Raw genomic sequence first — 114,650 nt, 5'->3', positions numbered from 1 at the left:
AGAAGCAGCGCTGGCTCGAACCACTGTTGCGCGGCGAGATCCGCTCGGCGTTCGCCATGACCGAACCTGACGTGGCCTCGTCCGACGCCACCAACATGGCCGCCCGTGCGGTGCGTGACGGCGATGAGTGGGTGATCAATGGCAAGAAATGGTGGACTTCAGGGGCCTGCGATCCGCGCTGCAAGATCCTGATCTTCATGGGCCTGAGCAATCCGGATGCCCCGCGCCATGCGCAGCACTCAATGATTCTGGTGCCGGTGGATACGCCCGGCGTGAAGATTGTGCGTCCGCTACCAGTGTTCGGTTATGACGACGCGCCTCACGGACACGCCGAAGTGCTGTTCGAAAATGTCCGGGTGCCGTACGAAAACGTCCTGTTGGGCGAAGGACGCGGCTTCGAAATCGCCCAAGGTCGCCTCGGCCCGGGCCGAATTCACCACTGCATGCGTTCGATCGGCATGGCTGAACGCGCGCTGGAGCTGATGTGCAAACGGGCGGTCAACCGCACCGCGTTCGGTAAACCTCTGGCGCGTTTGGGCGGCAACATCGACAAAATCGCCGATTCGCGGATGGAGATCGACATGGCGCGACTGCTGACGTTGAAAGCGGCGTACATGATGGACACCGTCGGCAACAAAGTGGCGAAGAGCGAGATCGCACAGATCAAAGTGGTTGCACCGAACGTGGCATTGCGGGTGATCGACCGGGCGATCCAGATCCATGGCGGGGCAGGGGTGTCCAACGATTTCCCGCTGGCCTACATGTATGCCATGCAACGCACCCTGCGCCTGGCCGACGGCCCGGACGAAGTGCACCGCGCGGCGATTGGCAAGTTCGAGATTGGCAAGTACGTACCTAAGGAAATGATGCGCAGCGGGCACTGAGTCCTGTGGCGAGGGGGCTTGCCCCCGTTCGGCTGCGCAGCAGTCGTAAATTGTACACCGCGTCTTTCCAGGAAAAATGCGGTGGCCGGTTTGAGGCCCGCTTCGCGGTCCAACGGGGGCAAGCCCCCTCGCCACAGTAAGCCCCCCAAGCCACAATGTTTGGTGCTTACTTCAATGCACCCAAACCTCAACCCGCCGATTCTTGATCCGCCCTTCATCCCCGCTGTTGGCCGCCACCGGCATCTCGGCGCCAAAACCGCGAATCTCGCGAAACACCACACCGCTTTTCACCAGTTCTCGCCGCACCGCCATGGCCCGCAGTTTCGACAGCAGGTCGGCCCGTGCGGGGTCGCTCTTGGCATCGCCAAACCCTACCAACGTCACCTGCCGATTGGTTTTGTCGTGCTGCTTTATATAGTCGAGCACCCGCGACAGGTCCTGGCGGGCTTTGTTGTCCAGCGTCGCGCTGCCTTCTTCGAAACGAAAATTCACCGTCAGCCGCTGGGCATGCCGACTGAGTGCCTGATAACCCTCGGGCATCAGCGCATTCGGTGTGACGGCCATGGCCTGAACGGTTTGCGCGATAAAACCATTGGCCGCAACAATCGCCTGGCCATTGCTGCTCTGGGCGAACTTCACCAGCGCCTTGGCCCAGGGATTTTTCCCGTTCGGCGGCAGGTAAAAGAACAGCCGACGGGACAGCGGGTAATCTTCCGTCGCGATCAGGCTATTGAGCGGCAGCATGGCCTGGGAGTCGCCATCGACAATGGCCACGGCCTTGGCCTGGCGCACATAAGGCAAACCGATGAAGCCGATGGCTTGCGGGTCCAGACTCACCGCGTCGGACAATTGCTCACTGGATTCGAAGCGTTTCGCGTTGCCGCTCAGCATTTTCCCATGCAGGCTGAGGACCAACTCCTTGAACGTGTCGTAGGTGCCTGATTGGTCATCCCGCGCGTAAAGATGAATTGTCCCACCGCTGCCGCCGAGTTCTTCCCAGGTTTTCGTTTCGCCGCTGAAAATTCGTGCCAGTTGCTCGGTGTTGAGCTGCTTCAGCGGATTGTGCGGATGAAGGATGATGGCCAGCCCGTCGATGGCGATGACTTGTTCGGCAACCGGGCTTTTCAGGTCGCCCAGCGGTTCGAGATCCAGTCGTTCGCTGTCCTTGATCGGCCGTGACGAGGCCGCAAGATCGGCGGAGGCGATTTTCAGGGCTTTGAATCCGGTGCTGGAACCGTGGGCCGCGACTTCCACCTCGACTCGACGGCCCTGAGCGGTTTCGCCGACGATGCGTTGTTCGTTGGCTTTGTCCGGGGCTTCGCGGTGCACCTTGAACAGACCCTGCTCATGCATCAGCCCCTCGACCAGCGCCGGCCCCAACGCCGCGCCAATGGTGTTGGAACCCTGGATGCGCAGCACCGGGCCGTGTTCGGGTGTCGGCAAATCGCCGGCCGACACCGTCAACGGCAGCACGGCGCCGAGCAGCAGGAACAACACGCGCAGGGTCATGCCGGCACCTTAATAAGCCAAAGAAAGTGCCGGGAGAATAAGTCAGTAAGGTTTCTGAACGATGACAGATCAAAAGATCGCAGCCTGCGGCAGCTCCTACAGGATGTATGCCGAGCCCATGTAGGAGCTGCCGCAGGCTGCGATCTTTTGCTCTTAGCTCAACTCAAGCCAGATCGGCGCGTGATCGGAAGGCTTTTCCATTGCGCGCAGTTCGTAATCCACGCCCGCGTCCTTGACCCGAGGCAACAACCCGTTGGATGCCATGATCAGGTCAATCCGCAGCCCGCGCTTGGGCTCATCTTCAAAACCGCGGCTGCGGTAGTCGAACCAGCTGAAACGGTCGGCAACGTCCGGGTTCAGGTGACGGAAACTGTCCACCAGACCCCAGTTCTTCAGGCGGGCCATCCATTCGCGTTCTTCGGGCAGGAAGCTGCATTTGCCGGTTTTCAGCCAGCGTTTCATGTTGTCCGGGCCAATGCCGATGTCGCAGTCTTCCGGGGAAATGTTCACATCGCCCATCACCACGATCGGCTGGTCGTTGCTGAACTGGCTTTCCAGCAATTGTTGCAAATCGCTGTAGAAACGTTCCTTGGCCGGGAACTTGGTGGGGTGATCGCGGCTTTCGCCCTGTGGGAAATAGCCGTTCATGATGGTCACTGGCACACCATTGGCGTCGGCGAACGTGCCCCAGATGAAGCGCCGCTGGGCGTCTTCTTCGTCGGTGGCGAAACCTTTGTGCAGCGCAATCGGCTCCTGACGCGACAGCAGGGCGACGCCGTAGTGGCCTTTTTGCCCATGGAAATGCACGTGATAACCCAGCGCCTGAACCTCGGCCAGGGGGAACTGGTCGTCATGGACCTTGGTTTCCTGCAATCCGATCACGTCTGGTTGATGTTTCTCAATCAGCGCCGCCAGCTGATGCGGGCGAGCGCGCAGCCCGTTGATGTTGAAGGAGACGATCTTCATGGTCGGCAGTCCTGGCAAAAGTGCGATGCTAGCTGACATGTAGGAATGGGGCCAGCTTTGGGGTGAGGGGATTCGTTGTGTCCTGTCAGAGATGTGTTGGCGCGGGCAAACCCAGTCGATGAAGCTCCTCGCTTGGTCTATACCTGTCTGGGGAACTGTGAAGCCACCCCAAGGCTCGTACCAAGAAGAGCGCAGCCATCTGAGCTGTGCCCCAGGGAGATCCGCCGTTATGCCCGAAACCTCGACCGCCATCGCCGATATTCACATGCTCGACAGCGGCTATTCCCGCGAAGCGCGTTCCCTGTTGTACCAGGCGTACCGGCACGAGCCGACGTTCGGCTATCTGTTCGAAGCCGAACGCCCCGGTTATGAGCAGCGGGTCCGGGCGACGGTGCGCGAACTGATCAAACAGCACTTTCTGCAGGATTTACCGGCCATCGGCCTGCTGGTGAATGACCGCTTGATCGGCATCGCCCTGATCGCGCCGCCGCAACGCCGCCTGGGCATCACCGAAAGCTGGGCCTGGCGCCTGCGGATGGTGCTCAGCACCGGGTTTCGCTGTACCCGACGCTACCTCGATTACCACGCCGCCGTGATGGCGTGCGTGCCGTCCGACTCGGTGCACGTCCTGCCATTGCTGGGGGTTCACCCGCAATTCCAGGGCAAGCACTTTGGCGAACAGTTGCTGCAAGCGGTGCACAACTGGTGCGCGGTCGATGAGCACTCCCAAGGCGTGATCCTCGACACCGGGAATCCTCGCTATCTGGAGTTCTATAAGCGTCAGGGCTATGAGGAAATCGGCGAAGTGGCCGTAGGACCGATTCGTGAGCACGTGTTTTTCCACGCCAACCCGCAGGTGTTACAAACAGCAACAGCGTAATCGCCGAACTTTTGGGACAAGTCCGGCTCTATCAGGCTCCCAAGCTCGTGATAGCATCCGCGCCTATGAATGTTCCAGGAAGAATGACCAGCGGCCTGTTGATGCTGTTATCCAGCTGCGCGGCGCTGGCGCAAAGTGAATTGGATGTGCGGATCAAACCGTCCAACGATGAACTGAAGGCCAATATAGAGGGCTATATCGGTAGCCTCGGCGATCGCGATGAAGAAGCCTTGCTGCGCTTCAGTCGCGGCGCCGAAGAACAGGCGCGCAAGGCCGCCCAGGCCTTGGGGTATTACCAGCCGCAAATCGACAGCGACGTGAAGGGCGGCAAGACGCCGCGCCTGGTGCTGAACATCGATCCCGGCGAGCCAATCCATTTGCGTAACGTCACGATACGTGTCGACGGTCCTGCCGCCTCGCTTAAATCCTTTCGTGTGCCTAAGAGCGACCTGCTGAAACCCGGCGCAGCGCTGAATCATGGTCATTATGAAGACGCCAAGCGGATGATCCAGAACCAGGCCTCGCGCTTCGGCTTCTTCAGTGGGCGCTTCACCCGCCAGAAGCTGTTGGTGGACCCGCGCGCGGGCGTCGCCGACATCGAATTGATCTACGACAGCGGGCCGCGTTATGCGCTGGGCAAAGTCAGTTTTGAAGGCGACACGCCGTTCGACGAAGACCTGCTGCAACGCATGGTGCCGTTCAAGGCCGGTACGCCCTATGACTCCGAACTGATCGCCGAGCTCAATCAGGCGCTGCAATCGAGCGGTTATTTCGAAGGCGTGCGCGTCGACGCAGCGCCCACCGCGTCCAAGGACGACGTGATCCCGGTGGCGGTCAAGCTCGACACTCGCAAGCCTCGGACCATGGGCTTGGGCCTGGGGTTTTCCACCGACGTCGGCCCGCGAATCAAGGCCAACTGGACCCGGCACTGGGTCAACCCGCAAGGCGACAGCTATGGCTGGGAAGCCGAACTATCAGCACCGCGGCAGAACGTCGGGGTGTTTTACGACATTCCCCTGGACCCACCGCTGACCGACAAACTGCGCTGGGCCGCTGGCTATCAATATGAAGATATCGCTGGCACCGACTCCCGCAGCAAATTGCTGACCCTCGGCCCCGAATGGCACAGCAAGTTGCCCAGCGGCTGGCAGCGGGTGGTGTCGCTTAAATGGCAACGCGAGGAATACACACTCGGTGACGACTCGGGGCTCAGCACCTTGCTGATGCCCGGCGTGAGCTATTCGTACCTGAAAAGCGACAACCGCATCGACCCGCACAACGGCTATCGCCTGCAATTCGAAACCAAGGTGGCCAAGGAAGGATTGGGTTCGGACACCAACCTTATCTACGGCACGGCACTGGTCAAAGGCCTGACCACGGTCTTCGATAAACACCGCTTCCTCGGTCGGGTGCAGGTCGGCGGCAGCGCCACCAACGGTTACAAGTCGGTGCCGCCGTCTCTGCGCTTCTTCGCCGGTGGCGATCAGAGCGTACGCGGTTACGACTACCAGAGCCTGTCCCCGGAGAACTCCGAGGGCGACCGTATCGGTGGCCGCTACATGGTGGCCGGCAGCGTCGAATATCAATACTCCATCGCCGAAAAGTGGCGGGTCGCAACCTTCATCGACCAGGGCAACTCCTTCAACACCCTTGAATTGCCGAACCTGAAGACCGGCGTCGGTATTGGCTTACGCTGGGTTTCGCCGGTGGGGCCGATTCGCCTCGATCTGGCCCACGCGATGGACGACGACGGCGGCATTCGACTGCACTTTTCCATGGGGCCTGAGCTGTGAAGCGTGGTTTGAAAATAGCGCTGCTGGCGATCCCGGCGCTGCTGATGCTGGTCGTGCTGGCCTTGATCATCGTGCTGGGTACGGCGACGGGCAGTCGCTGGGCGCTCGGGTTGGTGCCGGGTTTGACCGTGGAGAATTTCCAGGGCCGTTTGGGTGGACAGTGGAGCGCCGACCATCTGCTGTGGCAGCAGGACAACAGCCGGGTTGAGCTGAACCAGGCGATTTTCGCCTGGTCGCCGCTGTGCCTGACGCGCATGACGCTGTGCATCGAGCAGTTGCAGGCCGAGCAGGTCAGCCTGCAATTCCCGCCCGGCGCAGAAGAGCAAAGCAGCGGGCCGATCAGCCTTCCGGATTTGAAATTGCCGCTGGCCATCAAGTTGGGTGACGTCAAGGTCGGCCGTCTGCTGTTCAATGGCAGCGAAGAGCTCAAAGGCCTGCAACTGGCGGCGCACTGGACCGAAAAGGGTTTGCAGATCGACTCGGTGCACTTGCAGCGGGATGAACTGAGCCTGAACCTGTCCGGCCTGTTGCAACCGAGCGGCAACTGGCCGCTGACCGCCGAAGGCAAACTGACCTTGCCGGCACCCGGCACCGAGCCCTGGGCCCTGGCTTTGAAGGTCGACGGTGACCTGCTGAAAACCCTGAACCTGAAAGCCGACAGCAGCGGTTACCTGAACGGGCAGTTGACTGGCGAATTGCAGCCGCTGGTGGAAAACCTGCCGGCAAAAGTGCGCATCACCGCTGACGGCTTCAAGGCCAGCGCCGATCTACCGGACACCCTGCAACTCAATCAACTGGAACTCACCGGCGACGGCGACCTGAAAAACGGCTACCAGTTGCTGGGCAAAGCCACGTTGCCCGCCGAACAAGGCCCGGTCGCGTTGTTGCTGCAAGGCAAGGTCGACGCCAAGGGCGCGCAGATCGCCGCTCTCGACCTGACGGCCAGCGACAAACAAAGCCTCAAGCTCACCGGGCAATTGGACTGGAGCAAAGGCTTCAGTGCCGAAGCGAAAATCGACTGGCTGGATTTCCCTTGGCACCGCCTCTATCCGCTGATCGACGAGCCGCAAGTGGCACTGCGCAGCTTCAACGGTGAAGTCTCCTACACCGACGGCAATTACATAGGTAACTTCAAGGCCGCACTGGATGGTCCGGCCGGGGCGTTCAGCCTGAACAGCCCGTTCAGCGGCGACCTGAGCCAAATTCATCTACCGCAATTCAAGCTCGAAGCCGGGCAGGGCAAGGCCGAAGGGCACCTGAGCCTGCAATTTGCCGACGGCATCGCCTGGGATACCGCGCTGGATCTCTCGGCGATCAACCCGGCGTACTGGCTCGCGGAATTGCCGGGCACCTTGGCCGGCCCGTTGCGCAGCAAAGGCGAGATGAAAAACGACAGGCTCAGCCTGACCGCCGACCTGGACCTGAAAGGCAAACTGCGCGGGCAGCCGGCGGTGTTGCAAGCCAAGGCCGATGGCGGCGGCGAGCAATGGAACCTCAGCGCATTGCAGGTTCGCCTGGGTGACAACAGCATCAATGGCCAAGGCAGCCTGCAACAGAAACTCGCCGGCCAGATCGACATCAAAATGCCGCGTCTGGCCCAACTCTGGCCGCAACTGCGCGGCCAGCTCAATGGTCGGGTCAATGTCGCCGGCACGCTCAAGGCACCGCAAGGCAAACTCGACCTGCAAGGCACGCAACTGGTCTTCGAAGACAACCGCCTGCAAAGCCTCAATCTCGACGCCACCCTCGACAGCGCCCAACGGGCGAAGATCGACCTCAAGGGCAGCGGCATCCAGACTGGCGACACGTCACTGGGCACCTTGACCGCCAGCGGCCAGGGCGACATCAAAAACCAGAAACTGACCCTCGACCTGCAAGGGCCGAAGCTGAAACTGGCGCTCGGTCTCGACGGCGCGTTGGATAAAGGTAACTGGCGCGGGCGTCTGGCCAGTGGCGATATCCAGGCCGGTGGTCAGGACTGGAAGCTGCAGACCCCGGCAAAGCTTGAACGACTGGCGGACGGTAAAATCAACTTCGGCGCCCATTGCTGGATGTCCGGCCCGGCCAGCCTGTGTGGCGAAGACCAGCGCTTGATGCCCGAGCCAAAGCTGCGTTACCACCTCAAGCAGTTCCCGATCGACAGCCTGGCGCAATGGCTGCCGAAGGATTTTGCCTGGCAGGGCCGGCTCAACGCCGACCTGCAACTGGACTTGCCGGCCAGCGGCCCGAACGGCCAGATCAGCGTCGATGCCAGCGGCGGCACGTTGCGCATGAAGGAAAAGGATCAGTGGCTGGATTTCCCCTACCAGACCCTGAAACTCACCAGCAAACTCACGCCAAAACGCATCGACACCGACCTCAGCTTTGTCGGTGGCAAGCTTGGTGAGCTGATGCTCCAGGCGCAGATCAACCCGTTGCCGAAGAACAAACCGCTGACCGGCTCATTCCGCCTCAATGGCCTGGATTTGTCGGTGGCGCGGCCGTTTGTGCCGATGGTCGAGAAACTCACCGGGCATTTGAACGGCAGCGGCACGTTGTCTGGCGGGTTGCTGGCGCCGCTGGTCAACGGCAACCTTGAGCTGCGCGACGGTGAAATATCCGGCTCTGAATTACCGATGGATTTGGAAGCCTTGCAACTTCAAGCCGTGATTGTCGGCGAAACCGTTCAGTTGAGCGGCGGCTGGAAAAGCGGCAAGACCGGGCAGGGCAGCCTTAACGGCAACATTGCCTGGGGCCAGGCGCTGGTGGTGGATCTGGCGCTCAAAGGTTCGCAATTGCCGGTCACGGTCGAGCCTTATGCCAAGCTGGAAGTCGCGCCGGACCTGAAGATCTCCATGAAGGACGACAAACTGGCGATCGTCGGCAAGGTGCTGGTGCCCAAGGGCGAAATCACCGTGCGCGAACTGCCGCCGTCGACGGTCAAGGTCTCCGACGACACGGTGATCGTCGGTCAGCAGACCGAAGAGGGCAAGCCGCCGATGGCCATGGCGATGGACATCGACGTGGTGGTCGGTGAGGAAAAACTGAGTTTTGCCGGGTTTGGCCTGACCGCCAACCTGCAAGGTCATGTGCACATTGGCGACAACATGGACGCACGCGGCGAACTCTGGCTCAACGACGGGCGTTATCGCGCCTACGGCCAGCGCCTGACGGTGCGCCGGGCCCGCTTGCTGTTTGCCGGTCCCATCGATCAGCCGTACCTGGACATCGAGGCGATTCGCCAGACCGACGACGTGATTGCCGGCATTCGCTTGAGCGGCAGTGCCGAACAGCCGACCACGCAGATCTTTTCCGAGCCGGCGATGAGTCAGGAGCAGGCATTGTCCTACCTGGTGCTGGGGCGTCCGCTGAGTACCACCGGTGAAGACAACAACATGCTCGCCCAGGCCGCCCTCGGTTTGGGTTTGATGGGCAGCTCCGGGGTCACCAGCGGTTTGGCCAAGGATCTGGGCATTCAGGACTTCCAGCTCGATACCCAAGGCAGCGGCAACACCACCAGTGTGGTCGCCAGCGGCAACATCTCCGAGAAGCTCAGCCTGCGTTATGGCGTAGGCGTGTTCGAACCGGCCAACACCATCGCCTTGCGTTACAAGCTGAGCAAAAAGGTCTACCTCGAAGCCGCCAGCGGCGTGGCCAGTTCGCTGGACATCTTCTACAAGCGGGATTTCTAACTCCCCCAAGATCAAAAGATCGCAGCCTTCGGCAGCTCCTACAGAAGCGTTCTCACCATATTCAAGGGTGTACGCGATCCCGTAGGAGCTGCCGAAGGCTGCGATCTTTTTGCTTTCAGTCCCACCATTTATCAGTCAAATACAAAGCATCCTAACTATTGCGTTGACATTGGCTGCCTAAGCAGTAATATCTCGACATACATTCACTGCCTAGGCAGCTAATTGGTGGTCAGATGAAACATTTCTCCTCATACGATTTCCATAATTGCCATCTTGGCCTCTTGCTCGGCCGCGCCGCGCTGCTCAAGGACCGGATCATCGACACGCACATGGAACCCCACGGCATCACCGCCGCGCAGTTCAAAGTGCTGATCATCATGGCCCAGTTCGGTGTCGATACCCCGGCCGAGCTGTGCCGCCACCTGTCGCTGGACAGTGGTTCGATGACCCGCATGCTAGATCGTCTGGAACAGAAAGGTTTCCTCGCCCGCCAACGCTCCGAGGCAGACCGCCGTCAGGTGCAACTGGTGCTGACCGAACAAGGTCAACAGTTGACTGACCGTCTGCCGGAAATCGGCGCCGATGCCATGAATGAACTGGCCGGTGCCATCACCCCGGAAGAATTGAAAGCCCTGGAACACATCCTGAAGAAAATCCTGGTAGCGGCGGGTGACTCGATCACCTTGCTGCGGGTAGGTGGCAATGAACAGTAAACGCCTGCGTACCGGACTGAGCCTGGTGTTGTTGGCCATGAGCGTCGCCGGTTGCGCCAGTTACAGTGGCCTGAGCACCGAAGGCGTCAGCCTCGATGCGAAGAACCTCAAGGCCGGGCAGTCGCTCAATGGCGTGACCCTGACACCCGCCGCATGGCCGAAAAGCGACTGGTGGAAAAGCCTCGGCGACCCGCAGCTCGACGGCCTGATCCGCGAAGCCCTGCACGACAGCCCCGACATGCAAATCGCCGACGCCCGCGCTCACCAGGCCAGTGCTGCCGCCTATGCCGCCGATGCTGCGCGGATGCCCACCCTCGATGCCAACGCCGGTGTCAGCCGTTCGCGTCTGGCCCGCGACAAAGACCCGAGCGGGCAGGGTGGCACTTACTCCACCGTGCGTAATCTCGGCGCCAGCTTCAATTACACCTTCGATCTCTGGGGCGGCCAGCGCGATGCCTGGGAAGCCGCGTTGGGCCAGGCTCGCGCCGCCGAGGTCGATCAGCAGGCCGCGCAACTGACCTTGTCCGCCGACGTCGCCCGTGCCTACAGCGATCTGGGGCAGGCGCACATCATCCATGACCTGGCCAGCGAAGACCTCAAGCGCACCAAACAAATGCTCGACCTCAGCCAGCGTCGCCTGAGCTCGGGGATCGACAGTCAGTACCAGTTCCAGCAAACCGAAAGCCTTGAAGCCAGCGCCGAAGCCAGCCTGATCGACGCCGAGAAACGCCTGCAAAGCGCGAAAATCGCCTTGGCGGTGCTGTTGGGCAAAGGTCCGGATCGCGGTAACGCAATCGCCCGGCCGAAAGTCCTTCAGGCCAGCGCCGTCGCGTTGCCATCGGTGTTGCCAGCGGAATTGCTCGGTCGTCGCCCGGACCTGGTGGCGGCACGCTGGCGGGTTGAAGCCGCGAGCAAAAACATCGCGGCGAGCAAGACCCGGTTCTACCCCAACCTCAACCTGAGCGCGGCGGCCGGTGTCGAGTCGTTGCTGGGGGATGCGATGTTCGGTTCCGCCAGTCGCTTCTTCAACATCGCGCCGACGATCTCGGTGCCGATTTTCGACGGCGGCCGCCTGCGTGCCGACCTCGATTCCCGCGACGCCGATTACGACCTCGCGGTGGCGCAGTACAACAAAAGCCTGGTGAAAGCTTTAGGCGATGTCAGCGACACCATCAACCAGTTGCACGATATCGGCCGGCAAATCGGTGCCCAGCAACACGCCACCGACATCGCCCGGGATTCTTACAACACCGTGGTTCAGCGCTACGGTTCCGGCATCGGCAACTACCTCGATGTGCTCAGCATCGAGCAGCAATTGCTCCAGGCCCAGCGTCAGCTGGCCAACCTGAATGCCGAGCAGATCGACCTGTCGATCCAACTGATGCAAGCGCTGGGTGGCGGATTTCAGGGCGAAACCCTGACCGCCGCCAACGCATCCCCAGCCACGCAGCACAACTAATTCAAGGTACTTGTCATGGCCACTGCAGATACAACCCCTGACGACACTCAAGGCACGAACAACCCGCGCAAGCGCAAAGTGATGCTGTTTGTCCTGACGATCCTGGTGATCCTCGCCGGAGCCAGCGTCTGGGGTTATCACCAATTCTTCGGTCGCTGGAGCGAAAGCACCGACGACGCCTACGTGAACGGCAACGTGGTGGAAATCACTCCGCTGGTTACCGGCACCGTGGTCAGCATCGGCGCCGACGACGGCGATCTGGTCCACGAAGGCCAGGTGCTGATCAACTTCGACCCGAACGACGCCGAAGTCGGTCTGCAAAGCGCTCAGGCCAACCTGGCCCGCACTGTGCGCCAGGTGCGCGGTTTGTACAGTAACGTCGACGGCATGAAAGCCCAGGTCAATGCGCAGCAGGCCGAAGTGCAAAAGGCTCAGGAGAACTTCAATCGGCGGAAAAACCTCGCCGCCGGCGGGGCGATTTCCCAGGAAGAACTGTCCCACGCCCGTGATGACTTGACCTCGGCGCAGAACGCCCTGGCCAACGCCCAACAACAGCTCAAGACCACCAGCGCGCTGGTCGATGACACCGTGGTGTCGTCGCACCCGGACGTGATGGCCGCCGCTGCGCAAGTGCGTCAGGCGTACCTGAACAATGCCCGCAGCACCTTGATCGCGCCGGTCACCGGTTATGTCGCCAAACGTACCGTGCAACTCGGTCAGCGTGTCCAGCCGGGCACCGCGCTGATGGCGGTGATACCGCTGGATCAGCTGTGGATTGATGCGAACTTCAAGGAAACCCAACTGCGTGACATGCGCATCGGTCAGCCGGTGGACATTGAAGCCGATCTCTACGGTAGCAACGTCAAATACAGCGGCACCATCGACAGTCTCGGCGCCGGGACCGGCAGCGCGTTTGCCTTGCTGCCGGCGCAGAACGCCACCGGTAACTGGATCAAGATCGTGCAGCGGGTGCCGGTGCGGATTCATATCAACGCCGAAGAGCTGGCCAAGCACCCGTTGCGGGTCGGCCTGTCGACTCAGGTTGATGTCAACCTGCGTGACCAGAGCGGTCCGGTGCTGGCGCAACAGCCGCCGCAAAAGGCTTCATTCAGCACCGGCATCTACGACCGTCAGTTGGCCGAAGCCGATGCGATGATCACCCAGTTGATCCACGACAACAGCGCCGCGGTCAGCAAAACCGCGCACCGCTGATTCGCCATCACACCGACCCTGTGGGAGCGAGCTTTTGTGGCGAGGGGGCTTGTCGGAACGCCGCATCGCCCCGTTGGACTGCGCAGCAGTCCCATCTTCTAGGGCCGCTTCGCGACCCAACGGGAGCAAGCTCCCTCGCCACAAAAGCTTGCTCCCACAAGGTCAGCTGCGTCAGTAACAGGCGCTGTGCCAATCCCGCTCCAAAAAATTCAGCTCCAAAGGATTCGCGATGAGCCATAACGCCTCTTTCTCGCCGCCCAGCCTGGTGCTCAGCACCATCGGCCTGTCGCTGGCGACGTTCATGCAGGTGCTCGACACCACCATCGCCAACGTGGCCTTGCCGACGATTTCCGGCAACCTGGGCGTGAGTTCGGAGCAGGGCACCTGGGTAATCACCTCGTTTGCCGTGAGCAACGCCATCGCGCTGCCGCTGACCGGTTGGCTCAGCCGGCGCTTTGGTGAGGTGAAACTGTTTCTGTGGGCGACGATGCTGTTCGTACTGGCGTCGTTTCTGTGCGGTATCTCGACCTCAATGCCGGAGCTGATTGGCTTTCGGGTGCTGCAAGGCCTGGTGGCCGGGCCGTTGTACCCGATGACCCAGACGCTGTTGATCGCGGTCTATCCGCCCGCGAGGCGCGGCATGGCCCTGGCGTTGCTGGCGATGGTCACGGTAGTGGCGCCGATTGCCGGCCCCATCCTCGGCGGCTGGATCACCGACAGCTACAGCTGGCCGTGGATCTTCTTTATCAACGTGCCGATCGGGGTTTTCGCCGTGATGGTGGTGCGCCAGCAGCTCAAGGCGCGTCCGGTGGAGACCAGTTACCAGCCGATGGATTACGTGGGTCTGATCACCTTGATCATTGGCGTCGGCGCGTTGCAGGTGATCCTCGACAAGGGCAATGACCTGGACTGGTTCGAGTCGAATTTCATCATCATCGGCGCGGCTATTTCGGTGATTGCGCTGGCGGTGTTCGTGATCTGGGAAATGACCGACAAACACCCGGTGGTCAACCTGCGGCTGTTCGCCTACCGCAACTTCCGCATCGGCACCATTGTGCTGGTGGGTGGTTACGCCGGGTTCTTCGGCATCAACCTGATCCTGCCGCAATGGCTGCAAACCCAGATGGGCTACACCGCAACCTGGGCCGGATTGGCGGTGGCGCCGATCGGTATTCTGCCGGTGGTGTTGTCGCCGTTTGTCGGCAAGTATGCGCACCGGTTCGACCTGCGACTGCTGGCCGGTGGCGCGTTCCTGTGCATCGGTTTGAGTTGTTTCATGCGCGCCGGGTTTACCAACGAAGTGGACTTCCAGCACATCGCTCTGGTACAGCTGTTCATGGGTATCGGCGTGGCGCTGTTCTTCATGCCGACCTTGAGCATTTTGATGTCGGACCTGCCGCCGAGCCAGATTGCCGACGGTGCGGGGCTGGCGACCTTCCTGCGGACCCTGGGCGGTAGTTTTGCGGCGTCGTTGACCACCTGGATCTGGATTCGCCGGGCCGATCAGCACCATGCGTATCTGAGTGAAAGCATCACCACCTATGAGCCGGCGACCCGGGAGGCGTTGAACACGCTGGGCGGGGCGGGCAACCCGGCCTACGCGCAGCTGGATCATGTGCTGACCAGTCAGGCGTACATGCTCTCCACCATGGATTACTTCACGTTGCTGGGGTGGGCGTTCATGGGGTTGATTCTGCTGGTGTGGCTGGCGAAACCGCCGTTTGCGGCGAAGGCGGGGCCGGCTTCGGCAGGGCATTGATTTGGTGGCGCCTGTTAAAAGATCGCAGCCTCGCTCCGCTCGACAGCTCCTACAGGTGCATTGCCTAACGTGGTCAATGTAGGAGCTGTCGAGTGAAACGAGGCTGCGATCTTTTGATCTTAGGTTTTTATGGCGTAACGTAATCAAACGGCGCCAACGCAAACCCTTGCTCATCCACCTGCAACGCCCAGCCTTGACGGTCCCAATCCCCCAACACAATACGCTTGGCCGCCTGCGCGCCAATCTGCAACTTGTGGATGGCGGGGCGATGGGTGTGGCCGTGGATCAAGGTTTTCACACCATATTGCTGCATGATCCGCGGAATCTCTTCCGGCGTGACATCGACAATGTCATTGGCCTTCATCCGCGTCTGCGCACGGCTTTCGCTGCGCAGCTTGCGCGCCAGTTTATGCCGGGTGCCCAAGGGCAGATGGCGCAGGATGAACAGGGTGATCGGGTTGCGCAGATAGCGTCGCAGCTTCATATAACCGACGTCGCGGGTGCAGAGGCTGTCGCCGTGCATTAACAGCACCGGCTCGCCGTAAAACTGCACGACACTCGGATCTTTGAGCAAGGTACAGCCGGCTGCTTTGCAGAAGGCCTTGCCGAGCATGAAGTCGCGATTGCCGTGCATCAGGAAAATGGCCGTGCCGCTGTCGCTTAAGTTCCGCAGGGCTTGGCAGATGGAACGCTGGAAGGCTGTCATGGCATCGTCGCCAATCCACGCCTCGAAAAAGTCGCCCAGAATGTACAGCGCACTCGCCGAGCGGGCGCGTCCAGCGAGCAAATCCAGAAACGCCCGGGTAATGTCCGGGCGCTCCTCTTCCAGATGCAAGTCTGAAATCAGCAGTATCACTCAATGATCTCGGCTTTCTCGATGATCACGTCGTCTGCAGGTACGTCCTGGTGACCGGCCTTGGAGGTGGTGGCCACGCCTTTGATCTTGTCGACGACGTCGGTGCCTTCAACTACTTTGGCGAATACGGCGTAGCCCCAACCCTGAACGGTCTTGGCGCTGTGGTTCAGGAAGCTGTTGTCAGCCACGTTGATGAAGAACTGGGCGGAAGCCGAATGCGGCTCCATGGTGCGGGCCATGGCCACGCTGTACTTCACGTTCGGCAGGCCGTTGTCGGCTTCGTTCTGGATGCTTGGGCGCTTGTCTTTCTTTTCTTTCATGCCTGGCTCGAAACCGCCGCCCTGGATCATGAAGTTACCGATGACGCGGTGGAAAACGGTGTTTTCGTAGTGACCGGCCTTGACGTATTCGATGAAGTTGGCAACGGTCAGCGGTGCCTTTTCAGCGTTCAGTTCCAGGACGATGTCGCCGAAGTTGGTAGACAGTTTGACTTGAGTCATGATCAGTACTCTTTATAGAAATTCGTGGGTTTCAGGGCGCTTTGGCCCTCAACCGGTCCGGCCAGTGTCGGCCAAGGTGCGCAGTTTAGCGTGCCGGGCGTGAATTTCGAGGCTGTTTTTCATCGCCGGCCGATTAAATGCAACCGATTGCCGGCCTGCTCTGTCAGCCACTTGACAGCATCGGCTATGATAAGCCCCTTTGATTTATAACAGCCGCTTTGATTTGGCCAACTGGCCGCGCACTTGTACGTTCAAGGATCCTATGAGCAAGCCCACTGTCGACCCTACCTCGAATTCCAAGACCGGCCCTGCCGTGCCGGTCAATTTCCTGCGCCCGATCATCCAGGCGGACCTGGACTCGGGTAAGCACACGCAGATCGTTACTCGTTTCCCGCCTGAGCCCAATGGCTACCTGCACATCGGTCACGCCAAGTCGATTTGCGTGAACTTCGGCCTGGCCCAGGAGTTCGGCGGCGTCACGCACCTGCGTTTCGACGACACTAACCCGGCCAAGGAAGACCAGGAATACATCGACGCGATCGAAAGCGACGTCAAATGGCTGGGCTTCGAATGGTCCGGTGAAGTGCGCTATGCCTCGCAGTATTTCGACCAGTTGCACGACTGGGCGGTAGAGCTGATCAAGGCCGGCAAGGCCTACGTCGACGACCTGACCCCTGAACAGGCCAAGGAATATCGCGGCACTCTGACCGAGCCGGGCAAGAACAGCCCGTTCCGCGACCGCTCGGTTGAAGAAAACCTCGACCTGTTCGCCCGCATGAAGGCCGGCGAATTCAAGGACGGCGCACGCGTGCTGCGGGCCAAGATCGACATGGCCTCGCCGAACATGAACCTGCGCGACCCGATCATGTACCGCATTCGTCATGCCCATCACCACCAGACCGGTGACAAGTGGTGCATTTACCCGAACTATGACTTCACCCACGGTCAGTCGGACGCCATCGAAGGCATCACCCACTCGATCTGCACCCTGGAGTTCGAAAGCCATCGTCCGCTGTACGACTGGTTCCTCGACAGCCTGCCAGTACCGGCGCACCCGCGTCAGTACGAGTTCAGCCGTCTGAATCTGAACTACACCATCACCAGCAAGCGCAAGCTCAAGCAGCTTGTGGACGAGAAACACGTCAACGGCTGGGACGATCCGCGCATGTCCACGCTGTCGGGCTTCCGCCGCCGCGGCTACACCCCGGCGTCGATCCGCAACTTCTGCGACATGATCGGCACCAACCGTTCCGATGGCGTGGTCGACTTCGGCATGCTCGAGTTCAGCATCCGTCAGGACCTGGACGCGAATGCCCCGCGCGCCATGTGCGTGCTGCGTCCGTTGAAAGTCGTGATCACCAACTACCCGGAAGACCAAGTCGAGAATCTCGAACTGCCACGTCATCCGCAGAAAGAAGAACTCGGCGTGCGCAAGCTGCCGTTCGCCCGTGAAATCTACATCGACCGCGATGACTTCATGGAAGAGCCGCCAAAAGGCTACAAGCGCCTGGAGCCGAACGGCGAAGTGCGTCTACGCGGCAGCTACGTGATCCGTGCCGACGAAGCGATCAAGGACGCCGATGGCAACATCGTCGAACTGCGCTGCTCGTACGACCCGCAAACCCTGGGCAAGAACCCTGAAGGTCGCAAGGTCAAAGGCGTGATCCACTGGGTGCCGGCCGCGGCCAGCGTCGAGTGCGAAGTGCGTCTGTACGATCGTCTGTTCCGTTCTCCGAACCCGGAGAAGGCCGAAGACAGCGCCAGTTTCCTGGACAACATCAACCCTGACTCACTGCAAGTCCTCACCGGTTGTCGTGCTGAACCCTCGTTGGGCAACGCACAGCCGGAAGACCGTTTCCAGTTCGAGCGCGAAGGTTACTTCGTCGCGGATATCAAGGACTCGAAACCGGGCGCTCCGGTATTCAACCGTACCGTGACCCTGCGTGATTCGTGGGGCCAGTGATTCAAGGAAATTAAAGTGCTTACGATCTACAACACGCTCACCAAGAGCAAAGAAGTCTTCAAGCCGCTGGATGGCAACAAGGTGCGCATGTACGTCTGCGGGATGACCGTATATGACTACTGCCACCTGGGCCACGGCCGCAGCATGGTCGCGTTCGACCTGGTGACCCGCTGGTTGCGGTTCAGCGGTTACGACCTGACCTACGTGCGCAACATCACCGATATCGACGACAAGATCATCAATCGGGCCAACGAGAACGGCGAGTCGTTCGAAGCGCTGACCGAGCGCATGATCGCGGCGATGCACGAAGATGAAGCGCGCCTGAACATCAAAAAGCCGGACATGGAGCCGCGTGCCACGGATCACATCCCGGGCATGCACGCGATGATCCAGACCCTGATCGACAAGGGCTACGCCTACGCACCGGGCAATGGCGACGTGTACTACCGCGTCGCCAAGTTCATGGGCTACGGCAAGCTGTCGCGCAAGAAGATCGAAGACCTGCGTATCGGTGCACGAATCGAAGTCGACGAGTCGAAACAGGACCCGCTGGACTTCGTGCTGTGGAAAGGCGCCAAGCCGGGCGAACCGAGCTGGCCATCGCCGTGGGGCGACGGTCGTCCGGGCTGGCACATCGAATGCTCCGTGATGTCCACCTGCTGCCTGGGCGAGACCTTCGACATTCATGGCGGCGGCAGCGACCTCGAGTTTCCGCACCACGAAAACGAAATCGCCCAGAGCGAAGCGGCCACCGGCAAGACCTACGCCAACGCGTGGATGCATTGCGGCATGATTCGCATCAATGGCGAGAAGATGTCCAAGTCCTTGAACAACTTCTTCACCATTCGCGACGTGCTCGACAAGTACCACCCGGAAGTCGTGCGTTACCTGCTGGTGTCGAGCCACTACCGCAGCGCGATCAACTATTCGGAAGACAACCTCAAGGACGCCAAGGGCGCCCTCGAGCGTTTCTACCATGCGTTGAAAGGCTTGCCGAAAGTGGCACCGGCGGGTGGCGAAGCCTTCGTCGAGCGTTTCACCCAGGTGATGAACGACGACTTCGGCACGCCGGAAGCCTGCGCCGTCCTGTTCGAGATGGTCCGCGAGATCAACCGTCTGCGCGAGAGCGATCTGGCTGCTGCGGCGGGTTTGGCGGCGCGTTTGAAAGAGCTGGCCAGTGTGCTGGGTGTGTTGCAGCTTGAGGCCGATGACTTCCTGCAGGCCGGTGCCGAAGGGCGGGTTGATGCGGCTGAGGTTGACGCACTGATCCAGGCGCGATTGACCGCTCGCGCGAACAAGGACTGGGCCGAATCCGACCGCATCCGCGACCAGCTCACCGCCATGGGCGTGGTGCTGGAAGACGGCAAGGGCGGCACGACCTGGCGTCTGGCTGACTGATGATCGTCCCGCGCTCTGATTGATCGTTCCCACGCTCTGCGTGGGAATGCCTCAATGGACGCTCCGCGTCCGCTTCGGCATGGGACGCAGAGCGTCCCGGGCTGCATTCCCACGCGGAGCGTGGGAACGATCAATCAGTCGCCTGTCTGGCGCAATCGCTTGTAAAGGGTATTCCGGCTAACCCCGAGCCTGCGGGCTAAATGGGAGATATTCCCCCCGGCCGCCTGCAACTGCCGATTCAATGCCTCGGCATCATTCAAATCAACGGCTATCGGCTCCGGCGTATCCACCGGCTCCATTTCCAGATCGACAAAAAAATCATCCGGTAAATGCTCCGGTCGCACGGGTTGCTCTTCGGCCATGGCCAACGCCACCTGCATCACGCTGCTGACCTGGCGCAAATTCCCCGGCCACGGATGGCGGCTGAACAGTTCCAACACCTCGGGGCTCAACCCGGCCCACTGCGACGGTTCGCGGTGTTGTTCCCACAAGCGCTTGAACAGTGCCTGCTTGTCGCTGCGTTCCCTGAGCGGTGGCAGTTCCAGGGTCAAACCACCGATGCGGTAATACAAATCCTCACGAAACCGCCCCAACTGCACCTGCTCGCGCAATGAGCGGTTGGTCGCCGAGATGATCCGGATGTCCACCGGGAACAACTCGCTGCTGCCCACCGGTTGTACGCAACGTTCCTGCAACACCCTCAGCAGCCGTGCCTGGGTCGGTAGCGGCATGTCGCCGATTTCATCGAGGAACAGGGTGCCTTTGTCGGCCTTGCGGATCAGCCCGATGCTGCCTTTCTGGTTGGCGCCGGTGAACGCGCCTTTCTCGTAGCCAAACAGCTCGGACTCCACCAGTTCGGCGGGGATCGCTGCACAGTTGACGGCAATGAATGGTTGTTTGCTGCGTGAGCTGGCGTGGTGCAGGGCTTTGACGAAGACTTCCTTGCCGACCCCGGTTTCCCCGTGGATCAACAATGGAATGTCCTTCTCCAGCAAACGCTCGGCCTGGCGCACGGCTTTTTCCACGCGGCTGTCGCCGAAGTGCAGGGTGTTGAGGCTGATTGCGGCGGGTGCTGCCAGGGCGGGCTCAGTGCACTTTATTTCAGGGCTTTTCGTTTCAGTGCTCTTTTTTTCTGCAAACAGCCGCGCCTGAATCGACGCCTGTTTCGGTCGTTTCAGCACGCACTGGAAACGGTTGCTTCCTGATGCTTGCAGGGAAAACGGCAGGCCGTCCGGCTGATTCAGCAGCTCCATCAACGAAACTTTGAACAGGCTTTCGACGCTGACCCGCGACAGACTGATGCCCAGCAGATTGTCGGCCCGGCGATTGGCCGACAGCACCTGGCCGGTTTCATCGAAGATCAACAGCCCGGCCCATTGACTGTCGAGGTTGTTCAGCCCGGTGTTGAAGGTCAGTTGGAAATGCTGGCCGTGGAACAGGTTGAGGATCAGCCGGTTCTCCACGGTCTGGCTCATCATCTTGACCATGCCCAGGGTGTGGGAGGGCGGCAGGTAGCTGTCGCTGGACACATCCAGCACCGCGATCACCTTGCGCTCGGCATCGAAAATCGGCGCGGCGGAACCGGTCATGAAGCGGTTGGCCTTGAGGAAATGCTCATCGTGCTCGATGTGCACGGCCTGCTCGCAGGCCAACGCGGTGCCGATCGCATTGGTCCCGCTGCAATGCTCCATCCAGCTGGCGCCGACGCTGAAACCGCGGGTCAGGCTCGGCTCGATGAAACGCTGGGTGCCCCACGACGTCAGCACCTGGCCGTGATTGTCGGCGAGCATGATCAGGCAATTGGAGTTGCTGAGGATGTTTTCGTAATACGGCAGGACTTCCTGATGGGTGGTTTGCACCAGGGAATGCTGGCTCTCCAGCAAGTGGGCGATGCCGTCTGCCGGCAGCTGATCGAACGCCGGAGCGCTCTGATGATCGAGCCCGAACGCGCGGCAGCGGGACCAGGAGTCCTGGATGATGGCATCGTGGGAGCGCTTTGAGACAGGTACGGCCATGGCGGTCGATCTCTGGGCATTATTATTTTTGTTATGAGTAACACGCTTCATGTAGCAGCTGGCGAAGCCTGCGTTCGGCGACGCAGTCGTCGTGAAATCAGGCGTCGCGGTGTATCAGGACGACCACGCAAACAGGTCTTACGACGACTGCGTCGCCGAACGCAGGCTTCGCCAGCTGCTACACAGGATGTGGGGGATTCGAGTAATCGTCTTGCTAAAGCATCCGTAGAGTGTTGTTCACATTTGTTCATTGTCAATCGTTGAACTGTTCAATTGTTCATTCGTGGTTGTTCATTTCTGTTCAGCAACGAATGCGATTTTTAGCTTGTTTGAAGGAATTTCCAGCAAAATCAAACGCTTGAGATTTTTGGCACGGATGTCGCTATGTAGCTCCGGTCGCTTGACTCAAAAAATAAAAAAAGGCCGAGCCATGTCACTAATCCTGGAACACGTCAGCCGCACCATCGAAGGCCAGACCTGGATCGACGATGCGTGCCTTAATTTCGAACCCGGATCGTTCAACGTTTTGCTCGGTCGCACGCTGTCCGGCAAAACCAGCCTCATGCGCCTGATGGCCGGTCTGGACAAGCCCGACAGCGGTCGCATCCTGATGAACGGCGTCGACGTCACCCAGCGCCCGGTGCGTTTGCGCAACGTGTCGATGGTCTATCAGCAATTCATCAATTACCCGACCATGACGGTGTTCGAGAACATCGCCTCGCCGCTGCGTCAGGGCGGCGTTGCCAATGAGTTGATCCAGAGCAAAGTGCTGGAAACCGCGAAGATGCTGCGCATCGAGAAGTTTCTCCAGCGCCATCCACTGGAGCTCTCCGGCGGCCAGCAGCAGCGCACGGCCATGGCCCGGGCGCTGGTCAAGGACGCCGAGCTGATTCTGTTCGACGAGCCGCTGGTCAACCTCGACTACAAGCTGCGCGAAGAGCTGCGCCAGGAAATGCGCGAGCTGTTCAAGGCGCGCAATACCATCGCGATTTACGCCACCACCGAACCCAACGAAGCCCTGGCGCTGGGCGGCACCACGACGATTCTTCACGAAGGCCGGGTGATTCAGAGCGGCAAGTCCTCCGAGGTGTATCACCAGCCGCAAACCGTGCTGGCGGCGGAGTTGTTCTCCGAGCCACCGATCAACCTGATGCCGGGGCGCATTGCCGGCAACGAAGTCAGTTTCGCCAATTTCGTGCACTTCCCGTTGAACGTCGATCTGCGTCCGGTGGGCGAGGGCGAGTTCCGTTTCGGCGTGCGTCCCAGCCATATCTCGCTGGTGCCGAGCAACGACGACGATCTGGAACTGGCGGTGACCGTCGAGGTGGCCGAGATCAGCGGTTCGGAAACCTTCCTCCATGTGCGCAACGAGTATTTCCTGTTGGTGCTGCACTTGCCGGGGGTGCACGAATACGACGTCGATGCGCCGATTCGCATCTATATCCCGACTCATAAACTGTTTGTGTTCGACATGCAGGGGCGGCTGGTCCAGGCGCCCGGTCGCCGTATTGCGAGGGTTGCCTGATGGCCGAAATCCGTTTGCAGAGCCTTGCCCACAGCTACACCCACACACCGACCGGCCCCGAGGATTACGCGATCCGCGAGATGGACCACGTCTGGGAACAGGGCGGCGCCTATGCGCTGCTCGGGCCATCGGGGTGCGGCAAGTCGACCTTGCTCAACATCATTTCCGGGTTGCTCAGCCCGTCCCAGGGCCAGGTGTTGTTCGACAGTAAAGTGGTCAACGAACTGACCCCGGAAAAGCGCAACATCGCCCAGGTTTTCCAGTTTCCGGTGGTCTACGACACCATGACGGTGTTCGACAACCTGGCTTTCCCGCTGCGCAATCAGGGCATGGTCGAAGCGAAGATTTTCAGCAAGGTGCATGAAATCGCCGAAGTCCTCGACCTTCAGGCGTTGCTGCACAAGAAGGCGCGTAACCTCACCGCCGATGAAAAGCAGAAAGTCTCCATGGGCCGTGGGCTGGTGCGCGATGACGTGTCGGCGATCCTCTTCGATGAACCGCTGACGGTGATCGACCCGCACCTGAAGTGGAAGCTGCGGCGCAAGCTCAAGCAGATCCACGAGCAGTTCAACATCACCATGGTCTACGTCACCCACGATCAGCTCGAAGCCTCGACCTTCGCCGACAAGATCGCGGTGATGTACGGCGGGCAGATCGTGCAGTTCGGTACGCCACGGGAATTGTTCGAACGGCCGAGCCACACCTTTGTCGGTTATTTCATCGGCAGCCCGGGGATGAACCTGATCGACGTCCAGCCGCAGGCCGGCGGTGTCGGTTTTGCCGGGACTCATTTGCCATTGTCCGACGCGATGCAGAAACGCATCGCCGACAGCCAATGGAAAACCCTGAAGGTCGGCATCCGTCCGGAGTTCGTTCATGTGTGGGAGGAGGCCTTTGATGACGCGTTGCGGGCCAAGGTCGTACACGTCGAGGACCTGGGCACCTACAAAATCATGACCCTGAACCTCGACGGCGTTCTGCTGAAAGTACGCCTGGCCGAAGACAAACCGGTGCCCGACGGCACGGCGTACATCAGTTTCCCGGGGCAATGGCTGATGGTTTATGCCGATGATTATTTGCTGGAAGCGAAAGCCATTAACGAGGTGCAGCCATGAACAAGGTGCAGAACAACAAGGCCTGGTGGCTGGTGTTGCCGGTGTTCCTGCTGGTGGCGTTCAGTGCGGTGATCCCGATGATGACCGTGGTCAACTACTCGGTGCAGGACATCTTCGACCAGTCCAGCCGCTATTTCGTCGGCGCCGACTGGTACAAACAGGTGCTGCTCGACCCACGGTTGCATGACTCGCTGCTGCGTCAGTTCATCTATTCCGCCTGCGTGTTGTTGATCGAAATTCCGTTGGGCATTGCCATCGCCCTGACCATGCCGATCAAGGGCCGCTGGTCGTCGCTGGTGCTGATTATCCTGGCGATTCCGCTGCTGATCCCGTGGAACGTGGTCGGTACCATCTGGCAGATTTTCGGCCGGGCCGACATCGGCTTGCTCGGGTCCAGCCTCAACGGCATGGGCATCAGCTACAACTATGCGGCCAACACCATGGACGCCTGGGTCACGGTGTTGGTGATGGATGTCTGGCACTGGACGTCGCTGGTGGCGTTGTTGTGTTTCTCCGGGCTGCGGGCGATTCCGGACGTGTATTACCAGGCGGCACGGATCGATCGGGCGTCGGCCTGGGCGGTGTTCCGGCACATCCAGTTGCCCAAGCTCAAGAGCGTACTGCTGATCGCGGTGATGCTGCGGTTCATGGACAGTTTCATGATCTACACCGAGCCGTTCGTGCTGACCGGTGGTGGTCCGGGCAATGCCACGACCTTCTTGAGTCAGACCTTGACCCAAATGGCCGTAGGGCAATTCGACCTCGGCCCGGCAGCGGCTTTCTCGCTGGTGTACTTCCTGATCATCCTGTTGGTGTCGTGGCTGTTCTACACCGCCATGACTCACTCTGACGCCAATCGGTGAGGCCTGCCATGAGCAAGAGAAAGCTGATTCCACTGCTGGTCTACATCCTGTTCCTGCTGGTGCCGATCTACTGGCTGCTGAACATGTCCTTCAAGAGCAACACCGAAATCCTCGGCGGCCTGACCCTGTTTCCCCAGGATTTCACTTTCGCCAACTACAAGGTGATCTTCACCGACCCGAGCTGGTACACCGGCTACCTCAACTCGGCGTACTACGTCAGCATGAACACAATCATTTCCCTGATCGTGGCGTTGCCGGCGGCGTATGCGTTTTCGCGCTATCGCTTCCTCGGCGACAAGCACCTGTTCTTCTGGCTGCTGACCAACCGCATGGCACCGCCGGCGGTGTTCCTGCTGCCGTTCTTCCAGCTGTATTCCTCGATCGGCTTGTTCGACACGCACATCGCGGTGGCGTTGGCTCACTGTCTGTTTAACGTGCCGCTGGCAGTGTGGATTCTTGAGGGCTTCATGTCTGGCGTTCCCAAGGAAATCGACGAAACCGCCTACATCGATGGCTACAGCTTTCCCAAGTTCTTCGTGAAGATTTTCGTTCCGCTGATCGGCTCCGGGATCGGTGTCACGGCGTTCTTCTGCTTCATGTTTTCCTGGGTCGAACTGTTGCTGGCGCGAACCCTGACATCGGTGAACGCCAAACCCATCGCCGCGGTGATGACCCGCACGGTCTCGGCCTCCGGCATCGACTGGGGCGTGCTGGCAGCGGCGGGGGTGTTGACCATCCTGCCGGGCATGCTGGTGATCTGGTTTGTTCGCAACCACGTGGCCAAGGGCTTTGCCCTGGGCCGGGTATGAGGAACTGATGATGGAATGGATGAGTTGGACCAGCCCGACGGCGGCGTTCTTCGGCGTCATAGCCTTGATCCTGGTGGGCATGACGACTTGGGAGTTGCGTTCGCCAAGCATTCTTCGAAAAGGTTTTCTGCCGATTACCACCACCCGTGGCGATCGGCTGTTTATCGGTCTTCTCGGCAGCGCCTACCTGCATTTGCTGGTAATCGGCGTCACCGACTGGAGCATCTGGATAGCGTTCGCGTTGTCCCTGGTGTGGCTGTTGGCTGTGATGCGTTGGGGCTAGTCGAATCGCTCGGCAATGTTGCTCCGAAACCCATAAAGGAGGTCTTATGTTCGATAAAAACAATAAGCTGCGACATAGCATTTCACTGGCAGCCATGCTGGCACTCAGCGGTTTGAGCGCATCGGCCTGGGCTGATGCCTACGAAGACGCCGCGAAGAAGTGGATCGGCGGCGAATTCAAACCGTCCACCCTGACGGCCGATCAGCAACTCGCGGAATTGAAGTGGTTCATCAAGGTGGCCGAGCCGTTTCGCGGGATGGACATCAAGGTTGTCTCGGAAACCCTGACCACCCATGAATACGAGTCCAAGGTGCTGGCCAAGGCCTTCACCGAGATCACCGGGATCAAAGTCACCCACGACCTGCTGCAAGAAGGCGATGTGGTGGAAAAGCTGCAGACCGTGATGCAGTCGGACAAGAGCATCTATGACGGCTGGGTCAACGACTCGGACCTGATCGGCACCCATTTCCGTTACGGCAAGACTGAAGCTATTACCGACCTGATGGCCAATGAAGGTAAAAACTTCACCTCGCCAACCCTCGACATCAAGGACTTCATCGGCACCTCCTTCACCACCGCGCCCGATGGCAAGCTCTATCAATTGCCCGATCAACAGTTCGCCAACCTCTACTGGTTCCGCGCCGACTGGTTCGAGCGGGCGGACCTGAAAGCCAAGTTCAAGGAAAAGTATGGCTATGAACTGGGCGTGCCGGTGAACTGGTCTGCCTATGAAGACATCGCCAAATTCTTCAGCGAAGACGTCAAGGAAATCGACGGCAAGCGGGTCTACGGGCACATGGACTACGGCAAGAAAGATCCGTCCCTGGGCTGGCGCTTTACCGATGCCTGGTTCTCCATGGCCGGCGGCGGTGACAAGGGCTTGCCCAACGGTTTGCCGGTGGATGAGTGGGGCATTCGTGTCGAAGACTGCCATCCGGTCGGCTCCAGCGTGACCCGCGGAGGCGATACCAACGGCCCGGCAGCGGTGTTTGCCACCACCAAATACGTCGACTGGCTGAAGAAGTACGCGCCACCGGAAGCGGCGGGCATGACCTTCTCCGAATCCGGCCCGGTGCCGTCCCAGGGCAACATCGCCCAGCAAATTTTCTGGTACACCGCGTTCACCGCCGACATGACCAAACCGGGCCTGCCGGTGGTGAACGCCGACGGTACGCCGAAGTGGCGCATGGCGCCGTCGCCGCGAGGGCCGTATTGGGAAGAGGGGATGAAGCTTGGGTATCAGGACGTGGGCTCCTGGACATTCATGAAGTCCACGCCTGAGAAACAGAAACTCGCGGCCTGGCTGTACGCGCAGTTCGTGACCTCGAAAACCGTGTCGCTGAAGAAAACCATCGTCGGCCTGACACCGATCCGCGAGTCGGACATCAACTCTCAAGCCATGACCGACCTGGCGCCGAAGCTCGGTGGCCTGGTCGAGTTCTATCGCAGCCCGGCGCGGGTGCAATGGACCCCGACCGGCACCAACGTGCCGGACTATCCGCGTCTGGCGCAGTTGTGGTGGAGCCACATCGCCGAAGCCGCCAGCGGCGAGAAAACCCCGCAACAGGCGCTCGATGGTCTGGCCAAGGATCAGGACGCGATCATGACCCGTCTGGAACGCTCCAAGGCCCAGGCCACTTGCGCGCCGAAAATGAACCCGGAACGCGACGCGCAATACTGGTTCGACCAACCGGGCGCACCGAAGCCGAAACTGGCCAACGAGAAGCCCAAGGGTGAAACTGTGAGCTACAACGAACTGCTGAAATCATGGGCGGATGCGCGTAAGTAATTGTCTGTCATGTGAAACGCGAACGGCACCGAAAGGTGCCGTTTTACTTTGTGCCTGTCCCACCGCCAGGTATTGCGGTGACCTACATTGCATTTTCGTCTTTGGGGAAAACCAGTCTGAACACGGTCATCGCACCGGGCAGGCTTTCAACCTCGGCCACTCCCTGATGCAAACTCATGATCGAGCGCACGATGGCCAGGCCCAGTCCGGTGCTGCCTTGCGAGCGGGAGCGGCTGCTGTCGACCCGGTAAAAGCGGTCGAACAGGTGCGGCAGATGCTGCGCTTCGATGCCCGCGCCAGGGTTGCTGACCCGCAGCGAAACCTGAGTCGCCTCTTGCTCAATGTGTAGCGAAACCGTTTGCCCGGCCGGGCAGTGGCGCAGGGCGTTGGACAGCAGGTTCGAGATCGCCCGTTGAATCATCAGGCGGTCACCCAATACCCGCGCGCTGGCGCCGGTCACGCTCAGGCTGATGCGCTTGTCTTGCGCCGACAAGGAAAACAGGTCGGCCACTTTCTCGGCTTCTTCTTTCAGGGCGACCGGCTCGAAGGACGTGAGCGCTGCCGGGTTACTGGCCTGCGCCAGAAACAGCATGTCCGAGACAATCCGCGCGACGCGCTCCAGTTCTTCGGTGCAGGACACCAAGACGTTTTTGTACGCCTCGGCCGTGCGTTCCCGGGACAGCGTCACTTGTGCCTTGCCCATCAAATTGTTGATCGGCGTGCGCAGTTCATGGGCCAGGTCATCGGAGAACTGCGACAACTGCTGCACACCATTGTCGAGGCGATCCAGCATGACGTTGATCCCCCGGGCCAGTTCACTGAGTTCCTGGGGCATGTCGAGCACCGACAACCGATGGTCGAGGTCTTGCGTCGAGACCATCGCCGCCACTTTGCGAAACTCGCGCAACGGCATCAGCCCCCGCTGTACGGCGGCCCAGGCACTGAGGCCGATGAAGATCAGCAGCAATGGCAAAGCAATCAGCGTCGAGCGCAAATAGGCGCTGAGCAACGCCTGATTGTGGGCATCGTCCATCGACAGCAGCACCGGGACGCGGGTGCCGTCCTTGATGCGGACCAACCGAGAGGCCGTCAGGTAGTGCTTGCCTTGATCGTCGGTACCGTCGGAGAACGCCAGTGGTTCGTCGGCAGCCAGTACTGCCTTGCGTTCAAGGCGCGGGTCGGCCATGCCGGAGCCGGATTTCAACAGAGGCGTGCGCAAGTTACTGCGGTCATAAATCGTCAGGGTGAGGTTGTCATGGCCCATGACCTGATCGAGCAGAATGTGCGGCGCCGAACGAATTTCTGCGGGATCGGCGTACAGCGACAGGCTGTGTTCCACCTGTTCCACCTTCTGGGCCAGGCTGTTTCTGGATAACGTGTTCAACTCATGGGTCAGGGCAAAGTAGGCAAGGATCGCCAGGAACACCACCAGTAGCGCGCCGAGAATACTCACCGTCAGGCCCAGGCGCATCGACAGGCTGGCCGGCTTCATTCCCGCGCCTCCAGGACATAGCCGACGCCGCGCAGGGTGTGGATCAGTTTGCTGTCGAACGGGTCGTCGATCTTCGCCCGCAAACGCCGGATCGACACTTCGACCACGTTGGTGTCGCAGTCGAAATTCATGTCCCACACCAGCGAAATGATCTGGGTACGGGTGAGCACCTCGCCGGACTGGCGCATCAGCAGATGCAGCAGGGCGAACTCCTTGGTGGTCAGGTCGATGCGCTGCTCGCCGCGAAAGGCGCGGTGACGGCCCGGATCAAGTTCCAGGTCGGCAACTTTGAGCACCTGCGGCACCGGGATGTTTTCGCTGCGGCGCATCAGCGTGCGCACCCGCGCCAGCAATTCCGGAAACTCGAATGGCTTGACCAGATAATCGTCGGCACCCAGATCCAGACCACGAATCTTGTCGGCCAGACGCCCGCGCGCGGTGAGCATCATCACTCGGGTGGAATGGGTGCGACGCAATTGTTCCAGCACGCCCCAGCCATCGAGTTCCGGCAGGTTCACATCCAGAATCACCAGGTCATACGCCTGCTGTTGCGCCAGATGCAGTCCATCGGCGCCGGTGGCCGCATGGTCAACGATATAACCACTTTCCGTCAGTCCCTGATGCAAGTATTCGGCAGCTTTAAGCTCGTCCTCGACGACAAGGATTCGCATGATCTATCACCACTTTTATTTAATGGATATTTAATTAAGGTGGCCGGGAAAGTTGTTGTTTTTGTAGGGGCTTCCGGACGGATTTGAATAATGGCTGGGGGTTGTGAGTTGCTGGTTTCCTACAGCGGTTTTCCTGTGTGATGGCGTGCAAGGTAAAGGCTGTAGTGGCTACAGGGTCAACTGAAATGCTGGGTCTTGAGCCCTGAATATGGCGATCTGCGACAGCCTGTCGCAGCAAGCAAACCCGAATGCCCATGCGCCACATTCAGGCAAGTGCTGTTTGGCAGATAACTACCGCGTATTTGTTTCCATGTATTGCTATGTCGTCTTTCGCACTTCGCATCCTAAATCAAAACAACTTCTACATGCCGCGGATAACGGATTTGTAATGTTCCAGTCACCTTGCCGATAAGTTCAAAACCCTACCGTGGCGGCATCAAAGATTCTTGAATAAAGGAAGTCTTCCATTGCCCGGTTTAAAAGAACGGACGGCGCGATCACGCCTGAAAAAAACAGCGAGGACAGTGACGGCCAGCGTTGTATTGCTGGCCGGCACGGGTCTTGTGCATGCATCGACCCTGACCCTCGATCAAGCCCTGCAAACAGCATTCGCCGGTAACCCGGATCTGGCGGCTGCGCAGTGGGAAATCGGCATCGCCGAGGGTGAGCGCAAACAGGCCGGTCTGATCCCCAACCCCGAAGTGTCATGGGAGGCTGAAGACACCCGGCGCGATTCGCGAACCACCACGCTGATGCTCAGCCAACCGATCGAACTGGGCGGCAAACGTAGCGCACGGATCGACGTCGCCAGCCGCGCGCAGGACGCCGCCGGGATCGAATGGGAGCGCAAGCGCAATGCCTTGCGCGCCGATGTGATTCAGGCGTTCAACAGCGCCCGGACCGCGCAACAACGCTTGCAGTTGTCGCGTCAGTCGCTGCAACTCGCCGAACACGGTTTGCGCGTCGCCCAAGGACGCATCGAGGCCGGTAAATCATCGCCGGTCGAAGGCACTCGGGCGCAAGTGCAACTCTTGGAAGTGCGCCTGGAGCTGAGCCGCGCCGAACGCGATCAGGCCAACGCCTATCAACAATTGGCGCAGGTCATGGGCGCACCGTTGCCAGCCTCGACCACCGTGCAAGCGGCCACGCAAAGCATGCCCACCGTGCCGCCGGCGAGCCGATTGCTGGAGCGCCTGAACGAGACCGCCGAACTGCGTCTGGCCAAATTGCAGATCGATCAGCGCGAAGCCTCATTGGGTCTGGAGAAGTCGCAGCGCATTCCAGATCTGACTGTGAGCATCGGCAGTCAATACAACGAAACCGAGCGCGAGCGGGTCAACGTGGTCGGGCTGTCGATGCCGATTCCGCTGTTCAACCGCAACCAGGGCAACGTGCTGGCGGCAGCCCGGCGCAGCGATCAGGCGCGGGATCTGCGCAACGCCACCGAGCTGCGTTTGCGCACGGAAATCCAGACCAGCCTTGAGCAATGGCAGACCGCCAACGGCGAAGTCGAAGCGTTCAACCAGACCATCCTGCCCGCCGCGCAAAGTGCGGTCGACAGCGCCACGCGCGGCTTCGAAATGGGCAAGTTCGGCTTCCTCGACGTGCTCGACGCCCAGCGCACCCTGATCAGCGCCCGCAGCCAATACATCCAGGCCGTCAGCGAGGCGACGGACGCGCGAGTACGCATCGAACGCATCTTCGGCGACCTCACCGTCAGCCCTTGAATTTCATCTTTCAAATCACTGCGCGATGGCATGGCGCAGAGGAGTTTCCATGGAAAAAAAACTGATCGTGGTGGCTGCGGCGACGTTGGCGCTGGGCATTGGTATTGGCTCGATGTGGCCGGGCGATGCGTCCATCGACGCGCACGCCGATGAAGCGGCGGAGCACGCGGATCACGCTGAAGAAGGCGCAGCAGCCGACGGCGAACATGCAGAAGAAGGGCACCTGGAACTGAGCGCCGAACAGATCACCGCGGCGGGCATTCAACTGGCCGAAGCGCGGGCGCAGAACATCAGCCTCGGCTTGCCGTTCCCCGGCGAAGTGCGCTTTGACGAAGACCGCACTGCGCACGTGGTGCCTCGGGTGCCCGGCGTGGTCGAGTCGGTGTCGGTCAATCTTGGGCAGTCGGTGAAGAAGGGCCAGTTGCTGGCGGTGATCGCCAGTCAGCAGATCTCTGATCAGCGCAGCGAACAGGCTGCCGCGCAGCGTCGCCTGACCTTGGCGCGCACCACCTACGAACGCGAGAAAAAACTGTGGCAGGACAAGATCTCCGCCGAGCAGGATTTCCTTCAGGCACGCCAGGCATTGGAAGAAGCCGAAATTGCCCTGACCAATGCGCGACAAAAAATCAGCGTGCTCAGTGGCAGCGTGGTCGCCACCGGCGGCAATCGCTATGAACTGCGCGCGCCGTTCGACGGTGTGGTGGTGGAAAAACACCTGACGCCGGGGGAGGTGGTCGATGAAACCACGGCGGCGTTTACGCTCTCCGACCTGTCGCGAGTGTGGGTGACGTTCGGCGTTTCGCCCAAGGATCTGAACAAGGTGCGAGTGGGCAAACCGGTCACCGTCAGCGCCCCGGAACTCAATGCCGAAGTCGCCGGCACCGTGGCCTACGTCGGCAGTTTGCTCGGTGAACAGACCCGCACTGCAATGGTCCGCGTGACCCTGGAAAATCCGCAAGGCTCGTGGCGCCCCGGCCTGTTCGTCAACGCGCTGGTGGCGACCGACAGTCGCCAAGCCAGGGTCGCCGTACCCGAGACCGCGATCCAGACCGTCGAGGACAAACCCACGGTGTTCGTGCGCACCGATGACGGCTTCAAGGCGCAAGCGGTGGAGTTGGGCAGTCGCGCGGCCGGTCTGGTGGAAGTCACCCAAGGGCTGGAGCCGGGCGTGCAAGTCGCCAGTGCCGGCAGCTTCGTCCTCAAATCGGAATTGGGCAAAGCCTCGGCCGAGCACTCTCATTGAAGGCTCCCACTGATCCGTCAACCTCGACCGGAAGGTTCTCATGTTCGAACGCCTGATCCAGTTTGCCATCGAGCAGCGCATCATCGTGCTGCTCGCCGTTCTCCTCATGGCCGGCCTCGGCATCGCCAGTTATCAAAAGCTGCCGATCGACGCCGTGCCCGACATCACCAACGTCCAGGTGCAAATCAACACCGGCGCGGCCGGGTTCTCGCCGCTGGAAACCGAGCAGCGCATCACCTTCCCGATTGAAACCGCCATGGCCGGTTTGCCGGCGCTGGAGCAGACCCGCTCGCTGTCGCGTTCGGGGCTGTCGCAGGTCACGGTGATCTTCAAGGACGGCACCGATCTGTTCTTTGCCCGGCAATTGGTCAATGAGCGTTTGCAGATCGCCAGGGAGCAATTGCCCGAGGGTGCGCAAGCGCTGATGGGGCCGATTTCCACCGGGCTTGGCGAGATTTTCCTGTGGACGGTGGAGGCGCAGGAAGGTGCGCTCAAGGACGACGGAACCGCCTACTCGCCGACCGACCTGCGGGTGATTCAGGACTGGATCATCAAGCCGCAATTGCGCAACGTGCCCGGTGTGGCCGAGATCAACACCATCGGCGGATTCGCCAAGGAATACCAGATCGCCCCCGACCCGAAACGGCTGGCGGCGTACAAACTGACCCTCACCGATCTGGTCACGGCGCTGGAGCGCAACAACGCCAACGTTGGCGCCGGTTACATCGAGCGCAGCGGCGAGCAACTGCTGATTCGTGCGCCCGGGCAAGTGGCGAGCACCGACGACATCGCCAATATCGTGATGGCCAATGTCGACGGTACGCCGATCCGGATCAAGAACGTCGCGACCGTAGACATCGGCCGCGAACTGCGTACCGGTGCCGCCACCGAAAACGGTCGCGAAGTGGTACTGGGCACGGTGTTCATGCTGATCGGCGAAAACAGCCGGACCGTCTCCCAGGCAGTGGCGACCAGGCTTGAGCAGATCAACCGTTCCCTGCCCAAAGGCGTGGTCGCGGTGCCGGTGTATGACCGCACGCACCTGGTGGACAAGGCCATCGCCACGGTGAAGAAAAACCTCGTGGAAGGGGCGATTCTGGTCATCGCGATTCTGTTCCTGTTCCTGGGCAACATTCGCGCGGCGTTGATCACCGCGATGGTCATTCCGCTGTCGATGCTGTTCACCTTCACCGGCATGTTCACCAACAAAGTCAGCGCCAACCTGATGAGCCTAGGCGCCCTCGACTTCGGCATCATCGTCGACGGCGCGGTGGTGATCGTCGAAAACACCCTGCGACGGCTGGCCCATGCGCAGCAGCATCACGGGCGTTTACTGAGCCGTTCCGAGCGTTTCCACGAAGTATTCGCGGCCGCCAAAGAAGCGCGGCGGCCGCTGATTTTCGGCCAGTTGATTATCATGGTCGTGTACCTGCCGATCTTCGCCCTGAGCGGTGTCGAAGGAAAAATGTTCCACCCGATGGCCTTTACGGTGGTCATCGCGCTGTTGGGCGCCATGCTGTTGTCGGTGACCTTTGTGCCGGCGGCCATCGCGCTGTTTGTCACCGGCAAGGTCAAGGAAGAAGAGGGCGTGGTCATGCGCGGCGCGCGTCGCGTTTATGCGCCGGCGCTGGCGTGGGTGATGTCCCATCGCGCCATGGCGGTGGGGGCGGCGCTGGCTGTGATTGTGCTCAGCGGCGTGCTCACCAGCCGCATGGGCAGCGAGTTTGTGCCGAGCCTCAGTGAGGGCGATTTTGCCCTGCAAGCCTTGCGCGTGCCGGGCACCAGCCTCACGCAATCGGTGGATATGCAGCAGCGTCTGGAGACCTTGATCCTCAACAAGGTGCCCGAAGTCGAGCGTGTGTTCGCCCGTACCGGCACCGCCGAAATCGCCTCCGACCCGATGCCGCCGAACATCTCCGACAGCTATGTGATGCTCAAGCCGAAGGTGCAGTGGCCGGATCCGGGCAAGTCCCGCGAAACACTGATGGCCGAACTGCAACAAGCCGCCGCGACGCTGCCGGGCAGCAACTATGAACTGTCGCAGCCGATCCAGTTGCGCTTCAATGAACTGATCTCCGGCGTGCGCAGCGATGTCGCGGTCAAGGTCTTCGGGGATGACATGGACGTGCTCAACGCCACGGCGGCGAAGATCGCCGCCGCCATGCAGAAGGTCAACGGCGCGTCCGAGGTCAAGGTCGAGCAAACCACTGGCCTGCCGGTGCTGACCATCAACATCGACCGCGACAAGGCGGCGCGTTACGGGCTCAACGTCGGTGACGTGCAAGACACCATTGCGGTGGCGGTCGGCGGGCGTCAGGCCGGGACACTGTATGAAGGCGATCGGCGGTTCGACATGGTGGTGCGTTTGTCCGATGCCATGCGCAAGGACATCGAAGGTTTGTCGGCACTGTTGATTCCGGTGCCAGCGCCCCTGAATGGCGCGGCTGATCAGATTGGCTTCATCGCCCTCAAGGACGTCGCCAGCCTTGATCTAGTGCTCGGGCCGAATCAGGTCAGCCGCGAAAACGGCAAGCGGCTGGTGATCGTCAGCGCCAACGTGCGTGGGCGTGACATTGGATCTTTTGTCGCCGAGGCGGGCGAGGTCATCGAGCGTGATGTGCAGGTGCCGGCGGGTTACTGGACCACGTGGGGCGGTCAGTTCGAGCAACTGCAATCGGCGGCCAAGCGCCTGCAGATCGTGGTGCCGGTGGCCTTGCTGTTGGTGTTCGGGCTGCTGTTCATGATGTTCAACAACCTCAAGGACGGCTTGCTGGTGTTCACCGGGATTCCGTTTGCGTTGACGGGTGGCGTCATGGCGTTGTGGTTGCGGGATATTCCGCTGTCGATCTCGGCGGGCGTGGGGTTTATTGCGCTGTCGGGGGTTGCGGTGCTCAACGGCCTGGTGATGATCGCGTTTATCCGCAATTTGCGGGAGGAGGGGCGTTCGCTCGCTGATGCAATCAATGAGGGTGCGCTCACACGTCTGCGCCCGGTATTGATGACGGCGCTGGTCGCGTCCCTGGGCTTCATTCCCATGGCCCTCGCAACCGGTACCGGCGCAGAGGTGCAGCGACCGTTGGCGACGGTGGTGATTGGCGGGATTCTGTCTTCGACCATCCTGACGCTGCTGATATTGCCGGCGCTGTATCAGTTGGCGCATCGGCGGGATGAGGAAGTAACTCCCACCCCCTAAACCAATGTTTCAGACATACCACTATCTGTGGCGAGGGAGCTTGCTCCCGCTGGACTGCGCAGCAGGCTCCTTCTTTTTTGGGTGAAGGAGGGGCCGCTTCGCGACCCAGCGGGAGCAAGCTCCCTCGCCACAGGTGCCTTTCAGGTTACATAACGGATATGTAATTTGCGCGCCACCGTCATGAAAGGTTCGGATTGTTACCTTGACCTCGTTAGTTAATTAAATGAGGAATCAAGCATGAAATTTGTACAACTGAGTGCGTTTGCAGCGGCGTTGGTGATGTCTTCTGTTGTTTTGGCTGAAGGTGGCGGCGACAGAGTCTTTGAGAAAATGATGGCGGCCAATGACCGCTCGGTGGAGGCGTTTGTCGCCAAAGAACAGGCGCGTAACCCCGTCGTGTTGAATGAAAAGAAGGACGACAAGACCAAAGACTTGTAAGCGTGTCGCACCTGAACTAGCCCGTCATCGAAGGCCGATGGTGGGCTTTTTTTTGAGCCTCGATTTGAAGGTATTGGATATGAAAGTTTTTAAGTTGATGGCGTTCGTCGGTGTGATGGCGATGTCGTTGAATGCGCTGGCAGAAGGCGGCGGTGACCGGACGTTTGAGAGGGCGCTCAGTGCCAACGTCAAAGCCATGGAGCAGTACGCGGCCAACCAGGGCAAACCTGCGCCAGTGGTGAAAGACTACGAATACGGGATGAAACTGGATGTGGTGAAAGTGGTGAGCGTTGTGCGGCCGCAAGTTGCTTGTGCCGTGGTGCCTACTGCCATGACCTATGAAGATTCAAAGGGCCAACTCAATACGATCAAATACACCGTGGCAGGCGATTGCCGCCGACAGGGCGGGTGAGGGCACAGAGGGCCTCCAACCTACGTTGAGTATTTCAATTCGGTATGTTTAACGGATGTGGCGCAAGTACAGACGCTTCCCACAATGTTTTCAGGTTGTCCGTCGGACGCCCGCTCTCTAGCCTGTGCACGTCGCTGCCAATTCAGCGACCGGGTCTGGAAACCCCGATCAGTAACAGTGGCGCCAACACGCCTTTCATGACGTATCCTTGCGCACCTTGAATGTGTGCACTCCGTTATGGCGGCTGTGCGTGGGAGACCTTCGGGTCGACCGGGTCGCCGCTGCCCGGGTTTCCAACCTGCGTACAGCTGCCACCTCTTCGTCCGGAAACCGAATGGGGCAGCTCCAACTTTCAGTGGAGTTTCACCATGAAAAAACCAACACCAAACCCTCCCGAAGCAAGCACAGCTACGGACACCGACCCAACATCTCCCTACGCCTCCATCGACTCCAAAAAACTCCACGAAGCTGCCGAACGTGCGCTCGATTACTACCTGAACCCTACCGCCCACGTTATGGCCACGCCCTACACCCCCAACCAGATGTATTTCGCCAATCCCAAAGCCGATACCGAATCCCTGCTGGCCAATGCCAGCGAATCGTTGTCCTCGGCCACGGTCATGCTCGGTGACTTCGCCGCGCTACTGGAAGGGACCCATCGCAAGACTCTTCTGGGCATTGCTCAAGTGGTGATGCTAGGGGAGCTGGCGGTAAATCAGGCATTGGATAACGTCGAGCCGGCTGAGTAACCCTCCCGCAACGCAATCCCTGTAGGAGCTGCCGAAGGCTGCGATCTTTTGATCTTTAAAATCAAAGTCAAAAGATCGCAGCCTTCGGCAGCTCCTACAGTGCTCAATCTACGCGCATAAAAAAGGCGCCCCGAAGGGCGCCAAAAAATTCACCTCTTACCAAAGGAGCAAGGAGCTTCTAAAGGTGAATTTGCATTAGCCGCGAAGTCAGAGAATCGCCAGCGGATACTCGACAATCACCCGCACTTCATCCAGATCCGACTCAAACGCCGTGGCGCGGGTTGTGGCCTGGCGCAGACGAAGAGACATGTCTTTCAGCGAGCCGCTCTGCACCACGTATTTGACTTCGATGTCGCGCTCCCAGCGCTTCTGGTCAGTCAGCGGGTTGCCGTCGGCATCGCGGCGCATGTACACGGCGTTGGCGTTGGAATAGTCGGCGTCGGTGCCGCGGGCGTAACGGGTCATGAACGATAAACCCGGCACGCCATAGCTGTTCATGTCGAGGTCGTAACGCACCATCCACGAACGTTCCTTGGGCGAGTTGAAGTCGCTGTACTGGATGGAGTTGTCGAGGAAGATCGAGTCAGACTGGCGCAGGTAATCGAAGTCGTCGTTGCCGTTATTGCGCTGGTGCGATAACGCAACGGAGTGGGCGCCGAGTTTCACTCCGACGCGGCCGCTCCAGATGTTGTTGTCGAACTCGCCGAGCAGTTGTTTGCCTTCGTCGACCGCCTTGTAATAGTTCAGGCCACCGAACAGCGACAGGTCGTCCGACAGCGGATAAGTCCACGCGGTGCCGGCGTAGTACTGATTCCAGGCATCCTTGAGGCGACTGGAATACAGGCTGAAACTGAGGTTTTTGTTCAGCGTGTAGTCGCCACCGAAATAGCCGACCCACGGCGAATTGACTGGACCGGCGTAGAAGGTCGCGAAGTTTTCGCGCATGTTGCTGGACACCGGTTGGCTCATCGCATGCAGGCGACCGCCCTGTACCGACAGACCTTCGATACTGGTGTTGGTGGCCGTGACACCCCGGAAGCTTTCCGGCAACAGTCGGGAGTCACCCGCCGCAACCACCGGGTTGGCGGGGAACACATCGCCGACCTTCACCACCGTATCGAAGGCGCGCACTTTGGCGGCGCCACCGACCTTGGTGTATTCATCCCGCGCTTTGCCATCACTGTCGACCGGCAACACGTCGAAAGAACTACGGCCACCGTTGCGCCCGTCACCGGTATCGAGTTTCAAGCCGATCATCGCAAACGCATCGACACCGACCCCGACGGTGCCTTGGGTAAAGCCGGATTCGAACTTGCTGATAACCGCGTGTGCCCAGGCCTCGGAATAACCATTGCCGGTGGGACTCGACTGGCCGTCACGGTGATCACGATTGAAGTACAAGTTGCGGTTGAGCACCGTCAGGCTGCTGCCCTCGATAAACCCCTCGGGTTTTTCTTCCGCAAACACCATGGACGGCCCGGAGCCGACAACCACAACTAAAGCGGCTATCGACATTTTTGTATTGTTAACCATCAATCACTCCTTGGGTTCGGCAGAACGGGAACGTGCTTCGGCGTGGGTTTTATTGTTCGACGGGCAAGGGCCCGCCGGCATGGTCGCCGGGTGACATCGTTGCAAGCTGCGGATAACGCCAAGGTGATGGGGGAATTACAATTTCGTCATGTGGGTGGAATGACAACCCTGCACGTTCAGGTCAGCGCTGCGAGTTGTTCGATCGTCTGCGGAAAGCGTTCAACCAAGCGGATCAGTGTCGTGGCTTGGGCATTTGGTGTTGCCCGTCCTTGTTCCCAGTTCTCGAGGGTTCGGGTGTTGGTGCGTAGATACATGGCGAACACCGACCGGGAAAGATTGAGCTGTTGACGGATGGCCACCACTTCCTCGGCAGTGATGGGTACCAGTTTCGGTAGCTTGACCTTGTGGGTCCGCAGCGTGACCTTGCCTTGGCGCTCGTCGGCCAAGGCTTCGAGGCCTTCCATCAGTTCGGAAAAAATGTCACGTTTCATAGTGGGTTCTCGTGTTGATTTCTCTATCCAGCGTTTGTCTGAAAAGTTTTTTCTGGGACGGCGACAGGTCGTCTTGCTCGTTTTTGCTATACACGGTGAACAGCCAGAATTGATCGAAACCTGACCACCAGTAATAAATCACCCTAAGCCCGCTGCGCTTGCCTTTACCCCGACGTTGATCGAAAAAGCGGATTTTTCGCAGCCCGCCCGTGCCTTCAATGAGATCGCCCGCTTCGGGGTTTTTTAGCAGCTCCAACTGAAAGCTGCGGAACAGATCGTCATCCAGGTAATCGTCTCGGTGTTTCTGAAACGCAGGTAATTCGATAAAAAGAGCATCCATGTTCTGTACGTCACCTGCGTATAGTGTTGTCTCGATAATCGAATAGGTCAAGGCATCGAAGCCATCCTTTTCGTTCCCCGTTTTCAAGGTAGACCCCGGTCGTAAAAACGCCTGTAGGACGAAGCGACCAGGCCGGTGAGAGTTTTCGAGTAATGCTGGGGAAAGGGGACTTCGCAATTGACTCATCGGATCATCCACAGCACTATCTGCCGATGAATGATCAACGCCGAATGAACATGATGTGTTCCTCTATGACCGCTTCCGGCGGGCCATAAGGTCATACGTGCTTGGCATTTGACGTGTTACCCAAAGCCCCGCCAGAGATGGACGGGGCTTTTTGATTCTCCGTCTCACATGGCTGATGGAGAGTGATATGTTCGAAATTAGAAAAGCCACCCAAAGCGACGCCCAGACTGCATTCGACATACGGCTGCTAGCCATCCGGCATCAATGCATCGGTGCCTATACCGAGAAGCAAATGCTGACCTGGACATCGGGGGCAGCTGAGGACGGTTACTGCGCACTCATGGAAAAGTACTTCTATCTGGGGTGCGTTGAGAGTGAGCCCGTGGCGACAGGCATGCTGGATCTGGAGAACCGCGAAATCGGTGCAATCTTTATACATCCTGACTTTATGCAGCGAGGCTTGGGCAAGCGCATCGTGAGCTTTCTCGAAGATCTGGCGCGGGATCTTGGCCTGGTGGAAGTTCGTCTGGATGCGACTTTGAATGCCGCCGATTTTTATCGACGCTGTGGTTACATTGGGGAGAAAACTGCGGTTTACCATTCCCCCTCCGGTCTTCAACTGGCCTGCGTTCCCATGGTGAAGAAACTGTGACGGCTTCATTTTTGAGTGCCTTGAAAAGCATCGAGCATGTCGTCCGGCAGTGAGGCGTCAAAGTCTTCGGGAAGCACCAGTTTGCCTTTCATCACACCGATACGCTGGCCGTAGGGTTTTCCTACCGAAACCAGACGTGCAAGGGCCCGACCATGTTTGGCAATCGTGATGATCTGCCCGGCGGCTGCGTCATCGACGAGTTTGGACAGATTGTTTTTTGCTTCGGCCAACGGAACGACGATGTCACGGTTCATTGTTATTTCTCGCGTTGATTTATCGATCCAGCCAGTCATTCAAGATAGAGCCAAGTGCGCAGTGCTGGATGTAGGACGAAACGGACATTCCCGCGCGAGGTTTCGGGGATTGCAGAAGGAGGGGAGGGCAGCGGTAACAAATCCCACAAACGCAAAAACGGCACCCGAAGGTGCCGTTTCTGTTTTCTACCGAGTATCGCTTAAGCGATCAACCCGCCAACCCCGACTGTTGAACCAGGTTCAGCAGCGGTTGTGGGTACAGGCCGAGGAAGAACGCCAGTACGGCGATCGCCAGCAGCATCACGCCGCCTGCACGTTGTTCCCAGTGCAGTTGCGCATCGTGGCGACGCAGGTTCGGTTCCATCAGGTACAGGGTGACCATCACACGCAGGTAGTAGAAAACGCCGATGGCGCTGCCCAGTACCAGGGAGCCGACCAGCCACCATTGGTGCGATTCGACGCCGGTGGCGATGATGTAGAACTTGCCGATGAAGCCCGCGGTCAGCGGGATACCGGCCAGGGACAGCATCATCACGGTCAGGACGGCGGTCAGGTACGGACGGCGCCAGAACAGGCCACGGTATTCGTACAGGGCATCCGCGTCACGGCCGCTGTACGGCGAGGACATCAGGGTGATCACACCGAACGCGCCGAGGCTGGTGATCACGTAGGTGACCAGGTACACGCCGATGGCTTCCACGGCCAGGCCCTTGCTCGCCACCAGGGCGATCAGCAGGTAACCGAAGTGCGCGATGGAGGAGTAACCCAGCAGACGCTTGAGGTTGCTCTGGGTCAGTGCCAGCAGGTTACCGAACAGGATCGACGCGATGGCGATGATGGTCAGCACGTTGCTCAGTACGCCACTGCTCGCCGCTGGCGAGATCTGGAACAGACGCACCATCACCGCGAACACAGCCACTTTGGAGGCCGTGGCCAGGAACGCTGCCACCGGTGCCGGAGCCCCTTCGTAAACGTCCGGGGTCCAGAGGTGGAACGGTACCAGCGACAGTTTGAACGCCAGGCCGATCAGCATCATGCCCAGGCCCAGTTGCGCGATCGGGCTAGGCAGGCCGGTGGCCGCCAGGGCCTGACCGATGCCGTTGAAGCTCAGGCTGCCGGCTTCGGCGTAGAGCAGGGCCATGCCGAACAACAGGAACGCGGAACCGGCGGCCGACAGCACCATGTACTTGATGCCGGCTTCCAGCGAACGCTTGTTGAAGAAGGCGTAAGCCACCAAACCGTAGACCGGTACCGAGAGCAGTTCCAGACCGACGAACAAACCGGCCAGGTGCTGCGCGCTGACCAACACCAGGCCACCGGCGGCGGACATCAGGATCAGCAGGTAAAGTTCTTCACGGTTGCCCGGGTAGCCCGTACCGCCATCGCCCAGGTAGGCGTGGGCGAGGGTCACACAGGCGAGGGTGGCGACCAGGATCAGCGCCATGTACAGGCAGGCGAAGGTGTCGATCTGCAGCAGTGGAGTCACGGCCAGTGGCGCGACTTTCAGGGCTGGCAGGATCGACAGCAAGGCCAGGTTAAGACCTGCCACCGACAGCAGGAAGGTTTGCGAGTGGTTGCGGCGCCACGCGATAGCCAGCATCACCACGATGATCGTGGCGCTGGTGATCAACAACGGCGCAAGCGCGATAAAGTGTTGAGTCGTGAATTCCATAGCGCTCTTACCGGGCCGAAGCGAGTTGAGTGAAGGCGGAGCCGAGCCACTGCTGCACGCCATGCATCGTCGCGGCAGAGGTATCGAGGAACGGTTGCGGGTACACGCCGATGTAAAGCAGCAGTGCCGCAAGCCCAACCACCATGATCAGTTCGCGACCGTCCATGCCATGCAGCACCGCGTCGGATTTCGACGGGCCGAAGTAGGCGCGGTGGATCATGATCAGCGAGTAGACCGAGCCGAATACCAGGCCGGACGTGGCGATCACGGTGACCCATGGCGCGCTGGCGAAGGTGCCGATCAGGATCAGGAACTCACCGACGAAGTTACCGGTCGCCGGCAGGCCCAGCGACGCCGCTGCGAAGAACAGGCTGAGGGCTGGCAGGTAGGCAATCTTCGACCACAGGCCACCCATCTCGCGCATATCGCGGGTATGAGTGCGCTCGTACAGCTGACCGGAGAGGATAAAGAGTGCCGCAGCCGACAGACCGTGAGCCAGCATCTGCATGACCGCGCCCTGCAGCGCCAGTTGGCTGCCGGAGTAGATGCCGATCAGCACGAAGCCCATGTGGGAAACGGACGAGAAGGCAATCAGTCGCTTGATGTCGGTTTGCGCGAAGGCCAGGAACGCACCGTAGAAGATCCCGATCAGACCCAGGGTCATGGCGAACGGCGCGAACTCGGCCGAGGCATTCGGGAACAGCGGCAGGGCGAAACGCAGCAGGCCGTACGCAGCAGTCTTCAGCAAGATACCGGCCAGGTCCACGGAGCCCGCAGTCGGTGCCTGGGCGTGAGCGTCAGGCAACCAGGAGTGGAACGGTACGACGGGCAGCTTGACCGCGAAGGCGATGAAGAAGCCGAGCATCAGGATGTACTCGGTGGTCTGCGACATCTTGGTTTTCAACAGATCGGCGTAGTTGAAGGTAATCACGCCGGTGTCGTTGAAGTTGACCAGTACCAGGCCCAGGATCGCCACCAACATGATCAGGCCGGAAGCCTGAGTGAAGATGAAGAACTTGGTCGCCGCGTAGATCCGGGTTTTCTTGCCGTCCGAAGAACTGTGACCCCAGAGCGCGATGAGGAAGTACATCGGCACCAGCATCATTTCCCAGAAGAAGAAGAACATGAACAGGTCGAGGGCGAGGAACACGCCAACGACACCGCCCAGGATCCACATCAGGTTCAGGTGGAAGAAGCCCACATGACGCTGAATCTCTTTCCAGGAGCAGAGTACCGAGAGGACACCCAGCAGGCCGGTCAGCAGGATCATCAACAGCGACAGGCCGTCGAGGGCCAGGTGCACGTTGATGCCGAAGCGCTGGATCCAGACGTGTTTGAACTCAAGCGCCCAGGTCGGATCGGCGCCAGGTTTTGGTGCAAATGAATAGTCACCGTTGGCCCACAGCCAGAGGCCGAGGGAGAGCAGCAGGGACATGGTGATCAGCGCAATCCAGCGGGGGAGGGTGGCGCCGAAGCGCTCACCCATCCAGCACAGCAGGCCGCCGATGAAGGGGATCAGGATTAGCCATGGCAGAATCATGACGGGCTCGTTTCCTTTCGCAAGTTCGCAAGGTTCATAGTCAGACCGCTACCAGCACGACGGCGCCGATTACCAGCACGGCACCAGCAGCCATCGAGGCGGCATACCAACGCAGTTGACCGGTCTCGGTGCGGCTCAGGGCGGTGTGACCGCCTTTGGCCATACGCGGGATCAGACCGATGGTCTGGTCGAGCGGGTCTTTGCGCAGAATGTGGCTGATCGCAAGGTACGGCTTGACGAACAGTTTGTCGTAGATCCAGTCGAAGCCCCAGGCAGCGAACCACCAGGCCGAAAGGAAGCGGCCGATGCCGCTGTTGGCGATGGCCGTGACGAAGCGGCGCTTGCCGAGGAACAGCAGCGCGGCCAGCAGGATACCGGACAGGGCGATGGCGCCCGAAGCGATTTCCAGGCTGTGCTTGGCTTCGCCGCCGGCATGGCCGACGCTTTCCGGCAGCACACCGTGCAGCGGTGGAACGATCATCGCGCCGACGAACGTCGACAGTACGATCAGCACCGACAGCGGCAGCCAGTGAGCAATGCCGTGACCGGCATGGGCTTCGGTCTTCGCTTCACCGTGGAACGTGATGAAGATCAGGCGGAAGGTGTACAGCGAGGTCATGAAGGCACCGACCAGACCGGCATACAGCAGGCCTTCGTTACCGCTGGCGAACGCTTCCCAGAGGATTTCATCCTTGGAGTAGAAGCCCGCGGTCACCAGAGGCAAGGCCGCCAGGGCCGCGCCGCCGACGATGAAGCTGGCGTAGGCCAGTGGCAGTTTCTTCCACAGGCCGCCCATCTTGAAGATGTTCTGCTCGTGGTGGCAGGCAACGATCACCGCACCGGATGCAAGGAACAGCAGCGCCTTGAAGAAGGCGTGGGTCATCAGGTGGAAAATCGCGCCATCCCATGCACCGACGCCCAGGGCCAGGAACATGTAGCCGATCTGGCTCATGGTCGAGTAGGCGAGGATACGTTTGATGTCGGTCTGAACCAGTGCGGCAAAACCTGCCAGCACCAGCGTCACGCCACCCACGACACCTACCAGGTGCAGGATATCCGGCGCCAGTGCGAACAGGCCATGGGTACGGGCGATCAGGTAGACACCGGCGGTTACCATGGTCGCGGCGTGGATCAGTGCCGAAACCGGAGTAGGGCCGGCCATCGCATCCGCCAGCCAGGTTTGCAGCGGCAGTTGCGCGGATTTACCGACAGCGCCGCCCAGCAGCATCAGGGTCGCCAGAACGATCCAGAAGTCGCCGGCCTTGAAGTGCTCAGGCGCCTTGACCAGCAGTTCCTGGATATTCAGCGTGCCCAGTTGCTGGAACAGGATGAACAGGCCGATGGCCATGAACACGTCGCCGACGCGGGTCACGATGAAGGCTTTGAGTGCCGCATTACCGTTGTTGCGGTTGCTGTAGTAGAAACCGATCAACAGGTACGAGCACAGGCCCACGCCTTCCCAGCCGAAGTACACGAACAGCAGGTTATCGGCCAGGACCAGGAACAGCATGCTGGCGATAAACAGGTTGGTGTAGGCGAAGAAGCGCGAGTAACCGGCTTCACCGCGCATGTACCAGGACGCGAACAGGTGGATCAGGAAACCCACGCCCACCACCACGCCGAGCATGGTCACGGACAGGCCATCCAGGTACAGGGCGAAGTTCGGCGTGAAGCCTTCCACCGCCATCCATTGCCACAGCACCAGGGTGTAGTGGCCACCCTCGGGCGGTGCAACGTTGAATTGCCAGATCACATAAGCCGCGACGATCGCCGACAAGCCGATGGAGCCGACGCCGATCAGCGCCGAGAGGTTTTCCGAGAGGCGTCCCCGGGAGAACGCCAGCAGCACAAAACCGATCAGGGGGAACAGGAAAGTCAGATAGAGAAGGTTCATCCGCGCATCTCGCTGGCAGCGTCGATATCGAGAGTGTGGAAGCGGCGATACAGCTGCAACAGAATCGCCAGGCCAATACTGGCCTCGGCGGCTGCCAGGCTGATCACCAAGATGAACATGATCTGTCCATCCGGCTGCGCCCAACGGCTACCGGCAACGATGAACGCCAGTGCGGAGGCATTCATCATGACCTCCAGGCTCATCAGCACGAAGAGAATGTTGCGCCGGACCATCAGGCCGACCAGACCGAGGCAGAACAGGATGCCGGCGACCGCCAGACCATGCTCCAAAGGGATAGCAGGCATCGTCATTGCTCCTTGGCTTCGTTGCGGCCCAAGTGGAACGCCGTGACGGCTGCGGCGAGCAGCAGCATCGAGGCGAGTTCGACCACCAGCAGATAAGGACCGAACAGGCTGATGCCCACGGCCTTGGCGTCTACGGTGGTGTGGCCGAGGGCCTGGCCGCTGGAGTGGCTGAACAGTACATACAGCAGTTCAGCCAGCAGCAGGCCGCCGAGTACGACCGGACCCAGCCAGATACCGGGCTTGAGCCAGACGCGCTCCTGCTGAACCGAGGCCGGGCCCAGGTTCAGCATCATCACCACGAACACGAACAGCACCATGATGGCGCCGGCGTAGGCGATCACTTCCAGTACACCGGCAAACGGTGCGCCAAGGGCGAAGAACGTCATGGCCACGGCGATCAGCGAAATGATCAGGTAGAGCAGGGCGTGCACGGGATTGGTGTTGGTGATCACGCGAAGCGTGGACACAACAGCGATACCCGATGCGAAATAGAAAGCGAATTCCATCGTTCTTCCTTAAGGCAGCAAGCTCTTCACGTTGATCGGCTCGGCTTCATTCTGCGCGGCGCCTTTTGGCTTACCGGCAATCGCCATACCTGCAACACGATAGAAGTTGTAGTCAGGGTTTTTACCGGGACCGGAGATCAGCAGATCTTCTTTCTCGTAAACCAGGTCCTGCCGCTTGAACTCGGCCATTTCGAAATCCGGTGTCAGCTGGATCGCGGTGGTCGGGCAGGCTTCCTCGCAGAGGCCGCAGAAAATGCAGCGCGAGAAGTTGATGCGGAAGAAGTCCGGGTACCAGCGACCGTCTTCGGTTTCAGCTTTCTGCAGCGAGATGCAACCCACCGGGCACGCCACGGCGCACAGGTTGCAGGCTACACAACGCTCTTCGCCGTCGGGGTCGCGGGTCAGGACGATACGGCCACGGAAACGCGGCGGCAGGTACACGGGTTCTTCCGGGTACTGCAGCGTGTCGCGCTTGCGGAAGGCGTGGCCGAAGATCATCACCAGGCTGCGAAGCTGGGTGAAGAAGCCATGCACGATGTCAAAAATGTACTTCATGATTCTCTATCCTCACTGAGCCGCGACGGCGGGCGTGTTGAGCAACACGATCGCAGCGGTCACCAGCATGTTGACGAGGGTCAGCGGCAGGCAGAACTTCCAGCTGAAGTCCATCACTTGGTCATACCGTGGGCGCGGAATCGAGGCGCGCAGCAGGATGAAGAACATGATGAAGAACGCGGTTTTCAGTGCGAACCAGATGAACGGGATCTGCGGCAGCAGGCCGAACGGGCCGTGCCAGCCACCGAAGAACAGCGTAACCAGCAGCGCCGAGATCAACACGATGCCGATGTACTCACCTACGAAGAACATGCCCCATTTCATGCCGGCGTATTCAATGTGGTAACCGTCGGCCAGTTCCTGTTCCGCTTCCGGCTGGTCGAACGGGTGACGGTGAGTCACGGCGACGCCAGCGATGAAGAAGGTCAGGAAACCGAAGATCTGCGGAATGATGAACCACATGTTCTGCGCTTGGTATTCAACGATGTCGCGCATGTTGAACGAGCCAACCTGGATCACGATGCCCATCAGCGACAGGCCCATGAACACTTCGTACGACACGGTTTGTGCCGAGGCCCGCAAGCTGCCCAACAGGGCGAACTTGTTGTTACTCGACCAGCCGGCGAACAGCACCGCGTAGACCGACAGACCCGCCATGGCGAAGAAGAACAGGATGCCGATGTTGATATCCGCCACGCCCCAGGTCGGGGTGATCGGGATGATCGCGAAGGCAATCAGCAAGGCGCTCATGGCCACGACCGGTGCCAGGGTGAAGATCACTTTGTCGGCGAACGGCGGGGTCCAGTCTTCCTTGAAGAACATCTTGATCATGTCGGCCGCAATCTGGAACGCGCCGAACGGGCCGACGCGGTTCGGACCGTAACGGTCCTGCCAGAGGGCGAGCAAACGACGCTCGACCCAGCTCAGCAGCGCGCCGCAAACCACTACGGCGAGCAGAATCACGATGGCCTTGAGGACCGCGATGATTACGTCGATCACTTCAGGAGTGAACCAGGTCATAGCGCTGCCTCCTGCAGACCGTCAACGGATTTGCCAAAGATGGCTGGTGGAATGCCGGCGATACCTGCAGGCAATGCGACCAGACCGGCACCCAGCTCTTCGTTGATGCGCAGCGGCAGACGCAAAGTCTGACCAGCAACGTTCAAGCTCAGCAGGGCACCGTCATTGACACCCAGGCGATCGGCTTCGGACTTGGCCAGCGACACGTAGGCGGCCGGGATGCGTTCTTGCACTGGCGCGGCTTTGGAAGAGTTTTCTTCGCTGCCGAACAGGTGGAAGAACGGTACGACCTGCCAGGTGCCTGGAGCCGGGTTGAACGCACGCGGAACACTGGCGAACCAGTTCAGCGAATCACCAGTGCTTTCGATCAGGCGAGTGCCCGGGTCGCCAGCGCGCAGGTGACCACCGACTTCGTCCTGGAACTTGTTCCAGGCTTGCGGCGAGTTCCAGCCCGGAGACCAGGCGAAAGGTACTTGCTGACGCGGTTCGGCGGAGCCCGAGTAACCTTCCATCGAGAACGAGAATGCAGTGTCGTTATCCTGGGAGGTACGCGGTTCGTGCACGCTGATGTCGGCGCGCATGGCGGTACGACCGGAGTAACGCAGCGGTTCGCGCGCCAGTTTCAGGCCTTTGATCCGGAATGCGGCGGACGGTGCGGCATCGACGATACGCGCCAGTTGCGGCGTGCTTGCAGCAACGGCAGCGGTGACGTGGTCCAGTTGGGTCCAGTCGATCGGCTGGTTCAGCAGGGTCGAACGCAGGGCATGCAGCCAGCGCCAGCCTTCGTGAACCAGAATGCTCGCGTCGAGGTAAGTCGGGTCGAAGACCTGGAAGAAACGCTGGGCGCGGCCTTCCTGGCTGACCAGCGTACCGTCGCCTTCAGCGAAGCTGGCCGCTGGCAGTACCAGATGCGCGCGATCGCTGGTGGCAGTCTTCTGATGGTCCGCCACGATCACCACTTTCGCGGCGTTCAGGGCAGCATCGACCTTGGATTTGTCGGTACGGGTGTACAGATCGTTTTCCAGCACGACGATGGCGTCGGCCTTACCGTCGATCACGGCTTGCAGCGCTTCGTCGACCGAGTTGCCGCCGAGCATGGCCAGGCCGAGGCTGTTGGCCTCCGGCACGATCAGACTGATGGAACCGTTCTTCTCGCGCAGCTTCAGGGCTTTGGCGATGTTCGCCGCCGCTTCGATCAGCGCCTTGGAACCCAGCGAGGTACCGGCAATGATCAGCGGACGCTTGGCGGCGAGCAGGGCGTCGGCAATGCGCTTGGCCAGCGCCAGAGCTTCGGTGTCCAGACCTTCAACGGCCGGTGCGCTGGCGTCGAGGGCATGAGCCACGGCGAAACCGATGCGGGCCAGGTCGTCCGGTGCGGCGTGAACGCATTCTTCAGCGATGTCGTCGAGCTTGGTTTCAGCCAGGCTGGCGATGAACAGCGGGTTCAGTTCGTGCTGGCCGATGTTCTTCACCGCGGCGTCGAGCCATGGCTGAACGCGCATGGCGTCGGCCATGTCTTCGGCCTTGCCCTTGACCGATTGACGCAGGGCCAGGGCCATACGCGCAGCGGTCTGGGTCAGGTCTTCGCCGAGGACGAAAATCGCATCGTGGTCTTCGATGTCGCGCATGTTCGGGATCGGCAGCGGGCTGTCTTTGAGCACCTGCATGACCAGACGAATGCGTTCCAGCTCCGAGGCTTCGATACCGGAGTAGAAGTGCTCGGCGCCGACCAGTTCGAGCAGCGCGTAGTTGCTTTCGAGGCTGGCGCGTGGCGAACCGATACCGACGATGTTGCGACCGCGCAGCAGGTCGGCGGCTTTATCCAGTGCTTCGTCCAGGCTCAGTTTCGCGCCGTTGGCCAGCAGTGGCTGACGTGGGCGATCCTTGCGGTTGACATAGCCATAGCCGAAACGGCCACGGTCGCACAGGAAGTACTGGTTCACCGAACCGTTGAAGCGGTTTTCAATGCGGCGCAGTTCGCCGTAACGCTCGCCCGGGGAGATGTTGCAACCGCTGGAGCAGCCATGGCAGATGCTCGGCGAGAACTGCATGTCCCACTTGCGGTTGTAGCGCTCGGAGTGAGTCTTGTCGGTGAACACACCGGTCGGGCAGACCTCGGTGAGGTTGCCGGAGAACTCGCTTTCCAGGGTGCCGTCTTCAACGCGACCGAAGTACACGTTGTCGTGGGCGCCAAACACACCGAGGTCGGTGCCGCCGGCGTAGTCCTTATAGAAGCGCACGCAGCGGTAGCAGGCGATGCAGCGGTTCATTTCGTGGGAAATGAACGGGCCCAGTTGCTGGTTCTGGTGAGTACGCTTGGTGAAGCGATAACGGCGCTCGTTGTGGCCGGTCATCACCGTCATGTCTTGCAGGTGGCAGTGACCGCCTTCCTCACAGACCGGGCAGTCGTGAGGGTGGTTGGTCATCAGCCATTCAACGACGCTTGCGCGAAACACTTTCGCTTCTTCGTCGTCGATGGAGATCCAGCTGCCGTCGGTGGCGGGGGTCATGCAGGACATGACGATCCGACCACGCTTGTCGTTCTCGTCGGTGTACTGCTTGACCGCGCACTGGCGGCAAGCGCCAACGCTGCCAAGGGCTGGGTGCCAGCAGAAATAAGGGATATCGAGGCCTAGCGACAGACATGCCTGTAACAGGTTGTCTGCCCCATCGACTTCGAGCTCTTTGCCGTCTACGTGGATAGTGGCCATGGTTCAAAGTTCTTCGTTGGCCCGGTGTCAGCGGGCGTGGCTAATGGAATCTTGTTATCCGTCCAAATCCAAACAGCCTCGAAAGGCGTCATCGGACGAAAGGCGAACGGCACGGACCGTTCGCCTTTTTTAAAGCGTTAAGCGCCGACTACGATCGGCTTTGCCAGAGGCGGGACGACGGCGCGGGTAGGCGCGATGCCGGCTTCGAACTCTGGACGGAAGTATTTGATGGCACTGCCCAACGGCTCCACGGCACCCGGTGCGTGAGCACAGAAGGTTTTGCCTGGGCCGAGGAAACCGACCAGACCCAGCAGGGTCTCGATATCGCCGGCTTGCCCTTCACCGTTCTCGATCGCGCGCAGCAGCTTGACGCTCCACGGCAGACCGTCACGGCATGGGGTGCAGAAACCACACGATTCACGGGCGAAGAACTCTTCCATGTTGCGCAGCAGGGACACCATGTTGACGCTGTCGTCCACCGCCATGGCCAGGCCGGTACCCATACGGGTGCCCACTTTGGCGATGCCGCCGGCGTACATTTGTGCGTCCAGGTGTTCCGGCAACAGGAAGCCGGTACCGGCGCCGCCTGGCTGCCAGCACTTGAGCTTGTAACCGTCGCGCATGCCACCGGCGTAGTCTTCGAACAACTCGCGACCGGTAACGCCGAACGGCAATTCCCACAGGCCCGGGTTCTTGACCTTGCCGGAGAAGCCCATGAGCTTGGTGCCCATGTCTTCGCTGCCTTCGCGGGCCAACGATTTGTACCAGTCCACGCCGTCGGCAATGATTGCCGGCACGTTGCACAGGGTTTCAACGTTGTTCACGCAAGTCGGCTTGCCCCACACGCCCACGGCGGCAGGGAAGGGCGGCTTGGAGCGCGGGTTGGCGCGGCGGCCTTCGAGGGAGTTGATCAGTGCGGTTTCTTCACCGCAGATGTAACGCCCGGCACCGGTGTGGACGAACAGCTCGAAATCGAAGCCGCTGCCCAGGATGTTCTTGCCCAGCAGACCTGCTGCCTTGGCTTCTTCCACGGCACGGTTCAGGTGCTTGGCGGCGGTGGTGTATTCGCCACGCAGGAAGATGTAGCCACGGTAGGTTTTCAGCGCGCGAGCACTGATCAGCATGCCTTCGATCAGCAGATGGGGCAGTTGCTCCATCAGCATGCGGTCTTTCCAGGTGTTCGGCTCCATTTCATCCGCGTTGCACAGCAGGTAGCGGATGTTGATGGATTCGTCCTTGGGCATCAGGCCCCACTTCACGCCAGTGGGGAAGCCTGCACCGCCGCGACCTTTGAGGCCGGAGTCTTTCACGGTCTGGACGATGTCGTCCTGGGCCATGTCGGCGAAGGCCTTGCGTGCGGCGGCGTAACCGTTCTTGGCCTGGTACTCGTCGAGCCATACGGCTTCGCCGTCGTCACGCAGGCGCCAGGTGAGCGGGTGAGTCTCTGCGACACGCTTGATGCGGTTGGCAGGACCAAAGGAAGTCAGGGTCATACGTAGCCCTCGAGCAATTTGGCAACGCCGGCAGGCTGCACATCACCGAATGTGTCGTCGTCGATCATCAACGCCGGCGCCTTGTCACAGTTGCCGAGGCAGCAGACCGGCAGCAGGGTGAAGCGACCGTCGGCGGTGGTCTGGCCCAGGCCGATGCCCAGCTTGCTCTGGATTTCGCTGACCACCGATTCATGGCCGCCGATGTAGCAGACCATGCTGTCGCAGACGCGGATGATGTGACGGCCGACTGGCTGACGGAAGATCTGGCTATAGAAAGTAGCCACTCCTTCAACGTCGCTGGCCGGGATGCCGAGGATTTCGCCGATGGCGTAGAGCGCGCCGTCAGGCACCCAACCACGTTCCTTCTGAACGATCTTCAGGGCTTCGATCGACGCCGCGCGCGGGTCTTCGTAGTGATGCAGCTCGTGCTCGATGGCCGAGCGCTCGGTTTCGCTGAGGGCGAAACGGTCTGTCTGGATAAGCGGGCTGTTCATGCTTAGCGGTCCACGTCGGCCATAACGAAATCGATACTACCCAGGTACGCGATCAAGTCCGCGACCATGCTGCCTTTGATCACCGAAGGGATCTGCTGCAGGTGCGGGAAGCTTGGGGTACGAATCCGGGTGCGGTAGCTCATGGTGCCGCCATCGCTCGTCAGGTAATAACTGTTGATGCCCTTGGTCGCTTCGATCATCTGGAAGGATTCGTTGGCCGGCATGACCGGGCCCCACGAAACTTGCAGGAAGTGCGTGATCAGGGTCTCGATGTGCTGCAGCGTGCGCTCTTTTGGCGGCGGCGTGGTCAGCGGGTGATCCGCCTTGTACGGGCCTTCCGGCATGTTGCGCAGGCACTGCTCGATGATCTTGATGCTCTGGCGCATTTCTTCGACGCGAACGATGCAACGGTCGTAGGCATCGCCATTGGCCGCCAGCGGGACTTCGAATTCGAAGTTTTCGTAGCCGGAGTAGGGGCGAGCTTTACGCAGGTCGAAATTGCAACCGGTCGAACGCAGGCCGGCACCGGTGACGCCCCATTCCAGGGCTTCCTTGGTGTTGTAGGCGGCAACGCCGATGGTCCGGCCACGCAGGATGCTGTTGTCCAGTGCGGCTTTCTGGTATTCGTCCAGACGCTTTGGCATCCACTCGACGAAATCCTTGACCAGTTTTTCCCAGCCGCGCGGCAGGTCGTGGGCGACACCACCGATGCGGTACCAGGCCGGGTGCAGGCGGAAACCGGTAATGGCTTCGATCACCGTGTACGCCTTCTGGCGGTCGGTGAAGGTGAAGAACACCGGAGTCATGGCGCCGACGTCCTGGATGTAAGTCCCCAGGAACAGCAGGTGGCTGGTGATCCGGAAGAACTCGGCCATCATGATGCGGATGACGTCGACCTTCTCGGGCACCTTGATGCCGGCCAGCTTCTCGACCGAGAGCACGTACGGCAGGTTGTTCATCACGCCGCCGAGGTAGTCGATACGGTCGGTGTACGGAATGAAGCTGTGCCAGGACTGGCGCTCGGCCATCTTCTCGGCACCACGGTGGTGGTAGCCGACGTCCGGTACGCAGTCAACGATCTCTTCACCGTCCAGCTGCAGGATGATACGGAACGCACCGTGGGCCGAAGGGTGGTTCGGACCCAGGTTGAGGAACATGTAGTCCTCGTTCGGGCCGGAACGCTTCATGCCCCAGTCTTCAGGCTTGAAGCGCGCGGCTTCCTCCTCGAGCTGTTGCTTGGCCAGGGTCAGGCTGAACGGATCGAACTCGGTGGCACGGGCCGGGAAGTCCTTGCGCAGCGGGTGACCTTCCCAGGTCGGCGGCATCATGATGCGGCTCAGGTGCGGGTGGCCGGCAAAGTGAATGCCGTACATGTCCCACACTTCACGCTCGTACCAGTTGGCGTTCGGCCAGATGCTGGTGACGGTCGGCAGGTTGAGGTCGCTCTCGGACAAGGCGACCTTGATCATTACGTCACTATTACGTTCGATCGACATCAAGTGATAGAACACAGTGAAGTCGACGCCGTTTGGCAGCCCTTGACGCTTGGTGCGCAGACGCTCGTCCACGCCGTGCAGGTCATAGAGCATGACGTACGGCTTGGGCAGGTTGCGCAGGAAAGTCAGGACTTCGACGAGTTTGGCACGGGCAACCCAAAGCACCGGCATGCCGGTGCGGGTAGGCTGGGCGGTGAACGCCTCTGGGCCAAAACGGTTGTTCAGTTCGACGACCACATCCTGGTCGTCTGCCTTATAAGGCGGGATGTACAGAGCACTGCCTGCAGTCATGGTTATTTATCGCTTTCGGTCAACGTAAAGAATGAAGCCAGTTTCTCGTTCTATAAAAGAAGCAGAGCTGGATCAGACTTCGTCGGGGCTGCGCAGGTTGGTTACCTGAATACGCTGTTCGCGGCGCTGTTCCTTTTGCGAAGGCATCTCGGCGCGGTAAACGCCTTGATCGCCAACGACCCAGGAAAGTGGGCGACGCTCCTGGCCAATCGACTCCTGCAACAGCATCAAGCCTTGCAGAAAAGCTTCAGGGCGGGGTGGGCAGCCAGGCACGTAGACGTCCACGGGCAGGAACTTGTCCACCCCTTGAACGACGGAGTAGATGTCGTACATGCCACCGGAGTTGGCGCACGAACCCATGGAAATGACCCATTTAGGTTCGAGCATCTGCTCGTAGAGACGCTGAATGATCGGCGCCATCTTGATGAAGCAGGTACCGGCGATAACCATGAAATCCGCCTGACGCGGCGATGCCCGGATGACCTCGGCGCCAAAGCGCGCGATGTCGTGGGGCGCCGTGAAGGCGGTGGTCATTTCCACGTAGCAGCACGAAAGACCGAAGTTATACGGCCACAGGGAGTTCTTGCGCCCCCAGTTGATCGTGCCGTTGAGCACGTCTTCGAGCTTGCCCATGAAAATGTTTTTGTGAACTTGATCTTCTAACGGATCGGAAACGGTTTCCCGTTGGCCAATCGGATACTGCTCGTTAGGAGCATCGGGGTCGATCCTGGTGAGATTGTATTGCATTGCCAAAGCCTCATTGTTTCAGCTTCGCTTGCCGCTTAAGACGAGCTGCCGGAGCCCAGTCAAGGGCGCCCACTCGAAATAGGTAGACAAGACCTGCCAACAGAATTGCTATGAAAACGAGAGCTTCGACGAATCCGGTCCAGCCGCTTTCGCGGACGGACACAGACCAGGCAAAGAGAAAGAGGGCTTCGATATCGAAGATCACGAAGAGCATCGCGACCAGATAGAATTTGGCTGAGAGCCGCAAGCGGGCGCCACCTGTAGGTAGCATGCCGGACTCGAACGGTTCGTTTTTGCTGCGGCCCCAGGCTTTTGACCCGAGGAGGCTGGAGACGCCGAGCATGAAGGCGCAAAGGCCGCCGACACCCAGAAGGAAAATGGCAAAGCCCCAGTTGTGGGCCATGAGTCCGGTCGCTTCGGGCATGCTGGTAATCCTTAACAGAGAGCAAAGGTCTCTGAGCTTGATAAAGAAATATGGCAGTGACGATATGTCGCAGCAATCAATCCCACTGATTTTATGGCTAAACACCCTGCAAGTAAAATTCCTATAGCGAAATTATTTATTGGAATAAGGACATGGCGCACCTCCAAAGCCCTGTAGCCCATGCGGTCCGGGCATTAGCGGGGGTTTTGTCAAATATGTTTTGTAGGGAATGTAACGAACATAGTTGTCGCTAAATGATAATCAATGTTATTTGGTGTGGTTTTCAAACTGTTTAGTGGGCAGCGGTTCGGGAAGTTGTCTTATATGCGCGTTACTGCAAGTAGCGCGCGGGGTGGTTTTACCTTGTTTTCCTGATCGTGAAACTGCTCTGGATCAAGGTTTTTGCGCAGGTTGCCGGCGCTCCCCCTTGTAGGAGCTGTCGAGTGAAACGAGGCTGCGATCTTTTGGCGCTTTTTCAGAAGCAAGATCAAGGGATCGCAGCCTCGTTTCACTCGACAGCTCCTACAGGGTTTTGCGGTGTTCAAGGAATCGCAGGCAAAAAAAACGCCCCGAACCAGTCGGGGCGTCAGATGAGCGGCTTTGCGGTTAGCTTTTTATTCGGTCCGCAAGGGCCGTTTGTTTAAGCGAAGCAGATCAGTGGAACTGTTCTTCTTCGGTCGAACCGGTCAGCGCGGTTACCGAAGACGTGCCGCCCTGGATCACGGTGGTCATGTCGTCGAAGTAGCCGGTGCCCACTTCCTGCTGGTGAGCCACGAAGGTGTAGCCCTTCGCGGCGTCGGCGAACTCTTGCTCTTGCAGCTTCACGTAGGCAGTCATGTCGTTGCGGGCGTAGTCGTGCGCCAGGTTGAACATGCTGTGCCACATGTTGTGAATGCCGGCCAGGGTGATGAACTGGTGCTTGTAACCCATGGCGGACAGTTCGCGCTGGAACTTGGCGATGGTCGCGTCGTCCAGGTTTTTCTTCCAGTTGAAGGAAGGCGAGCAGTTGTACGACAGCAGTTGGTCCGGGTATTCCTTTTTGATCGCTTCGGCGAAGCGACGAGCCTCGTCCAGATCCGGCTTGGCGGTTTCGCACCAGATCAGGTCGGCGTACGGCGCGTAGGCCAGGCCGCGAGCGATGGCCTGGTCGAGACCGGCACGCACTTTGTAGAAACCTTCCTGAGTACGTTCGCCAGTCACGAATGGTTTGTCGTACGGGTCGCAATCGGACGTCAGCAAATCAGCTGCGTTAGCGTCGGTACGGGCCAGGATGATGGTCGGTGTACCGGCAACGTCAGCCGCCAGACGGGCAGCGGTCAGCTTCTGTACAGCTTCCTGGGTCGGAACCAGTACCTTGCCGCCCATGTGGCCGCATTTTTTCACGGAAGCCAGTTGGTCTTCGAAGTGAACGCCGGCGGCGCCTGCTTCGATCATGCTCTTCATCAGCTCGTAGGCGTTCAGTACGCCACCGAAGCCGGCTTCAGCGTCAGCCACGATCGGTGCGAAGTAGTCGATGTAACCTTCGTCGCCCGGGTTCTTGCCGGCTTTCCACTGGATCTGGTCAGCACGACGGAACGAGTTGTTGATGCGCTTGACCACGGTTGGAACCGAATCCACCGGGTACAGCGACTGGTCCGGGTACATCGATTCGGCGGAGTTGTTGTCCGCGGCTACTTGCCAGCCCGACAGGTAGATCGCCTGGATGCCGGCCTTGACTTGTTGCACAGCCTGGCCGCCGGTCAGGGCGCCCATGCAGTTGACGAAATCTTTCTCAGGGCGGAAGGACGGCTTGGCACCCTGGGTAACCAGATTCCAGAGCTTCTCGGCGCCCATTTTTGCAAAGGTGTGCTCAGGTTGAACCGAGCCACGCAGGCGGACGACGTCAGCAGCGGAGTAAGCGCGAGTCACGCCTTTCCAGCGTGGGTTTTCAGCCCAGTCTTTTTCGAGGGCTGCAATTTGCTGTTCGCGTGTCAGTGCCATGGAGATAAACCTCGTCGCATAGGTCTGGGGTGGAAAATTCCTGCTCCTGCCCACTACGCAAATCAGGCGTAAGAGGCTGCTCGCTGACCAGAAGCTTAGGCGGTCAAGTCGGGTTTGGCGGGGATGGCGACGGGATGAACGATGGGCTCGAGGGGAAGTGAGCAGGTAAGGGCGAACTGGCGAGCGCATTCGGGCGTCGTGGGCCTTGGTGCGAACTTCAGTGTGGAGCCGGGTTACCTAATTACGCTTCCGTCCCTCGGGACAACTTCGTTCCAGTCGGCAACCTCGTCAAACACACCTTGTGGGCGGTACAGACACGAATCGGTTCGCGGGGTAGGGTGCGAACAGCGACTCGAAAGCCCTTGCCAGGGCCTCTGATTAGCGGGAGCGAGGCCATCATGCCTTTGCTTTTTTGGCTCGTCAAACGTTTTGTAGTGCTTTTTTTCAAGCACTACATCTTTGGTCTAATACGACTAATCAGTCAGTTTTTGGTGCTTTAGTCCAAGGTGTCGACTTTCACCCGCAAAGTCATGTCATCCCGGCCCTGAGTCGAGTAGCTGCGGGTCAGGCCCTGTTTGTCGGCCTGAGTCTGACGATTCACGCCGGCCAGGGTGATCCACTCGCCCAGTCGGCCGCTGACAGTTGTGTCGGTACTTTGCACGTTCACTACATCGGGACGTTCCTGGCTCATCCGGTCACGGTTGGTACTGATAGCCAGATGAACGATGTCGCCGGTGACGCTGGCGGTGACGTAGAAACCCTGGGTGACATTGCGGTATTCAGTCTGGCTGCGCGGGTCGCCGTAGCTGTCGGTCTGGGTGCTGGTGAGCGGCACGCTTTGGCCGACCTGGATCAGCGCCGGTGCGCCTTCGCTGGCCTGAACCTGCTGGATACCGCCTTCACGGCTGTCGGTGCTGCGATTGATGATGCGGGTCTGATTCGGTGCGGCGCCATTTATCGAGTAGCCCTGATCGCCCTGAAAGTTGTTTTCATTGGTGTCGACGGTGATCAGCAAGCGTTTGGGGGCGGTGTCGAGTTGCGCGAGGAAGGCCTTGAGTTCGTCGATCTTGCCGGGGTCGGCATTGACGATCAGTTGGTTGCCGTAGGCGCTGACCTTGCCGTCCTTGCCGATGAAATCCTGCGCCACTGGCAGCAGGTCGGCGCTGGTGCGGTAATTCAGGGGCACGATCTCGGTGGCGGCCATGACCGAAAAACTGCAGGTCAGCAGCAGCGTGGTGAGCAGGGTGCGTAGGGACATATCCGTTATCTCCGCTTTCAAAGTCTTGATGATATTGCCAGTTTGTCGGCCTGGCGTGGTGCGAGTTGAATCACAGACAGCAAAACGCCCCGGCATCCGAGAATGGCGGGGCGTTTTGTGGTGTTCTTGATATGTATTTGTGGTGAGGGGACTTGCCCCCTCACCACAGGGAATCAAGTCGAGTGACGCACCATGTCTACATGGGGAATCCCGGCTTCCAGGAATTCCTCACTGACCATGCTGAAACCCAGGCGCTCATAGAACGCCGTGGCTTGCACTTGCGCGCTCAGCATCTGCTGCTTCAGCCCGCGCTTCTCGGCTTCACCGATCACCGCTTGCATCAGCGCATCGCCAACCTTCATGCCGCGCCAGTCTTTCAGTACCGACACCCGGCCGATGTGACCGTCGGGCAACAGGCGGGCGGTGCCGATCGGAAAGTCGCCTTCGAAGGCCAGGAAATGCACCGCTGTGGCGTCATCGGCATCCCATTCCAGTTCAGGCGGAACGGATTGCTCGGCGACGAATACCGCTTCACGAATGCGCCGGATCTCGGCGTTGTCCTTTTGCCAGTCTGCGACACGTACGTGAATCTTATTCATCGGCAAACCCCAGGCTGCCCTGCTTGACCAGTTCACATAGCAGGCCACGGCCGTCTTCGTCGCTCAGCCATGGGCCGAGGTTATCGATATGCAGGGCGTCGGCGGCGCAGATCATTTTCAGCAGCTCGCGCAGCTTGCCCGGCAGGTAACGGCTCTGGCCGCTGGCGAACAGCAGCAGGTCGTCGTCGACTTCCGACCAGGCCAGACGTGCACTCGGGTTGCGAATCAGCACGGCACCTTCTTCGAGCGCACTGAGGAAGTCTTGCTCTTCGACTTCTTCCGGGCCGACCACCAGTTCCGGGTAGCGCGGCTCGGTCATGAACTGGCCGAACCAGGTCAGCAGCAGGCGCTCGTCGCTCATGTGCTCGGCCAGCAGGCTTTTGAGGCGATCGAGGGCATCGTGCTGGATCTGATGGGGATCGACCGCCGGCAGGGCGTCGGCGTCGGTGTAGCGCTCTTCGTCCGTCAGGAACTGGCTGAGGAAGTCGGTGAAGTGGGTCAGCACTTCAGCGGCGCTCGGGGCGCGGAAGCCGACCGAGTAGGTCATGCAATCATCGACAGCCACACCAGAATGAGCCAGGCGCGGCGGCAGGTAGAGCATGTCGCCCGGTTCCAGCACCCACTCATCGGTGGCTTCGAAATCGGCGAGGATGCGCAGGTCGGCGTGTTGCAGCAGCGGGCTCTCGGAATCGCACATCTGGCCGATTTTCCAGTTGCGCTTGCCGTGGCCTTGCAGCAGGAACACGTCGTAGTTATCGAAGTGCGGACCGACGCTACCACCCGGGGCGGCAAAGCTGATCATCACGTCGTCGACGCGCCAGCTCGGCAGAAAACGGAAATTTTCCAGCAGTTCGGCAACTTCCGGCACGAATTGGTCGACGGCTTGCACCAGCAGAGTCCATTCGCGTTCCGGCAGTTTGCTGAATTCGTCTTCGGCGAACGGGCCGCGGCGCAATTCCCAAGGGCGCTCGCCGTGCTCGATCACCAGGCGCGATTCGACTTCTTCTTCCAGCGCCAGGCCGGCCAGTTCGTCGGCGTCGATCGGGCTTTCGAAATCAGGAATCGCCTGACGGATCAGCAGGGGTTTTTTCTGCCAGTAGTCGCGCAGGAATTCCCGTGCCGTGATGCCGCCCAGAAGTTGAAGAGGAATATCAGGATTCATGTGTAACCTATTGAAAAAATGCACTTTTCAGACGGGAATAAAAACGCCCGGCGGCGCCGGGCGTCTCAAACGGGTAGAGCGGTCGATCAGATGCGTTTGGCTTGTGCCACAGCGTTGCCGATGTAGTTGGCCGGGGTAAGCAGTTTCAGCTCAGCCTTGGCGGCGGCTGGCATGTCCAGGCCGTCGATGAAGGTTTGCAGTGCTTCAGGGCTGATGCCTTTGCCGCGCGTCAGCTCTTTGAGCTTCTCGTACGGGTTTTCGATGTTGTAGCGACGCATCACGGTCTGGATTGGCTCGGCCAATACTTCCCAGCAAGCGTCCAGGTCGGCGGCAATCTTTTGCTCGTTGAGCTCCAGTTTGCTGATGCCTTTGAGGCTGGCTTCGTACGCGATCACGCTGTGGGCGAAGCCGACACCGAGGTTGCGCAGTACGGTGGAGTCGGTCAGGTCGCGCTGCCAGCGGGAGATTGGCAGTTTACTCGCCAGGTGCTGGAACAGTGCGTTGGCGATGCCCAGATTGCCTTCGGAGTTTTCGAAGTCGATCGGGTTGACCTTGTGCGGCATGGTCGACGAACCGATTTCGCCAGCGATGGTGCGCTGTTTGAAATAACCCAGGGAGATGTAGCCCCAGATGTCGCGGTCGAAGTCGATCAGGATGGTGTTGAAGCGCGCGATCGCGTCGAACAGCTCGGCGATATAGTCATGCGGTTCGATCTGCGTGGTGTACGGGTTGAAGCCCAGGCCCAGCTCGTCTTCGATGAAGGCGCGAGCGTTGGCTTCCCAGTCGATCTCAGGGTAGGCCGACAGGTGAGCGTTGTAGTTGCCGACGGCGCCGTTGATCTTGCCCAGCAGCGGAACGGCAGCGACTTGAGCGATTTGACGCTCCAGACGGTAAACCACGTTCGCCAGTTCTTTGCCCAGGGTGGTCGGCGATGCCGGTTGACCGTGGGTGCGCGACAGCATCGGCACGTCTGCGAAACGGATGGCCAGTTCGCGGATGGCGTTGGCGGTCTGGCGCATCAGCGGCAGCATCACGTCATCACGGCCTTCACGCAGCATCAGGGCGTGGGACAGGTTGTTGATGTCCTCGCTGGTGCAGGCAAAGTGGATGAACTCGCTGACCTTGGCCAGTTCCGGCAGCTTGGCCGCCTGCTCTTTAAGCAGGTATTCAATGGCTTTGACGTCGTGGTTGGTGGTGCGCTCGATCTCTTTGACACGCTCGGCGTGCTCCAGAGAGAAGTTTTCCGCCAGGGTGTTCAACACCGCGTTGGCTTCGGCGGAGAACGCCGGCACTTCGCTGATGGCAGGGTGAGCGGCCAGGCGCTGGAGCCAGCGCACTTCAACCAGAACGCGAGCACGGATCAGACCGTATTCGCTGAAAATTGGGCGCAGGGCCTGGGTTTTGCCGGCGTAGCGGCCGTCAACAGGGGAAACCGCAGTGAGCGAAGAGAGCTGCATGGGGTGTTCTCGGACAGTCGGGCAACGAAATGGGGCGCGTATCATACATGAAAAAAATCCGCCGGTCCGTTGCCAACTGACCGGCGTATTACGCGTTACTGACTACAAAACGGTATTGCGGGCGCGGTTCAGCTGCTGCGCATCAGCGGGTAAAGCTCTTTAAGCAACTTGCGTCGGCTGATCACCAACTGCCAGCGATGACCGCCCAACTGCCGCCACAGGCGTGCCGAACGAATCCCGGCCAGCAACAGTGCGCGGATTTTCGAGGCATTGCTCGGTTGTTGCAGGTTGCGCATGTCGCCATGCACCTGAATCCGTTGGCGCAAGGTGCTCAGGGTGTCCTGGTACAGCGCACCGCAAGCGGCGATCACGTTTTCGTGGGCCGGGCCGAAGTGTTCGACCTGGGACTGAATCTGCGGCAGGCGTTTGCCGATCACGTCCAGCATGTCATTACGCTTGGCCAATTGGCGCTCCAGCCCCAGCATCGCCAGGGCATAGCGCAGTGGTTCACGCTGAAGGGTACTGGGGTCGCGTTCCAGGGCGCCGATCAATGCGCGATAGCCTTCGCGCAAATTGATGTCGTCGCCGCCGTACACTTCCAGAGTGTCCTTGGGGTCGCGAATCAACAGGCTGCCGAGCATGCAAGTCAGGCCGGCTTCGTTGGTCTGGCCGGTCTTGGCTATCTTGTCGACCAGCACGGCGGCGAGAAACACGCCGCCCAGGGCCGTCAGTTGCTCCTGAGTCGGGCTCATGAACGCTGGTCCTTGCTGGTCCAGGGTTCGGCCACTTCGATCACGCCGCCGCCGAGGCAGATTTCACCGTCGTAGAACACCACGGATTGGCCCGGAGTGACCGCGCGTTGCGGGTCATCAAAGGTGGCGCGGTAGCCGGTGGCGGTCTTTTCCAGGGTGCAAGGCTGGTCGCTCTGGCGATAACGCACCTTGGCGGTCAGCCTGCGCGGCTCGGTCAAATCGATCGGGTTGACCCAATAGATGTCCGAGGCGAGCAGGGCGCGGGAGAACAGCCACGGGTGGTCATTGCCCTGGCCAACGATCAACTCGTTGTGTTCCAGGTCCTTGATCAGCACGTACCATGGCTCTTCACCGGCGTCTTTCAGGCCGCCGATGCCCAGACCCTGCCGCTGGCCGATGGTGTGATACATCAGGCCATGGTGACGGCCGATGACTTCACCGTCGGTGGTCTTGATCTCGCCGGGCTGGGCCGGCAGGTATTGCTTGAGGAAGTCGCTGAAGCGGCGTTCGCCGATAAAGCAGATTCCGGTGGAATCCTTTTTCTTCGCGGTGGCCAGGTCGTGTTTCTCGGCAATCGCGCGCACTTCGGGTTTTTCCAGCTCGCCGACCGGGAACAGCGTCTTGGCGATCTGTTCGCCGCCGACGGCGTGCAGGAAGTAGCTCTGGTCCTTGTTCGGATCCAGGCCCTTGAGCAGTTCGGTGCGACCATCGATGTCGCGGCGACGCACGTAGTGGCCGGTGGCGATCAGGTCGGCGCCGAGCATCATGGCGTAGTCGAGGAACGCCTTGAACTTGATCTCGCGGTTGCACAGGATGTCCGGGTTCGGCGTGCGGCCGGCCTTGTATTCGGCCAGGAAGTGCTCGAACACGTTGTCCCAGTACTCGGCGGCGAAGTTGGCGGTGTGCAGCTTGATGCCAATCTTGTCGCACACGGCCTGTGCGTCCGCCAGGTCATCCATGGCGGTGCAGTATTCCGTTCCATCGTCTTCTTCCCAGTTCTTCATGAACAGGCCTTCCACCTCATAACCCTGCTCGATCAGCAGGAGAGCGGAAACGGAAGAGTCCACGCCGCCGGACATACCGACAATGACGCGCTTCTTTTGTGTGGCAGAAGGGGCTGGATCACGCATAGGGATTTAATGAGTGTCTTGAAAAAGGACGCGATTCTAGCAGGCTCAAGCCTGCAAGGCTAAAGAGAAGGGCGGATCAGCTCGAGGCTGAAGTGTTTACCGTCCAGATAATCATCGATGCAGCGGATGATCAGCTCACTGCGCCAGTTTGCGCGCTGTTGCAGCAGTTCGTCACGCGTCAGCCATTTTGCGCCGACAATACCGTCGTCCAATTGATAATCGGGATGGTGTTTCAGCGCTTTGGCGGTGAAGCAGACGCGTTGATAGGTCACTCCGTTGCTCGGGGCGGTGTAGAGATAAATGCCTATTACGCCGGTTGGCTCGACGTCCCAGCCGGTTTCTTCGAGGGTTTCGCGTACGGCGGCCTCGATCAGGGTTTCGTCCGGGTCCAGATGACCGGCGGGCTGATTGAGCACCGTTCGTCCGTGTTTGGATTCTTCGACCATCAGGAAGCGACCGTTGTCTTCGACGATGGTGGCGACGGTGATGTGGGGTAGCCAATCCATGAAATGTCCTCGATTCATTATGGGGTGCTACAAAGGTTGCGTGTGCCACAAACAGAAACCCCGGCACTGGGCCGGGGCTTCCTTGCATCCTTACAACCTTAAACCAGCGCAGCAATCGCGGCGTTGAAGGTTGCGCTCGGGCGCATGGCCTTGCTGATCAGCTCGGCATTGGCGTGGTAGTAACCGCCGATGTCCACTGGCTTGCCCTGAACGGCGTTGAGCTCGGCAACGATGGTTGCTTCGTTCGCGGTCAGGGTTTTGGCCAGCTCGCCGAACTGCGCTTGCAGTACAGCGTCTTCGGTCTGGGCGGCCAGGGCCTGAGCCCAGTACAGCGCCAGGTAGAAGTGGCTGCCGCGGTTGTCGATGTTGCCGACTTTGCGCGATGGCGACTTGTTGTTGTCGAGGAACTGGCCAGTGGCCTGATCCAGAGTCTTGGCCAGCACCAGCGCTTTAGGGTTGTTGTAAGTCACACCCAAATGCTCAAGGGAAGCGGCCAGGGCCAGGAACTCGCCCAGGGAATCCCAACGCAGGAAGTTTTCTTCCAGCAGTTGCTGAACGTGCTTCGGTGCCGAACCGCCAGCGCCGGTTTCGAACAGACCGCCGCCATTCATCAGCGGAACGATCGACAGCATCTTGGCGCTGGTGCCCAGTTCCATGATCGGGAACAGGTCAGTCAGGTAGTCGCGCAATACGTTGCCGGTCACCGAAATGGTGTCGAGGCCGGAGCGAGTACGCTCCAGGGTGAACTTCATCGCCTCGACTGGCGACATGATGCGGATGTCCAGGCCAGAAGTGTCGTGATCCTTCAGGTAAGCCTGAACTTTCTCGATCACTACGCCGTCGTGGGCGCGCATTGGGTCCAGCCAGAAAATCGCCGGAGTGCTGCTTGCGCGAGCACGGTTGACGGCCAGTTTGACCCAGTCCTGGATCGGTGCGTCTTTGGTCTGGCACATGCGGAAGATGTCGCCGGCTTCAACCGACTGTTCCAGCAGCAGGGTGCCTTTGCTGTCGGTGACACGAACAACGCCGTTGGCCTTGATCTGGAACGTCTTGTCGTGCGAGCCGTACTCTTCGGCTTTTTTCGCCATCAGGCCAACGTTTGGCACGCTGCCCATGGTGGTCGGATCGAAGGCGCCGTTTGCCTTGCAGTCTTCAATCACCGCCTGGTAGATGGTGGCGTAGCAGCGATCCGGGATCACGGCCTTGGTGTCGTGCAGCTGGCCGTCGGTGCCCCACATCTTGCCGGAGTCACGGATCATTGCTGGCATCGAGGCGTCGACGATGACGTCGCTCGGCACGTGCAGGTTGGTGATGCCTTTGTCGGAGTTGACCATAGCCAGCGAAGGGCGAACGGCGTAGACCGCCTGGATGTCCGCTTCGATCTGCGCTTGTTGATCGCCAGGCAAAGCCTTGATGCGAGCGTACAGGTCGCCGATGCCGTTGTTCAGGTTGAAGCCGATCTGCGCCAGCACGTCAGCGTGCTTGGCCAGTGCGTCTTTATAGAACTCGGCAACGATCTGGCCGAACATGATCGGGTCGGAGACCTTCATCATGGTGGCTTTGAGGTGAACCGACAGCAGCACGCCTTTGGCCTTGGCGTCTTCGATCTCGGCTGCGATGAAGCTGCGCAGCGCGTTTTTGCTCATGACCGCGCAATCGAGGATCTCACCGGCTTGTACGGTGGTTTTTTCTTTCAGGACGGTGGTGGTGCCGTCTTGAGCGATCAGTTCGATTTTAACGGCGTCAGCGGCGTCGATCAGGGCGGCTTTTTCGCTGCCGTAGAAATCGCCGGTGCTCATGTGAGCCACGTGGGACTTGGAGTCCTTGGCCCAGGCGCCCATTTTGTGCGGGTGCTTGCGCGCATAGTTCTTGACCGACAGCGGTGCACGACGATCGGAGTTGCCTTCACGCAGAACCGGGTTTACGGCGCTGCCCTTGATCTTGTCGTAGCGGGCCTTGGCTTCTTTGTCGGCGTCGCTGGTCACGGTTTCCGGGTAGTCCGGCAGTGCATAGCCCTGGGCTTGCAGCTCTTTGATCGCGGCCTGCAGTTGCGGAACCGAAGCGCTGATGTTCGGCAGCTTGATGATGTTGGCTTCAGGTGTAACGGCCAGGTCGCCCAGTTCGGCGAGGTGGTCGGCTACCGCTTTGTCACCCAATTGCTCGGGGAAGCTGGCCAGGATGCGCCCTGCAAGAGAGATATCGCGGGTTTCAACGGCGATATCAGCGGAGGCGGTGAAGGCCTCTACGATAGGCAGCAGTGAATAGGTGGCGAGGGCTGGGGCTTCGTCGGTGAAGGTATAGATGATCTTCGAGCGGGTGGGCATATTCGGATTAACTCTCTCTTCTTTGCTAAAGCGTGCACAGAAACTCGAGGGGCGCCGGGTAAGCGCGTTCGTTCAAAGTCATCCATGAGCCGAATGTCGAGGTTTCTTTGCTGTGATGTTGGGTGCATCGGTCGAGCGTCAAGCGGGTGGACTGCGGTAACAATCCTGCTTTTTCGGGCCCGGAGTCTCGTAATAGAGAGATCGGCCGTCGTGACTCTGTGGTCAGCGGCGGCATTATACATAGGTAGCTGGCAATCTGCCGATGGTTCATATGCAACGATTCTCGTCCATTGGTCTAAAGGTCGCAGGCAGGTGTGGGGAGTAGCCTTGTATGGCGTGCTTGAGTTTGGCGCTTTTCCCTTTACTTTCAGGCTTGTAGGTCGCGAACTGTGCAGCTTTGCGGCAGATGGACGGAACATAGGGTTTGCGCGCCGATTCAACTGGGGTACGCTCGGGACAAGCCAGATGTTCAATCCAAACAATGGAGTTCAGCATGGGATACAAGAAGATTCAGGTTCCAGCCGTCGGCGAAAAAATCACCGTCAACGCGGACCATTCTCTCAATGTTCCTAACAACCCGATCATCCCCTTCATTGAAGGCGATGGTATTGGTGTTGATATCAGCCCGGTCATGATCAAGGTTGTCGATGCTGCTGTTAAGAAGGCTTACGGCGGCGAGCGCAAAATTTCCTGGATGGAAGTCTACGCCGGGGAGAAAGCGACTCAGGTTTACGATCAGGACACCTGGCTGCCTCAGGAAACCCTGGACGCGGTCAAGGATTACGTGGTTTCCATCAAGGGCCCTCTGACCACGCCGGTCGGCGGTGGCATCCGTTCCCTGAACGTGGCGCTGCGCCAGCAACTCGACCTGTATGTGTGCCTGCGTCCAGTGCGCTGGTTCGAAGGCGTACCGAGCCCGGTCAAGAAACCAGGCGACGTCGACATGACCATCTTCCGCGAAAACTCGGAAGACATTTATGCCGGCATCGAATGGAAGGCCGGTTCGCCGGAAGCGACCAAGGTCATCAAGTTCCTTAAAGAAGAAATGGGCGTCACCAAGATCCGTTTCGACCAGAATTGCGGTATCGGCGTCAAGCCGGTTTCCCTGGAAGGCACCAAGCGTCTGGCGCGCAAGGCTCTGCAATATGTGGTCGACAATGACCGCGACTCGCTGACCATCGTGCACAAAGGCAACATCATGAAGTTCACCGAAGGTGCCTTCAAGGAATGGGCCTACGAAGTGGCGGCCGAAGAATTCGGTGCGACCCTGCTCGATGGCGGTCCGTGGATGCAGTTCAAGAACCCGAAAACCGGCAAGAACGTCATCGTCAAGGACGCCATCGCCGACGCCATGCTTCAGCAGATCCTGCTGCGTCCGGCCGAGTACGATGTGATCGCCACCCTGAACCTCAACGGTGACTACCTCTCCGACGCCCTGGCGGCGGAAGTGGGCGGTATCGGTATTGCGCCGGGTGCGAACCTGTCCGACACCGTGGCCATGTTCGAAGCCACCCACGGCACCGCGCCGAAGTACGCCGGCAAGGACCAGGTCAACCCGGGTTCGCTGATTCTGTCCGCTGAAATGATGCTGCGCCACATGGGCTGGACCGAAGCGGCCGATCTGATCATCAAGGGCACCAATGGCGCCATTGGTGCTAAAACCGTGACCTACGACTTCGAGCGTCTGATGGACGGTGCCAAACTGGTGTCGTCTTCGGGCTTCGGTGATGCGCTGATCTCGCACATGTAAGCGAAGAGCGGCTGCAATAAAACCGCCCGGCTTGAGTGATCGAGTCGGGCGGTTTTTTTATGACTGGATGCCTTGGGTGGTATGAATCAGCTCACGGCTTTGGCGTGGCTGCTGGTAGCGGCTGCTGCTGCGGCTGCTGCGGCTGCTGCGTCAATGGCCACTTTGTCCATAATTTTGACGGCATGCAGCCCCTTGGGGCCTTGAACAATGTCAAAGTATACGGCTTGCCCGGCCTTGAGGGTCTTGTATCCATTCATATCAATGGCTGAGTAGTGGGCAAAGAAATCGATTTCTTTTCCGTCCTCGTCACGACCTTCCCTGGCGTCGGTATTAATGAAACCGAACCCCTTGGCATTGTTGAACCATTTCACCTTACCGACAGCCATACCCATATCCCTCTGCAACAGACTCCATCACTGGAGTATCATCCAGTTAATCCGCAGTCTAATCTTGCAAACAGGATTGACTCCGCGGACCTTTTTTACCCACTGTGGGCTCTATTGGTTGTAACACCGTTTTCCCGATAGTCAAGGTGACCGGGTAGTCGGAGTTGAAATCGTCGATGGGCGCCCCCACCACTGTATTTGCACAACTGACGAACCTTTCTTTCCATGCATGCAATCAGCCAGATTCGACTAACATTCAATCAGGATCGCCCTGATTTACACGACGACGATTCCGCAGGCATTGCTGTTCAGGAGGCTAAGCCTGCTTTACAGGCGCCGCCTATGTACAAGGTGGTTTTGTTCAACGATGACTACACACCGATGGATTTCGTCGTCGAAGTGCTCGAGGTGTTTTTTAACCTGAATCGCGAGCTGGCGACCAAGGTCATGCTGGCCGTCCATACAGAAGGACGGGCAGTATGTGGAGTGTTTACCCGCGACATCGCCGAGACCAAGGCCATGCAGGTCAACCAGTACGCCAGGGAAAGCCAGCATCCGCTACTCTGTGAAATCGAGAAGGACGGTTAATCGCCGACCACTTGGGTATGAGGTGAAGCTATGTTAAACCGCGAGCTCGAAGTCACCCTCAATCTAGCCTTCAAGGAGGCTCGTTCGAAGCGTCATGAATTCATGACCGTCGAACACCTGCTGCTGGCCCTATTGGATAATGAGGCTGCCGCTACCGTTTTGCGTGCCTGCGGCGCAAACCTCGACAAACTCAAGCATGACCTGCAGGAGTTCATCGACTCCACCACGCCATTGATCCCCTTGCATGACGAGGATCGTGAAACCCAGCCAACCCTGGGCTTCCAGCGTGTACTGCAACGTGCTGTCTTTCATGTACAGAGCTCGGGCAAACGCGAAGTGACTGGCGCCAACGTGCTGGTCGCGATCTTCAGTGAGCAAGAGAGTCAGGCAGTGTTTCTGCTGAAACAGCAGAGCGTTGCGCGCATTGATGTCGTCAACTACATCGCCCATGGCATTTCCAAAGTACCAGGGCATGGCGATCACTCTGAAGGTGAACAAGATATGCAGGACGACGAGGGCGGTGAGTCTTCTTCTTCAGGCAATCCTCTGGATGCTTATGCCAGCAACCTCAACGAGCTCGCGCGCCAGGGTCGTATCGATCCATTGGTAGGCCGTGAACTCGAAGTCGAGCGCGTCGCGCAGATCCTGGCGCGTCGTCGCAAAAACAATCCGTTGCTGGTGGGCGAGGCGGGCGTGGGTAAAACCGCGATTGCCGAAGGTCTGGCCAAACGCATTGTCGACAATCAGGTGCCGGACCTGCTGGCCAACAGCGTGGTGTATTCCCTCGATCTGGGGGCTTTGCTGGCCGGAACCAAATACCGCGGCGATTTCGAGAAGCGCTTCAAGGCGTTGCTCAATGAACTGAAAAAACGTCCGCAGGCGATCCTGTTCATCGACGAGATCCACACCATCATCGGTGCGGGCGCTGCGTCCGGTGGCGTCATGGATGCCTCGAACCTGCTCAAGCCATTACTGTCGTCGGGCGATATCCGTTGCATCGGTTCGACCACGTTCCAGGAATTCCGCGGGATCTTCGAGAAGGACCGTGCTTTGGCCCGGCGCTTCCAGAAGGTCGATGTGTCGGAGCCTTCGGTGGAAGACACCATCGGTATCCTGCGTGGCCTGAAAGGGCGTTTCGAGCTCCATCACAACATTGAATACAGTGATGAAGCCCTGCGCGCCGCTGCCGAACTGGCGTCGCGTTACATCAATGACCGGCACATGCCAGACAAAGCCATCGACGTCATCGATGAGGCGGGCGCCTATCAGCGTCTGCAGCCGGTCGAGAAACGCGTGAAACGCATCGAGGTGCCTCAGGTCGAGGACATCGTTGCGAAAATCGCGCGAATTCCGCCAAAACACGTCACCAGCTCCGACAAAGAGCTGCTGCGCAACCTTGAGCGTGACCTGAAGCTCACGGTATTCGGTCAGGATGCGGCGATCGACTCACTGTCGACCGCGATCAAACTGTCCCGTGCCGGCCTCAAGTCGCCTGACAAGCCCGTCGGTTCGTTCCTGTTCGCAGGCCCGACCGGTGTCGGTAAAACCGAAGCTGCGCGTCAGCTGGCCAAGGCGTTGGGGGTCGAGCTGGTTCGCTTCGACATGTCCGAGTACATGGAGCGCCACACCGTATCGCGTCTGATCGGTGCGCCTCCAGGCTATGTCGGGTTCGACCAGGGCGGTCTGCTGACCGAAGCCATCACCAAGCAGCCTCACTGCGTATTGTTGCTCGATGAAATCGAGAAGGCGCATCCGGAAGTTTTCAACCTGCTGTTGCAGGTCATGGACCACGGTACGCTGACCGATAACAACGGGCGCAAGGCGGACTTCCGTAACGTGATCGTCATCATGACGACCAACGCCGGTGCCGAGACTGCAGCGCGTGCTTCGATCGGTTTCACCTATCAGGACCACTCGTCCGATGCGATGGAAGTGATCAAGAAGAGCTTCACGCCGGAATTCCGCAACCGTCTGGACACCATTATCCAGTTTGGTCGCCTCAGTCATGAGGTCATCAAAAGCGTGGTGGACAAGTTCCTTACCGAACTTCAGGCGCAGCTGGAAGACAAGCGTGTGCTGCTGGAAGTCACCGACGCTGCTCGCAGCTGGCTGGCTGCCGGTGGTTACGACGTGACCATGGGGGCTCGACCAATGGCGCGCTTGATTCAGGACAAGATCAAGCGTCCGCTGGCGGAGGAGATTCTCTTTGGCGAACTGGCTGAGCATGGCGGTGTGGTGCACATCGACATCAAGGACGGCGAGCTGACCTTCGAGTACGAGACCACGGCTGAAATGGCCTGACGTTAACCGCAACAAAGCAAAAGGCGCCGAAAGGCGCCTTTTTGCTGTCTGGCCGACACACCGACACCCCCCCCTGCGCAATCGGGTTTCGGCGGCCGTTAAATCGCAGGCAAACAAAAACGCCCGGCATAGCCGGGCGTTTTGTATTGACTTGATTAGCGAGCGCGGTAGGTGATGCGCCCTTTGCTCAAGTCATAGGGCGTCAGCTCGACGCGCACTTTGTCGCCGGTAAGAATACGAATGTAGTTCTTGCGCATCTTGCCGGAGATATGCGCGGTTACGACGTGCCCATTTTCCAACTCCACACGAAACATGGTGTTGGGCAGGGTGTCGACGACAGTGCCTTCCATTTCGAAGCTGTCTTCTTTCGACATGCAGTAAAGCCCTCGGTGTCCAATGAATGGCCCGGTGCAACTGCGCCAGGCAAAAGCGGCGTGCATTGTGCCCGAAAAGTGGGGTTTAAGCCAAGGGGTTCTAGTTCAGGATGACCCAACGTTGATTAATCAGCAGTTCGATAGGGCGATATTGGGTCTTGTAGCTCATTTTTTTGCAGTTTTTGATCCAGTAGCCGAGATAGACCGCTTCCAGCCCCAGGCGCCCGGCTTCGGCAATCTGCCAGAGAATCGCGTAACGCCCAAGGCTGCGACGCTCCTCGCCAGGCTCGTAGAAGGTGTACACCGCTGACAGGCCATTGGGCAGCAAGTCGGTGACGGCCACCGCCACCAGTCGGCCTTCGAGACGAAATTCGTAGAAGCGGGAGAACGGCAGGTCACGCACCAGGAAGGTCGAGAACTGATCGCGACTCGGCGGATACATATCGCCGTCGGCGTGGCGCTGTTCGATGTAGCGCTGATAGAGGTCGAAATACTCCTCGCTGAACGTTGGTCGGGCCGGGCGTACCTGCAGGTCGGCATTGCGTTTGAGAATGCGTTTCTGCTGGCGGTTGGGGGTAAATTGCGCTACAGGAATGCGCGCCGGTACGCACGCATTGCAATTCTGGCAATGGGGCCGGTAGAGATGATCGCCACTGCGACGAAAGCCCATTTCCGACAGATCTGCGTAGACATGCACATCCATGGGCTGACTGGGATCGAGGAACAGCGTAGTGGCCTGCTCCTCGGGCAGATAACTGCAAGAGTGGGGCTGAGTGGCATAGAACTTCAAACGCGCCAACTCGGTCATGATCAACCCTCGGGATAAACTTTTGATAAGGGGACTTTCTCAATTCGTCTCCCCGCATTAAGTGTAAGCCACACGGGCCAATGTCGCTCAGCAAACCCAGGTGGCACGACCGGGTTGATCCAGGTGCCGGGCAAGGTAGCCGGCAAACTCGGTGCGGGGAATCGCTCGGGCGCCCAGGCTATGCAGATGATCGGTAGGCATCTGGCAATCGATCAGCACAAAACCTGAGTCTTTCAGATGTCGCACCAGCGTGGCAAAGCCATATTTGGAGGCGTTGTCGGCGCGGCTGAACATCGACTCACCGAAAAACAGCTGTCCCATGGCCAGGCCGTAGAGCCCGCCGACCAGCACGCCATCGTCCCAGACCTCCACCGAATGGGCGTAGCCGCGCCTGTGCAGTTCGACGTAGGCGTCCTGCATCGCTTGGGTGATCCAGGTGCCATCGGCGTACTCGCGCGGCGCGGCGCAGGCGCTGATGACTGCGGCAAAATCCCGATCGAAGGTCACTTGATAGCGTTGTTGGCGCAGCAGTTTATTCAGGCTGCGGGAGACATGCAGTTCGTCGGGAAACAGCACCGTGCGCGGATCCGGCGACCACCAGAGAATCGGTTGGCCTTCCGAGAACCACGGAAAGCAGCCATGGCGATACGCCTGAATCAGACGGTCGGCGGACAGATCGCCGCCCGCGGCCAGCAGTCCGTTGGGGTCGCGCATGGCTTTTTCCAGCGGCGGAAAAGTCAGGGTATTGCGTTGTAACCAAGTCAGCATGGCATCCGGGCTTGCAGAAGGGGAGGGCGGTGGCGGGCCGATAAACCCGCCAGATAGAAGGTTAACCGTCAAACGCCGGGAATGTCATCGAGATACTTCTCGGCATCCAGCGCAGCCATGCAACCGGCTCCGGCAGAGGTCACTGCCTGGCGGTAAACGTGGTCGGCCACGTCGCCGGCGGCGAATACACCCTGGATGGCGGTGGCGGTGGCGTCGCCTTCACTGCCGCCCTTGACCAGCAGGTAGCCGTTGCGCATCTGCAGCTGGCCCTGGAACAGGTCGGTGTTGGGTTTGTGGCCGATGGCGATGAACACGCCGGCCAGCGACAGTTCAGCGGTTTCGCCGGTATGGCTGTGACGCAGGCGGGCGCCGGTCACGCCGCTGGCGTCACCGAGTATTTCGTCCAGGTTCTGGTTCCAGTGCAGGCGGATATTGCCGTTGGCGGCTTTTTCGAAGAGCTTGTCCTGCAGGATCTTCTCCGAGCGCAGTTTGTCGCGACGGTGAATCAGATGAACCTCCTTGGCGATGTTCGACAGGTACAGGGCTTCTTCCACCGCGGTGTTGCCGCCGCCGACCACTGCGACCACCTGGTTGCGATAGAAGAAACCATCGCAGGTGGCGCAGGCCGAAACCCCTTTGCCGGCAAAGGCTTCTTCCGATGGCAGCCCCAGGTATTGGGCCGAAGCGCCGGTGGCGATAATCAGCGCATCGCAGGTGTAGGTGCCGCTGTCGCCGATGAGCTCGAACGGGCGCTGTTGCAACTTGGCGGTATGGATGTGGTCGTAAACGATCTCGGTGTCGAAGCGTTCGGCGTGTTTCTGCATGCGTTCCATCAGCACCGGGCCGGTCAGGCCTTCGACGTCGCCGGGCCAGTTGTCGACTTCGACGGTGGTGGTCAGCTGGCCACCGGCCTGTATGCCGGTAATGACAACGGGTTTGAGGTTGGCGCGAGCGGCATAAACGGCTGCGCTGTAACCGGCAGGGCCGGAACCCAGAATGATCAGGCGGGAATGCTTCGCTTCACTCATAAAAACACCTCATAAGCCTTTGTCACAAAAGAGAATGCATGCTCAAATTGGACTGCGCGTATTGTGCTGTTGGCTATGCTGGAACCAAGGGTCTCAAGCATGGCATTGGGCGAACAAACCCGTACAATGCCCGCTTGTAACAGTGTTTGTATCAAAAAAGCGCTGCGTGCCGTATTTCGAAAAGCCGGGGCACAGTGTTAAAAGTAGTCCCGGTTGGGACTGTTAACTTTTTTACCTGCCTGGATTGGGCAGTTTTTATAGTCATTCAACAGATGGACGCGCCAAGGGCGCAGGAAAAGAAGCGTTTTGAAGAAATCCACCGCAGCACCTAAAACAGTCGTTCCGCTCTGGCGCCAGCAATTGCACTACCGGCTCAAGGAAGGTGCATTGATCGCCATCGGTGCCTTGTGCCTGTTCCTGATGATGGCCTTGTTGACCTATGGCAAGGACGATCCGGGCTGGAGCCATAACAGCAAGATCGACGACGTACAGAACTTCGGCGGGCCTGCCGGCTCTTACAGCGCCGACATCCTGTTCATGGTCCTGGGTTACTTCGCCTACATTTTCCCGCTATTGCTGGCGATCAAAGCCTATCAGATCTTCCGTCAGCGCCACGAGCCATGGCAGTGGAGCGGCTGGCTGTTTTCCTGGCGCCTGATCGGCCTGGTGTTTCTGGTGCTGTCGGGCGCGGCGCTGGCCCATATCCATTTCCATGCGGCGACCGGTCTGCCGGCCGGCGCGGGCGGCGCTTTGGGTGAAAGCCTCGGCGACCTGGCGAAGAATGCCCTGAATATTCAGGGCAGCACGCTGCTGTTCATTGCGCTGTTCCTGTTCGGCCTGACGGTATTCACCGACCTGTCGTGGTTCAAGGTGATGGACGTCACCGGCAAGATCACCCTCGATTTGTTCGAATTGTTTCAGGGCGCGGCCAATCGCTGGTGGGCAGCCCGTACCGAACGCAAGCAACTGGTCGCCCAGCTACGTGAAGTCGACGATCGCGTGCATGACGTGGTTGCGCCGACGGTCACCGACAAGCGTGAGCAGGCCAAGGTCAAGGAACGCCTGATCGAGCGCGAGCAGGCCCTGAGCAAGCACATGTCCGAGCGTGAAAAGCAGGTGCCGCCGGTGATTGCTCCCGCGCCGCCCAAACCGGCCGCTCCGAGCAAGCGCGTGGAAAAAGAGAAACAGGCGCCGTTGTTCGTCGACAGCGCCGTGGAAGGCACCTTGCCGCCGATTTCGATTCTCGACCCGGCGGAAAAGAAACAACTCAATTATTCGCCTGAATCCCTGGCGGCCGTCGGCCACTTGCTGGAAATCAAGCTCAAGGAATTCGGCGTCGAAGTCTCGGTAGACTCGATTCATCCGGGCCCGGTCATTACCCGTTACGAAATCCAGCCTGCCGCCGGGGTGAAAGTCAGCCGCATTGCCAACCTGGCGAAAGACCTGGCTCGTTCCCTGGCCGTGACCAGCGTGCGCGTGGTGGAAGTGATTCCGGGCAAGACCACGGTCGGTATCGAGATCCCTAACGAAGACCGGCAGATCGTGCGGTTCTCCGAGGTCTTGTCGACCCCCGAGTACGATAACTTCAAGTCTCCGGTCACCCTGGCCCTGGGTCATGACATCGGCGGCAAACCGGTCATCACTGACCTGGCGAAAATGCCCCACTTGCTGGTGGCCGGTACGACCGGTTCCGGTAAGTCGGTGGGTGTGAACGCGATGATCCTGTCGATTCTGTTCAAGTCTGGCCCTGAAGACGCCAAGCTGATCATGATCGACCCGAAAATGCTTGAGCTGTCGATCTACGAAGGCATCCCGCACCTGCTGTGCCCGGTGGTCACCGACATGAAGGACGCCGCCAACGCCTTGCGCTGGAGCGTCGCCGAAATGGAACGGCGCTACAAACTGATGGCGAAGATGGGCGTGCGTAACCTGTCGGGCTTCAATGCCAAGGTCAAGGAAGCCCAGGACGCCGGCGAGCCGTTGAGCGATCCGCTGTACAAGCGCGAAAGCATCCACGACGAGGCACCGCTGCTGCAGAAGCTGCCGACCATCGTCGTGGTGGTCGACGAATTCGCCGACATGATGATGATCGTCGGCAAGAAGGTTGAAGAGCTGATTGCGCGTATCGCGCAGAAGGCGCGTGCGGCGGGTATCCACTTGATCCTCGCGACCCAGCGTCCGTCGGTGGACGTGATCACCGGTCTGATCAAGGCGAACATCCCGACGCGTATGGCGTTCCAGGTATCGAGCAAGATCGATTCGCGGACCATCATCGACCAGGGCGGCGCCGAACAACTGCTGGGCCACGGTGATATGTTGTACATGCCGCCGGGCACCAGCCTGCCGATTCGTGTTCACGGCGCATTCGTGTCCGATGACGAGGTGCACCGGGTGGTTGAAGCCTGGAAACTGCGCGGCGCGCCGGAGTACAACGATGACATCCTCGCCGGTGTCGAAGAGGCTGGTAGCGGCTTTGAAAATGGCGGCGGTGGCGGTGAAGATGATGCCGAAACCGACGCGCTCTACGACGAAGCGGTGCAGTTCGTCCTGGAAAGCCGTCGCGCATCCATCTCCGCGGTTCAGCGCAAGCTGAAAATCGGCTACAACCGCGCGGCGCGCATGATCGAAGCCATGGAAATGGCCGGGGTCGTAACGTCCATGAACACCAACGGTTCGCGTGAAGTCCTGGCCCCTGGCCCGGTGCGCGACTGATCCGGTATTGAAAGGGGCGGCGTCTTGAGACGCCGCCCGCACTCCCACGAATGTTTATGAGGACTCCCATGCGTCTTATCCGCATGCTGTTGCTGCCGGTACTGGCTCTGACCACGCTCTCGGCCCACGCCGACGACAAGGACGTGGCGCGTCTGACTCAACTGCTGGAAAAATCCCAGACCCTGACCGCGCGCTTCTCCCAGCTGACCCTCGATGGCAGCGGCACCCAGTTGCAAGAAACTGCGGGTGAAATGTCCTTGCAGCGTCCGGGCCTGTTCTACTGGCACACCAACGCGCCTGCCGAGCAAACCATGGTATCGGACGGCAAGAAAGTGACCCTGTGGGACCCGGATCTGGAACAGGCCACCATCAAGACCCTCGACCAGCGCCTGACCCAGACCCCGGCGTTGCTGCTGTCCGGTGATGTGTCCAAGATCAGCCAGAGCTTCGACATCAGCGCCAAGGAAGCCGGCGGCGTGATCGACTTCACCCTGAAGCCGAAAACCAAGGACACCCTGTTCGACAGCCTGCGCCTGTCGTTCCGCAATGGTCTGGTCAATGATATGCAGATGATCGACAGCGTCGGCCAGCGCACCAATATCCTGTTCACCGGCGTGAAGGCCAACGAGCCGATCCCGGCCTCAAAATTCAAGTTCGACATTCCCAAGGGTGCCGATGTGATCCAGGAGTAAACCTGTAGAAGCGGGCTTGTGTGGCAAGGGGGCTTGTCGGAACGCCGCATCACCCCGTTCAGCTGCAAAGCAGTCGTAAAGCTTTTGGGGCCGCTTCGCGACCCGACGGGGGCAAGCCCCCTCGCCACAGGTAGCTGCTCTTGTCACAGGGTGTTCGCCAAACTTGAGAATTGACTCGAGGTTTTAAAAGTACGTGATGGACCTGTTTCGCAGTGCCCCGATTGCTCAGCCTTTGGCCGCCCGTTTGCGTGCGGCCAATCTGGACGAGTACGTCGGTCAGGAACACGTGCTCGCTCGCGGCAAGCCTTTGCGCGAAGCCCTGGAGCAGGGTGCCCTGCACTCGATGATTTTCTGGGGGCCGCCGGGCGTGGGTAAAACCACCCTGGCGCGGCTGCTGGCGGAAGTCTCGGATGCGCACTTCGAAACGGTTTCGGCGGTGCTGGCCGGGGTCAAAGAGATTCGTCAGGCGGTGGAAGTCGCCAAGCAGCAGGCCGGGCAGTACGGTAAACGCACCATCCTGTTCGTTGATGAAGTACATCGCTTCAATAAGTCCCAGCAGGATGCGTTCCTGCCGTACGTTGAAGACGGCACGCTGATTTTCATCGGCGCGACCACGGAAAACCCCTCGTTCGAACTCAATAACGCGCTGCTGTCCCGGGCGCGCGTTTATGTGCTCAAAAGCCTCGACGAAGCCGCCCTGCGCAAGCTGGTGCATCGCGCGCTGACCGAAGAGCGCGGGCTGGGCAAGCGGCAACTGACCCTCAGCGACGAGGGCTTCCAGATGCTGCTGTCCGCCGCCGATGGCGATGGCCGGCGTTTGCTCAACCTGCTGGAAAATGCCTCGGACCTGGCCGAAGACCACAGCGAAATCGGCGTAGAACTGCTGCAAAGCCTGCTCGGCGATACCCGTCGGCGTTTCGACAAGGGCGGCGAAGCCTTCTACGACCAGATATCCGCGCTGCATAAATCGGTGCGCGGTTCCAACCCCGATGGCGCGTTGTACTGGTTCGCGCGAATGATCGATGGCGGCTGCGACCCGCTGTACCTGGCCCGACGCGTAGTGCGCATGGCCAGCGAAGACATCGGCAATGCCGACCCCCGCGCCCTGAGCCTGTGCCTGGCGGCGTGGGAAGTGCAGGAGCGCCTCGGCAGCCCCGAAGGCGAATTGGCGGTGGCCCAGGCCATTACGTATCTGGCTTGCGCGCCAAAAAGCAACGCGGTGTACATGGGCTTCAAGGCCGCGATGCGCAGCGCTACCGAACACGGTTCGCTGGAAGTGCCGCTGCACCTGCGCAATGCGCCGACCAAGTTGATGAAGCAATTGGGCTATGGCGATGAATATCGTTACGCCCACGATGAACCGGATGCCTACGCCGCTGGCGAAGATTACTTCCCGGACGAGTTGGAGCCACAACGGTTCTATCAACCCGTGCCCCGCGGCCTGGAGCTGAAGATCGGCGAAAAGCTCAACCACCTCGCGCAGCTTGACCGTTTAAGCCCTCGACAGCGGAGAAAATAGTGATTCCTTTGATCGTTGCGGTTTCTGTCGGCGGTGTCGCCGGCACGCTGTTGCGCTTCGCCACCGGTAACTGGATCAACGCGAATTGGCCGCGGCACTTCTATACCGCGACGCTGGCCGTTAATATCGTGGGCTGTTTGCTGATCGGCGTTCTATACGGCCTGTTTTTGATTCGCCCGGAGGTATCGTTTGCGGTACGCGCCGGGTTGATCGTTGGCTTCCTCGGGGGGCTGACGACTTTTTCATCCTTTTCACTGGATACGGTGCGCCTGCTGGAAACCGGGCAAGTGCCGCTGGCCTTGGGCTATGCGGCCATCAGCGTATTCGGCGGGCTGCTCGCCACCTGGGCTGGCCTGTCCTTGACCAAACTTTGATAACGAGAAACCGACATGCTCGATTCCAAACTGTTACGTAGCAACCTTCAGGACGTAGCGGACCGCCTGGCATCCCGTGGCTTTGCCCTGGATGTTGCGCGCATCGAAGCGCTGGAAGAACAGCGCAAGACCGTCCAGACCCGCACCGAAGCTCTGCAGGCTGAACGTAACGCGCGCTCCAAATCCATCGGCCAGGCCAAGCAGCGCGGCGAAGACATCGCGCCGCTGATGGCGGATGTCGAGCGCATGGCGGGCGAGTTGAGCGCCGGTAAAGTCGAGCTGGACGCGATCCAGACCGAGCTGGATTCGATCCTGCTGGGCATTCCGAACCTGCCGCACGAATCGGTGCCGGTCGGCGATGACGAAGAAGGCAACGTTGAAGTGCGCCGTTGGGGCACGCCAAAGACTTTCGACTTCCCGGTTCAGGACCACGTGGCCCTGGGCGAGAAGTTCGGCTGGCTGGATTTCGAAACCGCCGCCAAACTGTCCGGCGCCCGTTTCGCCCTGCTGCGCGGCCCGATCGCCCGTCTGCACCGTGCACTGGCGCAGTTCATGATCAACCTGCACATCAACGAACACGGTTACGAAGAGGCTTACACGCCTTATCTGGTACAAGCGCCGGCCCTGCAAGGCACCGGTCAGTTGCCGAAATTCGAAGAAGACCTGTTCAAGATCAGCCGCGACGGCGAAGCCGACCTGTACCTGATCCCGACTGCTGAAGTGTCGCTGACCAACATCGTGGCCGGCGAAATCGTCGATTCGAAGTTGTTGCCGATAAAGTTTGTGGCGCACACGCCGTGCTTCCGCAGCGAGGCCGGTGCGTCGGGTCGCGACACTCGCGGGATGATCCGTCAGCACCAGTTCGACAAAGTCGAGATGGTCCAGATCGTTGAGCCGTCGACCTCGATGCAAGCGCTGGAAAACCTGACCGCCAACGCCGAGAAAGTCCTGCAACTGCTGGAGCTGCCGTACCGCACCCTGGCGCTGTGCACCGGCGACATGGGCTTCAGCGCGGTCAAGACCTACGACCTGGAAGTGTGGATTCCGAGCCAGGACAAGTACCGCGAGATTTCGTCGTGCTCCAACTGTGGCGACTTCCAGGCCCGCCGCATGCAAGCGCGCTTCCGCAACCCGGAAACCGGCAAGCCTGAGCTGGTGCACACCCTGAACGGTTCCGGCCTGGCGGTCGGTCGTACCCTGGTGGCGGTACTTGAGAACTATCAGCAGGCCGACGGTTCGATCCGCGTGCCTGAAGTGCTCAAGCCGTACATGGGTGGCCTTGAGGTCATCGGCTAAATGGACTATCTGCCGCTGTTTCATAACCTTCGCGGCAGTCGTGTGTTGGTCGTCGGCGGGGGGGAGATTGCCTTGCGCAAATCCCGCCTGCTGGCCGAGGCCGGTGCGCTGCTGCGAGTGGTCGCGCCCGAAATCGAACCGCAATTGCGTGAGCTGGTAGCCGGCAGCGGTGGCGAGTGCCTGGTGCGGGGCTACGTCGAGGCGGATCTGGACGGTTGCGGGCTGATCATCGCCGCTACCGACGACGAACCGCTGAACGCGCAAGTCTCCGCCGATGCCCATCGGCGTTGCGTGCCGGTCAACGTGGTGGACGCGCCGGCCCTGTGCAGCGTGATCTTTCCGGCGATCGTCGACCGTTCGCCGCTGATCATTGCCGTGTCCAGTGGCGGCGATGCGCCGGTGCTGGCGCGGTTGATTCGCGCCAAGCTGGAAACCTGGATTCCTTCCACTTACGGTCAGCTGGCCGGTCTGGCGGCGCGTTTCCGCAACCAGGTCAAAGGCCTGTTTCCGGATGTGCAGCAGCGTCGGGCGTTCTGGGAGGAAGTGTTCCAGGGACCGATTGCCGACCGGCAACTGGCCGGGCAGGGCGCCGAGGCCGAGCGCTTGATGTTGGCCAAAATCAATGGCGAAGCCCCTGTAGCCACTGGCGAGGTTTATCTGGTGGGCGCCGGGCCGGGTGATCCCGACCTGTTGACCTTCCGCGCCTTGCGCCTGATGCAGCAAGCCGACGTGGTGTTGTATGACCGTCTGGTGGCGCCGGCGATTCTGGATTTGTGCCGTCGCGATGCCGAGCGGGTCTACGTCGGCAAGCGCCGCGCCGATCACGCCGTGCCTCAGGAACAGATCAACCAGCATCTGGTGGATCTGGCCAAGGCCGGCAAGCGCGTGGTGCGCTTGAAGGGTGGCGATCCGTTCATTTTCGGGCGTGGCGGCGAAGAGATCGAAGAACTGGCGGCCCATGGCATCCCGTTCCAGGTCGTGCCGGGCATTACCGCTGCCAGCGGTTGCGCGGCGTATGCCGGGATTCCGCTGACTCACCGCGATTACGCGCAGTCAGTGCGGTTTGTCACCGGGCACCTCAAGGACGGTTCCACCGATTTGCCGTGGGCCGACCTGGTTGCGCCGGCGCAAACCCTGGTGTTCTACATGGGGCTGGTGGGCTTGCCGATCATCTGCGAGCAGTTGATCAAGCACGGTCGCGCGGCCGATACCCCGGCGGCGTTGATCCAGCAGGGCACCACGGTCAATCAGCGGGTATTTACCGGCACCCTGGCCGACCTGCCACGGCTGGTGGCGGAACATGAAGTGCATGCGCCGACACTGGTGATCGTTGGGGAAGTGGTGCAACTGCGCGAGAAACTGGCGTGGTTCGAAGGGGCTCAGGCGCAGGTCTAGAGACCGAGTCGCTCCATTCGCGGGCAAGCCTCGCTCCTACGGTTCTCCATCGACCTGTAGGAGCGAGGCTTGCCCGCGAAGAGGCCCTCAAATCTTGCACAAGCCTCAGGCCTTGCGCCAAACCCCTTTCCCGCTCAACCGCCCCCGATCATGTGCCATGTTGAAATCCTGCGCCGGCCCTTTCGGCACAATTCCGGTCGGATTGATGGTCTTGTGGCTGCCGTAGTAGTGGTTCTTGATGTGGGTGAAATCCACCGTCTCGGCAATCCCGGGCCACTGATAAATCTCCCGTAGCCAGTTCGACAGGCTCGGATAATCGGCAATCCGCCGCAGATTGCATTTGAAGTGGCCGTGATACACCGCATCAAAACGAATCAGCGTGGTGAACAATCGGATATCCGCTTCGGTCAGGTATTCGCCCGTCAGGTAACGATTGGCGCCCAGCAGCTGCTCCAGCCGATCCAGCTCAGCAAATAACTCATCGAACGCCTCTTCGTAAGCCTGTTGCGAGGTGGCGAATCCGGCGCGATAGACGCCGTTGTTCACCGCCGGATAAATCCGTTCGTTCAGGGCGTCGATTTCGCTGCGCAGCGGTGCCGGGTAGAAATCCAGGTCATTGCCGGTCAAGTCATCGAACGCACTGTTGAACATGCGGATGATCTCCGCCGATTCATTGCTGACGATGCGGTTGGTCTGTTTGTCCCACAGCACCGGCACGGTGACACGGCCGGTGTAGTCGGCGGTATCGGCGGTGTAGCGCTGGTGCATGAAATTGAAATGATCGAGCTTGTCGCCGGTCGATCCGAGGTTTTTATCGAAGGTCCAGCCGTTTTCCAGCATCAACCAGCTGACCACCGACACATCGATCAGGCTTTCCAGGCCTTTGAGTTTGCGCAGGATCAGCGTGCGATGGGCCCACGGGCAGGCGAGGGACACATAGAGGTGATAGCGACCGGCCTCGGCGGCAAAACCACCGACGCCGCTCGGGCCTGGCTTGCCATCGGCGGTCAGCCAGTTACGACGCTGCGCCTGTTCACGCTGGAACGCGCCATCCTTGCTGCTTTGGTACCACTGATCCTGCCAGCGACCTTCGACTAACAAACCCATGTGCCTGACTCCTCAACCTATAAGCGTTGGAGAGGAGTCTATGCGCATAGGTTTGAACAAAAAGCGCAAAGGTTGGGCTGTTATGATCGATTAAATCGATCGGTCCCGGGCGTCCCAATATTGCTGGGCGGTTTCGAAGGCTTGGTCGCGAGGCTGGCCGAGGCCGCGCAAGGCCAGGGCCATGGTCGAGATCAGCGCCATCTGCGGGTAGCTGTCGACCACATCGCCACGCCATACGGCTTTCAAGTGCTCGGGATCCAGGCTCGCCGGTTTGACGTGGCGCTGGCTCGACAGCTGCGGCCATTCTTCATCCCAGCTTTCGCCGCCGGTGGTGCCATACAGGTGACTGTCGGCGTCCGGGTTGATCTCAATCTCGCCGCCATCGCCCTTGACGACGATTGCCGTGTCCCCGAGCAGACCGCTGGCATCGCGATGCACCGCCTGGTAGCCGGGGTGGAAAATGCTTTGCAGGCCACAACGGGCGCCCAATGGGTTGAGAATCCGCGCCAGGGAATGGATCGGCGAGCGCAGGCCCAGGGTGTTGCGCAGGTCGATCATTCGCTGAAGCTGGGGGGCCCAGTCCACCAATGGCATGAACGCCAGGCCGCCCTGATCGAGTGCCGCACCGACCTGCTGCCAGTTGCGGCACAACGGTATGTTCAGCGTCTCGAGCAGTTGTTCACTGTACAGCCGACCCGCCGTGTGTGCGCCACCGCCATGCATGAAGATGCGCACGCCGTTCTGCGCCAGGCACTTGGCCGCCAGCAGATACCACGGCAAATGCCGCTTCTTGCCGGCGTACGTCGGCCAGTCCAGATCGACCGCCAGCGCCGGTGGATTCAGGCGTTCACGCAAGGCTTCGGTGAATCCGGCCATTTCCTCGGCGCTCTCTTCCTTGTGCCGCAACAGCATCAGGAACGCGCCGAGCTGGGTGTCCTCGACCTTGTCGTCGAGCACCATGCCCATGGCTTGGCGGGCTTCTTCGCGGGTCAAATCACGGGCGCCACGTTTGCCTTTGCCCAAGATCCGCACGAACTGGGCGAACGGGTGCTCGGCGGGCGTTTCGAGGGTCAGCGCTGGATAGTCGGTCATAAGCAATTCGTCGGTTTGGGCAGGCCCGCCAGTTTCGCGGCGAGTTTGGCAGGGGTGCCTTTGAACAGTCGGTTCAGGTGCAGGCTGTTGCCCTTGTCGGGGCCGAGCTTCAATGCGGTGTACTTGATCAACGGGCGGGTCGCCGGGGACAACTGGAATTCATCGTAGAAACTGCGCAGCAGTTCGAGGATTTCCCAATGTTCCTGGCTCAACTCGATGTCTTCGGCGGCGGCGAGAGCGGTGGCCACCTCGGTAGACCAGTCGCTCAGTTCCACCAGGAAACCGTCCTTGTCCAGTTCAATGGCGCGGGCGCCAACGGTCAGGGATTTCATAGCCAACTGTTGACCTTGTCATAGTGAATCGACAGTTCGACGAAGGCCGGGTAGTCAATGGCACTGGCCCAGTCCGGAACTTGCACAGCACGGGCCTGTGCGTCTTCGGCCAGTACGAACAGTTTCAGGTTGCGAGCATGCAAAGAGCTGAATGGCGCGGTGCCTGGCTGCAAGGCATAGGCCGCATCGCCACTCAGCAGCAGCGCATCGTTGGGGCCGATCACGCGCAGGCAACTGCTCAGGCGCTCGTCGCCGAAAGGGGAATGAGACAACACATGCAAAGTCGACATCAGAGGGTGATCACCTGGTCGTAACGGTCAATAAGGGCGGTGATGTCCTGGGCGCTCAGTACCCGGGCTTCTTCAAGCGACAGACCTTTGGGGTCCAGGCCTCGGGCCGCTACGCTGTCAGCGCATACGAACAGGTCTTCGACGCCGAACATCGGCAAGGCTTGCAGGTTGGCGCTCAGGTCTTTTTGCTGCAACGCCTTGGCGTCCTGTTTCGCAGCGAGCTGGAACACGCCGTCATCGAGAAACAGCAGGCCGATTGGCAAATCGAAAGCACCGCCGGCCAATACAATGTCCAGCGCTTCCCGCGCATTCGGCCCGGACCACGGCGCCTGACGGCTGATAATCAGCAAGGATTTAGCCATCTCACGCGCCTCCGAAACAGATCAGGCGGTCAGCGTCCTGCACCGCGTCATGCAACTGGCCAAGGCCGGACAATTCCCACGGCGCGCCCACTGCGACCGCTTCACGCTGATAGCGCTGGGCTTCTTCCTCGTTCAGCACGCCACGACGCAGGGCGGCGGCGATGCAGACCACGCCATCGAGTTGATGCTCGCTGACAAAGGTGCGCCATTGTTTCGGCAAGTCCTGCTCATCCTGAGGCGTGACCACACTGCCGGACGCGTTGTAGACGCCATCCTGATAGAAAAACAGCCGGACAATCTCATGTCCGCTGGCCAGCGCGGCTTGGGCGAACAGCAAGGCTCGGCGCGAGGAGGGCGCATGGGCGGCGGAAAACAGCGCAATGGCGAATTTCATGACGGACTCGATCAGCAAAACTGCGGCCATGATAAAGCTTTATCGGCAGGGCGGCGAAGGGCTTTGGGTAGGTGAGATTGCGACGGTTACTTGGTCAGCCCATACAACTCGCAATACTCAAGCCAGTCCATACCGGCCATCTCGGCAACTTCCTTGTGCACCTCCAGGCGTTGGGCGTGGTAATCCTCAGGCGTGGCGGCGGTCAATTGCAGTGTCAGCTCCCAGGCAAACAAACCCAGGCGCTCGGCCTCGGCTTCGAACGCTTCATGCAAGCGTTCGTCGCGGTACTGCGCCATCGTCTCGCCTTTGGCCTGGGCGAGCAGGGGATTGAGATTGTCTAGCTCAAGACGCAGCTCAGGGCGTTCATCGAGGAATTTTCTCAGCGCCTGTTCGTGTTGCTGTTCGGTTGCCGCCATGGTCACTCCTTGAGGGGATTACGAAGACTGCTTTTTGCTCGCCTTGGCAGCCGCGGCCAGGCACTCGAGGGCAAACTGCTCGGTGTAGGTCATTTGGATCGGCGTGGTTTCGCCTTTGACGGTTCTTTCGCCGTCGAGAATGTAGCGAATCCGCTTGTCGGTGACGCCAATTCGCTTGGCGATCCAGGCCGGCGTCTGACCGATCTGGCTGATCAGTTTGTCGGCGTAGTCGGTGGACGGTTTGTAGAACTCGGCGTTGGGTGTCATGGCTTTCCTGAAAAATGGGCGATGCGACGATATCGGCGCGACAGGGTGCGCGAATCGTTGCGCGGTGTCGCGGTATAAATGAAGTAAAGCAGAACGATACGCCGCGCCGCGGTGGTAAAGTCCGCTTTTTCCTGATGAGCGAACGCAATGCGAATTCTGATGGTGGCGCTGGCCGCAACCTTGCTGGCGGGCTGCGCCGGATCGGCGATGAACGACGCCCGCACCAAAACCCCGTACAAAACCCTGACCTCGGACAAACCGGAAAAAGTCGTCGCCCAGTGCGTGCAGTTTGCCTGGCAGGACGAGGCGGTGTTCGGCGTCGATGCCGGTGCGTATTTGCAGCCGGGCAAGAAGGGCGGCTCGACGGTCTACACCCGTTCGGCCGAATCTTTCGTGGACGTGACCAGCGATGCTTCAGGCACGGCCTTGAGCTACTACGCCCAGCATGATGATTTTGTCGCCAAGCGCCGTTTGGCGGCGTTGGCGACCTGTTTGTAAGCAAGATCGAAGATCCAGAAAAGATCGCAGCCTCGTTTCACTCGACAGCTCCTACAGGGGAATACAAAACCCATGTAGGAGCTGTGTAGGAGCTGTCGAGTGAAACGAGGCTGCGATCTTTTAAGGCACCCCAAAAACCGAAGCTTACAAATCCATCAAACGCTTCTGGAAAAAGAAGCGCTTATGGCCCGGCGGGTAATCGGCAATCTGCCCCAGCTCGCTGTAGCCGTGTTTCTTGTAAAACTCCGGCGCCTGGAAGTCGAAGGTGTCCAGCCAGATCCCGATGCACTCTTTCTCCCGCGCCAGGTCTTCGGCCATCTGCATCAGCTTCGAACCCAGCCCTTGTCCCCGTGCCTGGTCCGGTACCGACAACAATTCAATGAAAAACCACCGATAAAACACTCGGCCATAAAGCCCGCCGAGAATCTCGTCGTTGTCATCGCGCACCAACAAGGCAATCTGCTCTGACACCGTGGGCCCGGCTTTTGAGGCGTTGTAGGCGCGCAGCGGTGTGAGGATCGCTTCGCGTTCTTCCTGGGTGGCGTTTTCCGACAGTTCAATTCGCAGGGTCATGGGCTACATCCATATGGCAAAGAGAGAGCCTATCGCGATCGTAGTTTGTTTGGAACTCTCGGGCCGCTGACCTGAAGCACACAATCATTTGTTACTTTGGCGTGTAGTCCAATTGGATTTCTAGTAACTCCAACCCTCTGAATCAACACGTTCTGAAGGATTGGACAAAGCGTTAAAAAAAGAGGCCCGGCAACCATGCCGGGCTTTTCTGTTTTCGCCTAACATGGACGCCCTCTGACGAAAATAAGGATGAATTGTCATGTCGAACACAGCCGAGCGGGTCAACATCATCGAGTCCCAGGTGTTGTCCCACAACTGGTATCTGCTGAAGAAAATCACGTTCGATTACCTGCGCAACAACGGCGACTGGCAGCGCCAGAGCCGCGAGGTCTACGACCGTGGCAACGGCGCGGCGATTCTGCTGTTCAACCGCGAGAAAAAAACTGTCGTGCTGACTCGCCAGTTCCGGTTGCCGGTGTTCGTCAACGGCCATGATGGTTTGTTGATTGAAGTGGCGGCGGGGCTGCTGGAAGGCGCTGCGCCTGAAGAGCGCATTCGCGCTGAAGCCGAAGAGGAAACCGGCTATCGCGTCCACCATGTGCAGAAGGTGTTCGAGTCCTACATGAGCCCCGGTTCGGTCACGGAGAAACTGCATTTCTTTATCGCCGAATACGACGCGTCTTCAAAGGTCAGCGAGGGCGGTGGGCTGGAAGACGAAACCGAAGAACTGGAAGTGCTGGAGTGGAAATTCGACGACGCCCTTGAGGCGTTTTATCGCGGGGAGATCTGCGATGCCAAGACCATCATGCTGCTGCAGTATGCGGCGATGAAGGACATTTTCGGACCGGTCTGAGTCGGCGGGGTGTGCCTGGATCGAGAGAGCGTTCAGGCACAATGGTCGAGCGTTTCGGCACAGTAATCGCCCAGCGCTCTCTCTAGACTCGTGCTTCACGCCAAGACACCGATGAGGTCACGATGAACATTCGAATTATCCTATCCGCATTGTCCATGGGGGTCGTCCTCACTGGGCACGCAGCCGACTTCTCGCTGACGAGCCAGGATATTGCTGAAAATCGCCCGCTGACCAGTCGCGAGGTATTCCAGGGTTTCGGTTGTGAAGGGGGAAATACGTCTCCGCAACTGTCCTGGTCCAACGCCCCGGCGGAGACTAAAAGTTACGCAATCACGGTCTATGACCCTGATGCGCCGACCGGCAGCGGCTGGTGGCATTGGACGGTGGTCAACTTACCGGCTTCAACCAAAAGTCTGCCAAGCGGGGTCGGTTCGAACCTGCCTGCCGGTGCCGTACAAGGACGAACCGATTATGGCCAACCGGGATTTGGCGGAGCGTGCCCTCCTGTGGGAGATAAGCCCCATCGCTATCAATTCACCGTATGGGCGTTGAAAGTCGATAAGCTGCCACTCGACAGCCAGGCCAGCGGAGCCTTGGTGGGCTATATGCTCAATGCCAACGCCTTGGCCAAAGCGACCATCACTTCAACTTACGGACGTTAAGAACGATGCGCCCTTGTGACGGCATCCAGCACCGGGAAAACATTATCGATGCGTGTGTCATCCGGGCGCGGCAGCCTCATACCTTGCAACGGGTGCCGATCTTCGCGACCACCTTGTGTCGAGTGCGGCAGGGGGAAAAGCTGTTGCAATGGGATGACCGGGAGATGCGTGCAGGGCCGCAACACTTGATCCTTATGCCGGCCGGGCGCGAGCTTGGCATCTCGAACTTCCCCGGCCTTCATGGTCACTACATCGCTGATGTCGTGACCTTTCCCGCTTCGACACTGCGCAACTTCAGCAGTCGATATGGCCGGCAGATCATGAGTGGTCACCGTGCCCCGAAGACAGATCTGTGTGTGCCTCTGGACAGGCATACGACGCAGGCATGGGAGCAGTTATTGGCCGCCATCAATGCGAACGCTCCGGATGCATTGCGCACCCACTATGGGGAAGCGGTTCTGCTCAGCCTGGGCCTCAATGGCCACGCCGGACCGCTGCTGACGGATCGCAATGATCCACTGTGCGAACGTGTGCAGCAGTTGCTGATGGGCAGCCCTGAGAGCGACTGGACGGTTGCGAGCGTTGCACAACACCTGAACCTTGGTGAGTCGACGTTGCGGCGCCAACTGGCCAATGAGGGGAGCAGTTTCAGGAATATTCTGGAAAGTGTTCGACTTGCAACGGCGCTGCAATGGTTGCAAACCACTTCTCGGCCCATCGGTGAAATTGCCGGCGCCAGCGGCTACGCCTCGGCCTCACGTTTTGCCGTGCGCTTTCGCTCACACTATGGCCTGTCGCCACGGGAATTGCGGGCGACGATTTAGGTATTCCTGTGCGCGGTGAAACTGTGCGTTCTTTGGCGAGCGTGCTTGCTTGCGCCGTTATCTGTGGCGAGGGGGCTTGCCCCCGTTGGGTCGCGAAGCGGCCCCAAACCCCCGCAATTGCATGTTTTCAGGTACATCGCATGCACCGGTTTACGACTGCTTCGCAGCCGAACGGGGTTAAGCCCCCTCGCCACAGGGTTGGGCGCGATCAGAGCCCATAAACGGCCTTGATCAGGCCGTTTTTTTTGCGCGCTGGAACAAGGGGATCACGGCATTTCCGGCAACTCTTGCGGCCGCAAATCAAACACCAGCACCTCGGCGTCCACGCCATTGCTCAAGGTCAGCACCCGTTCTTCACGAACCCGTACGCCGTCGCCTTCGCGCAGCTGCATACCGTTCAATTCGACACTGCCCCGCGCCACATGCACATAAGCGTAGCGATCGGCGGCCAGTTCCAGCGTGGCGCTTTCCTTGCCGTCGAACAGGCCGGCATACACTCGCGCATCCTGCCGGACTTTCAGCGAACCGTTGGCCCCGTCCGGGGAGATGATCAGCTGCAAGCGGCCGCGTTTTTTCTGGGTACTGAAATGCTCTTGCTGATAACGCGGTTTGGCGCCGCTGACGTCGGGCACGATCCAGATTTGCAGGAAGTGCACCGGGCGTGTCGATGAGTGGTTGTATTCACTGTGCGCCACGCCACTGCCGGCGCTCATCAATTGCACGTCGCCAGGGCGGATCACCGAACCGGTGCCCAGCGTGTCCTTGTGTTCCAGCGCGCCTTCGAGCACGTAGGAGAAAATCTCCATGTCGCGGTGAGGGTGCTGGCCAAAGCCTTTGCCGGCGGCCACGCGGTCGTCGTTGATCACCAACAGGTCGGAAAAACCCTGTTCCCGCGGGTTGCGGTAGTTGGCAAAGGAAAAGGTATGGAACGACTTCAACCAACCGTGATTGGCCGCGCCGCGATCCGAAGCTTTGCGAAGGGTCAGCATTATGAAATCTCCTGTCAGGACGTGAATTCGTCCGAGTGAGGAGAAGGTTAATGGTTACGCTTAAGTGCAATAAGTAGATGAAAATTGAAATACTGTCTCTTGCAGGTTGACAGTTATGTGAGCGGGTTCATGTATGCTTGTTGTTACATGTGGCCATAATGCCGGGCGCCAGACCTGTGGGCGGCGCAGTGGTATTGAACAGTTCTCTATTAGTGACTTTGAATCCATGAAAACCGTGGCAATGGTGTTGTTCCCAGACTTTCTCCTGCTCGACATGGCCGGTCCCATGGAAGTGTTTTCCATCGCCAATCGTTATCTGCAACCGGCGGACCGATACGAGCTGTTGACCATCGGCACCGAGCAGGGCGCATTGCGGGCCTCCAATGGCGTCAGCGTCCAGGCCGATCTGCACATCGATCAGGCGAACGGGCACTATGACGTGCTGCTGGTGCCGGGCGGGCCGGGGGCTTACAACGAAAAGCATCCGCCGCTGCTCAACTGGCTTCAGGGTGCCGTCAGCCGTGCGAACCGATACGGGTCGATCTGCACCGGCGCGTTCGTGCTTGGGCATGCCGGATTGCTGGACGGCTTTCGCGTGACCACTCATTGGCATTACACCGAACGACTGATCAAAGGCTTCCCCAAGGCCATCGTCGAGACCGATCAGATTTTCGTGCAGGACCGCAACCTCATCACTTCCGGCGGTGTCACCGCCGGCATCGACCTGGCGCTGGCGGTGGTTGCCCAGGACCACGGCAAGAAAGTCGCCCAGGATGTGGCCAAAGTGCTGCTGGTAGTGATGAAACGCCAGGGCGGGCAGGCGCAGTTCAGTCCGTTGATGGCCGCGGTGGGCCCCCAGGAAACGCCAGTCACCCGGGTGCAGAACCATGTGCTCGAGCACCTCGACGAAGCGTTCGGTATTGAGCGTATGGCCAGTCTGGTGAACATGAGTGCGCGGCACTTCGCCAGGGTTTTCACTCGGGAAGTGAATATGACGCCGATGGAGTTTCTGCAAAGCGCGCGCATCGATCACGCCAGGAATCTGTTGGAAACCAGCGAGCTGCCGCTCAAGACCGTGGCCTATAAAAGTGGCTTCGGCAGCGTGCGCCATATGCGCTTTCTGTTTAGTGAAAAGCTCGGCCTGACCCCCACCCAGTACCGCGAGCAGTTCAGTTAACGCGCTGTTGTCCGTTGTGCGCACCGCGATGACCGTGATGCTCCTCCCATGGCCGTTGTACCGTCACCCATGCCTGCCAAGATACCCGTGAACTCTTTTTTTGGAGGTGCGGGAGCCTGGATGGGCGGGTTCGATGGAGCTTGAAGTTCCTTGAGCCGAGCCAGGTTTTCAGCGCATGAACGTGCATGAACAGCCTCAGAAACATAAACAGCGACATAGTGGTACGGTTCGGGCCCTATGCGTTCCACCCGCATCAGCGGCTGATCCTGGACGGTGATCGGCCGCTGCGCATGGGTGGGCGAGCCCTGGAAATTTTGCAGGTGCTGATCGAGCACGCCAGTGCGGTGGTCAGCAAAGAGACGCTGATTGCCCGCGTCTGGCCAACGTCGGTGGTCGAGGAAATCAACCTGCGCGTCCATATCGCCGCCCTGCGTCGAGCGCTCGGCGATGGGCCGAACGGGCAGCCCTATATCGTTAATATTCCCCAGCGCGGTTATAGCTTCATCGCCCCGGTGCAGCACGATCGGGCGGGCACGCCGGTGCTGCTCGAAACCGTGCACAAGCCTCAACACAACCTGCCTGCGCGGCTCACACCGGTGATCGGTCGCGACTCGATCGTCGGCAGCGTGGTTCGGCAGTTGCCGGTTCGACGCTTCATGACCCTGATCGGCCCTGCTGGCATTGGCAAGACCACCGTGGCGTTGCGCGTGGCCGAGTTGCTGTTGCAGCACTATCGGGATGGTGTCTGGATGGTTGACCTGGCGGCCATCGATGACCCGTCGCAGCTTGTCGATCATCTGTCGCGCACCCTGGAACTGGACATCGGCGCAAACGCGTTGGCGCAACGGCATGCCTTGGTGGTGCTCGACAACTGCGAACACCTGCTCGAACGTTGCAGGACAGTGGTGGACGATCTGTTGGCCTCGGCGCCTCGATTGTCGATCCTCGCCACCAGTCGCGAACCGCTGCGAGCAGCGGGGGAAACGCTGCTGCGGTTACCCGCCCTGACGGTGCCGCCAGCCTCGGCGATATATAGCGTGGCCGAGGCCATGGGGTATTCAGCGGTGCAGCTGCTGGTCAGCCGCGCCCGAGCCCGTCAGCAAGGGTTTGCTTTGCGCCAACAGGATCTGAAGGCTGTGCGTGAAATCTGTCGTCGGCTGGATGGCTTGCCCCTGGCCATTGAGCTGGCGGCGGCGCAAATCGATGCACTGGCGCTGGTGGGGTTGCAAGCGCAACTCGGCAACTGTTTACAACTGTTGAGCCAAGGTCGACGCACCGCCGTGCCACGGCATCAGAATCTCAAAGCGGCGTTGGACTGGAGCTATGAACGGCTGAGTCCGTTGGAGCAGATCGTGTTGCAGCGGCTGGCGGTGTTCAAGATGGCGTTTACGCTGGACGCGGCGATTGGCGTGATCAGTGACGCGATGCTGCTGCCTGCTAGCCTGGTCAGTGTGGTGGAGAGTCTGGCGAATACATCGCTGCTGTCGGTGGAGCAGGGTAACGGTGTGACCCGCTACCGCTTCCTCAATACCACGCGCACCTACGCTTTGGAGAAGCTCGAACACAGCGGTTACTTGCGTGCCTTCGAACTGCGTTATGAGCGCTACATCAGCCGGGCCCACTGGACATCAGTCGGACAGGTGGTGCTGCAACTCGCCGAGTAACCGCCGGACTTTTATCAGGTCCGGTGTGGCGAAGCCTTCGGTGAAGCGCTGGTAAATCGGCGCCAGCAGCTCATGGGCTTGCCGGAAGTGGCCCTGACGCTGCCACAGCAGGGCCAGTGATGTGGCGCTGCGCAGTTCCCAGGCCAGCGCTCCCTGGGTTTTTGCCACGGCTAAAGCCTTGAGCAGCACCGCCTCGGCCGCGTCAGCACTGCTCGGGCAATCCTCTGCCAGTAACGCGTCGGCCCGGGCCCGCAGAATCTCTGCCGTGCTCCAGCCCGCCGCGCCGTTTTCGGCCCGCTCCAGCAACGCATCATCGATGAAACGGCTGCCCAGAGTGACCATGATTTCCTTGATCAACCCGGTGTCTGGTCGCGGAGATGAGGGCGCATCAGTTCCGTCGATCACCTGCGCGTAATGTTTGGCCCAGGTGTAGAACAGCAACACCGAGTGTTTCTTCGCCTGCTCAAGCAGCAAGGCCAGGAGCTCGCGGGCGACCGGCGTGTTGCCGTTGTAGTGGGCGATCAGGCAACCGGACAGCGCCAGGGTGTAGCAGATGGACGTGCCATGATTGATTTGCATCGCGATGTCGAGCGCCTGTCGTGCGGTATGCCAGGCTTTTTCCGGAAGCCCTTGCAGCCAGAGAATGCGCGCCAGAATCGTCAGGGTCGCCACGCTCTGGTCGTATTGCACGCCAAAACCATGGGTGAAGCGGTTGAGCTGGCCGCTCTGGGCCAGGCGTTGAATGACCTGTTCGGCATTCTCCCGCGCCAGTACCTGATCCCCGGCAAAATGCAGGGCCAGGACCCGCAAACGTTGGGTGCTGAGGGCCGTCACCGCGTCGTCGTGCGGCCTCAACCGCTCGAATTGTCGGCTCTGCTCCAGAGCCAGTTGGTAGTGGCCGCAGCTGAGATCAACCGCCAGGTGCCCGGAAATCGCTTTGAGCTGACCGGCCACATCATTGCAGTGTTCGGCCAGGTGTTTGGCGCTGACGAAGGCTTCGACGGATTCGGCGCTACTGCCCAGGGTGTGATAGCAGGAACTGCCGAGGGCAAGCTTGAGGTTCATGGTCAAGCGCGGGCAGGGCTGATGCGTCGTTTCGAGCAACGCCAGGGCTTTGCGCACGTACGCGCCGTATTCCTTGAGCAGCGACAGCTCTTGCCAGAGCGGTGCCGAGGTCGCGGCGAGACGGATGGCCAAGGCCTGCGGCCCTTGAGCGTTCAAGCCCCAATCCAGGACTGCACGAATGTCGTCCAGGTTGCGGGCGTAACGCTCGGTCCAGCGCTCGCTCTGGGTGTGTTCCCAATCACTCTGCGCCTGCTGCATCAAGGCCAGGCAGCATTCGGCGTGGCGCTCTCGGGTGTCCGCCAGCTCTTGGGCCTGGTCGAGTTTTTCCAGCGCATAGCCACGTGTGGTGTCGAGCAGACGGTAGAACACTTCTTCATCGCCGACTTCCACGTTCAGCAATGACTTGGCCACCAATTGGGTAATCGAGGCAAACACCACATCGGGCTCGACGTACTGGCCGACAATCACGGCAGCCGCCGATTCCAGGGTAAAAGCGCCCCGGAATATCCCCAGTCGGCGCAGGCACGTCTGCTCGCAGGCATTGAGCAGTTCGAAGCTCCAGTCCAGCGTGGCGCGCAGGGTCTGATGGCGGCCCATGGTGGTCGGGCAGCCTTGGGCGAGCAGGCGAAAGCTGTCTTGCAGTTGCGACAGCAAGCCGCTCAAACCCAGGTTGCCGACCTGCGCCGCTGCCAGTTCGATCGCCAACGGAATGCCGTCCAGACGTCGGCAGATTTCAATCGCCAGCGGCAGGTCGGCTTCGCTCAGTTCGAAGCTGTCGTGGCTGGCCATCGCCCGCTCGACAAACAATTGCAGCGCCGAAAACGTCAGGGCCTGAGCGCGGTCGAGCAGGGCGATGGGCGGCGGGCAGTCCAGTGATTCCAGGCGCTGCACGTATTCGCCTTCGGCCCGCAGGCTTTCGCGACTGGTGGCCAGAATGTGCACTTGGGGTGCCGCGCGCAGGATGCTTTCGCTGAGCAACGCAATGGCATCGATCAGGTGTTCGCAGTTGTCGATGACCAGCAGCATCTGCCGTTCGCGCAAGCATGTGGCGAGCCCGTTTATGGGGTCGGCGTCATGCAACGACAAGCCCAGCGCTGACGCCAAGTGCGCGCCGATCATCAAAGGGCAGTTGATCGGTGCCAGGTCCACCAGGCGAATGCCGTCTCGATAGCGACCGATCAGTTGCTCGGCGACGCGCAGCGCCACGGTCGTCTTGCCGATCCCGCCGGGGCCTACCAGGGTGATGAAACGCTGCTGCGAGAGTTGCGCCAACAGTCTGTCGACCAGCGCCTGACGGCCGATCATGCGAGTCCGGCGCACCGGCAGGTTATGGCCGCCCGGTTCATTGGCGTCGTTTTGGGGATGTTGTTCGATGGACTCCAGGGAAAACGGCGCGACAAAGCTGTAGCCGCGCTGGGCGACGGTGATGATGTAACGCTGGCCGGCCTGACCGTCACCAAGGGCTTTGCGCAGTGCCGCCATGTGCACGCGCAGGTTGGAGTCTTCCACTACGCTTTTGGGCCAGACCCGCGCGATCAGTTGCTGCTTGCTCACCACCTGGCCTGCGTGCTCCAGCAACATCAACAGAATGTCCATGGCTTGCCTGCCCAGGCGCAGGGGCTGGTCGGCCTCCATCACCAGGCGTTGGCCAGGGTAGATCCGGTAGGGGCCGAAACGGATGGCCTGTTCGGGGGTAAGGGTCAACGGGTCACTCCTGCTTGCATCCGTCTATCACGCGGTATCCAGGCATATTCCTGAGGTTTTTTCGGCAGCGCAACGTGGCGCCATACATCTCGGCAGCAGGTGCAACGGCTGCGGCCTTGCCGTCAGTGCCCGGCGGTCCCGTATTTATTGGACTCAGCGCTGGTGAACGGCACACCGGGGCCATGGGTGTACGGCAGAAAATTAACAACGTTTAACTCGTACCGATCCGGTCTACGCTCAAAAATCCATTTCTTCAAGTAGCCGAAGGTATCGGCCTTTTTGCAACAGAAAGTGCAACAAAAAGCGTGCCGCAAAAAGGACGAACACTTCTGGAGGAGCCGGAATGAGCAACGTGGTGGTGGTCTATCACAGTGGATACGGGCACACCCGGGTCATGGCCGAAGCCGTGGGCCTGGGGGTAGAACGACACTTGGGCAGCACCTGTTGGCTGATTCCGGTGGAGGAAGTGGACGACCACTGGGAACGCTTGCACCGTGCCGATGCAATCATCTTCGGCGCCCCGACCTACATGGGCAGCGCCTCGGCAGCCTTCAAGGGTTTCATGGAGGCCACCGCCTCGTTCTACCTGGCCCAGCCCTGGCGCGACAAACTCGCTGCCGGGTTTACCAACTCCGGATGCCTGTGTGGCGACAAGCTCAACACCTTGCTGCAGATGGCAGTGTTCGCCGCCCAGCACTCGATGATCTGGGTCGGCCTCGACCTGCTGCCGGCGCGCAGCAGCGTGGGCCTGTTCGACGGGCAGTTGAACCGACTCGGCAGTTCGCTGGGGGCGATGGCCCAATCGAACGTCGAACAATCCCCTGAATTTGCACCTCCACTGGAAGACCGCCGTACCGCCGCACATTTGGGCGAGCGGGTGGCGCGCCTGGCCGAACGCCTGGCTCAAACCTCTTGTTAATCGTCGTAAACCCATGCATCAGGAGAGTCGTAATGAGCACCTTTACTACCCGAGACGGCACCGAGATTTACTACAAGGACTGGGGCACCGGTCAGCCGATCGTCTTCAGCCACGGTTGGCCGTTAAACGCCGACAGTTGGGAGTCGCAGATGATCTTCCTGGCCTCCAAAGGCTACCGGGTCATCGCCCATGACCGCCGTGGTCACGGCCGTTCGAGCCAGCCATGGTTCGGCAATGACATGGACACCTACGCCGATGACCTGGCGCAGTTGATCGAGCATCTGGATCTGCAAAACGCTGTGTTGTTCGGTTTCTCCACTGGCGGTGGCGAAGTGGCGCGCTACATCGGTCGCTACGGTACTGGACGCGTGGCCAAGGCCGGGCTGATTTCATCGGTGCCGCCGCAGATGCTCAAGACCGAGGCCAACCCGGGCGGCCTGCCGATGGAAGTGTTCGACGGTATTCGTCAGGCGTCTTTGGTCGACCGTTCGCAGTTGTACAAGGATCTGGCCAGCGGTCCGTTCTTCGGTTTCAACCGGCCGGGTGCCAAACCTTCGCAAGGCATGATCGACTGGTTCTGGCTGCAGGGCATGGCTTCCGGCCACAAGAATGCGTACGACTGCATCAAGGCGTTCTCTGAAACCGACTTCACCGAAGACCTGAAGAAGTTCGATGTGCCAACCCTCGTGGTGCATGGCGACGACGACCAGGTGGTGCCGATCGAAGCGGCGGGCATCGCCTCGGCGAAACTGGTCAAGGGCTCTACGTTGAAGGTCTACCCGGGAGCCCCGCACGGCCTGACCGATACCCACAAGGATCAACTCAACGAAGATCTGCTGGCGTTCATCAAGGGCTGATCAAAATCAAAAGATCGCAGGCTGCGCCAGCTCCTACAGGGTTATGTGAACGCCCGTGGGGGTTGGCGAGGGGCTGCGATCTTTGTTGTTCATCAGCGCCTACAAGGTGATGTGAATACCCGGAGCTGCCGAAGGCTGCGATCTTTTGCTGTTGAGAGAGGGAAGAACACGCATCGCACGGCAGCGCCAGGCAAACGGTGTGATGCCTTCGCTGCGGGTGAAGATATGAGAGAAATGTGCCTGATCGCAGAAGCCACATTCCAGGCTGATTTGCGTCAGGGTCAGGTCGGTGTTCCGGATCAACTGTTTGGCCCGGGCAATGCGTTGCTGTCGGATCCAGTCTTGCGGTGAAACACCGGTGCTGCATTTGAACGCACGGGAAAAATGACTGCGCGACAGGGCACAGACCCGTGCCAGTTCGGTCACTTCCAGGGTTTCGCCGAGGTGGTCGAGGATCAACTGTTTAACCAGGTTTTCACGCCAGGGGCTAAGGCCTCCCGTGGTCTTTTTTTGCGTTTCAATGGCACACGCCTTGATCGCGTTTTGCTGAATGAGAGCCATGGCCAATGTCCGTGTCGGTGGGCGCGCGCGGGTGCACTGCACGGTGGGTCAGCACGTTTCTTTTTCTAAAAACTCTAGAAAAAGAGCTCTGCGCAGAAGGCTTCATTCTTGGTCGCGGGGGCTTTGGCTTGCGAGTTAAACGTTGTTAATTCCGCAGTCAGGCTTAAGGGTGAAAGTGCGCCAACTGAGCACATCGCTGCAATTCGTGCGGATGCACGGTCATGCAAGATGGGCGACGTGTAGCGGCCTGGACTGGGCCGCTTTTTCTGGCTCGATCAAGGGTGATCTCATGAAGCAATCCCGCGTTTGCACACTTGGCGGACTTGGCCTGGCATTGGCGCTGATGTCCAGCATCAGCCTGGCCCAGGCGCCAGCTCAGGTGAACACTCAGGTGCCCGGTTATTACCGGCTCGCGGTGGGCGACTACGAGGTGACGGCGTTGTTCGATGGCTACAACGACCTGTCGCCCAAACTGCTCGAGGGGCTGACCCAAGACCAGATCCGCGCGTTGCTGGCTCGTCGTTCGATTGAAACGCCGGGGGTGCAAACCGCGTTCAACGCGTTTCTGGTGAATACCGGCAAACAACTGATTCTGGTGGATACCGGGGCAGGGCAGTGCATCGGTGCCACTGCGGGCCAATTGTCGGCGAACATGCAAGCCGCTGGTTATAAGCCAGAACAGGTCGATACCATCCTGCTCACCCACTTGCATCTGGACCATGTGTGCGGATTGGTGGATGGGCAGCAAAAGCCTGTGTTCGCCAACGCCACGGTCTACGCCGCCAAGGCGGAAGCCGATTACTGGCTTGACCCTCAGGCCATGGTCAAGGCACCGGCCGGTGCCAGGGAATTCTTCAAGATCGCCCAGGACTCCACCGCGCCCTACATCGCGGCGGGCCGCTTCAAGACCTTTACTGCCGGGCAGTCGCCAGTGCCGGGCGTTGTCGATGCCGAACTGGAGGCGGGGCACACACCGGGCAGTACCACGTATCGGTTCAACTCCCAAGGCCAGAGCATTCTGTTCATGGGTGATCTGGTGCATAACCTGGCGGTGCAGTTCGAGCATCCCGAGGTATCGATCCGTTTCGACGTCGACAATCAGCAGGCGATCAAGAGCCGTGCCAAGGTGTTCAGCGATGCGGCGGCCAGCAAGATCTGGGTCACGGCAGCGCATTTACCGTTTCCGGGTGTCGGCCATATCACCGCAGTGGACAAGCATTTCCAGTGGGTACCGATCGAGTACGGGCCTTATAAACGAGCGGCGAAAGTGCCGATGATCGAGTAAAGTCCGACACACTTGCGCCTGACTGAACACAAAGGGGAACCGTGCCCATGAACCGTAACGATCTGCGCCGCGTCGACATGAACCTGCTGGTGATTTTCGAAGCGCTGATGTTCGAAAAAAACCTGACCCGCGTCGCCGAAAAGCTGTTCATGGGCCAACCAGCAGTGAGCGCCGCGCTGGGCCGGTTGCGTGATTTGTTCGACGATCCGTTGTTGCTGCGCAACGGTCGCGGCATGGAGCCGACGGCGCGGGCGCTGGCGATTCTCAAGGAGCTGCAACCGGCGATGGACACCATCTCGGGGGCGGTCAGCCGCGCCAAGGAGTTCGAGCCGGCCAGCAGCTGCGATGTGTTTCGCATCGGGCTGTCGGACGATGCCGAGTTCGGGCTGTTTCCACCGTTGCTGCGCCAGTTGCAGGAAGAGGCGCCGGGGATCGTGGTCGTGGTGCGCCGCGCCAACTATCTGCTGATGCCGGCGTTGCTGGCGTCAGGGGAAATCTCGGTGGGGGTGAGCTACACCACCGATCTGCCGGCCAATGCCAAGCGCAAGAAGCTGCGGGACATCCCCTGCAAAGTCCTGCGCGGCGATGACCGCCCGGGGCCGCTGACGCTGGACGAGTATTGTGCGCGGCCCCATGCAATGGTGTCGTTCTCCGGTGACCTGAGCGGCAACATCGACCTCGACCTGGCCAAGGTCGGCCGCACCCGCCGCGTGGTGCTCGGCGTGCCGCAATTCAGTGGTTTGCGCGCGTTGCTCGCTGGCACCGAGATGATCGCCACCGTGCCGGATTACGCCGCGTGTGCGTTGGTGGAGGGGTGTGGGTTGCGCGCGGAAGATCCGCCGTTTCCCATTGACGCGGCGCAGCTGTCGATGGCCTGGAGCGGGGTGCATGACAACGATCCAGCAGAGCGCTGGTTGAGATCGCGGATCAGTCAGTTCATGTCGGCGCCGCTGGATATTGCGGCGGTGTAAACAGGCAGAACACGTGCTGCGAGCAAGCGCTTTTGCTCTTACCGTTCATCCGTTTTTTTCCTGACCTGTAATTTCTGATAGTAGCGCGATGTCGCCAACCGGTGTGTGATGAGTCAGTGCCCATGGGGCGACCTCAATCATGCACAGGGAGCGAATGATGAATAGCCCAGTTGCCGCAGCGCTCACCAACTCTCTGCCAGACCCTGAACTCGAGCAAAACCCGGGTAACCCGCCACTTGACCCAGTGTTGGTCCGCAATAACCTGACGGTTGTCATCAACTACCGCATGAAGCCTGGGGAGAGCTTGCAAGTGATCTGGGAGGCTGCGCCGGGAGCGCCGAGCGAGGCCTCATTCACGACCGTCTTCTTTCCGGTCGGCGGCACTGCGCCATGGAAAGTCCCGCTGCCCAACTGGATAGTGGCCTATAGCTTGAACAGCGTGGTGACGGTGACTTATGTCGTCATGAACGGCACCACACCGATCGCGACCTCATTGCCGCTGACGGTCACCATTGTGCCGCTTGCGCAGAGCGCTCTGCCCATCCCGCTGATCACCCAAGCGGCCAACAATGGCATAGGCAGCGTGCTGGACGTGGTGTTCTTGACGAATTTCACCCTGCGCATCAATGGCTGGCCGCTGATAACGGACGGGCAGTATTTCTGGATGAGCCTGAGTGGCATCAACGACGACGGCAGCGCTTTTTACATTGAATACTGGATAGCGCCCAACAGCGTAGTTACTCAGGCATTTCTGCAGTCCGGTTTTCATGCCGAGACGTTTTCGGCGTTGCCGCTCAAGAGGCTCAAGCATGGCAGCACGTTGACACTGGATTTCAGGGCCGCGCTGGATAAAAAACTGAACAAGAATGCAGCACTGAAGTTTGCGCCGCGTCACTACACCATCAATAACGATGCCCAAACGCGACTGTTGGCTCCCTCTATCGTGGAAGCCAAAGGTAACCCTCATCTGGACCCGCTGGCGGCCCGATACAACCTCACGGCTCGTCTCTCCTTTCCCGTAATAACGGGCGCCAGGGTCCGTGTGCGCTGGATAGGTGCGCCGGGCACTTCGCCAGAGGGTTCAGTCGTCACCGCTTATGTCGATGCCGGTGCTACCGGTACTAAAGACGTGTCGCTGCGCAATTCGGTGGTCGCCTTTAACCTGGGCCAAACGGTGACGGTCATCTTTGACCTGATGGTCGGCAACGCTCCCGCCGTGAGTTCGCTGCCGCTGATGTTGAACGTGCTGCCTCTCGCGCAGAACGCATTGCCCCAGCCGATCATCAGGGAAGCATTGGGCAATGGCCATGGCAACGAGCTGGACGTGAGCTCTATCTCGGCGTTCACCCTGTTCATAGAGGGTTGGCCGCTGATCGCCGTCGGCCAGTATTTCTGGGTAAGCCTGATTGGAACATTGGCCGATGGCGGCGTTTTCAATGTCGAGTACGTGATTGCCCCTCACCCCCCGTCGACCAGTTGTTTGTCACCCACGATTTCTTTTCGCAGATCTTTTCAACCACCCCGCTAAACCTGCTCATGGATGGCAGCGCACTGACAGTGCAACTCAGGGTGGCACTGGACAAAAGCCTGAGCAAAAGTTCAGCAGTGAAGTTTCCAGCGAAACAGTACACCGTCAAAACGGGCGGACCGATACCGCCGGATCCGATGATCCTGGCGGTGAAAGACTCTGCCGGCGATGACATAACCAATGGTGGACCCACCAACTCCACCCAGGTGACGATCAGCGGCAGCGCAATGGCCGGCCAACCACTGGAGATACTGGACGGGCAGACCGTCATAGGCATGATCACGGCAGTTTCCGGTGTCTGGGAGCTTGCGGTATCTGCGTTGACGGGCGGCCTGCACGTATTCACCGCCCGGCCCTTGAATGGCGGCGGTGGGGGCTCCACGCCGTGGACGATCGACGTCGTGCTGCTAAACCTGGAGTTGACGATTGCAGAGGCGCCCGATAACGGCAATCTGGATCCTCTTGCGGCCTTGACGAGGCTGACGGCTGTCCTGGATTACAACATGCAGGCCAATGACAGGATCAGGGTTATCTGGACGGCTGCGCCAGGAACACCCGCGGCGGGCTCACACATCACCAATACCGTTCAGGCCGGCACTACCATCCGACCCAGGATAATCCAGCTGCCCGTTACGCTGTTGGCGTTCAGCTTGGGCAAACGGGTGACGGTGAGCTTCGAATATGATCGCGGAACAGCACCACCGGTGGTTTCACGGCCGCTTGTCCTGAACATCGGGACTATTCCGGCAGACCGGTTCGACCCTCCGGTGATCACCCAGGCGAACGGTACGACGGTGCTGAATCTGGCCGATGTGCAACTTGGGGCAACTCTCCTGTTTGGTATTTGGCCGCTTATTGCCTCCGGTCAGCCGATCTGGCTGGATTTGGAGGGCCAGAACGCCAGCGGGGGCAGCCACAATCTCACCATGTGGACGGGCCTCAACTTCGCAGTGCATCGAAGTTGGGTGTTGAACGGCCGCTACAGCGTTACCGTTTTGTTCAGCTATTTGAAGGATCTGGCGGAAGGCAGCACGTTGTCCATTCACTTCAGGGTCAATATGGATCAGGTCCCGAATCCGGCGACGGCGGTGGTCTTCGCCGCACGTCAGTACACCATTCGGGCCATTCCTTGAAGAAGAGCTGGCGGGAGGTTTTGGCGTTCAGCGTGTTGTGTTTAACGGCGTTTATCGTTACTTGATGAAAGCTACAGATCCTTGCGCCGTTGCCTACGACTGCGCCAGAATCCGCCGGCTTGTGCGCTTTGGGCCTGGTCTTTATCGTTTCCGTATCGCTGCCAATCAGCGATCGGGTTTAGCGACCTGAACAGGTATAAGCGCAACAGCGCTCCGTCATATTGCAGGCATTCCATGTCTGCAGTTTCGATATGGTGGCTGTGCGCGGGAGACCCTCGGGTCTGCCGGGTCTTATACCTCTCGGTTCGCTAACCTGCGTACAGCCGCCACCCTTACTTGTTTAGCGACAGGTACTGGTGGTTCCATCAGGTATAACGGAGATTCTCCATGTTCAAAGCCACACCTAACCCGCCAGAAACCGACGACGTTTCCCCCTACGATCCCCTCGATCCCAAAAAACTCCACGAAGCCGCCGAACGCGCCCTCGATCACTACCTCAAGCCGTCCGATCCCAAGCCCCCGCGCAAACCGAGCACGATTTACACCGTCGCTCCCAACATCAACATCGAAGAGCTACTGACCAATGCCTGCGAGTCCTTTGCCTCGGCCAAGGTGATCGCCAGTGACTGTGCCGGGTTTCTGGAGGGGCCGCAGCGCAATACGATACTGGGCGTCGCGCAGCTCATCATGTTCGGCGAGTTGGCGGTGAATCGGGCGCTGGACAGTCTGGAGCTGAAGGCCAACCCGGCCCTATGACCTGAGGTCAAACGCTGACCCCTGTGGCGAGGGAGCTTGCTCCCGCTCGGCTGCGCAGCAGTCGTAAACCCTGTACATGCGGTCTACCTGATGCAATTGGGTCGAATGGTTTTGGGGCCGCTTCGCAGCCCAGCGGGAGCAAGCTCCCTCGCCACAATTCCCGCGGTACAAAGAGAGCACGTACATTCAATTTTTCCCTACCCCTTGGCGGCACTATTCAATCCAATGATTGAACAGGGGTGAGTCATGAACGCTTCGCAACGGGATGAACAGGCGCGGGATGTCGGGCTGCTGTTTCTGCGGGTCAGCGGTGGTCTGTTTCTGCTGTGGGTTCACGGCTTGCCCAAGCTGCTGGACTTCAGTGCGCAGCTGCAACTGATCGAAGACCCGTTCCACCTCGGTGCCCACCTTACCCTCAGCCTGGCGATTTTCGCCGAAGTGCTGTGCCCGCTGCTGATTGTCGCTGGTGTTCTGGCGCGTCTGGCGTGCTTGCCTATTCTGTTTGTGCTGCTGGTGGCGCTGCTGGTCGTGCACCCGCAATGGAGTGTGGCCGAAGGGCAATTCGGCTGGCTGTTGTTGATCATCTTCACCTCTGTGTTTATCGCCGGGCCTGGACGGCTGGCGCTCAATGTTCGTTTGCCCGGAGTGCTCCGTTATGTCTGAAGCCCAAACTCAAAAAGCGCCGGGGTCCGATGAGATCGTGACGCTGATCGTCAAGCACCGGGTCAAGGCCGGTTTCGAAGCAGCCTATGAAGCCTGGCTGCGCAACATCGTCAGCGTAGCGGGGCGCACGGAAGGGCATCTGGGCGTGGACGTGATCCGCGGCAAGAACGCTGGCCTGGACATGTTCACCTGCGTGCTGCGCTTTTGCTCCACCGAGGCCATGCAGCACTGGCTCGATTCGCCGCAACGTCAGTCGTTGATCGATGAAGCCGCGCCGATGCTGGCCGACGGCGACCAGACCGAGGTCAACCCGGTCAACGAATTCTGGTTTGCGCCGCTGGCCGATGCTGCTTCGCCGCCACCGCGCTGGAAGCAGGCCGTGGTGTCGTTGCTGGTAATTCTGCCGCACACCTTGCTGGTGCCGCTGCTCTGGGGGCCACTGCTCAAACTCAACGCTTTTCTCTCCAACTACCTGGTCGCCACGTTCCTGATCACCCTGACCATCGTGGTGTCGGTGGTGTACGTGTGCATGCCGGCTGCGACTCGCTTGTTTGCGCCGTGGCTGACGGCCAGTCAGCCGCGGGAGCACCTCGAATCCAACGCAAATTCGCCGCGCTGAGCCGGCGCTTTTTTGCTTCATTTCACTGATGACGAAGGAACTGCGATGAACGCCGATCTGATTCTGTTCAATGGTCAATTTCATACCGTAGACCGCGAAAAGCCCCTCGCCAGCGCCGTAGCGATCAAGGGCGGCCGCTTCGTCGCGGTCGGCACCGACGCCGAAGCCATGGCCCTGCGCGGCTCGGGCACCCAGGTGATCGACCTCAAGGGCCGCTGTGTCATCCCTGGCCTCAACGACTCGCACCTGCACCTGATCCGTGGCGGTTTGAACTACAACCTCGAACTGCGCTGGGAAGGCGTGCCGTCCCTGGCTGATGCGTTGCGCATGCTCAAGGAGCAAGCCGACCGCACACCGACGCCGCAATGGGTACGGGTAGTCGGTGGCTGGAACGAATTCCAGTTTGCCGAGAAGCGCATGCCGACCCTGGAAGAGCTCAACCAGGCGGCGCCAGACACCCCGGTGTTCGTGCTGCATTTGTACGACCGCGCCTTGCTCAACCGCGCTGCATTGCGGGTTGCCGGTTACACCCGCGATACGCCGAACCCGCCGGGTGGCGAAATCGTGCGTGATGCCAATGGCAATCCGACCGGCATGCTGGTCGCAAGGCCGAACGCGATGATCCTGTACTCGACCCTCGCCAAGGGGCCGAAGCTGCCGCTGGAATATCAGGTCAACTCGACCCGCCAGTTCATGCGTGAGCTCAACCGCCTCGGCCTGACCAGCGCGATCGATGCCGGCGGTGGTTTCCAGAATTACCCGGACGATTACCAGGTGATCGAGCAGTTGGCGAAAGATGACCAACTGACCGTGCGTATCGCCTACAACCTGTTCACCCAGAAGCCGAAAGAAGAGCTGACCGATTTCCAGAACTGGACTGGCAGCGTCAAGTTGCACCAAGGCGACGACTTCCTGCGGCACAACGGCGCCGGCGAGATGCTGGTGTTCTCGGCGGCGGATTTCGAGGACTTCCTCGAACCGCGTCCGGACCTGCCGCAGACCATGGAGCAGGAGCTGGAACCGGTGGTCCGCCATCTGGTGGAACAGCGCTGGCCGTTCCGTTTGCACGCTACTTACAACGAATCCATCAGCCGCATGCTCGACGTGTTCGAGAAGGTCAACCGCGACATTCCGTTCAACGGCCTGCCATGGTTCTTCGACCACGCTGAAACCATCACCCCACAGAACATCGAGCGGGTAAGGGCGCTGGGCGGTGGCATTGCGATCCAGGACCGCATGGCGTTCCAGGGTGAATATTTTGTCGACCGCTACGGCAAGCAGGCCGCCGAAGCTACGCCACCGATCAAGCGCATGCTGGCCGAGGGTGTACCGGTCGGCGCCGGCACCGATGCCACGCGAGTGTCCAGCTACAATCCATGGACCTCGCTGTACTGGATGGTCAGCGGCCGTACCGTCGGTGGTCTGGCGCTGTACGAGGAAGGTTTGCCGCGCACCACTGCACTGGAACTGTTCACTCATGGCAGCGCCTGGTTCTCGTCGGAACAAGGCAAGAAAGGCCAGATCAAGGTCGGGCAACTGGCGGACCTGGTAGCACTGAGCGCGGACTTCTTCAGCGTCGAGGAAGAAGCGATCAAGTGGATCGAGTCGGTATTGACCGTGGTCGGCGGCAAGGTGGTGTACGCCGCCGGCGACTTCGAAAAACTCGGGCCTGTCAGCCTGCCGGTGCTGCCGGATTGGTCGCCGGTGGCGAAGGTTCCGGGACACTGGCGGCCGAACGCGCCAATGCAGGCGCAGGTGCACCAGTGCAGCGGCCCGTGCGCCGTGCATACCCACAGCCATGAGAAGGCCCGTATGTCGAACGTGCCGGTGAGTGACTTCGCCGGTTTCTGGGGCGCCTTCGGCTGTTCCTGCTTCGCGTTCTGAGTCTTGCAACAAAAGCGTCGACCATGTGTGGTCGACGCTTCACTCACCACCCTCCGAGGAGTTTCACATGAGCAACGTTCCTTACAAACGTCTGAACAAAGATGACGCCGTTGTGCTGCTGGTCGATCACCAGACCGGCCTGATCTCTCTGGTGCAGGATTTCTCGCCCAACGAATTCAAGAACAACGTGCTGGCCCTGGGCGACATCGCCAAGTTCTTCAACCTGCCGACCATCCTCACCACCAGTTTCGACGCAGGCCCGAACGGCCCGATCGTGCCTGAACTGCGCGAGCAATTCCCGGACGCGCCGTTCATTCAGCGTCCAGGCCAGATCAACGCCTGGGACAACGAAGACTTCGTCAAAGCCATCAAGGCCACCGGTCGCAAGCAACTGATCATCGCGGGTGTGGTGACTGACGTGTGCGTAGCGTTCCCGACCCTGTCGGCCATTGCCGAAGGCTTTGAAGTATTCGTGGTAACCGACTCTTCCGGTACCTTCAACACCACCGTGCAACAAGCGGCGTGGGCGCGGATGTCGGCGGCGGGTGCACACCTGCTGAACTGGTTCGCCGTGGCCTGCGAGCTGCAAGGCGACTGGCGCAACGACATGGAAGGCCTGGCCAACCTGTTGTCCCAGCGTCTGCCGAACTACCGCAACCTGATCAACAGCTACACCAAGTTCACCGCCAAGTAAGGTGTTGAAGAAAAATGCCCGCGATGTGCGGGCATTTTTTTGTGCTGCTCGAATGTCCGCTGCATCAGCGCTTCTGCAACCATCCCAGAAACCCACCTTTCCTGATCGGCACCGGTTTGGCCATCAACGCCTGCCGACTGTTCTGCTGCCGCACTGCCTGCAACTTGTTCAACGCCCGGCCCACTTCGCTGCGCTGTTCCATGCACTGGCGGGTCAGGTTCTTGTCGAGACGGTAGATGATCGAAGATGTCAGCGCGGTGAACGTCGCCTGCGACGGTGTATCGGCCAGGATGCTCTGTTCGCCCATGACTTCGCTCGGCCCCATGCGACCGGCCTCGGTGAAACCATTGCCGTCCGGCACGCTGGCGCTGACGACGCCGGTGGCGATCACGAACAGGCTGTCCGGCACTTCAGCCAGATCCAGCACCACCTCGCCGGCGGCGTATTGTTGCGCGACCATCGATTCGGCGAGGCGGTCGCGTTCCTCATGGCTCAGCGAGCGGAAAATCTTCACTTCATCGAGCAGTGCGCGGGCGCGGGTCGAGGGTTCGATCACGCCGTCGGGGTGCCGCGAGATGCCGGCCGCTTCCAGATGGCGATGGGCGAGGTCGAACAGTTGATTGCGCACGTCGCTCTTTTTGCCCAGCTCGGCGATGAACCCGCTGGCCACGTATTCGGACATCTCTTCGCCAGCCTCTTTGAGCACCGCTTTTGGCGCGGGCGAGAGCAACAGACTGCTGCTGCCTTGCAGCGTGCGGTCGAGGGCGTCGAGCACCCGGCGTGGGCGGATGTGGTTCGCCACCTTGATGCTGATCGACACCCCGTGCAGGTTGTTCGGGCGGCTGAGGTTGACGATCTTGGCCTTGGCCGCCACCGAGTTCGGCACCACGGCCATCGTGCCGGCGCTGCTCAACAGGTGCGTGGCGCGCCAGTTAATGTCCAGCACTTTGCCTTCGACGCCATCGATCACCACAAAGTCGTCCACCTGATAGGGTTTGGTGGTGTTGAGCACAATGCCGGAGAACACGTCAGCCAACGTACTCTGCAACGCCAGACCGACCACGATGGCGAACACGCCGGAAGTCGCCAGCAGACCCTTGACCGGCAGATCGAGCACATAACCGGCGGCCGCGACGATAGAGGCCAGAAACACCAGCGCACCGATCACGTCCTGCAGCAAACGGCCGCTGTGACCTATGCGACGCATCAGCACCAGACCGAACACCTCGGTGAGCACTCGTGCGGCGTACAACCACCAGATAATCCCCAGCGCCGTTGCACCGAGTTGCGCCACCTGGTCATCGGCAACCAACGGTGTCTGCAACGGGCTGACGCCAGCGTTGATAATCAGCGCGCTGAACGCCAGAAACAGCACCAGCCGCACACCGACCTTTGGCGCGCGATGCTTGAACGGGACGAGGTGCCAGAGCAGGGCGTCGAGCACCAGCAGCAGGGCGCTCCAAGGCAACAGGTGGGCAGAGAAAAGGCTCATGGATTGCACTCCAGCGGGCACAAAAAAACTCGCCACACCCTGAGGTGTGGCGAGAGGTTGGGCTTAGTTCAGATGCGTCTTGAGCTCAGCCGCAGCCTGACGTACCGCCGCTTTGACTTCCGGAATCCGGTTCAGCGGATTGAGCAGGCCAAAGTCATGAATCATCCCGTTGTAGCGCACCGAGGTCACCGGCACACCGGCCGCATCGAGGTGGCGGGCGTAGCCTTCGCCTTCGTCACGCAGCACGTCGAATTCGGCGGTCTGCACCAGTGCCGCAGGCAGGCCCTTGAGTTGTTCGGCGCTGGCGTTGAGCGGCGAGGCATGAATCTGCGCACGCTCGGCCGGGTTGGTGGTGTAGTTGTCCCAGAACCACTGCATCATCCCTTTGGTGAGGAAGTGCCCCTCGGCGAATTGCTGGTACGAACCGTCGTCGAACTGCGCGTTGGTCACCGGCCACATCAACAGCTGGAAGCGCAGGGCAGGGGTTTTCTGTTCCTTGGCCATCAGCGCCACGACCGCCGCCATGTTGCCGCCGACGCTGTTGCCGGCCACCGCCAGTCGCTTGCCATCGACACCGATCTCTTTGCCATGCTCGGCTACCCATTTGGTCGCGGTGTAGGCCTGGTTGATGGCGGTCGGATATTGCGCTTCCGGCGACGGCGTGTAGTCGACGTATACCGCGACTGCGCCGGAGCCCACTACCAGGTCACGGATCAGGCGCTGGTGAGTCGGGAAGTCGCCCAATACCCAGCCGCCACCGTGGAAGAACATGAACACCGGCAACTCGCCCTTGACCTTGGCCGGACGCACCACTTTCAGGTTGATGGTCTGGCCGTCGACCTTGATCGCCTTGTCGCTGACTTCAACACCCGACAGATCAACCTTCACCGAAGCCTGGGCACCGGTCAGCACCGCGCGGGCGTCTTTCGGGCTCAGTTGTTCCAGCGGTTTGCCACCGCCGGCGGCGAGGGCATCGAGGAAGGCCTGGGTGTTGTGTTCGACACCGGGGCTGCCGGCGGCGAATGCGTTGCCGATGGACAGGGCGAGAACGGAAGTGGCGAGGGTTTTCTTGATGTTCATGTGCAAATCCTTTTTAAATCGTTTGAGTTTTTATGCCTTGGGATCGGGCTGCTGTGGCGCTGGGGTTCAGGCCTCAGCAACACCGTGAACACAGATTAATGAGATGCCGGAAAGTGAAAAAGCGGCTATAAAGCGATTAACTGTCAACCAGAGAGTGACAATGAACCCGTTCGAAGACATGCGTATTTTTTGCCAGGTCATGGACTCCGGCAGCTTCACCGCGGCGGCCGATCAGTTGGGCCTGTCCAAGCAGTTCGTCAGCCGCCGGCTGATGCAACTCGAAGAGCGCCTCGGCGTGCGCCTGCTCAACCGCTCAACCCGGCGGCTGGACGTCACCCCGCTGGGGCAGAGTTATTACGAATCGGCCCTGCGCCTGCTCAGTGAAGTCGAGCAAGTGGAGCAGGGCATCGCCGGCCAGACCATCGAGCCTCGCGGGACCATTCGCCTGAGTGCACCGTTGTCGTTTGCCGTGGCGCATTTGGGCTGTTTGCTGCCGGTATTTTTGCAACGTTATCGCGATGTCACCGTGGAGGTTGACCTGAGCGATCGGCCGGTGGACTTGCTCGGCGAGGGATACGATTTGGCCTTGCGCATCGGCGTGCTGGAAGACTCGACGCTGATCGCCCGTCGCATCGCCGTCATCGAGCGGGTGTACTGCGCTAGCCCGGCGTATCTGGCCGAACGTGGCACGCCGCTCAAACCCGAGGATTTGCACAGCCACGATTGCCTGCCCTACGGCCACGGTCGCCAGGTGCAATGGCGGTTCGAAGGGCGGGGCAAACCGCTGACCGTCAATGTCACCGGGCGGATGCGGGTCAACAACGGTGAACTGCTCAAGGACGCGGCCATCGCCGGCATGGGCATCACGTACTTGCCGACCTTCATCGTCGATTCGGCCCTGGAAGACGGCCGGCTGGTGCCGGTACTGGATGATTTCCGCCCCGAGCCGCTGACTTTGTCGGCGGTCTACCCGCAGCACCGTCAGGCCTCGCGGCCGGTGCAGGTGTTGATCGAGTTCTTGCGTGAGCGGTTGAACCAATAGGAGGGTGCACGCCATCGTTGATTACAAGATCGCAACAAACCCCTGATGTGGATTTTCCTGACGCTGATCTAGACTCGTGCCGGTCAATCAAAGGCCCGGAATCTGGAGCGTGCAATGGAAATGCCGACAAAAGAAAAAGCCATCGCCAGCAATCGCGATGCATGGAATGACTCCGCCCAACACCACAAGGACACCCCCGAGTGGCAGACCCGTTTGAGTGCCGTGGGCCATGGCGATTTTTCCTGCCTGGATGACACCCTCACCGGGTTGCTCCAACAGGTCGGTGTCGACGGCAAGGATGTGGTGCAACTGGGCTGCAACAATGGCCGGGAAAGCCTTTCACTGTTTGCGCTGGGGGCCCGCAGCGTAGTGGGCGTCGACCAGTCCGGGGCCTTTCTCGATCAGGCCCGGGAGCTGGCATCCCGTTCGCCTCATCAGCCCGAATTCATCGAGGCTGATATCCATCACCTGCCGACAGAGCTGCACCAACGCTTCGACGTGGCGCTGATCACCATCGGCGTATTGAACTGGATGCCGGACATCGGCGAGTTCATGCGCCATGTCGCGCAAACCCTCAAGCCCGGCGGCAGCCTGGTGGTTTACGAAACCCACCCGTTCCTGGAAATGTTCGACCCCGAGTCAGCCGATCCCTATCGCCCGGACAGCTCGTATTTTCGCAGTGAGCCTTTCGTCCAGGACCAACCGATCGTCTACGAAGGCAAAGTCGAACAGCAGGCCTCGGCGTCCTACTGGTTCGTCCACACCCTGGGCGCCATCTTCACCGGTGCCGTCGAAGCGGGGTTGCAGATCTGCCATTTCAAGGAGTACCCGCATTCCAATCGCGAAGAACTCTACGACAAGTATCAGCAGCAAAAGGCGCAGTTGCCGTTGTGTTACACGTTGGTGGCGGTGAAGCGAGCGACGTAGTGCCAGGGGTATTTTCAGAGCGTTGAGTGATTTGCCGCGTGCCCTGGTTGCGCGCAGAGATCAATGCCCAAGGCATGAATGACCTTTAGAACCGTATCAAAACGTGGTTTCGCCCCGGGTGCGAAGGCCTTGTACAGGCTTTCGCGCCCCATTCCGGAATCTTTGGCAATTTGTGTCATGCCGCGGGCCTTTACCACGTAGCCGATAGCACGAAGAAACTCTTCGTTGTCGCCGTCTGCCAATACCTGAGAGAGGTATTCGCTGATGGCTTCGTCATTGTCGAGCAGTGCCGCCATGTCGAAGTTTGTTAATTTTTGATT

General features: G+C 59.9%; 104 protein-coding genes (2 of these 104 only partly in view). 51 read left to right on the top strand and 53 right to left on the bottom strand.

All coding sequences use genetic code 11. The features are described 5' to 3' along the window. On the top strand, nt 1-884 hold the 3' portion of the coding sequence (locus tag LOY36_RS18070) for an acyl-CoA dehydrogenase (RefSeq protein WP_008014296.1). Its footprint begins 346 nt before the window's first position; the window shows 884 of its 1,230 coding nt (coding positions 347-1,230); the start codon falls outside the window, past its left edge; its stop codon occupies nt 882-884. Nucleotides 885-1,055: 171 nt separating this feature from the next. Here the strand turns inward: LOY36_RS18070 and LOY36_RS18065 are convergent, their stop codons facing one another. Beyond that, nucleotides 1,056-2,393 carry a phosphate ABC transporter substrate-binding/OmpA family protein gene (locus tag LOY36_RS18065; RefSeq protein WP_258669557.1) on the bottom strand — a complete coding sequence of 446 codons (1,338 nt, stop codon included), beginning with the start codon at nt 2,391-2,393 and terminating at the stop codon, nt 1,056-1,058. Between the two features lie 153 nt (nt 2,394-2,546). Further along, nucleotides 2,547-3,359 (bottom strand): exodeoxyribonuclease III, encoded by an 813-nt coding sequence (gene xthA / locus LOY36_RS18060; RefSeq protein ID WP_258669554.1) that lies wholly within the window; start codon nt 3,357-3,359, stop codon nt 2,547-2,549. 229 nt (nt 3,360-3,588) lie between these two features. Here xthA and LOY36_RS18055 point away from each other — a divergent pair, with 229 nt between their 5' ends. The 7 genes from LOY36_RS18055 to LOY36_RS18025 all read left to right on the top strand — a co-directional run bounded on the left by LOY36_RS18055 (nt 3,589) and on the right by LOY36_RS18025 (nt 14,846). After that, entirely contained in the window at nt 3,589-4,239 is a 651-nt protein-coding gene (locus tag LOY36_RS18055) for an N-acetyltransferase (protein ID WP_018925466.1), read from the top strand. Nucleotides 4,240-4,304: 65 nt separating this feature from the next. Further along, nucleotides 4,305-6,032 carry an autotransporter assembly complex family protein gene (locus LOY36_RS18050; RefSeq protein WP_026345727.1) on the top strand — a complete coding sequence of 576 codons (1,728 nt, stop codon included), beginning with the start codon at nt 4,305-4,307 and terminating at the stop codon, nt 6,030-6,032. Further along, a complete protein-coding gene (locus LOY36_RS18045; RefSeq protein WP_258669549.1) occupies nt 6,029-9,703 on the top strand; it encodes a translocation/assembly module TamB domain-containing protein in 3,675 nt (1,224 codons plus the stop codon). The genes LOY36_RS18050 and LOY36_RS18045 overlap by 4 nt, the downstream gene beginning before the upstream one ends. Before the next feature lie 233 nt (nt 9,704-9,936). Then, entirely contained in the window at nt 9,937-10,416 is a 480-nt protein-coding gene (locus tag LOY36_RS18040; RefSeq protein ID WP_018925477.1) for a MarR family winged helix-turn-helix transcriptional regulator, read from the top strand. Further along, nucleotides 10,406-11,875, top strand: a complete 1,470-nt coding sequence (locus LOY36_RS18035) for an efflux transporter outer membrane subunit (protein WP_258669545.1) — start codon at nt 10,406-10,408, stop codon at nt 11,873-11,875. The genes LOY36_RS18040 and LOY36_RS18035 overlap by 11 nt, the downstream gene beginning before the upstream one ends. A gap of 15 nt (nt 11,876-11,890) precedes the next feature. Then, nucleotides 11,891-13,087, top strand: a complete 1,197-nt coding sequence (locus LOY36_RS18030) for an HlyD family efflux transporter periplasmic adaptor subunit (RefSeq protein ID WP_258669540.1) — start codon at nt 11,891-11,893, stop codon at nt 13,085-13,087. A gap of 229 nt (nt 13,088-13,316) precedes the next feature. After that, entirely contained in the window at nt 13,317-14,846 is a 1,530-nt protein-coding gene (locus tag LOY36_RS18025) for a DHA2 family efflux MFS transporter permease subunit (RefSeq protein ID WP_258669536.1), read from the top strand. 127 nt (nt 14,847-14,973) lie between these two features. Here the strand turns inward: LOY36_RS18025 and lpxH are convergent, their stop codons facing one another. Further along, complete coding sequence (lpxH, locus tag LOY36_RS18020) at nt 14,974-15,702, bottom strand: UDP-2,3-diacylglucosamine diphosphatase (RefSeq protein WP_258669516.1); 729 nt, start codon at nt 15,700-15,702, stop codon at nt 14,974-14,976. Next, on the bottom strand, nt 15,699-16,202 hold the full coding sequence (locus tag LOY36_RS18015) for a peptidylprolyl isomerase (protein ID WP_258669514.1): 504 nt from the start codon (nt 16,200-16,202) through the stop codon (nt 15,699-15,701). The genes lpxH and LOY36_RS18015 overlap by 4 nt, the downstream gene beginning before the upstream one ends. Nucleotides 16,203-16,464: 262 nt before the next feature. Between LOY36_RS18015 and LOY36_RS18010 the strand changes: the two genes are divergently transcribed. After that, nucleotides 16,465-18,165 (top strand): glutamine--tRNA ligase/YqeY domain fusion protein, encoded by a 1,701-nt coding sequence (locus LOY36_RS18010; RefSeq protein WP_258669511.1) that lies wholly within the window; start codon nt 16,465-16,467, stop codon nt 18,163-18,165. Nucleotides 18,166-18,180: 15 nt separating this feature from the next. After that, on the top strand, nt 18,181-19,563 hold the full coding sequence (cysS, locus tag LOY36_RS18005) for a cysteine--tRNA ligase (RefSeq protein WP_258669508.1): 1,383 nt from the start codon (nt 18,181-18,183) through the stop codon (nt 19,561-19,563). Between the two features lie 134 nt (nt 19,564-19,697). On the opposite strand, the gene LOY36_RS18000 is transcribed toward cysS, so the two are convergent. Beyond that, nucleotides 19,698-21,578 (bottom strand): sigma-54-dependent Fis family transcriptional regulator, encoded by a 1,881-nt coding sequence (locus tag LOY36_RS18000; RefSeq protein WP_258669507.1) that lies wholly within the window; start codon nt 21,576-21,578, stop codon nt 19,698-19,700. A gap of 430 nt (nt 21,579-22,008) precedes the next feature. Here LOY36_RS18000 and LOY36_RS17995 point away from each other — a divergent pair, with 430 nt between their 5' ends. From LOY36_RS17995 to LOY36_RS17970, 6 genes are read left to right on the top strand one after another with little or no spacing between them, the layout of a single operon-like run. After that, entirely contained in the window at nt 22,009-23,103 is a 1,095-nt protein-coding gene (locus tag LOY36_RS17995) for an ABC transporter ATP-binding protein (RefSeq protein WP_018925486.1), read from the top strand. Beyond that, the gene (locus tag LOY36_RS17990) at nt 23,103-24,218 is read left to right on the top strand and encodes an ABC transporter ATP-binding protein (RefSeq protein WP_258669506.1); all 1,116 of its coding nucleotides are present in this window, start codon (nt 23,103-23,105) and stop codon (nt 24,216-24,218) included. Before LOY36_RS17995 ends, LOY36_RS17990 begins: the two co-directional genes overlap by 1 nt. After that, nucleotides 24,215-25,081, top strand: a complete 867-nt coding sequence (locus tag LOY36_RS17985) for a carbohydrate ABC transporter permease (protein ID WP_064618816.1) — start codon at nt 24,215-24,217, stop codon at nt 25,079-25,081. The genes LOY36_RS17990 and LOY36_RS17985 overlap by 4 nt, the downstream gene beginning before the upstream one ends. An 8-nt stretch (nt 25,082-25,089) precedes the next feature. Next, a complete protein-coding gene (locus LOY36_RS17980; protein WP_007940908.1) occupies nt 25,090-25,890 on the top strand; it encodes a carbohydrate ABC transporter permease in 801 nt (266 codons plus the stop codon). A gap of 10 nt (nt 25,891-25,900) precedes the next feature. After that, the gene (locus LOY36_RS17975) at nt 25,901-26,173 is read left to right on the top strand and encodes a DUF2160 domain-containing protein (RefSeq protein ID WP_026345728.1); all 273 of its coding nucleotides are present in this window, start codon (nt 25,901-25,903) and stop codon (nt 26,171-26,173) included. Between the two features lie 46 nt (nt 26,174-26,219). Further along, nucleotides 26,220-27,962, top strand: coding sequence for an ABC transporter substrate-binding protein (locus tag LOY36_RS17970; protein WP_258669502.1), 1,743 nt, complete (start codon nt 26,220-26,222; stop codon nt 27,960-27,962). An 82-nt stretch (nt 27,963-28,044) separates the two neighbouring features. Here LOY36_RS17970 and LOY36_RS17965 read toward each other — a convergent pair whose 3' ends face one another. Together LOY36_RS17965 and LOY36_RS17960 are read right to left on the bottom strand one after the other, a co-directional pair. Continuing rightward, entirely contained in the window at nt 28,045-29,454 is a 1,410-nt protein-coding gene (locus LOY36_RS17965) for a heavy metal sensor histidine kinase (RefSeq protein ID WP_258669499.1), read from the bottom strand. Next, complete coding sequence (locus LOY36_RS17960) at nt 29,451-30,125, bottom strand: heavy metal response regulator transcription factor (protein WP_007940896.1); 675 nt, start codon at nt 30,123-30,125, stop codon at nt 29,451-29,453. The genes LOY36_RS17965 and LOY36_RS17960 overlap by 4 nt, the downstream gene beginning before the upstream one ends. 467 nt (nt 30,126-30,592) lie before the next feature. Here LOY36_RS17960 and LOY36_RS17955 point away from each other — a divergent pair, with 467 nt between their 5' ends. The 6 genes from LOY36_RS17955 to LOY36_RS17930 all read left to right on the top strand — a co-directional run bounded on the left by LOY36_RS17955 (nt 30,593) and on the right by LOY36_RS17930 (nt 37,887). Further along, entirely contained in the window at nt 30,593-31,852 is a 1,260-nt protein-coding gene (locus LOY36_RS17955; RefSeq protein WP_258669495.1) for a TolC family protein, read from the top strand. A gap of 49 nt (nt 31,853-31,901) precedes the next feature. Beyond that, nucleotides 31,902-33,095: an efflux RND transporter periplasmic adaptor subunit gene (locus LOY36_RS17950; RefSeq protein ID WP_258669492.1), complete on the top strand. Its 1,194-nt coding sequence runs from the start codon at nt 31,902-31,904 to the stop codon at nt 33,093-33,095. 40 nt (nt 33,096-33,135) lie between these two features. Further along, nucleotides 33,136-36,288, top strand: a complete 3,153-nt coding sequence (locus tag LOY36_RS17945) for a CusA/CzcA family heavy metal efflux RND transporter (protein ID WP_258669489.1) — start codon at nt 33,136-33,138, stop codon at nt 36,286-36,288. A gap of 237 nt (nt 36,289-36,525) precedes the next feature. After that, entirely contained in the window at nt 36,526-36,726 is a 201-nt protein-coding gene (locus LOY36_RS17940) for a co-regulatory protein PtrA N-terminal domain-containing protein (RefSeq protein ID WP_018925500.1), read from the top strand. 79 nt (nt 36,727-36,805) lie between these two features. After that, nucleotides 36,806-37,138, top strand: a complete 333-nt coding sequence (locus LOY36_RS17935; RefSeq protein ID WP_258669469.1) for a DUF2790 domain-containing protein — start codon at nt 36,806-36,808, stop codon at nt 37,136-37,138. Between the two features lie 368 nt (nt 37,139-37,506). Further along, on the top strand, nt 37,507-37,887 hold the full coding sequence (locus LOY36_RS17930) for a DUF6124 family protein (protein ID WP_258669466.1): 381 nt from the start codon (nt 37,507-37,509) through the stop codon (nt 37,885-37,887). A gap of 207 nt (nt 37,888-38,094) precedes the next feature. On the opposite strand, the gene LOY36_RS17925 is transcribed toward LOY36_RS17930, so the two are convergent. The 3 genes from LOY36_RS17925 to LOY36_RS17915 form a co-directional block, all read right to left on the bottom strand. Continuing rightward, nucleotides 38,095-39,420 carry an OprD family porin gene (locus LOY36_RS17925; protein ID WP_258669463.1) on the bottom strand — a complete coding sequence of 442 codons (1,326 nt, stop codon included), beginning with the start codon at nt 39,418-39,420 and terminating at the stop codon, nt 38,095-38,097. 176 nt (nt 39,421-39,596) lie between these two features. Next, nucleotides 39,597-39,911, bottom strand: a complete 315-nt coding sequence (locus LOY36_RS17920; RefSeq protein WP_007940887.1) for a DNA-binding transcriptional regulator — start codon at nt 39,909-39,911, stop codon at nt 39,597-39,599. Next, a complete protein-coding gene (locus LOY36_RS17915; protein ID WP_007940886.1) occupies nt 39,901-40,251 on the bottom strand; it encodes a toxin in 351 nt (116 codons plus the stop codon). The genes LOY36_RS17920 and LOY36_RS17915 overlap by 11 nt, the downstream gene beginning before the upstream one ends. A 373-nt stretch (nt 40,252-40,624) precedes the next feature. Between LOY36_RS17915 and LOY36_RS17910 the strand changes: the two genes are divergently transcribed. Further along, a complete protein-coding gene (locus LOY36_RS17910) occupies nt 40,625-41,089 on the top strand; it encodes a GNAT family N-acetyltransferase (protein WP_258669459.1) in 465 nt (154 codons plus the stop codon). A 5-nt stretch (nt 41,090-41,094) separates the two neighbouring features. On the opposite strand, the gene LOY36_RS17905 is transcribed toward LOY36_RS17910, so the two are convergent. The 23 genes from LOY36_RS17905 to LOY36_RS17795 form a co-directional block, all read right to left on the bottom strand. Next, nucleotides 41,095-41,382 (bottom strand): type II toxin-antitoxin system Phd/YefM family antitoxin, encoded by a 288-nt coding sequence (locus LOY36_RS17905; protein ID WP_258669455.1) that lies wholly within the window; start codon nt 41,380-41,382, stop codon nt 41,095-41,097. A gap of 169 nt (nt 41,383-41,551) precedes the next feature. After that, nucleotides 41,552-43,015, bottom strand: a complete 1,464-nt coding sequence (gene nuoN / locus LOY36_RS17900) for an NADH-quinone oxidoreductase subunit NuoN (protein ID WP_007940882.1) — start codon at nt 43,013-43,015, stop codon at nt 41,552-41,554. A gap of 7 nt (nt 43,016-43,022) precedes the next feature. After that, on the bottom strand, nt 43,023-44,555 hold the full coding sequence (gene nuoM, locus LOY36_RS17895; RefSeq protein ID WP_018925506.1) for an NADH-quinone oxidoreductase subunit M: 1,533 nt from the start codon (nt 44,553-44,555) through the stop codon (nt 43,023-43,025). A 40-nt stretch (nt 44,556-44,595) separates the two neighbouring features. Continuing rightward, a complete protein-coding gene (gene nuoL / locus LOY36_RS17890) occupies nt 44,596-46,449 on the bottom strand; it encodes an NADH-quinone oxidoreductase subunit L (RefSeq protein WP_018925507.1) in 1,854 nt (617 codons plus the stop codon). Further along, nucleotides 46,446-46,754: an NADH-quinone oxidoreductase subunit NuoK gene (nuoK, locus tag LOY36_RS17885; RefSeq protein ID WP_007940879.1), complete on the bottom strand. Its 309-nt coding sequence runs from the start codon at nt 46,752-46,754 to the stop codon at nt 46,446-46,448. The genes nuoL and nuoK overlap by 4 nt, the downstream gene beginning before the upstream one ends. A 2-nt stretch (nt 46,755-46,756) precedes the next feature. Then, nucleotides 46,757-47,260, bottom strand: coding sequence for an NADH-quinone oxidoreductase subunit J (gene nuoJ, locus LOY36_RS17880; protein WP_018925508.1), 504 nt, complete (start codon nt 47,258-47,260; stop codon nt 46,757-46,759). Between the two features lie 9 nt (nt 47,261-47,269). Then, complete coding sequence (nuoI, locus tag LOY36_RS17875) at nt 47,270-47,815, bottom strand: NADH-quinone oxidoreductase subunit NuoI (protein WP_007940875.1); 546 nt, start codon at nt 47,813-47,815, stop codon at nt 47,270-47,272. A 12-nt stretch (nt 47,816-47,827) separates the two neighbouring features. Continuing rightward, nucleotides 47,828-48,835 carry an NADH-quinone oxidoreductase subunit NuoH gene (gene nuoH, locus LOY36_RS17870; RefSeq protein ID WP_018925509.1) on the bottom strand — a complete coding sequence of 336 codons (1,008 nt, stop codon included), beginning with the start codon at nt 48,833-48,835 and terminating at the stop codon, nt 47,828-47,830. Beyond that, nucleotides 48,832-51,546 (bottom strand): NADH-quinone oxidoreductase subunit NuoG, encoded by a 2,715-nt coding sequence (gene nuoG / locus LOY36_RS17865; protein WP_258669450.1) that lies wholly within the window; start codon nt 51,544-51,546, stop codon nt 48,832-48,834. The genes nuoH and nuoG overlap by 4 nt, the downstream gene beginning before the upstream one ends. A 137-nt stretch (nt 51,547-51,683) precedes the next feature. After that, complete coding sequence (gene nuoF, locus LOY36_RS17860) at nt 51,684-53,039, bottom strand: NADH-quinone oxidoreductase subunit NuoF (RefSeq protein ID WP_258669446.1); 1,356 nt, start codon at nt 53,037-53,039, stop codon at nt 51,684-51,686. Continuing rightward, a complete protein-coding gene (gene nuoE / locus LOY36_RS17855) occupies nt 53,036-53,533 on the bottom strand; it encodes an NADH-quinone oxidoreductase subunit NuoE (RefSeq protein WP_007940871.1) in 498 nt (165 codons plus the stop codon). The genes nuoF and nuoE overlap by 4 nt, the downstream gene beginning before the upstream one ends. A 2-nt stretch (nt 53,534-53,535) precedes the next feature. Then, complete coding sequence (gene nuoC / locus LOY36_RS17850) at nt 53,536-55,320, bottom strand: NADH-quinone oxidoreductase subunit C/D (RefSeq protein WP_019648471.1); 1,785 nt, start codon at nt 55,318-55,320, stop codon at nt 53,536-53,538. A gap of 72 nt (nt 55,321-55,392) precedes the next feature. Next, the gene (locus LOY36_RS17845; RefSeq protein ID WP_007940869.1) at nt 55,393-56,067 is read right to left on the bottom strand and encodes an NADH-quinone oxidoreductase subunit B family protein; all 675 of its coding nucleotides are present in this window, start codon (nt 56,065-56,067) and stop codon (nt 55,393-55,395) included. A gap of 10 nt (nt 56,068-56,077) precedes the next feature. Further along, complete coding sequence (locus tag LOY36_RS17840) at nt 56,078-56,491, bottom strand: NADH-quinone oxidoreductase subunit A (RefSeq protein WP_007940868.1); 414 nt, start codon at nt 56,489-56,491, stop codon at nt 56,078-56,080. 654 nt (nt 56,492-57,145) lie between these two features. Next, on the bottom strand, nt 57,146-58,471 hold the full coding sequence (gene aceA, locus LOY36_RS17835) for an isocitrate lyase (RefSeq protein WP_007940867.1): 1,326 nt from the start codon (nt 58,469-58,471) through the stop codon (nt 57,146-57,148). A 496-nt stretch (nt 58,472-58,967) separates the two neighbouring features. Continuing rightward, entirely contained in the window at nt 58,968-59,729 is a 762-nt protein-coding gene (locus LOY36_RS17830) for a secretin N-terminal domain-containing protein (RefSeq protein ID WP_019648473.1), read from the bottom strand. A gap of 173 nt (nt 59,730-59,902) precedes the next feature. Continuing rightward, nucleotides 59,903-60,328: a GNAT family N-acetyltransferase gene (locus LOY36_RS17825; protein ID WP_019580080.1), complete on the bottom strand. Its 426-nt coding sequence runs from the start codon at nt 60,326-60,328 to the stop codon at nt 59,903-59,905. Beyond that, nucleotides 60,321-61,490 (bottom strand): cupin domain-containing protein, encoded by a 1,170-nt coding sequence (locus tag LOY36_RS17820; protein ID WP_258669426.1) that lies wholly within the window; start codon nt 61,488-61,490, stop codon nt 60,321-60,323. The genes LOY36_RS17825 and LOY36_RS17820 overlap by 8 nt, the downstream gene beginning before the upstream one ends. An 86-nt stretch (nt 61,491-61,576) precedes the next feature. Further along, nucleotides 61,577-62,947 carry an adenylosuccinate lyase gene (gene purB / locus LOY36_RS17815; RefSeq protein ID WP_007940861.1) on the bottom strand — a complete coding sequence of 457 codons (1,371 nt, stop codon included), beginning with the start codon at nt 62,945-62,947 and terminating at the stop codon, nt 61,577-61,579. A gap of 128 nt (nt 62,948-63,075) precedes the next feature. Continuing rightward, the gene (gene hflD, locus LOY36_RS17810; RefSeq protein ID WP_007940860.1) at nt 63,076-63,699 is read right to left on the bottom strand and encodes a high frequency lysogenization protein HflD; all 624 of its coding nucleotides are present in this window, start codon (nt 63,697-63,699) and stop codon (nt 63,076-63,078) included. Further along, entirely contained in the window at nt 63,696-64,829 is a 1,134-nt protein-coding gene (gene mnmA / locus LOY36_RS17805; protein ID WP_258669414.1) for a tRNA 2-thiouridine(34) synthase MnmA, read from the bottom strand. Before mnmA ends, hflD begins: the two co-directional genes overlap by 4 nt. A 59-nt stretch (nt 64,830-64,888) precedes the next feature. Then, on the bottom strand, nt 64,889-65,335 hold the full coding sequence (locus tag LOY36_RS17800) for an NUDIX hydrolase (RefSeq protein WP_018925520.1): 447 nt from the start codon (nt 65,333-65,335) through the stop codon (nt 64,889-64,891). A 98-nt stretch (nt 65,336-65,433) separates the two neighbouring features. Then, a complete protein-coding gene (locus tag LOY36_RS17795; RefSeq protein ID WP_258669405.1) occupies nt 65,434-67,659 on the bottom strand; it encodes an NADP-dependent isocitrate dehydrogenase in 2,226 nt (741 codons plus the stop codon). Nucleotides 67,660-68,152: 493 nt separating this feature from the next. On the opposite strand from LOY36_RS17795, the gene icd reads away from it, so the two are divergent. Further along, nucleotides 68,153-69,409 (top strand): NADP-dependent isocitrate dehydrogenase, encoded by a 1,257-nt coding sequence (gene icd, locus LOY36_RS17790; RefSeq protein WP_019580084.1) that lies wholly within the window; start codon nt 68,153-68,155, stop codon nt 69,407-69,409. 86 nt (nt 69,410-69,495) lie between these two features. Here the strand turns inward: icd and LOY36_RS17785 are convergent, their stop codons facing one another. Continuing rightward, nucleotides 69,496-69,795, bottom strand: coding sequence for a cold shock domain-containing protein (locus LOY36_RS17785; protein WP_309475216.1), 300 nt, complete (start codon nt 69,793-69,795; stop codon nt 69,496-69,498). A 225-nt stretch (nt 69,796-70,020) separates the two neighbouring features. Between LOY36_RS17785 and clpS the strand changes: the two genes are divergently transcribed. Next, nucleotides 70,021-70,383, top strand: a complete 363-nt coding sequence (gene clpS / locus LOY36_RS17780; RefSeq protein WP_015094394.1) for an ATP-dependent Clp protease adapter ClpS — start codon at nt 70,021-70,023, stop codon at nt 70,381-70,383. Between the two features lie 30 nt (nt 70,384-70,413). Continuing rightward, nucleotides 70,414-72,684, top strand: coding sequence for an ATP-dependent Clp protease ATP-binding subunit ClpA (gene clpA / locus LOY36_RS17775; RefSeq protein ID WP_019648478.1), 2,271 nt, complete (start codon nt 70,414-70,416; stop codon nt 72,682-72,684). 155 nt (nt 72,685-72,839) lie between these two features. Here the strand turns inward: clpA and infA are convergent, their stop codons facing one another. From infA to trxB, 4 genes are all read right to left on the bottom strand, one after another. Then, a complete protein-coding gene (infA, locus tag LOY36_RS17770; protein ID WP_002553999.1) occupies nt 72,840-73,058 on the bottom strand; it encodes a translation initiation factor IF-1 in 219 nt (72 codons plus the stop codon). A 100-nt stretch (nt 73,059-73,158) separates the two neighbouring features. Continuing rightward, nucleotides 73,159-73,866, bottom strand: a complete 708-nt coding sequence (locus LOY36_RS17765) for an arginyltransferase (RefSeq protein ID WP_018925525.1) — start codon at nt 73,864-73,866, stop codon at nt 73,159-73,161. A gap of 87 nt (nt 73,867-73,953) precedes the next feature. Next, entirely contained in the window at nt 73,954-74,634 is a 681-nt protein-coding gene (aat, locus tag LOY36_RS17760) for a leucyl/phenylalanyl-tRNA--protein transferase (protein ID WP_018925526.1), read from the bottom strand. A gap of 68 nt (nt 74,635-74,702) precedes the next feature. Next, nucleotides 74,703-75,662 carry a thioredoxin-disulfide reductase gene (gene trxB / locus LOY36_RS17755; RefSeq protein ID WP_018925527.1) on the bottom strand — a complete coding sequence of 320 codons (960 nt, stop codon included), beginning with the start codon at nt 75,660-75,662 and terminating at the stop codon, nt 74,703-74,705. A 306-nt stretch (nt 75,663-75,968) separates the two neighbouring features. Between trxB and LOY36_RS17750 the strand changes: the two genes are divergently transcribed. The 6 genes from LOY36_RS17750 (at nt 75,969) to cysG (ending at nt 83,650) form a co-directional block, all read left to right on the top strand. Next, on the top strand, nt 75,969-78,374 hold the full coding sequence (locus tag LOY36_RS17750) for a DNA translocase FtsK (protein WP_019580089.1): 2,406 nt from the start codon (nt 75,969-75,971) through the stop codon (nt 78,372-78,374). Between the two features lie 68 nt (nt 78,375-78,442). Then, nucleotides 78,443-79,066: an outer membrane lipoprotein chaperone LolA gene (lolA, locus tag LOY36_RS17745; RefSeq protein ID WP_018925528.1), complete on the top strand. Its 624-nt coding sequence runs from the start codon at nt 78,443-78,445 to the stop codon at nt 79,064-79,066. 196 nt (nt 79,067-79,262) lie between these two features. Next, nucleotides 79,263-80,585, top strand: a complete 1,323-nt coding sequence (locus LOY36_RS17740) for a replication-associated recombination protein A (RefSeq protein WP_258669400.1) — start codon at nt 79,263-79,265, stop codon at nt 80,583-80,585. After that, the gene (gene crcB, locus LOY36_RS17735; protein WP_007941127.1) at nt 80,585-80,959 is read left to right on the top strand and encodes a fluoride efflux transporter CrcB; all 375 of its coding nucleotides are present in this window, start codon (nt 80,585-80,587) and stop codon (nt 80,957-80,959) included. Before LOY36_RS17740 ends, crcB begins: the two co-directional genes overlap by 1 nt. 15 nt (nt 80,960-80,974) lie before the next feature. Continuing rightward, nucleotides 80,975-82,255 (top strand): serine--tRNA ligase, encoded by a 1,281-nt coding sequence (serS, locus tag LOY36_RS17730; protein ID WP_258669397.1) that lies wholly within the window; start codon nt 80,975-80,977, stop codon nt 82,253-82,255. Further along, nucleotides 82,256-83,650 (top strand): siroheme synthase CysG, encoded by a 1,395-nt coding sequence (cysG, locus tag LOY36_RS17725; RefSeq protein WP_258669394.1) that lies wholly within the window; start codon nt 82,256-82,258, stop codon nt 83,648-83,650. Between the two features lie 105 nt (nt 83,651-83,755). On the opposite strand, the gene LOY36_RS17720 is transcribed toward cysG, so the two are convergent. The 8 genes from LOY36_RS17720 to LOY36_RS17685 form a co-directional block, all read right to left on the bottom strand. Beyond that, nucleotides 83,756-84,757, bottom strand: coding sequence for a glutathione S-transferase family protein (locus LOY36_RS17720; RefSeq protein ID WP_258669386.1), 1,002 nt, complete (start codon nt 84,755-84,757; stop codon nt 83,756-83,758). Between the two features lie 90 nt (nt 84,758-84,847). Beyond that, nucleotides 84,848-85,849, bottom strand: a complete 1,002-nt coding sequence (locus tag LOY36_RS17715) for a glycosyl transferase family protein (protein ID WP_258669383.1) — start codon at nt 85,847-85,849, stop codon at nt 84,848-84,850. Continuing rightward, complete coding sequence (locus LOY36_RS17710; protein WP_258669380.1) at nt 85,846-86,181, bottom strand: TusE/DsrC/DsvC family sulfur relay protein; 336 nt, start codon at nt 86,179-86,181, stop codon at nt 85,846-85,848. The genes LOY36_RS17715 and LOY36_RS17710 overlap by 4 nt, the downstream gene beginning before the upstream one ends. Further along, on the bottom strand, nt 86,178-86,471 hold the full coding sequence (gene tusB / locus LOY36_RS17705) for a sulfurtransferase complex subunit TusB (protein ID WP_258669365.1): 294 nt from the start codon (nt 86,469-86,471) through the stop codon (nt 86,178-86,180). The genes LOY36_RS17710 and tusB overlap by 4 nt, the downstream gene beginning before the upstream one ends. Further along, entirely contained in the window at nt 86,471-86,833 is a 363-nt protein-coding gene (tusC, locus tag LOY36_RS17700) for a sulfurtransferase complex subunit TusC (RefSeq protein WP_028941281.1), read from the bottom strand. The genes tusB and tusC overlap by 1 nt, the downstream gene beginning before the upstream one ends. Before the next feature lies 1 nt (nt 86,834). Next, a complete protein-coding gene (tusD, locus tag LOY36_RS17695; protein ID WP_258669362.1) occupies nt 86,835-87,227 on the bottom strand; it encodes a sulfurtransferase complex subunit TusD in 393 nt (130 codons plus the stop codon). 86 nt (nt 87,228-87,313) lie between these two features. After that, the gene (locus LOY36_RS17690) at nt 87,314-87,643 is read right to left on the bottom strand and encodes a DUF6388 family protein (RefSeq protein WP_258669359.1); all 330 of its coding nucleotides are present in this window, start codon (nt 87,641-87,643) and stop codon (nt 87,314-87,316) included. Between the two features lie 18 nt (nt 87,644-87,661). Continuing rightward, the gene (locus tag LOY36_RS17685) at nt 87,662-87,910 is read right to left on the bottom strand and encodes a hypothetical protein (RefSeq protein ID WP_007941139.1); all 249 of its coding nucleotides are present in this window, start codon (nt 87,908-87,910) and stop codon (nt 87,662-87,664) included. Between the two features lie 147 nt (nt 87,911-88,057). Here LOY36_RS17685 and LOY36_RS17680 point away from each other — a divergent pair, with 147 nt between their 5' ends. Then, complete coding sequence (locus tag LOY36_RS17680) at nt 88,058-88,408, top strand: hypothetical protein (RefSeq protein WP_007941140.1); 351 nt, start codon at nt 88,058-88,060, stop codon at nt 88,406-88,408. A 144-nt stretch (nt 88,409-88,552) separates the two neighbouring features. Here LOY36_RS17680 and LOY36_RS17675 read toward each other — a convergent pair whose 3' ends face one another. Beyond that, entirely contained in the window at nt 88,553-88,981 is a 429-nt protein-coding gene (locus LOY36_RS17675; RefSeq protein ID WP_258669356.1) for a GNAT family N-acetyltransferase, read from the bottom strand. Nucleotides 88,982-89,240: 259 nt separating this feature from the next. Between LOY36_RS17675 and LOY36_RS17670 the strand changes: the two genes are divergently transcribed. The 3 genes from LOY36_RS17670 to LOY36_RS17660 all read left to right on the top strand — a co-directional run bounded on the left by LOY36_RS17670 (nt 89,241) and on the right by LOY36_RS17660 (nt 91,320). Next, the gene (locus tag LOY36_RS17670) at nt 89,241-89,834 is read left to right on the top strand and encodes an NUDIX domain-containing protein (protein WP_018925541.1); all 594 of its coding nucleotides are present in this window, start codon (nt 89,241-89,243) and stop codon (nt 89,832-89,834) included. A 122-nt stretch (nt 89,835-89,956) separates the two neighbouring features. Beyond that, complete coding sequence (locus LOY36_RS17665) at nt 89,957-90,496, top strand: kinase inhibitor (protein WP_026331779.1); 540 nt, start codon at nt 89,957-89,959, stop codon at nt 90,494-90,496. A 5-nt stretch (nt 90,497-90,501) separates the two neighbouring features. Further along, a complete protein-coding gene (locus LOY36_RS17660) occupies nt 90,502-91,320 on the top strand; it encodes a helix-turn-helix transcriptional regulator (RefSeq protein WP_258669354.1) in 819 nt (272 codons plus the stop codon). 266 nt (nt 91,321-91,586) lie between these two features. Here LOY36_RS17660 and LOY36_RS17655 read toward each other — a convergent pair whose 3' ends face one another. After that, nucleotides 91,587-92,309 carry a pirin family protein gene (locus tag LOY36_RS17655; protein ID WP_258669351.1) on the bottom strand — a complete coding sequence of 241 codons (723 nt, stop codon included), beginning with the start codon at nt 92,307-92,309 and terminating at the stop codon, nt 91,587-91,589. 226 nt (nt 92,310-92,535) lie between these two features. Between LOY36_RS17655 and LOY36_RS17650 the strand changes: the two genes are divergently transcribed. Next, entirely contained in the window at nt 92,536-93,486 is a 951-nt protein-coding gene (locus LOY36_RS17650) for a GlxA family transcriptional regulator (RefSeq protein WP_258669348.1), read from the top strand. Nucleotides 93,487-93,671: 185 nt separating this feature from the next. Then, on the top strand, nt 93,672-95,150 hold the full coding sequence (locus tag LOY36_RS17645; RefSeq protein WP_258669345.1) for a helix-turn-helix transcriptional regulator: 1,479 nt from the start codon (nt 93,672-93,674) through the stop codon (nt 95,148-95,150). Here LOY36_RS17645 and LOY36_RS17640 read toward each other — a convergent pair. Next, nucleotides 95,115-97,919: a helix-turn-helix transcriptional regulator gene (locus tag LOY36_RS17640; RefSeq protein WP_258669342.1), complete on the bottom strand. Its 2,805-nt coding sequence runs from the start codon at nt 97,917-97,919 to the stop codon at nt 95,115-95,117. The two genes, LOY36_RS17645 and LOY36_RS17640, sit on opposite strands and share 36 nt — an antisense overlap. Nucleotides 97,920-98,262: 343 nt before the next feature. Between LOY36_RS17640 and LOY36_RS17635 the strand changes: the two genes are divergently transcribed. Then, nucleotides 98,263-98,838, top strand: coding sequence for a flavodoxin family protein (locus tag LOY36_RS17635; protein WP_019648494.1), 576 nt, complete (start codon nt 98,263-98,265; stop codon nt 98,836-98,838). Between the two features lie 32 nt (nt 98,839-98,870). After that, the gene (locus LOY36_RS17630) at nt 98,871-99,695 is read left to right on the top strand and encodes an alpha/beta fold hydrolase (RefSeq protein ID WP_258669338.1); all 825 of its coding nucleotides are present in this window, start codon (nt 98,871-98,873) and stop codon (nt 99,693-99,695) included. Nucleotides 99,696-99,794: 99 nt separating this feature from the next. Here the strand turns inward: LOY36_RS17630 and LOY36_RS17625 are convergent, their stop codons facing one another. Continuing rightward, on the bottom strand, nt 99,795-100,256 hold the full coding sequence (locus LOY36_RS17625; protein ID WP_258669335.1) for a helix-turn-helix domain-containing protein: 462 nt from the start codon (nt 100,254-100,256) through the stop codon (nt 99,795-99,797). Nucleotides 100,257-100,545: 289 nt separating this feature from the next. Here LOY36_RS17625 and LOY36_RS17620 point away from each other — a divergent pair, with 289 nt between their 5' ends. The 9 genes from LOY36_RS17620 (at nt 100,546) to ycaC (ending at nt 109,789) form a co-directional block, all read left to right on the top strand. Next, entirely contained in the window at nt 100,546-101,541 is a 996-nt protein-coding gene (locus LOY36_RS17620) for an MBL fold metallo-hydrolase (RefSeq protein WP_258669326.1), read from the top strand. 47 nt (nt 101,542-101,588) lie between these two features. Then, nucleotides 101,589-102,512 (top strand): LysR family transcriptional regulator, encoded by a 924-nt coding sequence (locus LOY36_RS17615; RefSeq protein WP_019648497.1) that lies wholly within the window; start codon nt 101,589-101,591, stop codon nt 102,510-102,512. Nucleotides 102,513-102,669: 157 nt separating this feature from the next. After that, nucleotides 102,670-104,040: a hypothetical protein gene (locus LOY36_RS17610; RefSeq protein WP_258669324.1), complete on the top strand. Its 1,371-nt coding sequence runs from the start codon at nt 102,670-102,672 to the stop codon at nt 104,038-104,040. Next, a complete protein-coding gene (locus tag LOY36_RS17605) occupies nt 103,989-105,173 on the top strand; it encodes a hypothetical protein (protein ID WP_258669322.1) in 1,185 nt (394 codons plus the stop codon). The genes LOY36_RS17610 and LOY36_RS17605 overlap by 52 nt, the downstream gene beginning before the upstream one ends. A 387-nt stretch (nt 105,174-105,560) precedes the next feature. Next, nucleotides 105,561-105,929: a DUF6124 family protein gene (locus LOY36_RS17600; RefSeq protein ID WP_258669320.1), complete on the top strand. Its 369-nt coding sequence runs from the start codon at nt 105,561-105,563 to the stop codon at nt 105,927-105,929. A gap of 246 nt (nt 105,930-106,175) precedes the next feature. Continuing rightward, complete coding sequence (locus tag LOY36_RS17595) at nt 106,176-106,592, top strand: DoxX family protein (protein WP_064618759.1); 417 nt, start codon at nt 106,176-106,178, stop codon at nt 106,590-106,592. Next, the gene (locus tag LOY36_RS17590) at nt 106,585-107,211 is read left to right on the top strand and encodes an antibiotic biosynthesis monooxygenase (RefSeq protein WP_018925556.1); all 627 of its coding nucleotides are present in this window, start codon (nt 106,585-106,587) and stop codon (nt 107,209-107,211) included. Before LOY36_RS17595 ends, LOY36_RS17590 begins: the two co-directional genes overlap by 8 nt. A 45-nt stretch (nt 107,212-107,256) precedes the next feature. Then, nucleotides 107,257-109,095, top strand: a complete 1,839-nt coding sequence (locus LOY36_RS17585) for an amidohydrolase (RefSeq protein WP_258669318.1) — start codon at nt 107,257-107,259, stop codon at nt 109,093-109,095. Nucleotides 109,096-109,162: 67 nt separating this feature from the next. Next, complete coding sequence (gene ycaC / locus LOY36_RS17580; RefSeq protein WP_028941293.1) at nt 109,163-109,789, top strand: isochorismate family cysteine hydrolase YcaC; 627 nt, start codon at nt 109,163-109,165, stop codon at nt 109,787-109,789. Nucleotides 109,790-109,853: 64 nt separating this feature from the next. On the opposite strand, the gene LOY36_RS17575 is transcribed toward ycaC, so the two are convergent. Next, entirely contained in the window at nt 109,854-111,281 is a 1,428-nt protein-coding gene (locus tag LOY36_RS17575) for a mechanosensitive ion channel family protein (RefSeq protein ID WP_258669315.1), read from the bottom strand. Nucleotides 111,282-111,344: 63 nt separating this feature from the next. Continuing rightward, nucleotides 111,345-112,361, bottom strand: a complete 1,017-nt coding sequence (locus tag LOY36_RS17570; protein WP_019648504.1) for an alpha/beta hydrolase — start codon at nt 112,359-112,361, stop codon at nt 111,345-111,347. 160 nt (nt 112,362-112,521) lie between these two features. Here LOY36_RS17570 and LOY36_RS17565 point away from each other — a divergent pair, with 160 nt between their 5' ends. Both LOY36_RS17565 and LOY36_RS17560 read left to right on the top strand, forming a co-directional pair. Continuing rightward, nucleotides 112,522-113,403, top strand: a complete 882-nt coding sequence (locus LOY36_RS17565) for a LysR family transcriptional regulator (RefSeq protein ID WP_258669313.1) — start codon at nt 112,522-112,524, stop codon at nt 113,401-113,403. Between the two features lie 114 nt (nt 113,404-113,517). Then, a complete protein-coding gene (locus LOY36_RS17560) occupies nt 113,518-114,330 on the top strand; it encodes a bifunctional 2-polyprenyl-6-hydroxyphenol methylase/3-demethylubiquinol 3-O-methyltransferase UbiG (RefSeq protein WP_258669310.1) in 813 nt (270 codons plus the stop codon). 14 nt (nt 114,331-114,344) lie between these two features. Here the strand turns inward: LOY36_RS17560 and LOY36_RS17555 are convergent, their stop codons facing one another. Next, a protein-coding gene (locus tag LOY36_RS17555; RefSeq protein ID WP_019648507.1) for an addiction module antidote protein crosses the window boundary here: on the bottom strand, nt 114,345-114,650 show its 3' portion. Its footprint extends 3 nt past the window's final position; the window shows 306 of its 309 coding nt (coding positions 4-309); its start codon lies off the right edge, out of view — the gene reads right to left on this strand; the stop codon is at nt 114,345-114,347.

This window comes from Pseudomonas sp. B21-019 (assembly GCF_024749225.1).
GTDB lineage: Bacteria > Pseudomonadota > Gammaproteobacteria > Pseudomonadales > Pseudomonadaceae > Aquipseudomonas.
This window is presented reverse-complemented; position numbering and strand designations above follow the sequence as displayed.

Excerpts from the sequence above, each read along its gene's own strand:
- LOY36_RS18065 (WP_258669557.1), bottom strand. The coding sequence starts at position 2,393 with ATGACCCTGCGCGTGTTGTTCCTGCTGCTCGGCGCCGTGCTGCCGTTG.
- xthA (WP_258669554.1), bottom strand. The coding sequence starts at position 3,359 with ATGAAGATCGTCTCCTTCAACATCAACGGGCTGCGCGCTCGCCCGCAT.
- LOY36_RS18055 (WP_018925466.1), top strand. The coding sequence starts at position 3,589 with ATGCCCGAAACCTCGACCGCCATCGCCGATATTCACATGCTCGACAGC.
- LOY36_RS18050 (WP_026345727.1), top strand. The coding sequence starts at position 4,305 with ATGAATGTTCCAGGAAGAATGACCAGCGGCCTGTTGATGCTGTTATCC.
- LOY36_RS18040 (WP_018925477.1), top strand. The coding sequence starts at position 9,937 with ATGAAACATTTCTCCTCATACGATTTCCATAATTGCCATCTTGGCCTC.
- LOY36_RS18035 (WP_258669545.1), top strand. The coding sequence starts at position 10,406 with ATGAACAGTAAACGCCTGCGTACCGGACTGAGCCTGGTGTTGTTGGCC.
- LOY36_RS18030 (WP_258669540.1), top strand. The coding sequence starts at position 11,891 with ATGGCCACTGCAGATACAACCCCTGACGACACTCAAGGCACGAACAAC.
- LOY36_RS18025 (WP_258669536.1), top strand. The coding sequence starts at position 13,317 with ATGAGCCATAACGCCTCTTTCTCGCCGCCCAGCCTGGTGCTCAGCACC.
- LOY36_RS18015 (WP_258669514.1), bottom strand. The coding sequence starts at position 16,202 with ATGACTCAAGTCAAACTGTCTACCAACTTCGGCGACATCGTCCTGGAA.
- LOY36_RS18010 (WP_258669511.1), top strand. The coding sequence starts at position 16,465 with ATGAGCAAGCCCACTGTCGACCCTACCTCGAATTCCAAGACCGGCCCT.
- LOY36_RS18000 (WP_258669507.1), bottom strand. The coding sequence starts at position 21,578 with ATGGCCGTACCTGTCTCAAAGCGCTCCCACGATGCCATCATCCAGGAC.
- LOY36_RS17995 (WP_018925486.1), top strand. The coding sequence starts at position 22,009 with ATGTCACTAATCCTGGAACACGTCAGCCGCACCATCGAAGGCCAGACC.
- LOY36_RS17990 (WP_258669506.1), top strand. The coding sequence starts at position 23,103 with ATGGCCGAAATCCGTTTGCAGAGCCTTGCCCACAGCTACACCCACACA.
- LOY36_RS17985 (WP_064618816.1), top strand. The coding sequence starts at position 24,215 with ATGAACAAGGTGCAGAACAACAAGGCCTGGTGGCTGGTGTTGCCGGTG.
- LOY36_RS17980 (WP_007940908.1), top strand. The coding sequence starts at position 25,090 with ATGAGCAAGAGAAAGCTGATTCCACTGCTGGTCTACATCCTGTTCCTG.
- LOY36_RS17975 (WP_026345728.1), top strand. The coding sequence starts at position 25,901 with ATGGAATGGATGAGTTGGACCAGCCCGACGGCGGCGTTCTTCGGCGTC.
- LOY36_RS17970 (WP_258669502.1), top strand. The coding sequence starts at position 26,220 with ATGTTCGATAAAAACAATAAGCTGCGACATAGCATTTCACTGGCAGCC.
- LOY36_RS17965 (WP_258669499.1), bottom strand. The coding sequence starts at position 29,454 with ATGAAGCCGGCCAGCCTGTCGATGCGCCTGGGCCTGACGGTGAGTATT.
- LOY36_RS17960 (WP_007940896.1), bottom strand. The coding sequence starts at position 30,125 with ATGCGAATCCTTGTCGTCGAGGACGAGCTTAAAGCTGCCGAATACTTG.
- LOY36_RS17950 (WP_258669492.1), top strand. The coding sequence starts at position 31,902 with ATGGAAAAAAAACTGATCGTGGTGGCTGCGGCGACGTTGGCGCTGGGC.
- LOY36_RS17945 (WP_258669489.1), top strand. The coding sequence starts at position 33,136 with ATGTTCGAACGCCTGATCCAGTTTGCCATCGAGCAGCGCATCATCGTG.
- LOY36_RS17940 (WP_018925500.1), top strand. The coding sequence starts at position 36,526 with ATGAAATTTGTACAACTGAGTGCGTTTGCAGCGGCGTTGGTGATGTCT.
- LOY36_RS17935 (WP_258669469.1), top strand. The coding sequence starts at position 36,806 with ATGAAAGTTTTTAAGTTGATGGCGTTCGTCGGTGTGATGGCGATGTCG.
- LOY36_RS17930 (WP_258669466.1), top strand. The coding sequence starts at position 37,507 with ATGAAAAAACCAACACCAAACCCTCCCGAAGCAAGCACAGCTACGGAC.
- LOY36_RS17925 (WP_258669463.1), bottom strand. The coding sequence starts at position 39,420 with ATGGTTAACAATACAAAAATGTCGATAGCCGCTTTAGTTGTGGTTGTC.
- LOY36_RS17920 (WP_007940887.1), bottom strand. The coding sequence starts at position 39,911 with ATGAAACGTGACATTTTTTCCGAACTGATGGAAGGCCTCGAAGCCTTG.
- LOY36_RS17915 (WP_007940886.1), bottom strand. The coding sequence starts at position 40,251 with ATGGATGCTCTTTTTATCGAATTACCTGCGTTTCAGAAACACCGAGAC.
- LOY36_RS17910 (WP_258669459.1), top strand. The coding sequence starts at position 40,625 with ATGTTCGAAATTAGAAAAGCCACCCAAAGCGACGCCCAGACTGCATTC.
- LOY36_RS17905 (WP_258669455.1), bottom strand. The coding sequence starts at position 41,382 with ATGACTGGCTGGATCGATAAATCAACGCGAGAAATAACAATGAACCGT.
- nuoN (WP_007940882.1), bottom strand. The coding sequence starts at position 43,015 with ATGGAATTCACGACTCAACACTTTATCGCGCTTGCGCCGTTGTTGATC.
- nuoM (WP_018925506.1), bottom strand. The coding sequence starts at position 44,555 with ATGATTCTGCCATGGCTAATCCTGATCCCCTTCATCGGCGGCCTGCTG.
- nuoL (WP_018925507.1), bottom strand. The coding sequence starts at position 46,449 with ATGAACCTTCTCTATCTGACTTTCCTGTTCCCCCTGATCGGTTTTGTG.
- nuoK (WP_007940879.1), bottom strand. The coding sequence starts at position 46,754 with ATGCCTGCTATCCCTTTGGAGCATGGTCTGGCGGTCGCCGGCATCCTG.
- nuoJ (WP_018925508.1), bottom strand. The coding sequence starts at position 47,260 with ATGGAATTCGCTTTCTATTTCGCATCGGGTATCGCTGTTGTGTCCACG.
- nuoI (WP_007940875.1), bottom strand. The coding sequence starts at position 47,815 with ATGAAGTACATTTTTGACATCGTGCATGGCTTCTTCACCCAGCTTCGC.
- nuoH (WP_018925509.1), bottom strand. The coding sequence starts at position 48,835 with ATGACCTGGTTCACTCCTGAAGTGATCGACGTAATCATCGCGGTCCTC.
- nuoG (WP_258669450.1), bottom strand. The coding sequence starts at position 51,546 with ATGGCCACTATCCACGTAGACGGCAAAGAGCTCGAAGTCGATGGGGCA.
- nuoF (WP_258669446.1), bottom strand. The coding sequence starts at position 53,039 with ATGACCCTGACTTCCTTTGGTCCTGCCAACCGCATCAAGCGTGTCGCA.
- nuoE (WP_007940871.1), bottom strand. The coding sequence starts at position 53,533 with ATGAACAGCCCGCTTATCCAGACAGACCGTTTCGCCCTCAGCGAAACC.
- nuoC (WP_019648471.1), bottom strand. The coding sequence starts at position 55,320 with ATGACTGCAGGCAGTGCTCTGTACATCCCGCCTTATAAGGCAGACGAC.
- LOY36_RS17845 (WP_007940869.1), bottom strand. The coding sequence starts at position 56,067 with ATGCAATACAATCTCACCAGGATCGACCCCGATGCTCCTAACGAGCAG.
- LOY36_RS17840 (WP_007940868.1), bottom strand. The coding sequence starts at position 56,491 with ATGCCCGAAGCGACCGGACTCATGGCCCACAACTGGGGCTTTGCCATT.
- aceA (WP_007940867.1), bottom strand. The coding sequence starts at position 58,471 with ATGGCACTGACACGCGAACAGCAAATTGCAGCCCTCGAAAAAGACTGG.
- LOY36_RS17830 (WP_019648473.1), bottom strand. The coding sequence starts at position 59,729 with ATGTCCCTACGCACCCTGCTCACCACGCTGCTGCTGACCTGCAGTTTT.
- LOY36_RS17825 (WP_019580080.1), bottom strand. The coding sequence starts at position 60,328 with ATGAATAAGATTCACGTACGTGTCGCAGACTGGCAAAAGGACAACGCC.
- LOY36_RS17820 (WP_258669426.1), bottom strand. The coding sequence starts at position 61,490 with ATGAATCCTGATATTCCTCTTCAACTTCTGGGCGGCATCACGGCACGG.
- purB (WP_007940861.1), bottom strand. The coding sequence starts at position 62,947 with ATGCAGCTCTCTTCGCTCACTGCGGTTTCCCCTGTTGACGGCCGCTAC.
- hflD (WP_007940860.1), bottom strand. The coding sequence starts at position 63,699 with ATGAGCCCGACTCAGGAGCAACTGACGGCCCTGGGCGGCGTGTTTCTC.
- mnmA (WP_258669414.1), bottom strand. The coding sequence starts at position 64,829 with ATGCGTGATCCAGCCCCTTCTGCCACACAAAAGAAGCGCGTCATTGTC.
- LOY36_RS17800 (WP_018925520.1), bottom strand. The coding sequence starts at position 65,335 with ATGGATTGGCTACCCCACATCACCGTCGCCACCATCGTCGAAGACAAC.
- LOY36_RS17795 (WP_258669405.1), bottom strand. The coding sequence starts at position 67,659 with ATGCCCACCCGCTCGAAGATCATCTATACCTTCACCGACGAAGCCCCA.
- icd (WP_019580084.1), top strand. The coding sequence starts at position 68,153 with ATGGGATACAAGAAGATTCAGGTTCCAGCCGTCGGCGAAAAAATCACC.
- LOY36_RS17785 (WP_309475216.1), bottom strand. The coding sequence starts at position 69,795 with ATGGCTGTCGGTAAGGTGAAATGGTTCAACAATGCCAAGGGGTTCGGT.
- clpS (WP_015094394.1), top strand. The coding sequence starts at position 70,021 with ATGCATGCAATCAGCCAGATTCGACTAACATTCAATCAGGATCGCCCT.
- clpA (WP_019648478.1), top strand. The coding sequence starts at position 70,414 with ATGTTAAACCGCGAGCTCGAAGTCACCCTCAATCTAGCCTTCAAGGAG.
- infA (WP_002553999.1), bottom strand. The coding sequence starts at position 73,058 with ATGTCGAAAGAAGACAGCTTCGAAATGGAAGGCACTGTCGTCGACACC.
- LOY36_RS17765 (WP_018925525.1), bottom strand. The coding sequence starts at position 73,866 with ATGACCGAGTTGGCGCGTTTGAAGTTCTATGCCACTCAGCCCCACTCT.
- aat (WP_018925526.1), bottom strand. The coding sequence starts at position 74,634 with ATGCTGACTTGGTTACAACGCAATACCCTGACTTTTCCGCCGCTGGAA.
- trxB (WP_018925527.1), bottom strand. The coding sequence starts at position 75,662 with ATGAGTGAAGCGAAGCATTCCCGCCTGATCATTCTGGGTTCCGGCCCT.
- lolA (WP_018925528.1), top strand. The coding sequence starts at position 78,443 with ATGCGTCTTATCCGCATGCTGTTGCTGCCGGTACTGGCTCTGACCACG.
- LOY36_RS17740 (WP_258669400.1), top strand. The coding sequence starts at position 79,263 with ATGGACCTGTTTCGCAGTGCCCCGATTGCTCAGCCTTTGGCCGCCCGT.
- serS (WP_258669397.1), top strand. The coding sequence starts at position 80,975 with ATGCTCGATTCCAAACTGTTACGTAGCAACCTTCAGGACGTAGCGGAC.
- cysG (WP_258669394.1), top strand. The coding sequence starts at position 82,256 with ATGGACTATCTGCCGCTGTTTCATAACCTTCGCGGCAGTCGTGTGTTG.
- LOY36_RS17720 (WP_258669386.1), bottom strand. The coding sequence starts at position 84,757 with ATGGGTTTGTTAGTCGAAGGTCGCTGGCAGGATCAGTGGTACCAAAGC.
- LOY36_RS17715 (WP_258669383.1), bottom strand. The coding sequence starts at position 85,849 with ATGACCGACTATCCAGCGCTGACCCTCGAAACGCCCGCCGAGCACCCG.
- LOY36_RS17710 (WP_258669380.1), bottom strand. The coding sequence starts at position 86,181 with ATGAAATCCCTGACCGTTGGCGCCCGCGCCATTGAACTGGACAAGGAC.
- tusB (WP_258669365.1), bottom strand. The coding sequence starts at position 86,471 with ATGTCGACTTTGCATGTGTTGTCTCATTCCCCTTTCGGCGACGAGCGC.
- tusC (WP_028941281.1), bottom strand. The coding sequence starts at position 86,833 with ATGGCTAAATCCTTGCTGATTATCAGCCGTCAGGCGCCGTGGTCCGGG.
- tusD (WP_258669362.1), bottom strand. The coding sequence starts at position 87,227 with ATGAAATTCGCCATTGCGCTGTTTTCCGCCGCCCATGCGCCCTCCTCG.
- LOY36_RS17690 (WP_258669359.1), bottom strand. The coding sequence starts at position 87,643 with ATGGCGGCAACCGAACAGCAACACGAACAGGCGCTGAGAAAATTCCTC.
- LOY36_RS17685 (WP_007941139.1), bottom strand. The coding sequence starts at position 87,910 with ATGACACCCAACGCCGAGTTCTACAAACCGTCCACCGACTACGCCGAC.
- LOY36_RS17680 (WP_007941140.1), top strand. The coding sequence starts at position 88,058 with ATGCGAATTCTGATGGTGGCGCTGGCCGCAACCTTGCTGGCGGGCTGC.
- LOY36_RS17675 (WP_258669356.1), bottom strand. The coding sequence starts at position 88,981 with ATGACCCTGCGAATTGAACTGTCGGAAAACGCCACCCAGGAAGAACGC.
- LOY36_RS17670 (WP_018925541.1), top strand. The coding sequence starts at position 89,241 with ATGTCGAACACAGCCGAGCGGGTCAACATCATCGAGTCCCAGGTGTTG.
- LOY36_RS17665 (WP_026331779.1), top strand. The coding sequence starts at position 89,957 with ATGAACATTCGAATTATCCTATCCGCATTGTCCATGGGGGTCGTCCTC.
- LOY36_RS17660 (WP_258669354.1), top strand. The coding sequence starts at position 90,502 with ATGCGCCCTTGTGACGGCATCCAGCACCGGGAAAACATTATCGATGCG.
- LOY36_RS17655 (WP_258669351.1), bottom strand. The coding sequence starts at position 92,309 with ATGCTGACCCTTCGCAAAGCTTCGGATCGCGGCGCGGCCAATCACGGT.
- LOY36_RS17650 (WP_258669348.1), top strand. The coding sequence starts at position 92,536 with ATGAAAACCGTGGCAATGGTGTTGTTCCCAGACTTTCTCCTGCTCGAC.
- LOY36_RS17645 (WP_258669345.1), top strand. The coding sequence starts at position 93,672 with ATGAACAGCCTCAGAAACATAAACAGCGACATAGTGGTACGGTTCGGG.
- LOY36_RS17635 (WP_019648494.1), top strand. The coding sequence starts at position 98,263 with ATGAGCAACGTGGTGGTGGTCTATCACAGTGGATACGGGCACACCCGG.
- LOY36_RS17630 (WP_258669338.1), top strand. The coding sequence starts at position 98,871 with ATGAGCACCTTTACTACCCGAGACGGCACCGAGATTTACTACAAGGAC.
- LOY36_RS17625 (WP_258669335.1), bottom strand. The coding sequence starts at position 100,256 with ATGGCTCTCATTCAGCAAAACGCGATCAAGGCGTGTGCCATTGAAACG.
- LOY36_RS17620 (WP_258669326.1), top strand. The coding sequence starts at position 100,546 with ATGAAGCAATCCCGCGTTTGCACACTTGGCGGACTTGGCCTGGCATTG.
- LOY36_RS17615 (WP_019648497.1), top strand. The coding sequence starts at position 101,589 with ATGAACCGTAACGATCTGCGCCGCGTCGACATGAACCTGCTGGTGATT.
- LOY36_RS17610 (WP_258669324.1), top strand. The coding sequence starts at position 102,670 with ATGAATAGCCCAGTTGCCGCAGCGCTCACCAACTCTCTGCCAGACCCT.
- LOY36_RS17600 (WP_258669320.1), top strand. The coding sequence starts at position 105,561 with ATGTTCAAAGCCACACCTAACCCGCCAGAAACCGACGACGTTTCCCCC.
- LOY36_RS17595 (WP_064618759.1), top strand. The coding sequence starts at position 106,176 with ATGAACGCTTCGCAACGGGATGAACAGGCGCGGGATGTCGGGCTGCTG.
- LOY36_RS17590 (WP_018925556.1), top strand. The coding sequence starts at position 106,585 with ATGTCTGAAGCCCAAACTCAAAAAGCGCCGGGGTCCGATGAGATCGTG.
- LOY36_RS17585 (WP_258669318.1), top strand. The coding sequence starts at position 107,257 with ATGAACGCCGATCTGATTCTGTTCAATGGTCAATTTCATACCGTAGAC.
- ycaC (WP_028941293.1), top strand. The coding sequence starts at position 109,163 with ATGAGCAACGTTCCTTACAAACGTCTGAACAAAGATGACGCCGTTGTG.
- LOY36_RS17575 (WP_258669315.1), bottom strand. The coding sequence starts at position 111,281 with ATGAGCCTTTTCTCTGCCCACCTGTTGCCTTGGAGCGCCCTGCTGCTG.
- LOY36_RS17570 (WP_019648504.1), bottom strand. The coding sequence starts at position 112,361 with ATGAACATCAAGAAAACCCTCGCCACTTCCGTTCTCGCCCTGTCCATC.
- LOY36_RS17565 (WP_258669313.1), top strand. The coding sequence starts at position 112,522 with ATGAACCCGTTCGAAGACATGCGTATTTTTTGCCAGGTCATGGACTCC.
- LOY36_RS17560 (WP_258669310.1), top strand. The coding sequence starts at position 113,518 with ATGGAAATGCCGACAAAAGAAAAAGCCATCGCCAGCAATCGCGATGCA.